The sequence below is a fragment of the Pseudomonas sp. PDNC002 genome, from assembly GCF_016919445.1.
Taxonomy (GTDB): Bacteria; Pseudomonadota; Gammaproteobacteria; order Pseudomonadales; family Pseudomonadaceae; genus Pseudomonas.
This window is the reverse complement of record NZ_CP070356.1, coordinates 3409750-3524795: the sequence shown is the minus strand read 5'-3', so window position 1 is coordinate 3524795 and position 115046 is coordinate 3409750. Positions and strand designations below refer to the sequence as shown.

Here is a 115046-nt window from a genome sequence, read left to right as displayed (position 1 = left end):
AGGTTCGCACCGTTCAGAGTGACTGTGCCGGTGGAAACCAGGCGGTCGGCGCTGCCGTCCGGAGCGTTCTCGATCTCCAGGGTCGAGCCGGCGCCCAAGGTTACGTCGCCATCCACGGTCAGCGTGCCGATGGAGTTGCCCGGCGCCAATTTCGCACCATTGGCGAGGGTGACGTTGCCGTCGATGACGCCATGGCCACCAAGGGTAGCGTTACCGGCGACGTCCACATTGCTGGTCAAGCGCGCAGTGGAGCCCGCGCTACCGCCGACGACCAGACGCCCATCCTCCACCTGGGTGCCGCCAGCGACGCTGGAGTCGCTCTCCAGCACCAGGGCACCGGCTCCGCGCTTGACCAGGCTGCCGCTGCCGGACATGGCGTTGGCGAAGCTGGCGTTGCTGGCCTGGTCCAGGATCAGCCGTGCATTGTTGGTGATGGCGCCGCTGCCGAAGCTCTCCGCCGTGCCGCTGAGCGTCCCCGCGCTGATCAGTGTGCCGCCGCTGTAGCTGTTGCTGCCCAGGGTCAGGTTGCCGGCACCGGTCTTGGTCAACGAGCCGCTGCCGGATATCGCGTTGGCGAGCGTGGCATCGCTGGCCTCATCGACTACCAGCGTCGCGTTGTCGACGATCGCTCCGCTGCCGAAGCTGCCGGCCGAACCACTGAGCGTCCCTGCGCTGATCAGCGTGCCACCGGTGTAGCTGTTGTTGCCGCCCAGCACCAGGGTGCCGTCGCCGAGCTTGGTCAGTGCGCCGCCGCCGGCAAGCACCTGGCCGAGGGTGAAGGTATTGCTGGCATCAGCGATGTCCAGGCCACCACCGGCGCCCCCAAACACGACGTTGCGCGCCGTGCTCTGGAAACCGTTGCCGGTGACGCGCAGGGTGCCACCCTCGAAGTCGAGATTGGCGGAGGATGCGCCGAGGTTGGCGTCGCTGGAAACCGACAATGTACCCAGGCTCAGGCGCGTGCTCTGCGTGTAAGCGTTAACGCCGCTGAGCACCAGGGTGCCCAGCCCGGTCTTGTCGATACCGGCGCCGGTCAGCGAATTGTCGACAGAAGCTGTCCAGGCGCTCGACACCTGGCTGCCGTCGCCGACCCGCACTTCGCCCAGGGCGCCCGGAGTGGCGCCGGTCAGCGCCAGGTTATCGCCGACCAGGTGATAGCCGTCGCTGGCGAACTGAATGCCCTGCGCCGCGATGGCGCCACTGCTGTTATCGACGGTCACCGTACCGGCCGCACCGCCGAAGATGGAAAACGCGTCGTTGGGATTGCGCCACGCGGTGGTGCTGCCCGTGGCGTCGGTCCAGTTCGCACCGGCCTGCGACCAGACGCCGGTGCCGCCGCCCATCTGCGATGCGCTGGCAAGGCCATCGGCGTTCCAGAAGTTGAGCGAGAGGCTGGCCGGATTGATCAGGTTGATCTGCCTGGCGCCAGTCAGGATCTGCAGGGTCGGCCCCGGCGGTGGAAGGAGACCGCCGCCGTTACTCATGGTCAGTGTGCCGCCCCAGTCGAACAGCCGGTAGATGCCCGGGCCATAGCCGCCCGCATTGGTCAGGTTCAACTGGGCACCCTGCAGATTCAGGTCACCGGTCACCGAGACGCTGTGGCTGGCCCCCGGCGTGGAGGTTCCACCCGAGGCACCCAGGCTGAAGTCCGCCTGGCTGCCCTGGCGCATGGTCAGGTCGCCGTCGATGGTGAACACCCCGACTGGGGCACCCGAAGCAAGATGACCGCCCGAGGCCACATCGACGTTGCCAGCCACGGTGCCGAAGCCACCCAGCGAAGCGCCGCTGGAAACGGAGATCGGACCTTCGACGCGCGCCGATGCATGACTGCTGTCACCGACCAGCAAGCTGCCGCCCGTAACCTGGGTGTCGCCGGTGTAGGTGTTGATGCCATTGAGGGTCAGGGTGCCGCTGCCCACCTTGTTCAACTGCCCGCCCGCACCGCTGATGACACCCGCGTAATTGCCTGATGCCAGGGACAGGGTACTGGCCCCCAGTGCCACCTCGCTGCCAGTGCCGCCAACCAACGACCCCAGGGATTGGCCAGGCTGCGACGACAGGTTCAGCGTGGCGCTGGTATTCACTGTGGCCATCAGGTTCGGGTTGCTGATCGTATTGAGAGCCAGCGTCCCGCCATTGACGGTGACACCGCCGGCCAGGTAGTTGCCGTAGAGCGTCAGGTCGCCCGCACCCTGCTTCACCAACTGCCCCGACCCGGAGATATCACCCAGATAAGTCGTGGAAAGGTTGCTATCGACGGTCAGTACGTTCGCGCCCAGCAAGATAGAGCCGCCAACACCACTCAGCGCTGCCACCGTCTGAGGGCCGGCCTGGCCCAGGTCCAGTACGGTGCCGCTGCTCAGGCTAAGGGCCCCACTCGACAGTCCGCCAGGGCGCACTACCAATGTACCGGCGGCAACTCTGGTGGCACCGCTGCTGGTATTGTTGCCACTGAGTGTCAAGGTGCCGGTGCCGGACTTGACCAACGCTCCCGTGCCGGACATTGCGCCGGAATAGGTGCCATTGGAAGACTGGTTGAAGGTCACGGTGCCGCTGTTGACGAGGTTGCCTCTGATGCTGTCCGTGTTGCCGACCAGGGTCGAGCTGGCGCCGACCTGGATATTGCCGGAAAGGCCGGCGTTCACCCCACTCAGGGAGACCACCGGAGCCGTGATATTCAGGCCACCCGTACCGCCGATACTGCCGCTGAGGGTGTAGTTGTTGGTCCCCGCCAGCGTCAGCCCGCCCAGGCCCAGAATGAACGGGTTGCTCATCGTCACGTCGCCCAGAGAACTGATCAGCGTGCCGCCCTTGGCCTGGATGTCACCCTGACCCAACTCGGTGCCGGTCGCCAGGATCACTGCGCCGCCGTTGAGCTCCACCGACGCCCCTGGCACCAGCGCGCGGCCGGTCAGGGTCCAGGTGCCGCTGTTGACCTGCAGATCCTGGAAATTCAGATAGGTGTCGCCCGAAGCCGAACCCGAACCCGCTGTTCCGGACCCGGTCCCGGCCGAAGGCAGGACGTTCTGCAGCACCAGGGTATTGTTGTAGCCACCCGCCTCGACCGTGCCGGCCTTGGCGAAGCTCAAGCCGTTCATGCCATCGACGGGGATGGTATCCGTCGTGCTGCCTCCGGCAGTGATAGACGAGCCTGTCACGGCGGTGAAGGTATTGCGGCCGTCGGCGCCCAGGTAAACGCTGCCGCGGATTTCTCCGGCGTTGGCGAAGCGGTTACCGACGCCAAGTATCCCGGGGGACTGCAGTGCGACGCGGCCGGAGATGGTCGCACCCTGGTCGTTGACGAAATCCACTGCGCTACCGCCGACGATGGCAATAGCCGCCATATCCCCGTCCGCCTGCGCCACGCCATCAATCGAACGGGCCATGATCATTCCCGTATTGATCACCTGGGTAGTACCACCGCTGCCATTCTGCACGAGCATTGCCAGGCCGCTCAGGGTGTTCGTCGAGGCGCTCTCCTGGCCCCGTGCTCCAGCAATGACTCCAGAGTTGCTGATGGTGACAATACTTCCGTTGGCGTTACCCACGACCACTCCCGTCGACTGGATGGCGATGGGCCCCAGCGCGCTCGGATCGATAATGCCGTAGTTCCTCAACGTCACATTATTGCCCGTCAACTGCAGCGCGGTGCCGCCGCTGCCTAACAGGACGCCCAGCGAGCCTCCCGCCGCCACGGTGACATCAAGGTTGTCCGCAGCGTTGCCGTAATGGGGCAACAGCGGATTGGCCGCGCCACTACAGCTGACCATGATCGGGGAGCTCTGCGTGCAACCTGCCTGCACCGCCGTGCTCAACCCGGAAAGCGCGAAGAGCGCCGCCCCACAGGCGGCAATACGGCTCGCCACCCCGCCCACTGACGAACGCCCACCGCGCGATTGCGTTGCCAGCTCCGACGCCGCCTGCCAGGCGCCCAGCCGACGGTTCCATACCAGCCGATAGATGTGATTCAAGACCTGCTCCTCAAGGTAAACGGCGCTCCGGGTTCTGTGACCCGGTGGCCAACACGGAACGGACAGCCGTGACCTTCACCGCCGCGATGGCGGCGTAGGAGTCGAGATGCGGAAAAGCACACAGGAGAACGCATCGCACCCTCCCTGGTGTGGCGCATCGCAGGATCACGCTTGTCGTCCTTGTTATGGGTGATGGCCGATGCACCACGCGGCCCGGAACCGGTGCTCGAACGGCAAGGCTTGGCCCCGCCGCGCGTGCGACAACCTGGCGCAGTGGTGATCGTTTGGCCGCGAGGGTAGCAGACTGCCACTAACTTGTAGGAAAAAACTTGCACCATCGTTCAGGAAAACTGCTTCAGCCCTCACGCCCGCCAGAACGGTTTGGCGATCTCCAGTGCCACCTGGCGCCGCGTCAGGCCGATGTCCGCGATCAGGTGCGGATTGGCCCTGGCCATGACGGCGAGCTGGCGACGCACCCGGGCTCGCGCTTGCCAGAGGGCAGGCAGCTCCAACAAGGCGCGCAGGCTGACCGGCCAGGGCGAAGCTTCCGACAGCAGCACGCGGGGAGTATCGTTCATGGCAACCTCCGTTCGACTCGTACCCCATGGGGCCGAGCATGGCGGTCGCCCGCTGTGCCGTCCTCAAGCGGCGCCAAACACTTCCAAAAACTTGCAAAGGGGGTGTCATGCAGCAATCGCGTCTGGCTTTCGGCCCCTTCGTGCTCGATGGCCCCGCCGGCCTTCTGAAGCGTGACGATCGGCCCGTCGCCATCGGTTTTCGCGCATTGAACCTGCTGCAGACATTGCTGGAGCGGCCGGGCGAGATTCGCAGCAAGGCCGAGCTGATGGACGCTACCTGGCCCGGCCTGGTGGTCGAGGAAGGCAACCTCACGGTGCAGATCGCCCAACTGCGCAAGGTGCTCGGCGAGGCGCCGGATGGCAGCCCATGGATCACCACCGTGCCCCGTGTCGGCTACCGTTTCAGCGGCGCCGTGCAGCACCTGGCCGATGCTCCGCGCACGCCCCCAGCCCTGCCCGAAGAACCCTCGATAGCCGTGCTGCCCTTCGTCAACCTCAGCGACGACCCGCAGCAGGCCATCTTCGCCGACGGCCTGAGCGAAGACCTCACCACCGAGCTGTCCCGCGTCGGCGGGCTGTTCGTCATCGCCCGCACCTCAGCCTTCGCCTACAAGGGCAAGGCCATGGACGTGCGCGAGATCGCCCGCGAGCTGGGCGTGCGCTACCTGCTCGAAGGCAGCGCGCGACGAGCCGACGCGCGGGTGCGCATCAACGCCCAGCTGGTGGACGCCAGCACCGGCGAGCATGTCTGGGCCGAGCGCTTCGAGGGCCGCGTGGAAGACCTCTTCGACCTGCAGGACCAGGTCACCGGGCAGATCGTCCAGGCGCTGCTCGGCCACCTGCGCACACCGCTGCCGCGCAACCGGCCGAGAAACCTGGAAGCCTATGAGCTGTGCGTGCGCGCCCGTCAATTGATGGACGATTCGCCACTGGCCGCGCAGGAAGCGCACCTGATGCTGAGCCGCGCCATAGCCCTCGATCCGCAGTACGTCGAGGCGCGGCGCTGGCTGGCGATGAACCACTGGATGGGCTGGATACACAGCGGCGGCCCGACCCCGCTCGAACGCGAAACCGCCCTGGCACAGGCGCGCGAGGCGGTGGCCATCGACCCCAACGATGCCGGCTGCCGCTGGAGCCTGGCCTACCTGCTGACCTACGAGCGCCAGTACGCGGAAGCCGACGCGCAGTTCCAGCACGCAATCAGGCTGGACCCGAACGATGCCGACGCCTGGACCGCGCTGTCCGACGTCACGGTGCTGGCCGGGCGTGTCGACGAAGGCCTGGAGCACATCCGCCGGGCCTTTCGCCTCAACCCCTTCCCCGCCGGCTGGTACTACCTGACCCTCGGCCAGGCGCAGTACGCCGCGTGCGATTACCAGGGCGCCATCCAGACCCTGCGCCGCGACGAAACCTACCGCAGCAGCTCGCGGCGCTTCCTCGCCGCCAGCCTCGCGCAACTCGGCCGGCTGGACGAGGCCCGCGCGGAAACCGAACTCTTCCTGGTGGGCAATCCGAACTTCACCATCCGCCATTGGGTGGAGACTGAACCCTTGCGTGACGCGGCAGTGCGCAAGCACTTCGTCGAAGGCTTCCGCAAGGCGGGCCTACCCGACTGAGCACTGCGCCGACTGCCCGCAAGGCAGCCGGCGCGACTCGACTCAGGTCGGCAGTAGCCCGGCCTTGGCCGCCATGGTCAGCGCGAGGTCCTCGATCATGTCCTCCTGGCCTCCCACGGTGCCACGCCGTCCCAGCTCCACCAACAGGTCACGGGCGGAGATCGCGTAACGCGCCTCGGCACGCTTGGCGAACAGCAGGAAAGAGCTGTATACGCCGGCGTAACCCAGGGTCAGCGCGTCGCGGTCGAGGCGGATCGGCTGGTCCATCATCGGCACCACGCGGTCCTCGGCGACATCCATGATGCCGTACAGGTCCACGCCACAATCCACGCCCATGCGCTTGAGCACCGCGACGAAGACTTCCAGCGGCGTGTTGCCGGCACCCGCGCCCAGGCCTGCGACCGAGCCGTCGATACGCGCAGCGCCCGCCTCGATGGCGGCCAGGGAGTTGGCGATGGCCATGCCCAGGTTGTGGTGACCATGGAAGCCGACCTCGGTCTGCGGCTTCAGCTCGGCGCGCAGCAGGCCGATCTTCTCGCTGACCTCGGCGGGCAGCATGTAGCCGGCCGAATCGGTGCAGTAGATGCAGTTGGCGCCGAAGCTCTCCATCAGCCGCGCCTGTTCCAGCAGCTGCTCGGCATTGACCATGTGGGCCATCATCAGGAAGCCCACGGTATCCAGCCCCATCTCGCGGGACATGCCGATGTGCTGCTCGGAGACGTCCGCCTCGGTGCAATGGGTCGCCACGCGGATGGTGGACACGCCGCAGCCGTGGGCCATCTTCAGGTGCTCGACGGTGCCGATGCCCGGCAGCAGCAGCGCCGAGACCTTGGCCTGCTTGAGCTTGGGAATCACCGCCTCGAAGTATTCGCGGTCGGTGTGGGCCGGGAAGCCGTAGTTCACCGAGGCGCCGCCCAGGCCATCGCCATGGGTGATCTCGATCAGCGGCACGCCGGCTTCGTCCAGGCCCGTGGCTACGGAAACCATCTGCTCCAGGCTGATCTGGTGGCGCTTGGCGTGCATGCCATCACGCAGGCTCATGTCGTGCAGGCGGACCTTCTTACCTTGCAGGTTCATGGTGATTCTCCTCAGCGGGCCGGCAGTTGCAGGGCGCCCTGGTGGGCTTGTTCGGCGAACATCTCGGCGGTGCGCAGGCCGGCGGCGGTCATGATGTCGAGGTTGCCGGCGGACTTGGGCAGGTAGTCGCCCAGGCCTTCCACCTCCAGGTACACCGAGACGCGGTTGCCCTCGAACACCGGGCCGTTGATCAGCTTGTAGCCCGGCACGTAGCGCTGCACCTCGCGGATCATCTCGTGTACCGAGCTGCGGATTGCCGCCTGGTCCGGCGTGCCGGCGGTCAGGCAATGGATGGTGTCGCGCATCATCAGCGGCGGCTCGGCGGGGTTGATGACGATGATCGCCTTGCCCTGTTTCGCCCCGCCGACCTGTTCGATCGCGCCGGAGGTGGTGCGGGTGAATTCGTCGATGTTCTTGCGCGTGCCCGGCCCCACTGAACGGGACGAAACGGTGGCGACGATCTCGGCATAGTCCACCGGCTGCACCCGCGATACCGCCGCCACCATGGGAATCGTGGCCTGGCCGCCGCAGGTGACCATATTGACGTTCATCGCCAGGTTGCCGGCGTGCTCGGCGAGGTTCACCGGCGGCACGCAGAACGGGCCGATGGCGGCCGGGGTCAGGTCGACCATGATCACGCCCAGCGCATTGAGCTTGCGGCTGTTCTCGGCATGCACGTAGGCGGAGGTGGCATCGAAGGCGATGCGGATGTCGTCGTCCAGCACGTGCGGCAGCAGGCCGTCGACGCCCTCGGAGGTGGTCTTCAGGCCGAACTCGCGGGCACGCGCCAGGCCATCCGAAGACGGGTCGACGCCGACCATCCACACCGGTTCGATCCACTCGGATCGGCGCATCTTCATCAGCAGGTCGGTGCCGATGTTGCCGGGGCCGATGATCGCGGCCCGTAGTTTCTTGCTCATGGATGACTCCTATGCACGGAAGGACACCTGGGCGCCGCCCAGGCCGTCGATGTCCAGTTCGAAGCGGTCACCGGCGCGCGCCGGTTCCAGCGGCACCAGCGAGCCGGAGAGGATGATTTCCCCGGCCTTGAAGGGGATGCCGAAGGCGCCCAGGGTGTTGGCCAGCCAGGCGACGGCGGTGAGCGGGTTGCCCTGCACCGCCGAGCCCAGGCCCTCGCTGATCTGCATGCCGTTCTTGCGCACACGCATGCGCAGGTTGGGCAAGTCGAGCTCGCGCGGGTCGCGCTCCACCTCACCGAGGACGAACACGCCGCAGGAGGCGTTGTCGGCCACGGTGTCCTGGATGCGGATCTTCCAGTCGTGGATGCGCGAATCGACGATCTCGAAGCAGGCCATCACGCATTCGGTGGCTGCCAGCACATCGGCCTCGGTGACGCCTGGGCCCTTGAGGTCGCGCTTGAGACGGAAGGCGATCTCGCCCTCGGCGCGCGGCTGGATCAGGCGGTTTTCGGACAGCGAGATGTCGGCGCCATTGGCGAACCACATCTTGCGGGTGATGAATCCGAAGTCCGGCTGGTGCACGTCGAGCATGCGCTGCACGGCCTCGGAGGTGACGCCGATCTTCTTGCCCACCAGTTCGTCGCCGTCGGCCAGTCGCCGTTGCAGCATGTGCTGGGAGATGCGGTAGGCGTCCTCGATGCCGATGTCGGCCCAGCGCTCGGTCAGTGGCGCCAGGGTGCGTCCCTCGACCAGGGCGGCATAGAGCTCGTCGGCGTGCTGCCGCTGGAGAACCTCGCTCATGCCGCGTCCTCCTGGAGGAAGTCCAGCACTTCGCGGTTGAACAGCGCGCGGTGCTCGACCATCACCCAGTGCCCGCACTCGCTGAGCAGCACGAAGCGGATATTGCGGCAGGCCTCCATCAGCGTCTGCGCGCCGCTGGCCGGGCAGAACTTGTCGTTCATGCCCCAGAAACCGAGGATCGGGCAGCTCAGCTCGGCCAATTGCGCCGACAGGTTCGGCACCTGCATGCGGGTCAGCACGCAGCGCGGCTGCTGCTTCACCACGGCAACGCGCTCGTTCACCGTTTCATCGCTGATCTGCGCGGCATCGAAGAGCTGCAGCGAGAGCAGGCGACGCATGCCGGCGGCATCGTTCAGTTCGCCATTGGCAAAGGCCGCACCCATCTTCTGGATGCCTTCCATCTGCAGGTAGTACTGCTCCTTCTCCATCAGGCCGCCGGGCGCCATCAGCACCAAGCGGGCGATGCGCTGCGGCTGCAGCAAGGCCATGCGGATGGCGATGGCACCGCCCAGGGAGTTGCCCACCAGGGTGCAGCGCGGGATGTCCAGCGCGTCGAGCAGGCCGAACAGGGCATCGACGAAGAAATCCAGGGTGTAGTCGGTTTCCGGCTTGTCGCTGGCGCCGTAGCCCGGCAGGTCCGGCACCAGCACGCGATGGCCGGCCACGACGAATTCCGGGTAGTTCTGCTTGAAGTTGCTGTGGCCGCTGGCGCCGGGCCCGCTGCCGTGGATGAACAGCACGGCGTCGCCGTTGCCGCTGTCCAGGTAATGCAGTCGGAGTCCGTCGTTGAGGGTGACGAAGTGTCCTTGCGGCAAGGCAGCCATGGCGTCGCTCCAGGGGGAATGTGCCGGGATTATTTCGGCGCCTCGGCCTGGGCCACATCGTCCGAGAGGACTACGGGGGATCTCGTGGGCAAGAACCACTCTGCGCTCTGATGCCTGCCGGGAAGCCCGTGCGTGCGATTCCCCCTCACCCCAGGGCCGTACGATGTTGCCGGGAGGTTCGGTGTTCCGCCTGATGCCATGTCAGTCCCCTCTCCCTCCGGGAGAGGGCTGGGGTGAGGGGCCGAAGGCCAGCCACGCGCCAGCGCTCGACCCTGGCGTAGGGCGTACAACCGTTCGCGGTTGCACGCCGATACACCTCGCCTACCGCCAACACCATGCTCGAACGCAGGCGCCGCCCTAGTCCCTTCGGACGTGGGCGCGCGAGGCCGCCGCGCCTAGGCTGCAAGCCTTCCCCACAGAGGAACGGACATGACGAGAGCTTTGGATTTCAGCGGCCAGGTGGTGCTGGTCACCGGCGGCGGCAAGGGTGCGGGCCGGGGCATCAGCCAATGCTTCCTGGAACAGGGCGCCGAGGTGGTGATCTGCGGTCGCGAGGCCCCCGAACAGCTACCGAATCACGACGGACGCGAAGCCTGGTTCATCCCCTGCGATGTGCGCGACTTCGATCAGTTGCAGGCCCTGATGGCGGCCATCGATGAACGCCATGGCCGCCTGGATGTGCTGGTCAACAATGCCGGCGGCGCACCTTACGCCGATGCCGCCGACGCTTCGCCCCGCTTCTCCGAGGCCATCGTCCGGCTCAACCTGCTGGCGCCGCTGAACCTCTGCCAACTGGCCAACCAGCGCATGCAGCAGCAAGCCAGCGGCGGCAGCATCATCAACATCTGCAGCGTCAGCGCCACCCGCCCTTCTCCCGGCACCGCCGCCTATGGCGCGGCCAAGGCCGGGCTGCTCAACCTGGGCCGCTCGCTGGCGGTGGAATGGGCGCCGAAGGTGCGGGTCAATGCGGTGATCGGCGGGTTGATCCGCACCGAGCAGAGCCACCTGCATTACGGTGACGAAGCCGGCCTGCAACGCGTGGCCAGCACCGTACCGCTGGGACGCCTGGCCGAGCCGGGGGATATCGGCGATGCCTGCCTGTATCTTGCTTCACCGCTGGCGGCCTATGTCAGCGGCGCCGAGATTGCCCTGCACGGCGGCGGCGAGCGCCCCGCCTTCCTCGAAGCGGCCCAGGGATGACGCCATGCTCAGTGCCCGACACGAACTGATTCTCGACCTGCCCCACGACGCCGCCTGGACGCGCCTGCGCGACCTGAGCCTGGCGCCGCACTATGTGCCCGGCCTGACCGGCTGCGACTTCCACCCCGGCCCGCGCGAAGGCCTCGGCGCCAGCCGGCGGGTGCATATGAAGCGCGGCTTCCTCGATGAAAGCGTGGTCGAATGGAACGAAGGCCGGGGCCTGGTGCTGCGCCTGCACCGCGCCGAGCTGGGACCGCCCTTCCCGTTCCGCGAGGCCAGCTTCCGCTACGCGCTGCTCCCCGAGGGAGACGCGCGCACCCGACTGGTCCTGAGCCTGGACGGCGACCTGAGCGGCGGGCGTCTGGGTGAATGGCTGCTGGCCGGCGCACTGCGGCGGACCGTGGCGAAGATCGCGCTGAACCTGAAAGCCTTCTACGAAACCGGCAAGACCCAGAACGCGGATTACGCGTCTGCTCCGTGAGATGAGCTGTGCGTAGGAGCAACAGCCTTTCCCGGGAAGCCCGTGCCGATGCTTTCCCCTCACCCCAGCCCTCTCCCCAGGGAGAGGGAGCTGATCGTGCCGGTTGACGCTGGAGTGTCATCCTGCACCGTACGGCCCCTCTCCCTCTGAGCGGGGCGCGCAGCCAGGGTTAGGGTGAGGGCTGACCGTAGCATGGACCGATCAGGCAGGAGCGGACGCCGTCCGCGATCGACTCCCATCGCGCCGGATGCCATCGCGGACAGAGTCCGCTCCTACGGGTTACAGCCCAGCCCAGACGCTGCCCCTACTCCGGCCGCTGCTCCAGGTTGAGATCCCCCCAATACGCTTTCATGCTGCGAATAAGGCCGTGCTCGTCGAACTCCATCACGTCGATCACATGCAGGCTGCACGGCGCGCCGTTCCAGTTCAGGTCGACGCGGAAAGGCATGGCGCCGCAACCGTTGCCGGTGACCCGCACCGGCCCGGTGAGCTGGGCGCTGGCTTCGGCGCGGCCGAGACCGTCGCGGTAGAAGCGAGCGATGGCCTCGATCCCCACCTGAGGCTCGGCGCCCACCGGGTCCTCGACCACCGCGTCGTCGGCATAGAGCGCAAGGATGCCGTCGATATCGCCGGCATCCACCAGTTCCACGTAACGCGCCATGCGCCGGCGGATCAGCTGGGCGTCCATCAGGCCACCTCGAACAGCGCGGCCGCGCCCATGCCGCCGCCGATGCACATGCTCACCACCACATAACGCACCCCGCGACGACGCCCTTCCAGCAGCGCGTGGCCAGCCATGCGCGCGCCGGACATGCCAAACGGATGGCCGATGGCAATGGCGCCACCGTTGACGTTCAGGCGCTCATCGGGAATGCCCAGCTTGTCCTGGCAGAACAGCACCTGGCAGGCGAAGGCTTCGTTGAGCTCCCACAGGCCGATGTCGTCCATCTTCAGGCCGTGGCGCTGGAGCAGTTTCGGGATCGCGAAGACCGGCCCGATACCCATCTCGTCGGCATTGCAGCCGGCCACCGCCAGGCCCCGGTAGATGCCCAGCGGTTGCAGCCCGCGGCGCTCTGCCTCGCGCGCTTCCATCAGCAGCGATGCCGAGGCGCCGTCGGAGAGTTGGGATGCGTTGCCGGCGGTGATGAACCGCCCCGCTTCGCTCCACTGGCCGCCCTGCCACACCGGTTCCAGGGCGGCGAGGCTGGCAAGCGTGGTGTCGACACGGTTGCATTCGTCACGGTCGATCAGCACGGTTTCGTGACGGCTTTCGCCACTGGCCTTGTCCACCACCAGGCGCTGCGCGTTCAGGGGCAGGATTTCGTCGGCGAACAGGCCATCGCGCTGCGCTGCCGCCGTGCGCTGCTGGCTGCGCAGTGAATACGCATCCTGGGCTTCGCGGCTGATGCCGTAGCGTGCGGCGACGATCTCGGCGGTCTCGATCATCGGGATGTAGGCCGCCGGGTCGTGGGCAAGCACGGCCTGCGACTGGTTGCGGTAGGCGTTCTTGTGCTTGTTCTGCACCAGGGAAATGGACTCCAGGCCGCCGGCCACGGCGATGTCCAGCTCGTTGCAGACGATGGACTTGGCGGCGATGGCGATGCTCATCAGGCCCGATGCGCACTGGCGCTCCACGGCCATGCCGGCCACGCTCGACGGCAAGCCGCCGGCGATGGCGCAGAGGCGGCCGAGGTTGTAGGCCTGGGTGCCCTGCTGCGCGGCGGCGCCGATGATGACGTCCTCCACCTCGCCCGGCTCGGCACCGGCGCGGCGCACCACTTCGGCCACCACTGCGCCACCCATGGCAGGCGCCTCGGTGTCGTTGAAGACGCCACGGAAGGCCTTCCCGATGGCGGTGCGGGCGGTGGAGACGATGACGGCTTCTCTCATTGCGAATCCTCAGGTTTTTGTAAGGGAACCCTGGGCGCGGGCGGCGGCTTTCGTAGGGCGAATAACGCGCCAGCGTTATCCGCCACACCGCAGCCGGCGGATAACCTGTTCCAGGTTATTCGCCCTACGCACGACGAAGAGCTCGTTAAGCGGGGCAGTAACGGCTGATGGTGTCCACCACGCAGCCGGGGCGCTGTTCGCCCTCGATCTCGACGCTGACGCGCACCGTGGCCTGTACCGCGCCCTTCAGCGCCTCGGCGGCAACCAGCTCGGCGCGGCCACGCACGCGGGCGCCGGCCTTGACCACGCTGGGGAAGCGCACGCGGTCGCAGCCGTAGTTGACTCCCATGGCGATACCGCGCACCTCGACGATCTGCGGCAGGAACAGGTTGACCAGCGACAGCGTCAGGTAGCCGTGGGCGATGCAGGTGCCATAGGGACCGCTGGCCGCGCGCACGGGGTCGACATGGATCCACTGGTGGTCGCCGGTGGCCTGCGCGAACTGGTCGATGCGCGACTGGTCGACGGTGAGCCAGTCACTCTCGCCAAGCACTTCGCCGATACAGGCCAGGAGCTCTTCCGGATGCTCGAAGACACGCGCCATGTCAGGCCCTCTGGCTGGAGACCGACAGCACTTCGCCGGTCATGTAGGAGCTGTAGTCGCTGGCCAGGAACATCATCACGTTGGCGATTTCCCAGACCTCGGCGGCGCGGCCGAACGCCTCGGTGGAAGCCAGTTTCTCCAGCAGTTCCTGGGGGGCGGATTTGCGCAGGAAATCGTGCAGGGCGATGCTCGGGCTCACGGCGTTGATGCGCACGCCGTGCTCCGCCGCCTCCAGCGCGGCACAACGGGTCAGCGCCATCACCCCGGCCTTGGCCGCGGCGTAGTGACTCTGCTCTTTCTGCGCGCGCCAGCCGAGCACCGAGGCGTTGTTGACGATGGCGCCGGCGCGGCGCTCCATCATGTACGGCAGCATGGCGCGGGTCATGCGCATGGTGCCGGTGAGGGTGACGTCGAGGACGCGGTGCCACTCCTCGTCGGTCATTTCCACCAGCGTGCGCGAGCCGCCCAGTCCTGCGTTGTTGATCAGCACGTCGACACCGCCCAGGCGTTCCTCGGCGGCCGCCACCAGGGCGCGCACCTGCTCCTCGCTGGTGACATTGCAGACCTGCCCGTACACCGCCTGCAGCCCGCAGGCCTGGCGGATGCGCTCCACCGCCTCGTTCAGCCGGCCTTCATGGATGTCGCTGATCATCAGCGCGCGGCAGCCTTCCTCGGCGGCGCGCAGGGCGGCGGAAAAGCCGATGCCGGCGCCGGCGGCCGCGGTGATCAGCACCGACTTGCCGCGCAGCAGGCCGCGGCCGGATACGTATTCGGGTTTGAGCATGAGTGCGATCTCCTAGCGAGGCACCTTGGGTTCTCTGGGCAGGCCGAGCGCACGCTCGGCGATGAGGTTGCGCTGGATCTCGTTGCTGCCGCCGTAGATGGTGTCGGAGCGGCTGAACAGGGACAGGCCCTGCAAACGGCTGAGCTGGTACGGCGAGCCGTCGAGGATTTCCGCCTCGGCGCCGAGCACGTCCATGGCCAGCTTGCCCAACCGCGCGTGCCACTCGGACCAGCACAGCTTGTAGATCAGCGCCTCGGGCCGCAGGCCGCCGTCCTGTGTGCCGGAGAGCATGCGTAGCGAGTTGTAGCGCAGCACCTTGAGCCCGCCCCAAGCCTCGGCCAGGCGCTGACGCAGCAGCGGGTCGCGGGCGGCGCCATTGGCGCGGGCAATACGGATGATCTCGTCCAGCTCGTTGTGGAACTGCATCTGCTGGCCGAGGGTGGAGACACCACGCTCGAAGCCCAGCAATGCCATGGCGATCTTCCAGCCATCCCCCGGCGCGCCCAGCAGGTTCTCGGCGGCGGTCTCGGCGTCATCGAAGAACACCTCGTTGAATTCCGACGTGCCGGTGAGCTGCTCGATCGGCCGCACGCTGATGCCCGGCTGATTCATCGGCACCAACAGGAAGCAAAGGCCGTGATGGCCGACGCTACCCGCCTCGCTGCGGGCGATGACGAAGCACCAGTCGGATTCGTGGGCCAGCGAGGTCCAGACCTTCTGCCCGTTGATCCGCCACACGCCACGCTCGGCGTCGAAAGTGGCGCGAGTCTTGACCGCCGCAAGGTCGGAGCCGGCGCCCGGCTCGGAATAGCCCTGGCACCAGAACTCCCGGCCGCTGACGATGCCCGGCAGCAGCCGGCGTTTCTGCTCGTCATTGCCGAAGGCGGCGATGGTCGGCCCGGCCAGCCCTTCGCCGATGTGGCCCATGCGACCGGGGCCGCCGGCGCGGGCGTATTCCTCGTGGAAGATCACCTGCTGGTTGATCGACAGGCCGCGCCCGCCGTGCTCCCTGGCCCAGCCCACGCAGGTCCAGCCACCCTCGGCGAGCTTGCGCTCCCAGGCCTTGCGTTCCACCGGGAAGCTGTGCTCGTCACCGGGGCCACCGCGGAAGCGCAGCGGCTCGAACTCGCCGCGCAGGTTGTCCGCCAGCCACTGGGCGAATTCGCCGCGAAAGGCTTCGTCGGCGGCGTCGAATCCGATCTTCATGGGCGTTCCTCCAGGATCGCTGCAGCGATGCGCTCGCGGTGCCAGGCGGGTTTGCCAAACAGGCTCTCGCCGGCGCGGGCGCGCTTGAAGTACAGGTGCGGGTCGTACTCCCAGGTGAAGCCGACCCCGCCATGCAGCTGGATCGACTCGGCGGCGCAGTGGAAGAAGGCTTCCGAAGCTTGGGACTTGGCCACGGCAGCGGCCAGCGGCAGCTCGGCGGCGAGGGCCGAATCGCCCTCAGCGTCCAGCGTGTCCTGGGCCACGCACGCGGCGTAGTAGAGCGCAGAGCGTGCGCATTCGACCTTCACCATCATGTCCGCCATGCGGTGCTTGAGCGCCTGGAAACTGCCCACCGGGCGGCCGAACTGCTGGCGTTCACGGGTGTAGGCGACGGTGAGGTCGAGCGCCTGCTGGGCGCCGCCGACCTGCTCGGCGGCCAGGGCGATAGCGGCCAGTTGCAGGACGGTTTGCAGTTTCGGCCAGGCGCTGCCGGCTACGCCGAGCAATGCGTCGGCGGGGAGATAGAGATTGTCCAATTCGATTTCGGCGAGCGGGCGGGTCTGGTCCAGCGTTGGCAAGGCACGACGCTGCAAGCCGGTGCTGATCGCAGGAACGGCGAACAGGCAGATGCCCTCTTCACCCCGGCTGCCGGCCAGCCGCGCGGGGATCAGCAGCAGGTCGGCACTGTGGCCATCTAGCACCGGGCGCAGGCGGCCATCCAGCACGAAACCCTCGCCCTCCTTGCGCGCCTGGATCTGAACCGCGCCGACGTCCGGCGCACCTTCGGCGCCCAGCGTCAGGGTTGCGCTCAGGCTGCCCTCGGCCAATGCCGGCAACCATCGCGCCTGTTGCGCCTCGTCACCCAGCAGGCGCAGGGCGCAGATGGCGATGGCACTGGCGAGGAACGGCAGCGACGCCAGGCGACGGCCCAACTGCTCCTGGACGATCGCCAGCTCGACGAAGCCCAGCCCCAGGCCGCCGTGGGCCTCGGGCACCAGCAACGCCTGCCAGCCGAGTTCATCGCGAATCCGCTGCCAGAGCATGGCGTCGTGCCCGCCCGCGGCCATGGCCACGCGCACGGCGCTGGTAGGTGAAGCATCGGCGAGAAAGCTCTCCGCGCTGTCGCGGATCATCAGCTGCTCGTCGGTGAAGGCGAATTCCATGGAAAGCGGCCCTGTGGTGTCGGATGGGCGCAGTCTGGCGGGAGATGCTCGGGCGGGAATCGTCCGAATGGACGTGGGGGAAGACGAGAGGAAGACTGCTCGCGATTCGCACCATGTGCGTGAATCGCAGGCATGGGCTAGGGAGCCCCGCCTTGCCTGGAAACTCAAGAGCCCCTCACCCTAGCCCTCTCCCGCAAGCGGGAGAGGGGACCGTTCGGTGCAGGAAGAATTCATGGCGTCAGCCGACACGATCCTCCCCCTCTCCCGCAAGCCGGAGAGAGGACCGTTCGGTGCAGGAAGAATTCATGGCGTCAGCCGACACGATCCTCCCCCTCTCCCGCAAGCGGGAGAGGGGACCGTTCGGTGCGGGAAGAATTCATGGCGTCAGCCGACACGATCCTCCCCCTCTCCCGCAAGCCGGAGAGAGGACCGTTCGGTGCAGGAAGAATTCATGGCGTCAGCCGGCACGATCTTCCCCCTCTCCCGCAAGCGGGAGAGGGGGCCGTTCGGTGCGGGAAGAATTCATGGCGTCAGCCGACACGATCTTCCCCCTCTCCCGCAAGCCGGAGAGAAGACCGTTCGGTGCAGGAAGAATTCATGGCGTTAGCCGGCACGATCTGCCCCCTCTCCCGCAAGCGGGAGAGGGGCCGTTCGGTGCAGGAAGAATTCATGGCGTCAGCCGGCACGATCTGCCTCCTCTCCCGCAAACGGGAGAGGAGCCGTTCGGTGCAGGAAGAATTCATGGCGTCAGCCGGCACGATCTTCCCCCTCTCCCGCAAGCGGGAGAGGGGCCGTTCGGTGCAGGAAGAATTCATGGCGTCAGCCGGCACGATCTGCCCCCTCTCCCTCAGGAGCGGGGCGCGCAGCCAGGGTTGGGGTGAGGGGGAAGTACACACACGGATTTACCTGGAAGAAGACAGTTGCGCCCTCAGAGCGTGGCGGATCATCAGGTGCCATACACCTTCTGGGCGGGCACGGCGCGCTCGATCAGTTCGCTGACCACCCCGCCGATTTCCCGCGGTAACCAGCGCTCGCCCTTGTCGCGTTCCGGCCCCCGGCGCCAGCCATCGCCGAGGGACAGCTTGCCGCCCTCCACTTCGAACAGGCGACCAGTAACGTGCTGTGACTCCTCGCTGACCAGCCAGGCCACCAGCGGCGCGACGTTCTCCGGTGCGAAGTGGTCGAAGCCCTCTTCCGGCTTCTTCATCACGCTAGCGAACACCTGCTCGGTCATGCCTGTTCGTGCGGCCGGAGCCAGGGCGTTGGCGGTGATGCCGTAGCGCGTCAGTTCGGCGGCCTGCACCAGCGTAAGGGAAGCAATGCCGCCCTTGGCCGCCGAGTAGTTGGACTGGCCGATGGAACCCTGCAACCCGGCACCGGAGCTGGTATTGATGATCCGCGCGCGCACCGTCGCGCCGGCCTTGGCCTGGTCGCGCCAGTGCTGCACGGCGTGGCTGGCGATGCAGAAGTGACCCTTGAGGTGCACGTTCATCACCGCGTCCCAGTCGGCCTCGGTGAGGCTGGCGAACATGCGGTCGCGGCAGATGCCGGCATTGTTGACCACCGCATGCAGGTCACCGAAGGCGGCGATGGCGGCGCGGACGATCTCGCCGGCCTCGTGGTAGTCGGTGATGTCGTGGCAGTCGCCGATGGCCTGGCCGCCCTGGTCACGGATCAGCGCGACAACGCCGGTCACGGCTTCGCGGTTGATGTCGTTGACCACCACTTTCGCGCCCTCGGCCGCCAGGGCCAGGGCGTAGGCGCGGCCAAGGCCACCGCCTGCGCCGGTGATGATGACGACGCGGTCTTTGCAGATGGACATGGGGATCTCCAAGGGGTTGCGCTAGTACGCGCAGAGCAAATCTTCGGGGCGTAGCGAGCGACGGCCAGGCAAGGCGGAATGCGGGGCGGGAAGCGGAGTTGGCTGCAGCCAATGAGCATTCACGACCCGCATTCCAACGCCGCATGGCCTAGCGCAGCAGCCCCATCACAGTCTCTCGATGATGGTCACGTTGGCCTGCCCGCCGCCTTCACACATGGTCTGCAGGCCGTAGCGGCCGCCAGTGCGCTCCAGCTCATGCAGCAGCGTGGTCATCAGCCGCGCGCCGGTGGCGCCCAGCGGGTGGCCGAGGGCGATGGCGCCGCCATTGACGTTGGTGCGCTCGTGGGGGTAGCCGGTTTCCTGCAGCCAGGCCATGACCACCGAGGCGAAGGCTTCGTTGATCTCCACCCGGTCGATATCGTCCAGGCGCATGCCGGCCTTCTTCAGGGCGTATTCAGTGGCCGGGATGGGCGCGGTGAGCATCCACACCGGGTTGTCCGCGCGCACGCTGAGGTGGTGGATGCGCGCACGCGGCGTCAGGTTGTAGCGTTTGAGCGCACGCTCCGAGACGATCAGCAGCGCGCTGGCGGCGTCGCAGGTCTGGCTGGAAACACCTGCCGTGACGCGGTCGCAACCGAACAGGATTTCCAGTTCGGCCATCTTCGCCAAACTGGTCTGCCTCGGCGTCTCGTCATGTTGAACACCGGCCAGCGGGACGATCTCGCGGGCGAAGCGCCCCGCCTCGATGGCGCGCAAGGCGCGGCGATGGGACTCCAGCGAATAGGCTTCCAGCGCCTCCCGGCTGATATGCCACTTCTCCGCAATCATCTGAGCCGAAAGGAACTGGCTCGGCGGCGTGGCGCCATAGCGCCTGACCCAGCCTTCCGAGCCGCTGAAGGGATCGCTGAAGCCCAGCGGCTCGGCGGCGGTCATGGCCGAAGAAATCGGAATCTGCGTCATGGTCTGCACGCCGCCGGCGATCACCACGTCCTGGGTGCCGCTCATCACCGCCTGCGCGGCGAAGTGCACGGCCTGCTGCGAGGAGCCGCACTGGCGGTCCACCGTGGTGCCGGGCACGCCCTGGTCCAGGCCGGCGGCCAGCCAGCAGGTGCGGGCGATGTCGCCGGCCAGTGGGCCGATGGTATCGACGCAGCCGAAGATGACGTCGTCGTAGTCCGCGTCGGGGATGCCGTTGCGCTGCACCAGCTCGCGCAGCACGTGGGCGCCCAGGTCGGCGGCATGGATCTGCGCCAGGCCGCCCTTGCGCTTGCCGGTGGGCGTGCGCAGGGCGTCGACTATGTAGGCTTCTGCCATTTCGATCTCCTCAGACCGCGAAGGTATGACCGGCGCCGGCGCTGATCGCCCCGCCGAACAGTGCCTGGCACAACCGCGCCTTGTGCAGGCTGCGGTCGCCCCAGACCTTGTCCAGGGCCCAGGCGCGCTTCATGTAGAGCTGCAGGTCGACTTCCCAGGTGTAGCCCATGGCGCCGTGCACCTGGATGGCATTCTTCGCCGCCAACTGCGCGGCTTCCGAGCACGCCAGGCGTGCCTGGGAAACGTGCAGTGCGGCCTGCGGGTGACTCTCGGCGAGGGACTGCGCAGCGCGGTACAGCGGCGCCTTGGCGAACTCGATGAGCACCGCCACATCGGCCATCAGGTGCTTGACCGCCTGGAAGCTGCCGATGGGTTTGCCGAACTGCTTGCGCTCGAAGCTGTAGTCCACCGCCAGGTCGACCATGCGCCGGGCCAGACCCAGCTGCTGCGCGGCACACGCCAACGCCCCGCGCTCGAAGGCCGCCGCCCACAAGCTGCGGGCCTGTTCGCCAGTGGCCACGCGAGTCTCGGCGCTGGGCGTCCAGGCGACGCTGAACAGGCGGCGTGCCGGGTCGAGCGCCAGACTGCGGGTCAGCTGCACGGCCTCGCGTGGGACGGCGTGGATTTCGTCGTGGTGACCGAGCAACAACAGATCGGCGACGTGGGCGTCGGCTACCAGCAAGTTGTCCGGATGGCCGACCGCAAGCCGCGCCTGGCCGGCGGCGACACGCCCTAGCCAATCGGCCTTCAGCGCCTCGTGCTCGTCACCGAGCGCGGCCAGCAACGGCGCGCCCACCAGCACGCTGTCGAGCAGTGGTTCGGCCAGCGCGGCATAGCCGCATTCCTGCGCCGGCAGCACCCAGTCGGTCTCGTCCAGGCCCAGGCCACCATAGGCTTCGGGCAGGTTCAGGGCGGTCAGGCCGAGTTCGGCGAGTTGCGCCCAGAGTTCGTCGCTGCGCCCGGTCTCGCTGCCCCAGAGTTCGCGCTGGCGCTCCGGGGTCACCTGGTTGGTGAGGAAGGCGCGCACGCTGTCGTGGAAGCTCAGCTGGTCGTCGTTGAAAGTGAAGTCCATGTCCCGGCTCCTCAGGCGCGCGGCATGCCGAGCATGCGTTCGGCGATGATGTTGCGCTGGATTTCGTTGGTGCCGGCGTAGATCGGGCCGGCCAGGGAGAACAGGAAACCGTCCAGCCAGCGCCCGACCTCACCGGCCAGCGGCTCGCCGGGCAGCAGTTCGGCGCGGGCGCCGAGGATGCTCAGCGCGGTGTCGTGCATGCGCTGGTCCAGCTCCGACCAGAAGATCTTGTTGGTCGAGGATTCCGGGCCGATGCGGCCGCCCTGCTGCAGGCGCGAGGCGGTCATGTAGGTACTCAGGGTGTAGGCCTCGGCGTCGAGCCAGGCACGCATCACCGCCTCGCCGATGGCCGGGTCGCGGTCGGCCGCCTCACGGTTGTCCAGGTACAGCTGCAGCAGGCGCCGCGCGGTTTCCTGGAAGCGCGCCGGGGAGCGCAGCATCAGCCCGCGCTCGAAGCCGGCGGTGGACATCGCCACGTGCCAGCCCTGCCCTTCGCCGCCGAGTACGTTCTCCACCGGCACCTTGACGTCATCGAAGAAGATTTCCGCGAAGCCCGGCAGGCCATCGAGCTGGGCGATCGGGCGCACGGTGATGCCGGGCGAATCCAGCGGTACCAGGATGAAGGTCAGCCCGTGGTGGCGGCTGGAGGCCGGGTCGGTGCGGAACATGCCGAACAGCCAGTCGGCCCACACCGCGCGGGTCGACCAGGTCTTCTGGCCGTTGATCACGTAGTGGTCGCCCACGCGCTCGGCCCGCGAACGGATCGCCGCCATGTCGGAGCCCGCGCCCGGCTCGGACCAGCCCTGGGCCCAGACGTCCTGCCCGCGCGCCATGCGCGGCAGGAAGCGGGCCTTCTGCTCGTCGGTGCCGAATTCCATCAGCGTCGGGCCGAGCAGGAAGATGCCGTTCTGGTTGACCCGGCCGGGAGCGCCGGCGCGGTAATACTCTTCCTCGAAAATCAGCCACTGGATCAGGTCGCAACCGCGGCCGCCGTACTCCTGCGGCCAGGTCACCATGCCCCAGTGGCCGTCGTGCAGGCGCGCTTCCCACTCGCGGTGCAGGCGGAAGCCTTCCTCGGTGTCGTACGAGGGCAAGGGGTTCTTCGGCACGTTGGCCGCCAGCCAGGCGCGCGCTTCCTCGCGGAAGGCCTGTTGTTCGTTGTTGTAGTTCAGGTCCATGGGCTGCTGCCTGTGATCAGTTGAATTGCGCTTCGCGCTTCTCGACGAAGGAGTCGCGCGCTTCCTGGGAGTCCAGCGAGCGGTAGGCCTCGAGGGTGAAGCCCTGCTCCCAGCGGTACTTGTCTTCGAGGTTGCCGTCCTCGATGCCGGTCAGCGCCTCCTTGGCCAGGGCGATCATCGCCGGGCTCTTGGCGGCGATCCTGCGGGCCACGTCCAGCGCCGCGTCGCGCAGCTGCTCGCGCGGCACCACGCGCTCCACCGCGCCCAGGCGATAGGCCTCGAAGGCATCGATGGGCTCGCCGGTGAAGTACATGTGGCGCACCTTCTGCACCGGGAACAGGCGCTGCAGGTGCGCGCCGCCGCCCATGGCGCCGCGGTCCACCTCGGGCACGCCGAAAGTCGCGCACTCGCTGGCGACCACGATGTCCGCCGCGCCGCACAGGCCGATGCCGCCGCCCAGGACGAAGCCGTGCACGGCGGCGATCACCGGCTTGGGATTGCGGTGCACGGCCTTGAAGCTGTCGTAGTTGCCCTTGTTCACCGCGACGATCAGGTTGCCGTCGGCGGCCAGTTCCTTGATGTCGACGCCGGCGCAGAAGCCCCGGCCCTCGGCGCGGATGACGATGACTCGCACCACGTCTTCGCGGCCCAGGCGTTCCAGCTCGGCGGCGATGGCGGCCCAGCCGGCGCAGTCGAAGGCGTTCACCGGCGGCCGGTCGAACACCAGCTCGGCGATGTGCTCGTGGATCTCAACGCGAAACGGCGGCATGGCGGTTCTCCTGTGACGGCTGCGGTTCTACCCGGCGGGCCAGCTCGGCGAGGCGGACTTCGGCCTGGGTGACGATGTTCTGGATGATCTCGGCGCACGGCAGGCGGCAACCGAGCAGCGCGGCGACCTGCCCGGCCGGCAGCACGCCATCTTCGGGTTGGCCATCGACCATGGCCTTCTGAATGACCATGGGCGCGTTGGCCGCCAGCAACGCCTGGGAAAGCGTCAGCTCGCCGCGATGGCGCAGGGACTGGAGCATCTGCGCCAGGCTGATGCCGGAGTGGCGGCGGTAGGCCAGCGCGCACTGCACGGCCAGGCCCAGGCGGCGCCAGGGGCCGGCAGCCTCCAGGGCGTCGAGCAGTTCGTTGCGGATCATCCGTTGCGGCAGGCCGTCCAGCGCGCGGCTGACGATCACCTTCGCCGGGTCCTTCACGCCCAGGTAGCGCGCCAGGGTGGCGTCCGGCACCGGGCTTTCGCGGCTCATCAGGAAGCGCGTACCCATGGCCACGCCCTCGGCGCCCAGGGCCAGCGCAGCCACCAGGCCGGCGCCGTCATGGAAGCCGCCTGCCGCGACGACCGGCACCTGCACCGCTTCGCGCACCTGCGCCAGCAGCAGCGAGGTCGGCACGGCGCCGGTGTGGCCGCCGCCCTCGCCGCCCTGCACGGTGACGATGTCGGCGCCCATCTCCACGGCCTTCTGCGCGTGCTTGAGCGCACCGACGGTGGGCATGCAGATCACCCCGGCGTCCTTCAGCCGGGCGATCATCTGCTTGCCCGGCGAGCGGCTGTAGCTCACTGCTTTCACCCCATGGCGCAGCACCAGTTCGACGATCTCGCCGGCGTTGGGCTGGTACATATGGAAGTTCACGCCGAACGGCGCCGCCGTCAGCGAGCGGGTTTCCAGAATCGCCGCTTCCATCCGCTGCGGCTCGATGGTCGCCCCAGCGAGGAAGCCGAAGCCGCCGGCATTGCCGGTGGCCGCCACCAGGTGCGGATCGGCCACCCAGCCCATGGCGGTCTGGATGATCGGGTAGCGGCAACCGAGCAGCTGGGTGACGCGGGTGCTCAAGTCCGCACTCATCGGCCGCCCTCCACCGGCTCGCGCTGCGAGCTGGCCATGGCGCGGGCGTCGTAGCCGCCCAGGCGGTCGCCGCTGACCAGCTCGTTGTGGGCGTGGGCGAAGTGGTGCAGGCCGAACACCATGTCCATGGTCGCGCGCTTGCCCATCAGGTCCTCGGCGTTGTTCACCGCCTGCTTGGCCAGCTGCAGCCCGAGGCGCGGCATCTCGGCGACGCGCCGGGCCATGTCCAGGGTCACATCCAGCAGCACGTCACGCGGCACCACCTTGTTGACCATGCCCAATTGCCAGGCGCGCTCGGCGCCCAGGCGCTCGCCGAGGAAGAGGAACTCCTTGGCGATGCGCGGATTGAGCTCGTGCACGTGGGCGAAGTACTCGACGCCGGGGATGCCCATGCGCACCACCGGGTCGCGGAAGTAGGCATCGTCGCTGGCGACGATCAGGTCGCAGACCCACGCCAGCATCAACCCGCCGGCGATGCAGGCGCCCTGCACCATGGCCACGGTCGGCTTGGGCATCTCGCGCCAGCGCCGGCACATGCCCAGGTAGACCTCCTGCTCGCGGGCATAGAGGAACTCGCCGCCGGGCTTGTTCACGTGGTCGTACCACAGGCTGGCGCGGTCGAAGCTCTGGTTGACGTCGCGCCCCGGCGTGCCGATGTCGTGGCCGGCGGAGAAGTGCTTGCCCTCGCCGCGCAGGACGATGACCTTGACCGCATCGTCGTCGCAGGCCCGGCGAAAGGCCGCGTCCAGCGCGTAGGTCATCTTCGAGTTCTGCGCGTTGTGGAACTCGGGGCGGTTCATGCTGACCAGGGCCACCGGTCCCTGGACTTCGTAGAGGACGACCTCTTCGCTCATGACCGCACTCCTTCGGCGCTGCGCACGGCCGGCGGGTTGTCCTTGAGCTGGCGGCTGCGCAGATTGTGCGGGTCCAGGCGCTGGAGGATGTCCAGCTGCGCCGCCGTGGGCAGCGAGGTGGTCGCGATCTGCGCAGGCAGCGCCAGGTCGAAGCCGGTGTTGTCCAGCACCTGCGCCAGCTCCACGCCCGGATGCAGCGAGCGCACGCGCATCTGGCGCTGCGGGCCGCCGAAGTCGAGCACGCAGAGGTCGGTGACGATCAGGCGGATGTCGATGTCGTCCAGCGACCAGCCACGGGCCAGGCGCGCCGGGTTGTAGCCGACCGAAGCAACCATGTCGACCTCGCCTTCGACGAACACCCGGCGACTGTGCGCCGGCACGAAGAAGGAGTTGGCGTGGCTGATGGAGTTGCCGGGGAAGCCGCGCACGCCGAGCATCTGTGCCTTGGGTCTGGCGTAGTCGCCGATGCAGGAGATGTTCGCCTGGCCGAAGCGGTCGATCTGGGTCGGCCCGACCAGCGCATGGCGGCGGCCGCCCCAGACGTTGTCGAAGATGCGCGAGAAACCCATCCAGCTGTCGAACTTCGGCGCGTAGCCGTTGCGCGCGCCCAGCGGCACCGGTTCGGCGACCATGAAGGCCTCGGAATCGGTCATCAGCAGGTCCGGGTTGCTGCTCAGCATGGCCAGGGAAGCGGCCAGGCGCGGGACCACGCCGATGCCGGTGGCGAGCACTTCGCCGTCGTCGCGCCAGCACTCGCTGGCGGCGCAGATCAGCAGCTCGGCGAGGCTGCAGGAAGCGGTTGCGTCAGTCATGGTCAGAACACCGGTAGGGGCAGCTTGCGGAGTGCGTCGAGCCCGCCAACCTTGTCCAGGTAGGCGGCTTCGCCGTCGCGGATGAATTCGTCGTAGTAGCGCTGCCAGCCACCCTCTTCCTGGGCCGAGGCGTTGTAGCGCTGGAAGTGCGGCACGTCGAAGCCGTACCGCGGTGCGCAGGAACTGGGGTGCGCGCCGCCGGGGATGTGCACCACGCCATCGGTGAGGTTGCGTTCCCAGAACACCTGGCGCGCCGCCTGCGGGTTGGCGTGGAAGTGCGCGGAATCCACCAGCTCGTCGCAGCTGACGAAGGTCTGCTTCGCGGCACGCACGAACAAGTCGTCCATGTAGTGGTCCGGCCCTTCGATCTGGCAGACGCCACGGGCATCGGCGCGGTCGACATGGACCAGCGCCGCGTCCAGCTCCAGCGCCGGCATGGCGACCCAGTCGCGGCCGTCGGCGTAGGGCGAGGCAACCAGCCTGATCTGCGGGTTGTGCCTGAGCACATCGGTGCCCAGGCCCACGGCGGTGGGCAGGAACGGCACGTTCATCGCCGCTGCGCGCAGGCCCAGCAGCAGCATGCCTTCGTCGATCTCCATCACCTCCAGCTCGCCGGCCTGGCGGGCCTTGCGGAAGTAGGGTTCGAGCGGAATGAAATCCAGCGAGACGAAGGCGAATACCAGCTTCCTGACCTTGCCGGCGGCGCAGAGCATGCCGACGTCGGCGCCGCCATAGGCGACGACGGTGAGGTCCTTGAGCCCGGAACGGAGGATTTCGCGAACCAGCGCCATGGGCTTGCGGCGCGGGCCCCAGCCGCCGATGCCGATGGTCATGCCGTCGCGCAGCCGGGCGACCGCCTCGGTGGCCGTCATGCATTTGTCCATGTTGCGCTCCTTACTGGCGGCCGACGCTGAAGTCGTGGCCCCAATGGCTGACCACGGTGCTTTCGAATGGCGTGTGCGCCGCCCAGTCCACTTCCAGCCCGCCATGGCCGTACTCGATGTCGAAGCCGCCGGGGCTCTGCATGTAGAACGACACCATCTGGTCGTTGGTGTGCTTGCCCAGGGTCGCCGAGAGCTTCACGCCGCTGGCGTGCATGCGATCCAGCGCGCGGCCGACGTCGTCGAGGGCGGCGGTTTCCAGCATCAGGTGCACGCAGCCGCTGGGGATCGGGCACTCGAAGATCGCCAGGGAGTGGTGGCGGGCGTTGTTGCAGTGGAGGAAGTGGATACGCTTCTCCGGCTCCTGCGGGTCGGGGGTGAAACGCACCTTCATCAGGTCGGAGAGGCCGAAGCCCATCACCTGCTCGTAGAAGTCGCGGCAGCGTTCGAAGGCCGGCGCCGGCAGCACCACGTGGCCCATGCCCATGGCGCCGGTGACGAAGCCGCTGACACCCGCCGGCGAGACGAACGGGCGGAAGTCCTGGCATGGTCCCCAGAAGAGTTCGTGGCGATTGCCATCCGGATCGCGGAACAGCGCCAGTTCCTGAACCTTGCGCAGCGCGCAGTCGGCGGCGCTGCCACGGGCTACCTCGACATCGGCCTGAGCCAGCTCGGCGATGGCCTGCTCGAAGGCGGCCTTGCCGGCCACTTCCCAGCCGCTGGCGCCGTAGCCGTCGCGCTCGTCACGCAGCACCAGCAGGCGGTAGTGGCGCTCGTCCATCTTCAGGTACAGCGCGCCCTCGGGAGCGGCGGCGTCCACCATCATGCCCAGCACGTCGCTGGCATAGCTGCGCCAGCGCTCCAGGTCGCTGGCCAGGACGGTCACGTAGCCCAGTCCGCGGATATCCATGGTGTTCTCCTCATCATCATCGCCGATGCGTCGTGCGGATCGGCTGGTGATGAGGATTCAAACAGCGCGGGCGGTGGCCAACATCGTCCAATGGGACTAGCGCAAAAGGGCCGCGGGAAGCAGGTTTGAATGGAGGTCGGCGAGTTGTGCCACCTGCCGGTGAACGCGGTCAATGGTCGACCGGAATTGACCATGAATCCATATACAGTCTAAATTTGGACCACTGCGTTTCAGAATGCGCACGCAATCGAGGTACACCCCATGCGAATCGAGACCATCAGTTTCCTGAAGAAACACGCCGCGGATCTGGACCTGTCGGAGCCCATGGTCGTCACCCAGAATGGCCTGCCCAAGCTGGTGGTGGAGTCCTACGAGGAGTCCGTCAGACGGGAGAAGGCGCTCGCGCTGGTCAAGCTGCTCGCCATCAGTTCGCGGCAGCACGCCGAGGGAAAATCCAACACCGTAGACGACTTGCGCAGCCGGCTGGCCAAGAGGCGCTCCAGCGAGCAGTAAGGGAATCCCATGAGTCAGCGCCGACCTGTCCTCACCACGCCGATCGCCGACAGCCTGATCATGGACCGGGAAGATTTCCTGGCTGCGAGGGCTGGGAAAGAAAAGGCCGCGCAGCACATCGATGCGCTCCTGGATGAGTTGGTGCAAGCGCTATCGAACGCACCGCTGGGCTATCCGATCTCCCGTGAAGTAGCCGAGCACACCGGCCTGACAGAATTCCGCGAGTACGTTACACAGGACGGCTATCGAGTGTTCTACCAGGTGTTGAACGACGCCGTGGTGGTCCACCTGGTGATCCATGAGCGGCAGGACGCGCGCAAGGTACTGGTCGACTACTGCACCTACCTCGCACACGATCCGTTCCTGAACAACTAGCGTCCGTCTGATTCCAGGAAAGCCCCGCCCAAGCGGGGCTTTTGCATTCAGGAGCTCGCAGCCAGCTCCCGCAACGCTGCCTTGGTCACCTTGCCGGCGGCATTGAGCGGCAGTGCATCGAGCAGCATGGCCCGGCGCGGCGCCTTGTAGTTGGCCATGCGCTCGCGGCACCAGGCGAGGAAGGCGTCCAGGTCGATCGCCTGGCCGGAGGCCGGCAACAGGAACGCCATGGCCACCTCCCCCAGGCGCTCGTCGGGGATGCCGATCACCGCGGCCTGGGCCACGCCGGGGTAGCCGAGGATGGTCTGCTCGACCTCCGCCGGGTACACGTTGAAGCCGCCGTTGATGAACATGTCCTTGAGCCGGTCGGTGATGCGCAGGTAGCCACGCTCATCGAGCACGCCGACGTCGCCGGTATGCAGCCAGCCGTCACGGTCGATGGCCTCGGCGGTCGCTTCGGGATTGTTGAAGTAGCCGCGCATCAGGTTGTAGCCACGCACCACCACTTCGCCCGGCTCGCCGCTGGCCACGCTGCGGCCCTGGCTATCCACGCAGCGAACCTCGACATTGGGGAAGGCCCGGCCACTGGTGGTGGCAATGGTCTCGGCATCGTCGCCGGGGCGGCAGATGGTGACGAAGCCGCAGGTTTCGGTGAGGCCGTAGGCCGTGACGATGGTCTCGAAGCCCAGCTCGCCGCGCATGCGCCGGACCATCTCCACCGGCACCGAGGCGGCGCCGGTAACGGCCACACGCAGCGAGGACAGGTCGAACTCGCCCCGACGCGGATGGGCCAGTAGCGATTGGTACAGCGTCGGCGGGCCGGGCAGCACCGTCACCCGTTCGGCGGCCACGCGCTGCAGCAACAGGGGAACATCGAACACCGCTTGCGGCAGGATGCAGCAGCCGCGCATCAGCGCCGCCAGCCAGCCGGCCTTGTAGCCGAAACTGTGGAAGAACGGATTGACGATCAGGTAGCGGTCGCCTTCACGCAGGCCGACCATTTCGCTCCAGTCGCGCACCAGCTGCAGGTTCTGCCCGTGGGCGGTCATCACGCCCTTGGGCTTGCCGGTGGTGCCGGAGGTGAACAGCAGGTCGCACAGATCGTCGGCGTGAATCTCTGCCTGCCGCCGTTCCAGGGCGCTGTCGTCGACGTTATTGGCCAGCGCCAGGAAGGTCGGCCAATCCAGCGCGCGCTCCCGAGAACCACGCAGGATCACGCGCTGGCGCAGCGCCGGTAACTCCTCGTCGTCCAGCAACGCCGGGAAGTCGATGCCGAGGAACTCGCTCATCACGAACAACAGGCTGGCGCCGCTTTCGCGCAGCACCAGGGCCGCCTCGGCGCCCTTCATCCGGGTATTGAGCGGCACCAGCACGGCGCCGACGCTTTGCAGCGCCGTCGCCGCGACTATCCATTCCCAGAAATTCGGCGCCCACACCGCGACCCGTTCGCCATGGCCGACACCCAGTGCCAGAAGCGCCCGCGCGGCGCGGCGGCGTGCATCATCGAGCTGGCGATAGCTCAGGCGGACGTCGCCATCCTCGATGGCCGGCAGGTCACCATAGGTGGACGCCGTGGCGGCAAGCAGCTGGGGAATGGTCAGGGCGGACGACGGGCAGTTCATGGCGGGCAGCTCAGGACGAACAGGAATCGAGAGTGGGCCGGCACCGTGCCGGCCCGCTGGCAAGGCCGGGCTCAGGCCTGGGGCGGCGCGAAGCGGCGGCCCGCGGAGAAGCCGCCGTCGACGGCAATCATCTGGCCGCTGACGAAGGACGCGTCGTCGGAAGCCAGGAACAGGGCCACCTTGGCCACCTCTTCCGGCTGCCCGGCGCGACACAGCATGTGCTGCGAGGCGAAGAAGGCGTGGAAAGCTTCCTGCTCGCGGACCATTTGCGTCATCGGGGTTTCGATCAGCCCCGGGCAGAGGCCATTGACCCGCACGTTGGCATGGCCGTAGTCGATGGCCATGGAGCGGGTCAGCTGGTTGATGCCGCCCTTGGCCACGTTGTAGGCGGTGTTGCCGTCGCAGCCCTGCAAGCCGAAGATCGAGCCGATGTTGATGATCGAGCCGCCGCGCTGCTCGACCATCTGCGCTACCGCATGCTTGCTGGTGTACATGGTGCCGGTGAGGTTGATGTCCAGCACGCGCTGCCACTCGCTGGTGGGCGACGCGGTGACGCTGCCCTGGCTGGCGACGCCCGCGGCGTTGACCAGCACGTCGAGACGGCCATGGCGCGAGACGACTTCACCCATCACCTGCTGCACGTTGCTTTCGTCGCGCACGTCCAGGCCCATGAACAGGCCGGGGAAGTCCGCTGGCGCCTGGCCCACGTCCAGGCCGACGACCTGGGCGCCCTCCTCGGCGAAACAGCGGGCGCAGGCCAGCCCGATACCCGATGCCGCACCCGTGACCACGGCGATCTTGCCTTGCAGTCGATTCATTCGCACACCTCTGTTTGTTGTTGTCGGTTTGCTCTGCGCCGCAGACTAGCGGGCCGGCGGCGGCGGCAAATCGTCCATTGGGACTAGCCGCTGCGCAAGCCCAGCTTTTCGTAGGAGCGAGCTTGCTCGCGAACCCCGCGCACACCGGGACAGGCGGCAGAGTGCGTTCGCTCCTACAGGACGAAAAAAAGCCCGGCAGAACCGGGCGAAAAAGGGGGCAGGCGCCGCCCCGCACTCGAGAGCAATTCGTTCAGTCAGGCTTTCAATCGGGGAAGCGCACGCGCACCTCACGGGTGCCGGCGCGCCCCTGGCAGGCCAGGGTCCAGCCTTCGGCCAGCTCGGCGGCGCTGAGCACATCGTTGCGCGGCAGCAGCACTTCGCCCTGCTCCACCCGGCACATGCAGGCGCCGCAGAAGCCTTCCTCGCAGGAAGATGGTGGCGCCAGGCCGGCGCGGCGGCAGCTTTCCAGCAGGGTTTCGCCGGCTGCGCAGGCAATCTCATGCTCGGCGCCGTCGAGGCTGACGGTCAGCCGCTCCACCTCCAGGCCCTCGGTGGCGCGCCGGGCCTGCTCGTCGGCGGCTTCCAGTTCGTCCGGATCGGGCGGCGAGACGAAGCGTTCCACATGCACCCGCGCCGGCGACACACCTGCCGCCAGCAGACCGTTCTCCACGGTATCCATGAACGGGCCGGGGCCGCAGATGAAACATTCCGCATCCTCCCAGCCACGCAGCAGATGACGCACATCGCTGGCGGCGAGAAAGCCCTGCACGCTGTCCAGCACATGGATCACCTGCAGGCGCTCGCCATGCTCGCGCAGCAGGCTGCGCAACGCCTCGCGGAAGATCACCGAATCGGCATCACGGTTGGAGTACACCAGGCGGATGCGGCAATCGCGGCTGGCCAGTGCCTCGCGCAGGATGGAAAACACCGGCGTGATGCCCGAGCCGCCACCGAACAGCAGCAGGTCACGCTGCTCCGCGCCCAGGTGGAAGTGTCCCGCAGGCGGCAGCACCTCCAGGCAATCTCCGGGGCGAACGCTGTCGTTCATCCAGTTCGATACACGCCCGCCTTCGACGCGCTTGATCGTGACCCGCAGCGCCGAGTCGAGCCCCGGCGCGCTGGACATGGAGTAGCAGCGCAGCAGGCGCTTGCCCGCCACGCTGACGCGGAAACCGAGGAACTGTCCGGCCTGGTAGGCGAAGCGCTCGGCCAGTTGCGCCGGTACGCGCAGCACCAGCGAGCGCGCATCGGCGGTTTCCTCGATGACCTCGGCCACCTCCAACTGGAAGCTGCCGGCGGCGCTCGATGCCTGGGGCGCCAGGGGCTGCGCGCTACCCATCTCAGATACCGCTGATCAGCTGGGCGTTGTCCACGCGGATCTCGGCGCCGTTGATGAAGCGCGACTCGTCCGAGGCGAGGAACAGCACCACGTTGGCGATGTCCTGCGGTGCGCACATGCGGTTCATCGGGTCGGCATCCAGCGCCTCCTGGGGGATCGGCTGGCCGCCGGCCAGGGCCTGGGTCATCGGCGTGTTGACGCCGTCCGGGTGCACGCTGTTGCAGCGGATGCGGTAGCCCTGCTGCTTGCAGTGCAGGGCGATGGAGCGGGTCATCGCCGCCACCGCGCCCTTGGACGCCGAGTAGGCGCAGAACGCCGGCATGCCGCCCAGCGCGGCCACCGAGGACATGTTGACGATGGAGCCGCCGCCGCTCTCCTTCATGGCCGCGATGGCGTACTTGCAGCCGAGGAAATAGCCCTCGCCGTTGATGGTCTGCACCTTGCGCCACAGCTCCAGGCTGGTGTCCTCGATGCTGCCCAGGGCAAGGATGGCGGCGTTGTTGACCAGCACATCGAGGCGGCCGAAACGCTCCAGGGTGGTCTTCACCACATGCTGCCAGTCGCTTTCACTGGCGATGTCGTGGCGGATGAACAGCGCGTCGCCGCCGATCTGCTCGGCCAGCGCGCGGCCGGCCTCCTCGTTGAGGTCGGTGAGGACCACGCGGGCGCCCTCGCCGGCCAGCAGCAGCGCGTCCTCGCGGCCGATGCCGCTGGCGGCGCCGGTGACGATGCAGACCTTGCCTTGTACTCGATTCATGCTTGTTTTCCTTCAGGCGGTTTCGGGGATGACAGCTGCCGCGCGGGACGCCGCGTGGACGGCGGCGCGGCGGCCGGAATACACGCAGTCGGCGATGGACAGGCCGGATACGTAGAGGTTGGAAGCGACACCCACCGCGTTGCGACCAGCGCTGTACAGCCCCGGAATCGCGGCGCCGGCGTGGTCCAGCACGCGGCCGCTGCGCTCGCAGACACGCAGCCCGCCGAGGGTGATGGCCGGACAGGGGAAGAGCTTGCTGTCGAAGGACAGGTCCAGGGCGTACCAGGGGCCGTCGTCCAGATCGGCGAGCATCGCCGAAGACTTGCCGAAGGCGTCGGTGTGCTCACCCCGCGCGGCCCGGCTGTACTCCTCCAGCGTGTGCTGCAGGTTCTGCGCCGGTACGCCAATGGCGCGGGCCAGCGCTTCGGGCGTATCGCCCCGACGGCGGTTGAACAGCAGGTTGAGCAGCACCGGCAGGCGCTGGAACGACCAGACCTTGCCCGGCCCGACCTGGCGCAGCGACTCCCTGAGCAGCGCACGGTCGAGGATCAGGATGGCGCGGCCGCCCTGCTCTTCCACCATGGCGTGGCCGAGAGTCGCGCCGTAGACCTCCTCATTGCAGTAGCGCTCGCCCCGCGAGTTGACGATCACGCCGCGAGCCCAGGCCAGCGGCGGATTGATGAAGCGCCAGGCGCTGACCTTGTCCAGGCGTTGCGCGGCAGCACCGGCGCCGAGCCCCAGGCGGATGCCGCTGCCATCGCAGCCCGGCGTACCCAGCGGCAGACCGGCCAGGTACTGCGGCGCATGCTCGGCGAGCATCTCGCGGTTGAAGATGAAACCGCCGGCACTGAGCAGCACGCCCTTGCGCGCACGGATCAGCAGCGGCCGCGCGTACCGTTCCTCGATGCGACGCAGGGCCGCGATCAGTCGCTCGGCCAGTGGCGGCGCATAGGGATGCAACGCGGTGGCGGCCCGGCTCAGCCAGGCATGCCGGCGCGCGGCGAAGCTGCCCGGCGGCAGGCGCCAGGCCTCGACGCCGACCACCGCACCGCTGGCGTCCTGCACCAGCCGACGTACTTCGCACCGGCGGTAAAGCTGCACACCTTTCTCCCGTGCCGAAGCACGCAAGGCCGCGAACATGGCCGCGCCGGACATGCCGCGCCCCTTGGTGCGGTGCCCGCGCGGCGCCGGTTGCGCCAGGCTGGCGTAGGCCGGCACGGCTTCGTTGCCCGAGTAATAGAGGTAGAAACGGTCGCTGGGATAGGACGTCTTCCGCGGTGGCACGCTGGCTTCGAAGCGTGCGCCCTGGCGCTCCAGCCAGGCGAGCTGGTCGACACTGCGCTCGCAGAAGTCCCGCAGCGTCGCACTCTGTACGGCGTCCGCCACCTCGCCCTGCAGATAGCGGAACATCGCGTCGGCGTCGTCGGCGTATCCGGCCTGGCGCTGGTACGGCGTGCCGCCACCGGCATAGACCACCCCGCCACTGCGCGCGGTGGCGCCGCCGCCGGCGAAGCGGTCCAGGGCCAGCACTTCAAGGCCGCGTTCGCGCGCCTCCAGGGCTGCACAGGCGCCGGCGCCGCCGAAGCCGACCACCAGCAGGTCGGTCTCGGCGTGCCAGGCCAGGCGCTCGCCTGCTTCCAGGCGCAGCGGGGCGATCGGCAGTGTGCCGGCCATGGCGATCAGCCCGCCGCCGCCACGCTCGGCGCCTGCACGGCGACGGCGGTGGTGTAGGTGCCGTTCACGTAGATCAGCGGGGTGATGCGCGGGGTATTGCGAACCTCGCGGATGCGTCCGATGAACACCGTGTGGGTGCCGTAGGTGAAGCGCCCGTCCTGCTCGCAGACCACGCTGGACTGCGCGTCCGCCAGGTACGGCACGCCGCACTCGGAGGTGCGCCAGTCGCCGCTGGCGAAGCGCCCCTCGCCTTTCACCGGGCCACTGCACAGGTGCGACAGGTGTTCCTGCTCCTGGCCGAGGATGTTCACGCAGAAGTCCGCGCCGGCCTCCAGCACGCGGTGCAGCGAGGCGGTCTGGTTCACGCAGATCAGCAGCGACGGCGGCTCGGTGGACAGAGAATCCACCGCCGTGGCCGACATGGCGTAGCGCTCGCGGCCATCGCTGGTGGTGATGATGGTCACCGACTTGGCGAGCCGGCGCATGGCCTGGAGCATGTCGGCTTTCAGAGTGTCCTGGTTCATCGCACGGGGCCTCGCTGGTTCTTGTTGGACTGAGGTGTAGTGCGATGGATTCTGTGGTGGTGCCCGCTGCGCAACATCGTCCGAGGGGACTAGTCGGTGCCGCGCCCGAGCAGCGCGCCGATATGGTCCGTTTGTGCGATGCGGGCGTTTTCCTGCGTTGTTCAAATGCCCGCGAAGGCCCCTGCGATCCGACGCGGGAGACCGAGCACCGCCCCACCGGGCGACCACAGGAGAACAACAAGATGCTCGACCACGACCTGATCCGTCAGCGCCTGCGCCAGCGCGCCCGTGAGCTGGTGCCGGTGCTGCGCGAACGCGCCGCCGACGCCGCCCGCGAAGGCCGGCTGCCGGAGGAGACCATTCGCGACTTCCACGAAGCCGGGTTCTTCCGCATCCTCCAGCCGGCACGCTGGGAAGGCTACGAGCTGGAGCCGAAAGACTTCTTCGAGGTGCAGATGACCCTTGCCGAGGGCTGCATGTCGTCGGCCTGGGTGCTCGGTGTGGTGGCCATCCACAACTGGCAGCTGGCGCTGTTCGACGACCGCGCCGCGCAGGATGTGTGGGGCACGGATTCCAGCGTGCTGATCTCCTCTTCCTACATGCCGGTGGGCAAGGTGACGCCGGTGGAAGGCGGCTTCCGCCTCTCCGGGCGCTGGGGATTCTCCAGCGGCAGCAAGCATTGCGAGTGGGCCTTCCTCGGTGCGCTGGTGCCGCCGAGCGAGCCGGGTGGCGCACCGGACTACCGCACCTTCCTGGTGCCGCGCAGTGACTACCAGGTGCTCGACAACTGGAACGTGATGGGCCTGGAAGCCACCGGCTCCCACGATGTGCTGGTGGAGGACGCCCTCGTCCCCGAGTACCGCACCCACCGCGCCCTCGACGGCTTCATGCAGAGCAGCCCGGGCAACGCAGTGAACACTGCACCGCTGTTCCGCCTGCCGTTCGGGCAGATCTTCGTCCGCGCGGTGTCCTCGGCGGCCATCGGCGCGTTGCAGGGCGCGGTGAACCTGTTCATCGAGCACAACCGCGCCCGCGTGGGCGTCAACGACGGTCGCAAGATGGGCCAGGACCCGGCTGCCCAGCAGGCGCTGGCCGATGCCATGGTGGTCGCCGACGAGTGCCGCACCGTGCTGCTGCGCAACTTCGAAGTGATGATGCAGCGCGCCCGCGACGGCGAGCCGCTGAGCATGCCCGAGCGGGTGAAGATGCGTTACGACTCCGCCCTGGTCGCGGACAAGTGTGCCCGCGCGGCCGGCACCCTGATGTTCAACAGCGGCGCCTCCACCATCTTCCGCGAGCACCCGATCAACCGCGCCTTCCGCGACATCCACACCGGCCGCGCCCACGTCGCCAACAGCCCGACCAAGTACGCCTGGAACCTGGGTGGGGTGAGCATGGGCATGGACTCCACCGACTTCTTCCTCTGATCGAGAACCGGCACTTCGGCGTAGTCCATTCGGGCGATTCCGAGGCGCCGGCGAACACAGAACATGGCCCATGAGGCTGAGCCCGTCGGCCGCCACTACAACAAGGGACGCATCCCATGAAATTCTCTCTGATCTACGAAGCGCAGACGCTGGACAGCACCCGCGAAGGCGACCGCCGCATCTTCGAGGAAACCGTCGAACAGGCCGTGCTGGCCGACCAGCTCGGCTTCGACACCTTCTGGTGCGTGGAGCACACCGCGCTGACCAACTACTCGCACATGTCCGCGCCGGAGACCATGCTCGCCTTCGTCGCCGGCAAGACCCAGCGCATCGGCATCGGCCACGGCGTGGTCTGCCTGCCGCCGGCGATGAACCACCCGGTGAAGGTCGCCGAGCGCATCGCCACCCTCGACCTGCTGTCCGGCGGCCGCGTGCACTTCGGCGTCGGCAAGGGCGGCACCCAGCAGGAAGCCGGCACCTTCGGCTACGACCTGGCGACCCTGCAGCCGCAGATCGACGAAGCCATGTACCTGATCCCGAAGATGTTCGTGCAGGACGAGATCGAGCACGACGGCGTGTACGTGAAGATTCCCCGGCGGCCGATCCATCCCAAGCCCTACCAGGACCCGCACCCGCCGATGTACCTGGCGTGCACCAACACCGAATCGCTGAAGAACGCCGGCGGACGTGGCATGGGCGCGCTGGTATTGGGCTTCGGCGGCCCGGAGGAGATCGCCAAGAAGGTCGCGGTCTACCACGAGGCCTGGGACAACCGTGACGAGGCCAACCAGGTCGGCTTCCGCCCGAACCGCCACATCGCCGCGCTGTGCCCGGCCATCGTCCTCGACGACAACGAGAAGGCCCGCGCCATCGGCGTCCGTGGCCAGCGCTACTTCATGGAATCGCTCGCCTACTGGTACGCCGGCGGCGAGCGCCCGGACCCGGCCAAGTGGCAGGACGACACCTTCGTCGACGGCAACGGCCAGGCGGTGATCCGCTCGCGCTTCGCCTCCGAGGAAGTGACCCTGGACTTCTCCGATCCGACCATGGCGATGATGAACCCCAACCACGCCTACGGCACGGTGAACGACTGCATCGGCTACGTGCAGCGCCTGATCGACGCCGGTGCCGACGAGATCCTCTTCATCTGCCAGATGGGCACCGTGCCGCAGTGGGCGCAGATCGAGACGCTGAAGAACATCGGCGAAAAGGTCATCCCCTACTTCCGCGACAAGCTGCAGATCGCCTGAGGCTGGACCGGTGTCACCAGGACGGGCCCTTCGGGGCCCGTTTTATTTTGTCACGCAGAACAGGCGCGGCAGTTCATCCCTGAGAATCAGCAGCGGGCAGACGGCGTACAACGCCGAGCGTTGTACGCCCTACGGGCTAACATCGAGCGGGCTCTGTTCGCGAACCTCTGTACCGACAAGCATGCCGCCCCTGAACGCAAACGCCCCACGCCGAATCCCGGCGTGGGGCGCACAACACCCGCGGCGTTTTCTACCGCCGCGCAGCCACATGGTTCAGATCACCCGCGCCGGATGCTGCACCCGTGGCGCGCCGAGTTGCTCGCGCCAGGACGGTGGCTGGCGGCCGTCGGCTTCCTGGATGCCGTAGCGCAACGCCAGCTCGGCGCTGACCAGTGTCTGCCCGGAGAGCTGTGGCAGCTCCGGGTCATCCAGCAGCGCCTGGATGATCCGCCCATTGAACTGCGGCGTCTCGGCCACGGCGAGGAAGGCTTCGTACTGCTCCGCGCGGGCCTGGCCAGCGATGGCAGTGCGTTCGGTCAGCTGCGGACCGAGCCAGAGGGAAAGCGTCGCCACGCCGGTGCCTTCGAAGTCGATGGCCATGTCTGCCGCGAGCTTGTCCACGCCAGCCTTCTGCGCGCCATAAGCCGGGCCGTGCATGTAGCAGCCGGCGCCGAAGGACGAGGTGAACGCCACCAATGCCGTCGGTGCGCGCAGGAGCAGAGGCGCGGCGTAATAACTGGCGACATAGGCCGAGCGTAGGCCGATGTCGAGGATGTCCACCAGCTCCAGCGGCTTCTCCCAGAACGGGCCGGGATCGATCAGTTGTTCGTGGATGAAGGCGACGTTGTTCACCAGCAGGTCCAGGCGGCCGTGCTCGGCCTCGATGCGCTGGAACAACGCGCGCACCTGCTCGTCATCAGCGTGATTGCACTGCACGGCGATGCCCTTTCCACCGGCGGCGTCGATGGCCGCCGCCGTCTCGTGGATGCTGCCGTGCATCACCTGGCCGCGCAGGCGTGCGTTGCCCGATTCGACCGAGCGCCCGGTGACGTAGACGGTCATGCCGGCAGCGCCCAGCGCCTCGGCAATGCCCTTGCCGACACCACGGCTGGCGCCGGTGACGAGGGCGATGCGGGAAGTGGACTCAGGCATTGCGCGATACCTCCGGTTGAGCACGGGTCTGCCCGGCCTGTTGCTGGATGTGCTCGGCGGCAAGGAAGCCGAAGGTCATCGCCGGGCCGATGGTGGAACCGGCGCCGGGATAGGTGGCGCCCATCATCGAGGCGGCGGAGTTGCCGATGGCGTAGAGACCGTCGATGGCGCTGCCGTCCTCGCGCAGTACGCGGGCATGCACGTCGGTGAGCAGGCCGCCCTTGGTGCCGATGTCGCCGGCGTCGATCTTCACCGCGTAGAACGGCGCCTTCAGCAATGGCGCCAGGCACGGGTTGGGCTGCACATGCGGATCGCCGTAGTAGCGGTCGAACAGCGACTCGCCCTTGTGGAAGTCCGGGTCCTGGCCGAGCACGGCGTAGCGGTTGAAACGCTCCAGTGTGCGCGCAAGCCCGGCGGCATCGACGCCGATGTCGCCGGCCAGCGCCTGGATGCTGTCGGCCTTGTGGTAGTAGCCCTGCAGATGCTTCGGCACCCGGCTGTCCGGCTGCGCGTAGCCGGGCAATAGCGCGCCGCAGGGGTATTTGCGGCGGAACTCGGCGTCGAAGATCATCCAGCACGGCACGCTGCGCGCCTGCTCGCTGTCGTGGGCGTACATGGCGTAGACGATGTCGGTGTAGGGTGCGCCTTCGTTGACGAAGCGCTGCCCGGCCGAGTCCACCATCACGCAGCCGGGCAGGTTGCGTTCGACGAACAGCACGCGGGCCTTTTCCTCACCGGCGACCTGCGAGCTGGGCGCCCACCAGCTGTGCTCCATCAGCGCGGTGGCCGCGCCCAGCTGCTGGCCGGCGCGGATGCCGTCGCCGGTGTTGTACGGCGGCGTGGCAGTCCACTGGGTATTCGAAGGCTGCGGATGGTACTGGCTGCGCATCGCCTGGTTGCGCTCGAAGCCGCCGGCGGCGATGACCACGCCACGCCTCGCATGAAGCCGAAGAACCCGACCTTCCCGCTGCAGCACGGCGCCGATAACCCGACCTTCTTCTTCGATCAGCTCGTGCAGCGAGGTGTCGAGCCATAGCGGCACCTGGCGATCCATCAGCGAACGGCGCAGCGCGGCAATCAGTGCGTTGCCCAGGGTCAGGAAGCGGTCACGGGGCGAGCCCAGACGCGCGGGCAGGTCGCGCCAGTAGCGCCAGAGGGTGCGTATCGTCAGGCCGACCCAACCAGGGCCACGGCAGAGCAGGACGCGGGCTTCCTTCATGGTCATGGCGACGCGGCCCATCATCAGGGTGCCGGGGGACGGCTCGCGCATCCGCGCGAATTCCTCGCCCAGCTCGCGGGCATCGAAGGGCAGCGGGTCCATGGAGCGATAGCCGGGCTTGCCGCCGGGCACTTCCGGGTAGTAGTCGGCGTATTCCACCTGCGCCTCGAAGCGCACCCGGCTGTTGCCTTCCAGGTACTCGACCATGCGCCGGCCGTGTTCGACATAGGCCTCGACGCGGCCGTCATCCACCAGGTCGTTGCTGACGGTGCGGATGTAGCGGATGGCTTCCTGCGCCGAGTCCTGCCCGCCCAGGGCGGCGATCCGGTGGTTGCAAGGAATCCAGATGCCGCCGCCGGATACCGCCGTGGTGCCGCCGTAGCGGTCGCTTTTCTCCACCAGCAGGACGTCCAGCCCGAGGTCGCGGGCGCGCAGTGCGGCGGTCATGCCGCCCGCGCCGCTGCCCACCACCAGGACGTCGCATTCCATGTCCCACTCGCGGCTTCGCTGGCCGCTCGCCCTTGCGTTCATGCGCTTGTTCTCCGGGATCTGGCGTGGCGGAAAACCACGCTCGCCCGGCGATTGTTCGCGCCCTCACCAAGCCCGGGCATCGTCCGATGGGACTAGCGCCAGAGCGGCCCGGCCCCGTCCCGCCGGCTTAGTCTTTTTGGACGATGTTGACGCACTCGGGTGACCACATAGTCAGCCCCGCCACTTTCCCGCCAACACCGTTTCCGGGTCTGGCCGACAGCGCCTGCCCGAGCAGAGGACGAGATGACAAGAATAAGAATCGCCTTCCCGCCGTTGCCCCTTGCCCTTGCGATCAGCACCAGCGGACTGCTCCTCGCCAGCCAGGCGCAGGCGCTGTCCTACCAGTTCAACGACGACCTGCAGGTCAACTGGGATACCACCCTGAGCTACAGCCTGGCGTGGCGTACCGAGAAGCGCGCCCATGCGCTGTCCAACGGCGGCAGCAATCCCGCCATCGCCAACGGCGACGATGGCGACAACGCCTTCGACCGCGGCGCGCTGATCAACAACCGCGCCAGCTTCCTCACCGAGGCGGACTTCAAGTTCCGCCAGGACTACGGCCTGTTCGTCCGCGCCACCGGCTTTTATGACGATGTCTACCAGCGCGGCAACGACAACGACTTCGGCACCTCGAACTGCTTCGCCGGCGGCCGCTGCTCCAAGCCCGACCACTTCTCCGGCGAGACCGAGGACCAGGCCGGCGACGACCTGCGCCTGCTCGACACCTACGCCTACGGTACCTGGAACCTGAACGGCCACACCCTCAACGCCCGCGCCGGCAACCAGGTGGTGGCCTGGGGCGAGAGCCTGTTCAACGGCTTCGGTATCTCCGGCGCGATGAGCCCGGTGGACGCCACCAAGGCCAACACGCCGGGTATCGAGGTGAAGGAACTGTTCCTGCCGGTGGGCCAGGTCTTCACCCAGTACAGCCTGACCGACAACCTCGGCGTGCAGCTGTATTACCAGTACCAGTGGAAGCGCAACGAGCTGACCCCGGTCGGGCACTTCTTCTCCACCACCGACTACATCGACGAAGGCGGCTTCAACGACTCCACCGGCCAGCAGCGCCGCCTGGGCGACGACACTCCCGGCAACAGCGGCCAGTACGGCGCGGCGCTGACCTACACGGTGGAGCAGCTCAACAACACCGAGTTCGGCCTGTACTACCTGCGCTTCAGCGACCACAGCCCGCAGCTGGACTTCCTCAGCGACTGGAACACCGGCAACTACCGGGCGATCTTCTACGACGACATCAAGCTCTACGGCGCGAGCTTCTCCAGCATGCTCGGCGAGACCAACGTCAGCGGCGAGATCAGCTACCGCGACGGCCAGCCGGTGCTGGTCGATACCGGCCTGACGCCGCAACCGGTGCGCGCCAATGTCGCCCAGGCACTGGTGTCCTTCATCCACTCCTATGGCGCCCTGCCCTTCGCCGACAACACCACGCTCACCGGCGAGGTCGGCTACAACCGCGTGATGGACAACGACAAGGCGCCCAGCTTCGACGTGTTCGTCCCCACCGGCGCCGGTGTCGCGCAGATCCGCACGCCCAACACCGACAAGCTCTACTACGACCGCTCCGCCTGGGGCTACACCGTCAACCTGACGCTGGACTACAACAACGTGTTCAACGGCTGGGACCTGAGCGTGCCGATCATCTTCAGCCAGGCCGTCAACGGCAATTCGTCCATGCCCGGCAGCTTCGGCCTGGGCGAAGGCGACGACCGCTTCGCCGTCGGCACCACCTGGCGCTACCTGAACAACTTCAGCCTCGAAGCCCGCTACAACATGTTCCTCGGCAACCCGAGCGAAACCACCCTGGCGGACCGCGACAACCTTTCGCTCACTGCGAAATACAGCTTCTGACCCAGCCCAAGGAGCCAGACCATGAACCGCAAGACTTATCTGCCCGCCCTGCTGCTGTCCGCCGGACTCGCCTGCCTGTCCGCCCAGGCCCAGGCCAAGGTCAGCCCCGAAGAGGCTGCACGCCTCGGCCAGGACCTCACCCCGATGGGCGCCGAGAAAGCCGGTAATGCCGAGGGCACCATCCCCGCGTGGACCGGCAAGTGGCGCGGCGCGCCGCCCCAGGTGAAGTACGACGGCCCCGGCAGCCGCTATGCCGATCCCTATGCCGACGAGAAGCCGTTGTTCGTCATCACCGCGCAGAACATGGAGCAGTATTCCAAGCACCTCACCGACGGCCAGCGCGCGCTGTTCAAGCGCTATCCCGACACGTTCAAGATGCCGGTCTACCCCTCGCACCGCGATTTCCGCTTCAGCGAGAAGATCGAGGCCAACATCAAGGCCAACGCCACCAGCGCCGAGCTGGTGGACGGCGGCAATGCCGTACGCAACGCCTTCGGCGCCTCGCCCTTCCCGATCCCCAAGGATGGCTACGAGCTGATGTGGAACCACGCCCTGCAGGCCCGCGCCAACAGCGAGGAAGCCGTCTACGACCAGGCGGTGATCTACTCCAACGGCAACCAGGCGCTGCAGACCGTGCACTACCAGATCCTCGCGCCCTGGTGCTCGCCGACCGGTTCGCTGCAGAACTATGACGGCGGCGTGATGAGCCACTTCATGATCACCACGCTCAAGCCGGTACGTTCCAAGGGCGAGATCATCGGCGGCAACGAGTTCTTCGACCCAGTCGCCAGCCCGCGCCAGAGCTGGCAGTACCTGCCCGGCACCCGCCGCGTGCGCCGTGCGCCCACCGTCGGCTATGACACGCCCACCGGCGCGGGCGGCTTCCGCACCATCGACGAGGACCGCCTGTTCAACGGCGCACCGGACCGCTACGACTGGAAGATGCTCGGCAAGCGCGAAATCTACATCCCCTACAACAACTACAAGCTCGACGACCCGGCGCTGAAGTACTCGCAGATCCTCACGCCCAACCACGTCAACCCGGACTTCATGCGCTACGAGCTGCACCGCGTGTGGGTGGTGGAAGCCACGCTGAAACCGAGCGCACGGCACATCTACGGCAAGCGCACCCTGTACCTCGACGAGGACAGCTGGTCCGCCGCCCTGGCCGACAACTACGACTCCCGTGGCCAGCTGTGGCGCACCAACATGCAGACCACCGTGTACGCCTACGACATCCAGGTAAACCAGGCGCGGGTGGCGCTGTTCCATGACCTCATCGCCGGCTCCTACCTGGCCGACCGCATGGCCAACGAACAGCCGGCGCCCAAGCTGAACAGCGCCGACTACGACGCCAACTACTTCACCGCCGCCAACATGCGCAAACTCGGCCAGTAAGGCCACTTTCGAAAGCCCGCGCGGGACACCGCGCGGGCTTTGTCTTTTGCTTCGCCGAACAAGGAAAGCCTCATGCACAACCTCCTCCGCGCTGCCATCGCGGCGGCCAGCCTTGGCCTTGCGACCCAGGCCAGTGCGCTGAACATCCTCCTCACCAACGACGACGGCTGCCGCGCACCCGGCATCCAGGCGCTGTACCGCGAGCTGAGTGCCGCCGGGCATCGCGTCACCGTGGTCGCGCCGGACACCGACAACAGCGGCATCGGCGCCGCCAGCGTGGTCGCGCCCGGCCAGGCGCTCTCGATCACCCGCCTCGCCGACCAGCAGTATTGCGTCGGCGCTCCCGCCGGCTTCGCCCTGGCGGCCGGCAAGAACATGGCCATCGGTACGCCGGTGGACGCGGTGAACGCTGGGCTCGATCTGCTGCTCAAGGACAACCCGCCGGACCTGGTGGTCTCCGGCAGCAATTTCGGTGACAACACGGGACCGCTGATCCAGATGTCCGGCACCCTCAACGCGGCGCTCTGGGCCATGCGCCGGGGCGTGCCGGCGATGGCGGTGTCCACCGCCATCGACCTGCCGCTGATGCAGCGCGATCCCCAGGCCGGCCTCGGACGCACCCGCGACGCCATGGACGACAGCGCCCGACTGGCGCTGCGCGTGCTCGACCGCGCGCTGGCGGCGGGACGTGAGGCACGCCGCGCATGCGGCAAAGCCGACGAAGCCTGTGCCGTCAACCTGCTGGGACTGCCTGTCGGACAGGGCTTGAACCTCAACTACCCGGCCCGCGAAGCCGCCCAGGTGCGCGGCGTGGTCTATGCGCCGATCAGCGATTGGTCGCCCATCGTCTTCGCGGTGCAGGCGGACCCGAGCGGCGGCGCACAGGTGAACCTGACCGCCCCCAAAGCCCCGAATGCGCGCGAGCGCCAGGAAGATGCCTACCTGCTGACCCAGGGCTACGCGGTGTTGAGCGTGGTCGGCACCGACCTGAACGGCAGTTCCGCCGCCGCGCAACGCGCCCAGGCGCTGCTGGACGGCATCCAGCCGTAATCCAGCGCGGGCTGGCGGTGGAAACGAAAAAGGCGACCCGAAGGTCGCCTTTTCGCTGTTCGCCCGCCACTCAGTAGTAGGCGTTTTCCTTGTTGCTGTGGTCGGTGACGTCACGCACGCCCTTCAGCTCCGGAATGCGCTCGATCAGCGTCTTCTCGACGCCGTCCTTGAGCGTCAGCTCGACCGCGCCGCAGCCCTGGCAACCGCCGCCGAAACGCAACACGGCGATATTGTCCTCGACCACGTCCACCAGGCTGACCTGGCCGCCATGGCTGGCCAGACCGGGGTTGATCTCGGTCTGCAGGTAGTAGTTGATGCGCTCGGTGATCGGGCTGTCTTCGTTGACCATCGGTACCTTGGCGTTCGGCGCCTTGATGGTCAGCTGGCCGCCCATGCGGTCGGTGGCGTAGTCGACGACGGCGTCATCGAGGAACGGCTCGCTGATCGCGTCGATGTAGGCGGTGAAGTCCTTCAGGCCGACCGGGGTGTCTTCCGGCTTCTGCTCGCCCGGCTTGCAATAGGCGATGCAGGTTTCGGCGTACTGGGTGCCCGGCTGGGTAATGAAGATGCGAATGCCGATGCCGGGAGTGTCCTGCTTGGACAGCAGCTCGGCCAGGTAATCCTGTGCGGCTTCGGTAATGGTGATGGCGCTCATGGCAACTCCTCGCAAACGTGGCGCCAGTTTACGCCATTCGGTGGTGAGGGATAAAGCCCTACTGATTTAGTAGGAATAATTCGCAGCTGGGGTCAGCGGGCAAGAAGAACGGCTGCTATCGGAGAAACCGTGCCGTGCATCCCCTCACCCCAGCCCTCTCCCACAGGGAGAGGGAGCTGTCCGTGCCGGCTGACGCCAAGGTTTCACCCTGCACCAGACGGTCCCCTCTCCCCTTGGAGCGGGGCGCGCAGCCAGGGCTAGGGTGAGGGGTTTGCCCGCAGCCCCTGACATCACAGGTTTTCGTAGCGGTTCATGTCCAGCACGCCCGCCTCCACCGGCTCGGTCTCGCGCAGGTAGGCATCCAGGTCGTGGAAGTAGAACCAGAACTGCGGATTGCTGCGGCGGATGCCCCAGCGGTCCGCCACTTTCTCGAAGTCCGCCGGGGTTTTCACCCGTTCCAGCGCGCCGACGAAATCGCCCACCTCGCCCGCCTTCAGGTTGAACATGAAGTTCGGGTAGCTGGAAAGCACGCCGGGGTAGATGGTTAGGGTGTCCAGCCCCGGCTGGTAGCGCAGCGACTCGCCCGTCATGAAGGCCACGTTGCTGTGCGCACGGTTGCGCAGCACGGTGTAGATCTCGCGCTGGCCGTCGGGCAGTTCCACGCGCAGCATGGTCGCCTCGGGGAACTGGTCGATCACCGGCAGCCCGGCGGCCGGTCGGCTGACCAGGCGGCTGAAGGCCTGCTCGGCATCCTGCAGCGGCGCGGCGACGGTGTTGCGGTAGCAGGCGCCGTTCTCGCACAGGTTGATCGGGTCGGGCCGTGCATTGAGCGCCACGTAGTGCTTGAGCAATTGCTTGGCGAAGGCCAGCTTGGCGCCCTTCTCCGGCAGGAACAGCCCGGTCGGCGCGTCGCTGTCGGTGGTGTAGTAGTCGGCCCACATCTTCAGCTTACCGCTGCTCTGGTACCAGTCGTCGAGCAGCTTCTTGCGCGACCCCACCGGCATCAGGCGCAGGAAGTTCTGCTCGGCGCCGTTGCGGATCAGGTCGAAGTACAGCCGCGTCTGCGCCTGGTGGGCGACGTTGCCGAACACGTCGAAGTTCACCACCAGTCCGTAGTAGGTGCGTTCCAGCAGCGGATAGTCCATCCACCAGAGGGTCTGCGGCACGCCACCGATCAGGCCTTTGCGCACCGACGCGCTGTCGTACTGGCGGAAGATGCTCAGCACGGCATTGTCGTTGCCGGCCCAGATGTCCGCCCAGGTCGGCGCAGGCGCATCGTCGTAGACATCCTGGCGCAGCTCTTCGTACTTGTTGCGCTTGTCGCGGTAGGAGCGCCACTGCGAAAGCATCGCTCCCACGTCATCGATCTGCCCCGGCAGCGCCAGCAACGGCGAGGCCTGGCGCTGGAATTTCGGGTCGGTGACGTAAAGGTCGTGGTCCGGGTCCTGGAACACCGTCCAGAAGTTGTCGCGGATCACGTCGGTGGCGATCTGCCCACGGCACACCGGCCCGCGGATGAAGGTGCGGACGAAGTACTCTGCGTTGTCGAGCATGAACTGGTAGCGCGCCCGCGCCGGAATCGCCTCGAAGGTTACGAACGGGTTGGCGCGATGCTGCAGGCCGTAGCCGGGCACCTTGTCGGTCGTCCAGGCGGTGCCGTAGAACAGCTCCTGGTTACGCTTGAGCCGCGCCTCGTTGAGCGGATAGGTGATGTGCGTCTTGTGCACGATCACACCCTGGATCGGCCAGAGGCGGTAATAGAAGGTACTGCCCGGATCGTCGTTGGGGCGCCGGCTCGGAATCGGGTCGATGGGCTGGCCGCTGGGCGTGGTGGAACGCACCAGCTGGAAGAAGTGCCCCGGCTCGCCGCGTTCGGTGAAGTACAGGTGGGCCAGGAACAGGTGCTCGTAGATCCAGCGCGATACCAGGCTCTGGCGCGCCCCGGGCTGGTTGAGGAAGCTTTCCCATTCGGCGATCTGCTGCGCCTCGCCGCTGCCCGGCTGCCAGGCCTGCTGGTCTACCGGCGCGCCCTGGACCAGCCAGGTCTTGATGGTAGCGAGCTGCTTGTCGGTCAGGCCGGTGACCGCGAACGGCATGCCGCTGCGCGGGTTCTTCGCCACGAAGTCGTCGATGCTGTCCGGCGTCGGGCACTGGTTGGTGCGGTTGATCGACAGGTCCAGGCCATCGGGAATCTTCGCGTTGGGCACCAGCGGATGCGCATGGCCCAGGTCGATCATCCGCGCCATCAGCGCCGCCTGGCTACCACGGCCATCGAGCACCGACCAGAAGTCCTTGTGTCGCCAGGCGTCCGCGCCATGGGCATCGAGGAAGAGTCGCGTGGGGTCCTGCGCCTTGGTCCGCGTGCCGTTGTACACCGACAACTTGTTCGCCCCGCGCTGCGCGCCTTCGGCGGCGGTCAGGTTGAGCTGGCACGGCGAGTCGTAGCAGGCGTGGCAGGCCACGCACTTCTCGGTGAAGATGGGCTGGATATCGCGGGTATAGGACATCGATTCGGCACGCAGGCCCAGGCTGGCCATCAGCAGGGCCAGCAGCACGAGAATCCGGGGGAGCATGGAGGCGTTCCTTGAACAATAACGCCTGAAAGTCTATCAACTCGCGAAGACTTAGGCTGCGCGCCTTTCGACTAGGGCGTGTCGCGCACCAGCGCGGCAAGCTCGTGGCGCAGCAGGAGCGGCAGCTCCTCGGGCTCGAACTGGCCGGCGAACAACGGCACGGCGAACACGTAGCCCTCGTCTCCGCGCTTGAGGACGAAGGCCAGTTGCAGTCGGGCCAGGGACTCCTTGAGCGCCACCGCGTCGACCTGCTCGCCGCACAACTCGACCAGTTGCGCCAGGCTGGTGTGGCCATGCCGGGCGGTGTGATAGACGAGGATGCGATCGAGGCGGCAGGCCGCGTCGTCCTGGCTCAGGCGGCCCCAGCCGGCCAGGGCGTCCTGCACCGCCTGGGACGCCAGGGCGCCCTTGAGTTGCAGCCGTTCGATCACCCGCGCACCGGGCGGCAGGGCTTCCAGGCATTCCTGGCAGAGGATCGCCACCAGGTTGGCGCGCTGTCCGCTGGCGTCCACCAGGTCCTCCAGCAGGGTATCGCTGGCGAATCCCAGGCGCAGGCGTGCCAGCGGCACACTGGCCAGGTCGCGGCAGGCTTCACGCTCCAGCGCACCGATGGTCAGTACCTCGCCGAAGTTGCGCAGCGGCGACTGGTAGTCCAGCACGGCGGTGGCATAGAGATCCCAGAAGCCGGCGAGCATGAACCAGCAGCGCCCTTCCTCGCTCAACGCGCGCAGGGTCGAGAGCTGCGGATAGCCGTGGGCGGCTTCGTCGCGGAAGAACAGGTCGGCCTCATCGATCAGCAGGAACAGGCGCTTGCCGGCATGGTGCGTGGCGATATGCGCGATGACGCTTTCCAGCGGGCTGTCCGCCGCCAGGCCGAATTGCAGGGCCAGGCGCGGCGAAAGGCGATGGTCGCGCAGTGAAACGTAGTGGCAGACCATCTGCGGATGGTCCTCCAGGCGTCGCTGCACGGCCTTGAGCAGGCTGCTCTTGCCCAATTGTCGCCCACCGACCACCAGGTAGTTGGCCGGTTCGCGGTTGAGCACCCGCGCCAGCAGTTGGTCGCGGCCGAAGAAGGAACTGGCGCGCACGACGCCACCGCGGGTCTGGTACGGCGAGATACGAGTCAGGCGCAGCTGCGCGGCCAGCGAGCGCAGCAGCAGTTCGCCCGGCTTGTCGGCGAGCAGCCAACGGGTCTGCTCGCGGGATTCGATGGCGACGCAGAGATTGGCCGTGTCGGCGCAATACGTCAGCAGCTGCGGCTGCCCTTCGCGCAGCAGCACCAGCATCACGTCGAGGCCGCTATGCGAGGTGCGCAGGTACTGGACGATGCGCGCCTCGTTCTCCTCCGCCGCCGGCACGTAGACCAGGCAGCGATCCAGGGACACCGGCACGTCGTCCGGAAGCTTCCATTCGAACACCCGTCCCGGCAGCGACCAGCCCCAGCTCACCTGGCAACTGGCGCCCAACGCAAGGGCCAGGGCCTGGACGCGCTGTTCGGCTTCGGCACCGGCGAAATCCAGTGCCTGCTGCCAACTGGCCGCCGAGACGCCGGCGGCGCGCAGCGTCGCCTTGCGCCGGCCCAGCAGGCCGAGCAGACGGTCCAGTCGGCGCAGGTCATCCGGTTCGGTGTCGAGCAGGCGCTGCGGGCGCAGCTGCACCGGCCCCAGCAACGGATGGCGGAACAGCAGGAGCAGCGCGGCGATGATGAACAGCAGCAGGCAGATCATGACCAGCCAGCGCAGGTTCTCCACCAGCGGGCTGTCGGCGGGTGCCTCGCCATCCTCCACCAGGCAACCGGACATCAGGTAGCGCTTGGGCACCGGCGGGCTACCGGGGTGGCAGCTCCACTCGCTGCTCTGCGGCGGCATGTCGACGATCACCTGCTTGCCGGCGAGGTCGCCCAGGTCGTCGCGATCGATGACGGTCATCACCAGGCGTTGCGGGACGGGCGACACCACCCTGAGGATCGGCGCCGAAAACGCCGGCGCGTGCGCCTGGATATCGGCGGGCCAGTGCCCCTCGACCATCTGCGCTTGCATCATCGCCGTGCGCCAGCCGGCCATTTCGCCGAAGAACTGCTCGAAGGCTTCGTTGCCCAGCGCGGCGTCGCGGGTGAACGGATTCAAACGCGGCGCCAGCACGGCGCTGGCCAGCAGGAAGGTCAGCGCCGCGATGATCAGCAGCCGGCGCGGCTTGACCGCGCCGCGCTGCCTGCTCAGACCTCGACGCATGCGTCCAGGACCTGCAGGCCGGTCTGCCGGATGATCTCGCAGCGCCAGGCCAGGCGCGCCGAGTCACCCTGGCCGCGGACCGTGATGAGGTTGTTCCAGAACAGCCGACGCAGCTCGCCGTCAGCCAGGTAGGGGCTGGCGCGGCCCAGATCGGTCGCTTCCAGCCGTTCGCGCAGGCGTTGGCGCGACGGCTCGGTCTCCGACAGCGGCAGGAAGGCCTGCCACAGGCGCGCACTGCCCGACAGCAACTCATGCAGCGCGCGGCGCGAATCGTTGCTCAGGCCGTCGTGCTGTACCAGCCACTCCAACCCCTCCTCCGCCAGCGCCGGGTGGCCACCGCAGCTTTCCAGCAATTCGCCCAGCATCGCCTGGTCGAAACGCCGTTCCGGCCAGCGGCGTTGCGCCAGCAGCGTCAGGTCGGCCAGGGTCAATTCGGACCAGTGGCTGACATGGGCGATATTCAGCAGCGACAGGTCGCCGCTGCGGTACTTCAGATCGGCCAGCCCTTCGCCGCCGCACAGCAGCAGGTGCAGGCGACCGCTGTGCATCTCGCTCAGGCTGCGCAGGATGCCGGCGAGCATCTCGCGCAGCTCCGGGGTGCCCTGTTCGAAACGGCTGACCAGGCAGAACAGGCGCTCGCCGGCCAGCAATCGGCGTTCCAGCGCGGCTTCGAACTCGTAGTCCGAGGCGACATCGGCGAAGCCGCACTGGCGGCCAATGGCAGCGAAGTAGTCGGCGCTCGCCGTGCTGGCGCTGAACGGCGGCTGGATGTGCAGCACCGACTGCTCGCCATAGATCGCCCGGGCACGCCCGAGCAGTTCCTGGCGGAAAGGCGGCTGCCCCCAGTGCGCCTGGGACAGCAGCAGGACGATGGGATAGGGAGTGAGCCGGCGCAGTTGGTCGAACAGCGATTCGATGTACGGCGCGAAGGGCACGCTACCGGCGGTCTCGACCTGCAGCGGGAACTCCTGCTCGAAACCGGCGGCGCTGAACAGGCGGTTGGTTTCCTGCTCGGTCAGGCGCAGGTAGCGGGCGCAGGCGATGAGCTTGTCACGGGACTTGGGATTGGGCAGCGACAGGCCATTGCGCCAATTGTTGACCGCTTCGCGGCTCAGGCCGATTTCCGTCGCCACGCCGGAGGCGCTGGCGCGAATGCGCCGCATATAGAGCGTCAGCAGTTGCGAGAACGCGTCCGTGTCCAATGTCGCCAATCCATAGCTCCTGTCCGGCGGCCAGCCGCGCCGGACACTCCATCCGCGCCGGTCTTGCAGTGCTGCCGGCTTCATGATCGGGCGAGCGACCCTGGCAGCGCGCCCACGGCGAGCAGGCAGATAGCCACTACCTGTTCGCCGCGCGCCAGCATACGCATGGCAAGGTTTTGCGCATAGATGGGTGCGACCGCGCTTCGCATTTTGCTGCGACGCGCTTCACATTTCCTGGGGACACGACTGCGGGACCGGAACACGACGGGTCAGTCGGCGCCCTGGGGCGACTCGGGCTCATCGCGGTCCTCGGTGAGATCGCTGTACTCGACCCAGCCGTAGAGCAGCGGCAGAACGATGGTCAGCACCACGCCGACGCCCAGCCACATCCAGAAGCCCTTGAAGAACACCAGCGCCAGCACGGTGAAGATCACCGCGTGCAGCAAGCCCTTGCCCATCTGCCAGAGCACCAGCCCGGTCTTGATCACGCCGCCGGGGCCCACGCCGGTTTGGCGCGCCACCTTGGCCAGTTCGGTGATGCCTTGCACCAGCGCCCTGGCCTTCTCCTCCTGCTCGCGCTCCTCCTCGATCAGCTTGCGCAGCGGCACCGGCCGCGCCACGCAGACGCTCGTGTCCTCGTCGCCCTCTTCCTGCGCGGCATCCAGCTGGGCGCTGACGAGCGGCTCGATCAGTGGCTCGCGATCGTAGAGATCGGAGCGGTTGACCAGCTTGCCATCGAGGAAATGGTGGCGCCGGGTCTCGCCGACCTGGCTATGGAACACCTCGATCACCGCCGCCCGCAGGCCGCGCTCGAACAGGTCCTGGAGCAGTTGCAGCGGCAGGTTGCTGCTCACCGAGGTATCGAAATCCAGGCGAATGTATTCCGGCTGGGCACTGAACTGCTGGTTGAACCACACGTCCTGCCAGATACCGGCCAGATCGACGCCCAGGCGCTGCTGGTACTCCAACGCCTTGTCCTGGTCATCGCGCATCAGGTTGACCAGCGTGAGCACGCACAGCTCGTGCGGTGCTTGTTCCTTGAAGAACAGCATCAGGGTGTTGGTGTTCTGCGACATGGGGCGTCTCCTTGGGCACTGGATTCCATTGGCGGGCGGCCGGTTACACGAACGTTCCTCACCTTGCCGCCCTGTGCCGTGAATTCTTCCAGCAAGCTCGCCGGCGGGCAGTTCCGGACTTGTCAGGTCCGGCCGGGGCGCGGTTGACAGGCTGTCAAGTCAGGGTGGCCGCCAACATGAGCGAAATTCATGGAAAACCGCGAACCACCGGAAAGCCGTGCAGCTTTGCTATCATCAGCGACCCTTTGTCACGCCTCTTCCTAGGTACCTCCGATGTCCGATCGCGCCGCTCGCCTGCAAGCCCTCCAGCAAGCCCTCAAGGAGCGCATCCTGATCCTCGACGGCGGCATGGGCACCATGATCCAGAGCTACAAGCTGCAGGAAGAGGACTACCGTGGCGCGCGCTTCGCCGACTGGCCGAGCGACGTGAAGGGCAACAACGACCTGCTGCTGCTCAGCCGCCCGGACGTGATCCAGGCCATCGAGAAGGCCTACCTCGATGCCGGCGCCGACATCCTCGAGACCAACACCTTCAACGCCACCCGCGTGTCCCAGGCCGACTACGACATGCAGGAACTGGCCTACGAGATGAACGTCGAGGGCGCGCGCCTGGCCCGTGAAGTGGCCGACGCCAAGACCGCCGAAACCCCGGACCGCCCGCGCTTCGTCGCCGGCGTCCTCGGCCCGACCAGCCGCACCTGCTCGATATCCCCGGACGTCAACGACCCCGGCTTCCGCAACGTCACCTTCGACGAGCTGGTGGAAAACTACAGCGAGTCCACCCGCGGCCTGATCGAGGGCGGCGCCGACCTGATCCTGATCGAGACCATCTTCGACACCCTCAACGCCAAGGCAGCGATCTTCGCCGTGCAGGGCGTCTATGAAGAGCTGGGCGTCGAGCTGCCAATCATGATCTCCGGCACCATCACCGATGCCTCCGGCCGCACCCTGTCCGGCCAGACCACCGAGGCCTTCTGGAACTCGGTGCGCCACGCCAACCCGATCTCCGTCGGCCTCAACTGCGCCCTGGGCGCCAAAGAGCTGCGCCCGTACCTGGAAGAGCTGGCGACCAAGGCCGGGACCCACGTCTCCGCCCACCCCAACGCGGGCCTGCCGAACGCCTTCGGCGAGTACGACGAGACCCCGGCGGAAATGGCGGTGGTCGTGGAAGAGTTCGCCGCGTCGGGCTTCCTCAACATCATTGGCGGCTGCTGCGGCACCACGCCGGGCCACATCGAGGCCATCGCCAAGGCCGTGGCCAAGTACGCGCCGCGCGCCATCCCGGATATCCCGAAAGCCTGCCGCCTGTCCGGCCTGGAACCCTTCACTATCGACCGCAACTCGCTGTTCGTGAACGTCGGCGAGCGCACCAACATCACCGGCTCGGCCAAGTTCGCCCGGCTGATCCGCGAGGAGAACTACGCCGAAGCGCTGGAAGTGGCGCAGCAGCAGGTGGAAGCCGGCGCCCAGGTGATCGACATCAACATGGACGAAGGCATGCTGGATTCGCAGGCGGCCATGGTGAAGTTCCTCAACCTGATCGCCTCCGAGCCGGACATCTCCCGCGTGCCGATCATGATCGACTCCTCCAAGTGGGAGGTGATCGAAGCGGGCCTGAAATGCATCCAGGGCAAGGGCATCGTCAACTCCATCTCCATGAAGGAAGGCGTCGAGCAGTTCAAGCACCACGCCCGCCTGTGCAAGCGCTATGGCGCCGCCGTGGTGGTGATGGCCTTCGACGAAGCCGGCCAGGCCGATACCCAGGCGCGCAAGGAAGAAATCTGCCAGCGCTCCTACGACATCCTGGTCAACGAAGTGGGCTTCCCGCCGGAAGACATCATCTTCGACCCGAACATCTTCGCGGTCGCCACCGGCATCGAGGAACACAACAACTACGCGGTCGACTTCATCGAGGCCTGCGCCTACATCCGTGACAACCTGCCCTACGCGCTGACCTCGGGCGGGGTGTCCAACGTGTCGTTCTCGTTCCGTGGCAACAACCCGGTGCGCGAGGCGATCCACTCGGTGTTCCTCTACTACGCCATCCAGAACGGCCTGACGATGGGCATCGTCAACGCCGGCCAGCTGGAAATCTACGACGAGATTCCCAAGGAGCTGCGCGACAAGGTCGAGGACGTGGTGCTCAACCGCAGCCCGGACGCGACCGAGGCCCTGCTCGCCATCGCCGATAACTACAAGGGCGGCGGCGCCACCAAGGAAGTCGAGAACGAGGAATGGCGCAGCCATAGCGTCGAGAAGCGCCTGGAACATGCGCTGGTCAAAGGCATCACCACTTATATCGTCGAAGACACCGAGGAGTGCCGGCAGAAGTGCGCGCGCCCCATCGAGGTCATCGAAGGCCCGCTGATGTCCGGCATGAACGTGGTCGGCGACCTGTTCGGCGCCGGCAAGATGTTCCTCCCGCAGGTGGTGAAATCCGCCCGCGTGATGAAGCAGGCCGTGGCGCACCTGATCCCCTTCATCGAAGAAGAGAAAGGCGACAAGCCCGAAGCCAAGGGCAAGATCCTCATGGCCACGGTGAAGGGTGACGTCCACGACATCGGCAAGAACATCGTCGGCGTGGTGCTGGGCTGCAACGGCTACGACATCGTCGACCTGGGCGTGATGGTCCCGGCGGAGAAGATCCTGCAGACCGCCCGCGAGCAGAAGTGCGACATCATCGGCCTGTCCGGCCTGATCACCCCGTCGCTGGACGAGATGGTCCATGTGGCCAAGGAAATGCAGCGGCAGAACTTCAGCCTGCCGCTGCTGATCGGCGGCGCCACCACCTCCAAGGCGCACACCGCGGTGAAGATCGACCCGCAGTACAGCAACGATGCGGTGGTCTACGTCACCGACGCCTCCCGCGCGGTGGGCGTGGCGACCACGCTGCTGTCCAAGGAAATGAAGCCCGAGTACGCGCGCAAGCTGCGCGAGGAGTACGCGGAAGTCCGCGAGCGCACCGCCAACCGCAGCGCGCGCACCGAGCGCCTGACCTACGAGCAGGCCATCGCCGCCAAGCCGAAGTTCGACTGGGCCGGCTACCAGCCGCCGGTGCCCTCGTTCACCGGCGTGAAGGTGCTCGATGACATCGACCTCAACGTGCTGGTCGAGTACATCGACTGGACGCCCTTCTTCATCTCCTGGGACCTGGCCGGCAAGTACCCGCGCATCCTCACCGACGAAGTCGTCGGCGAAGCGGCCACCAGCCTGTTCAACGACGCCCAGGCGCTGCTGAAGAAGCTGATCGACGAGAAGCTGATCAAGTCCCGTGCCGTGCTGGGCTTCTGGCCGGCCAACCAGGTGCACCACGACGACCTGGAAGTGTACGGCGACGACGGCCACAAGCTGGCCACCCTGCACCACCTGCGCCAGCAGACCATCAAGCCCGACGGCAAGCCGAACTTCAGCCTGGCCGACTTCGTGGCACCGAAGGACAGCGGCGTGAAGGACTACGTCGGCGGCTTCATCACCACCGCAGGCATCGGCGCCGAGGAAGTGGCCAAGGCCTACGAGGCCAAGGGCGACGACTACAGCGCGATCATGGTCAAGGCGCTGGCCGACCGCCTCGCCGAAGCCTGCGCCGAATGGCTGCACGAGCGCGTGCGCAAGGAATACTGGGGCTACCAGCCGGACGAGCACCTCGATAACGAGGCGCGGATCAAGGAGCAGTACGTCGGCATCCGTCCGGCGCCCGGCTACCCGGCCTGCCCGGACCACACCGAGAAAGGCACGCTGTTCCAGCTGCTGGACCCCAAGGGCCTGTCCGGTGTGACCCTGACCGAACACTACGCCATGTTCCCCGCCGCCGCCGTCAGCGGCTGGTACTTCGCCCACCCGCAGGCGCAGTACTTCGCCGTGGGCAAGCTCGACAAGGACCAGATCGAACGCTACAGCGCGCGCAAGGACCAGGAAATCGGCACCAGCGAACGCTGGCTGTCGCCGAACCTGGGCTACGACGCGTAAGGCGATTCCCCTGGCGCCGTGACCGGGCTTGCCCGGCACGGCGCAGGGCGGCAAGCTCCGGCCAATCACCGACCGGAGCCGGCGCCATGAACTATCCGCTTCAGGGAAGCTGCCACTGCGGCAACCTCGCCGTTCGCCTCGAACTCAGCCGCGATCCCGCCGACTACACACCGCGCGCCTGCGATTGCACCTTCTGCCGCAGACATGGCGCGGCCTACATTTCCGATCCCCACGGCAGGCTTGCCATTCATTGCCGGTCGGACGCCGATTCGCAGCGCTATCGCCACGGCAGCAGCACCGTCGATTTCCTGCTTTGCCGATGCTGCGGGGTATTGACCTGCGTGCTCTGGAAGGACGGCGGGATAACCTACGCTGCACTCAACGCCCAGATACTGGATAATCCCGTCACCCTGGGCGCGCCCCAACCGGCATCGCCGGCGCAATTGCCCTTGCCAGAGCGCAAGGAGCGCTGGCGCAAGCTCTGGTTCGCCGATGTGCGGATCACCCGGGACACCATGGATTGAAGCCGGCCACCCGCCGGACTTCCCCTGACGAGAGAAAGACAGATGAAATACCTCACCCCCGAACAGATGGCCAAACCGCGCAAACGCCGCCTGCAGAAGAAGCTGCGCCTGGGCGAGTTCCAGGAGTTCGGCTTCAGCCTCGAAGTGAACTACACCGGCGAGCTGGACGACGTGCTCGACCAGTGGATTGCCTTCGTCGAGTCCGAAGGCTGGGTCTTCGTCGGCGGCGCCACCGAAGATGGCGAGTTCACCGGCTACCTGTGCCTGAACAACGTCGGCAGCCTGACCGAGGCCGACCGTGAGACCACCCGCCTGTGGCTGGAAAAGCAGTCCTGGGCGAAATCCTTCGAACTGGGCGAGCTGAGCGACTGCTGGCACGGCCTGTTCGAGTAAGCGCTGCACCCGCCGAGGTCCTTGCCGGACCTCGGCGGACGGACTCGACAGCGTTGATTCATCACGGTTGTCTGCAAGGAGCAGGTTGCATGGAACACATCGCCATCATCGGTAGCGGATTCTGCGGCACGGCACTGGCCATCCAGCTGCTGCGCAACGCCAGGGGGCCGCTGCGGCTGTCCCTGATCAACCGCTCCGGACGCCTGGCCCGCGGCCTGGCCTATGGCACCCGCTCCGCCAGCCACATCCTCAATGTGCCGGCCGAGCGCATGAGCCTGTTCCCCGACCAACCGTCCGACTTCCTCGATTTTGCCCGCCGGCAGATGCCCGAGGCGAAACCCGGCGACTTCCTGCCCCGGCGCTTCTATGGCGACTACCTGCAGGACCGCCTCGGCCACGCTATCGCCGAAGCCGCCCCCGGCGTGCGCTTCAGCAGCCTGTGCCAGCACGTGCTGGAGCTGAGCGAGCATGGCGATCACCTGCGCCTGCTGCTGGATGACGGCCAGCCGCTGGAAAGCCGCAAGGTCATCATCGCCACCGGCAACTTCGCTCCCGCCACACCTTCGCCGCTGAAGACGCTGGAGCACGATCCCCGTTACCTGCGCGATCCCTGGACGCCGGGCGCCCTGGAGGCGATTCCCGCCGGCGCCAGCGTGCTGCTCCTGGGCACCGGGCTGACCATGTACGACATGGCGCTCGCCCTGCAGGACCAGGGTCACCAAGGGCCGCTGCAGGCACTGTCGCGCCGGGCGCTGCTGCCCCAGGCGCACCGTGACAACGCCAGCCATCCGCGGCTGCCGGAGCTGCCGGCATCCTTCCTCGGCGAGATGGGCCTGAACCAGCGGCTACGCAAATTGCGCACACTGATCCGCCAGGCGGCGCAGGACGGCCACGACTGGCGCGACCTGATCGCCGCGCTGCGCCCGGTCACACCACAGCTCTGGCAGGCCCTCGACGACACCGAGCGCGGCCGCTTCCTGCGCCACCTGCAGCCTTACTGGGACGTACACCGGCACCGCGCGGCACCGCCGGTGGCACAACGCATCCGCGACCTGCGCGAGAGCGGGCAGCTGAGCGTCCAGGCCGGCCGGGTCATGGCGGCGACGACGGCTCCGGACGGCATCGCACTGCAGATCCAGCGCCGTGGCGCGTCGCAGGCCACGACGCAACGCTTCGACTTCCTGATCAACTGCACCGGTCCGTGCACCAACCTGCGTACCGTCCGCGAACCCTTGCTGTGCGGCCTGCTCAAGCGCGGCGTGATCCACCAGGACACGCAGGGGCTGGGCCTGGACACCGACGCCGACTACCGGCTGCTGGACGCCCAGGGCGTGGCGCATCCGAACCTGCACCTGCTCAGCCCGATGCTGCGCGCCAGACACTGGGAAGCCACGGCGGTGCCGGAACTGCGCGGGCATGCGGCGCGCCTCGCCCAACTGCTGCTGGCCTGAACCCGCGTCGAGCTGAAACGAAACTGGCCCGAAAAGGGCCAGTCCGTGAACAGAACATCGGGCGAACCTCCCCTGCCCGCCCTGGTTCCTGCCGGGGTTCAGATCGCGACCTGCGCCTCGACCTCCTGCAGCTTGCGCCGGGCCAGCGCCAGGTTTGCCTTCACCTTGTCCAGCACGTAGTACATGAACACGCCTTCGTGCTTCGCCATCGGACGGATGATGTGGTACTGCCGGCCCAGGGTGATCAGGATGTCCTCGATCACGTCGTTGAGCGCCAGGGACTTCATGGTCTTGAGCTTGGCGCGGACCACCTCGGTGTTACCCGCGGCGGCCAGTTCCAGGTCCACGCCACCACCCGCCTGGCCCAGCAGCATGCCGCTCTTGGCGTCCACCACGGCCGACGCCAGGGCGCCGTCCAGGCTCAGCAGTTCGTCCAGCGATTGTTGCAGTGCAGCCATAGCGATTACTCCTTGAGTGCGCGTCCTTTTATGGATGCCCCGCGGTCGCGCCCGCCGCGAAGCCGTTTGTTTCAACCAGCCAGCGACAGATCCGCCAGCCGCGTTGCCATGCGCTTGGCCTGGTAGAGCACCTGGCCGAGCATTTCCTCGCGATGGGCCACCAGGTTGAGGATCATCGGGTGGCTCGGATGGGGAATGTCGACGATGACGATGAAACCCTCGTTGGCTTCGACGATCACGTTCTGGTGCGGGCCTACCTCGCTCTCCTGGCCGACCATCGCACCGAGCGCCGAGATCGAGCAGGCCATCGCCGCCAGCTTGGAGACTTCCAGCCCCTTGCCGGCGCGCGAGGCCACTTCGAAGCCGTCCGTGGTGGCGATCACCGCGGCGTTCAGCCTTCCGAGGCTGGCGCTGAGCTCGTCCAGCGCCTGCTCCGCATCCAGGCGCAGTCGTTCGGGCAGACCGGTCAGGGCGTGTTCCATCGTCGACTCCAGAGGCCTCAGGCCACCGTGCATTCCAGTTGCAGCAGGAGCAGGTCGAGCAGCATGCGCACCTGCTCGGCCTCGCGTACGTCCACTTCCACCACGGGGAAGGTGTGCCCCGCCCGGGCCAATGCGCTGGCGTAGTCGTCCAGGCCCGGACTGGGATGGCCCGGCAAGCGTCCGACACCGATCACGCAGGGGGCATCGGCGAGGCACTCGGCGAAACCATCCAGGTAAACCCGCAGGTCGCCCAGCGGGTCCGGCCGCGAGTTGTCGATCAGGATCACCAGGCCCAGCGCGCCGCGGGCGAGGATGCCCCACATGAAGGCGAAGCGCGCCTGGCCGGGAGTGCCGTAGAGGCGCAGGCGCTCGTCGGGGCCCAGCACCACTTCGCCATAGTCCAGGCCGACCGTGGTGCGCGCCTTGTCCAGGCTCGGGTCGTTGTTCTGCACATCGGTGCTCACCGGCTCGATGTCGCTGATGGCGGCGATGGCGGTGGTCTTGCCGGCACCCATGGTGCCGGTGAAGAGGATCTTGTACTCCCTCATCGGCCAGCCTCGGCGGCACTGTCCAGGCCCAGATGCCGACGGATACGCGCCAGCAGCCCCACCGGCGCCACGGCCTGACGCGGACTGGCGGCCGGCGCGGGCTCGCTGCGCAGCAACAGTTGCTGCGTGGCCATCAGACCGAGGAAGGTTTCAGCCACGGCACGGGGAGCGCCAGAGCGTTCGCACAGCTCTTCCAGGCTCATCGATCTTGCGCAGAGCAAGGTCGCGAGCCGCAGATAATGGGGATTGCCCTGCATCGAGGAAGCGGCGGGCCAGTGCTTCAGGCGCAGGGTTTCACCACTGCTCTCGGCGGGCCGATGGCCGATGGCGCGTGCCGCACGCTCCAGGCAATCGAATACTTCGCTGGCGCGCAATGGCCAGTGCACCCAGAGCGGATCGCCTGCCGCGATGCGCAACTGCACGCGGGGCTCACCTTCCTCCCCCTGGATCAGCAGATCGGCCTGGGCACCTTCGACATAAGCCCAACGCGCCAGCGTCCGGCCACTGAGCAGTCCGACAATCGACTTGAAGACCACCTGGTCCCGCGTGGCCATCCGGGCGAACCCGTAGGTGTACTGGACCTGATACGGCTGATTCATCGGCGCGCTCCCTTTGGCCAACCCACAACCATCAACCCGTACAGCGTTGATCAGGCGGCTCACCGGGACGTAGGAAGATTGCCGAGCGCGCGGCTCGCAGAAGGCACGGACGAACGTCCGGCCAGCTTGGCAACCCCGCGGTCATGGCCCTTCCGGGCTGTAGATCGGTGGCTTTGCGTCCCTGGCTTTCGCACAGGTTTGCCCTGGTCAATTGAGATTCAGCGTAGTACGCCGGCCCCCATCGCCAAGGCCGAAACGTGATGCACCTCACACAAATACCGGAAATTTCCGCAAGTGCTTTCCGCGTTTTACGCAGGTAGATTCCGATGAGAACGGAGCGTCGAGTTACCGCTTCGGCTAGGATTTCCTTCAGCGGCGCCTGACCGGCACAGGCGCGCCGAACTCCCACAACAGGCCGGAAGCACACTGCCCAGAGACGCCATGCTAGAGCGCCAGCGGTTCCAGAACATCCTCAGCCTGGGCCTGCCGATCATCGGCGGGATGCTCAGCCAGAGCCTGCTCAACCTGGTGGACGCAGCCATGGTCGGCCACCTCGGGGAGAAGTCCCTGGCCGGAGTGGGCATCGGCAGCTACGCGAACTTCGTCGCCATTTCCCTGGTGATGGGCCTGGGGGCGGGCGTACAAGCACTGGTGGCACGACGCCGCGGCGAGGGCCGGCAGCAGGACATGGCGGGGCCGCTCAACTGCGGCCTGCTGGTGGCATTGGGCCTGTCGCTGCCGATCACGCTGATCTGCCTGCTGTTTGCCGAGCCCATCATCCGCGCGCTGTCCCACGATCCCGACGTCCTCGCGGTTGGCGTCCCCTATTTCGAGTGGCGCGCGCTCTCGGTGCTGGCGGTGGGTCTGAATTTCTCCTTCCGCGGCTACTGGAACGGCACCCGACGCTCGGGCATGTACATGCGCACCCTGGTGGTCATGCACCTGGCCAACGCGGCGATCAGCTACAGCCTGATCCATGGGCTGTTCGGTCTGCCGCAGATGGGCGCGGTGGGCAGCGGGCTCGGCACCACGCTGGCGCTGTACATCGGCTCGGCGATCTACGCCTGGATCACCTGGCGCGATGCCCGCGTCCAGGGCTTCCGCCCCCAACTGCCGAGCGAGCGCGACATCCGCACCATGCTGCGCCTGTCACTGCCCAACTCGCTGCAACAGTTCTTCTTCGCCGCCGGCATCACCCTGCTGTTCTGGATCATCGCCCAGGTCGGCACCCGCGAGCTGGCGGTGGCCCACGTGCTGATCAACCTGGCGCTGTTCCTGATCCTCCCCGGCGTCGGCCTGGGCATGGCGGCCACCACGCTGGTCAGCCAGAGCATGGGCGAGCGCGACTTCGACAGCGCACACCGCTGGGGCTGGGACGTGGTGAAAGTAGCCGCGTGTGGGCTGGCGCTGCTGGGTGCGCCGTTCTGGATATTCCCCGGGGCCATCCTGGGCCTGTTCGTCAGCGACCCCGCACTGATCGAGCTGGGCCGCGTGCCGCTGATGCTCACCGGCATGGGCATGGTGATCGACGCCACGGCGCTGGTGCTGACCCAGGCGCTGCTTGGCGCGGGCGCGGTACGCACGGTGATGGCGGTCAGCCTGGGCAACCAGTGGTTGTTCTTCCTGCCGCTGGCCTACCTGGTCGGCCCGGTGCTGGGCGGTGGACTGCTGGCGATCTGGAGCATGCAGATCCTGCAGCGCGGGCTGTCCTCGGCGATCTTCGCGGTGATGTGGCAGAAGCGCCAGTGGACGCAAATCGAGCTTTAGCGCTGGGCTAGGCTTGAAAGCAAAGGAGGGACGAACGATGGATGAGCAACAGAACAAGCCACCGAGTTTCTGGCAGATGCTGCACAGCGTGCTGGCGGCGGCCTTCGGCGTGCAGAGCGGGCGCAACCGCGCGCGCGACTTCACCCACGGCAAGCCCAGTCACTTCATCGCCATGGGCATTCTCTTCACACTGGTCTTCGTGTTGCTGCTCTACGGGCTGGTGCAGCTGGTGCTGCATTTCGCCGGTATGTAGGAAGGTGGGCGCCGGGCGGGCCGCAGTGCGACCCGCCGGCACCGCTGTCACTGATGGCTGACCCAGAACACCGCGGTGGCAACCACCAGCAGGATCAGGATGAACGCGGCGCGGGCATCGACGACACTGTCACTGGTCTTGTTGGACGATTCTTCGCTCATGTTTCCCCCATTTTCTCGTTATTGGCTGAAGGACCACAGGCAAGAGTTAAGACCAGCTCCGCCCTCCCCTCAAGGCACCGTCCCTTTCCGCTTCGCCGCCAAAGCCGTTAGGCTGCGGTTTCGACACGATCCTGCAACAAGAACAAGCAAGTGGATTAAGGAAGGACCATGCACGTGGACTCACTGCAAGACACCGTCGCGCCGGAAGGCGTCTGCTATGGCTGCGGCGGCAGCAACCCGCACGGCCTGCACATCAAGAGCCGCTGGCACGAGGACGGCATCCACGTCGTCGCTGAGCATCTGCCCGAAGCCAAGTACTGCGGCTGGCCGGAACTGGTCTACGGCGGCCTGATCGCCATGCTGGTGGACTGCCATTCCAACTGGACCGCCATGGCCTACCACTACCGCGCCGAAGGCCGCGAGCCGGGCAGCCTGCCGCGCATCGACTGCGTCACCGGCAACCTAGGCATCAAGTACATCAAGCCGACGCCCATGGGCGTGCCGTTGACCCTCAAGGCCCACATCGAGGGCGAGGTCGGGCGCAAGAGCCGGATCATCTGCGAGGTCTACGCCGGTGATGTGCTGACTTGCGTCGGCGATTCGATCTTCGTTCGCGTCGATACCTCGCACCTGCGCGACGCCGCCCACGGCCGCGACACCTGATCGATAACCGCTGCGCCGCTGAAAAACCGCGGCGCAGAGCAGGACGATCACCTTGGCGCCAGCCGCCGCCACGCCTGTGTTTCAGGCCTGGCGCGGCTTAGATCCGAAAGTTCTCGCCATATACTCAAACATCACTTTTGCGCATATTCCCGAACTGGTATCGTGCGCCCCACTCCGCGTGGAGCGCGTTGCCGTGCGCGCTGGGAAACGCAGTACGCCTAAGCGCATAGCCTGACAGCAGGAAGATTCATGTACGTATATGACGAATACGATCAGAGGATCGTAGAAGATCGCGTCAAGCAGTTCCGCGATCAGACCCACCGTTACCTGGCGGGTGAGCTGACCGGCGAGGAATTCCGCCCGCTGCGTCTGCAGAATGGCCTGTACATCCAGCGCTATGCGCCCATGCTGCGTGTGGCCGTGCCCTACGGCCTGCTGTCCTCGACGCAGGTCCGCAAGCTGGCGCAGATCGCCCGTGACTACGACAAGGGCTACGCGCACATCAGCACCCGCCAGAACGTCCAGTACAACTGGCCGGAACTGGAAGACGTGCCGGAAATCCTCGCCGAGCTGGCCACCGTGCAGATGCACGCGATCCAGACCAGCGGCAACTGCATCCGCAACACCACCACCGACCAGTTCGCCGGCGTCGCCCGTGACGAACTCGTCGATCCGCGCCCCTGGTGCGAGATCATCCGCCAGTGGTCGACCTTCCACCCCGAGTTCGCCCACCTGCCGCGCAAGTTCAAGATCGCCGTCAACGGCGCCGTGAGCGACCGCGCCGCCATCGAGGTGCACGACATCGGCCTGGAAGCGGTGCAGAACGACGCCGGTGAACTGGGCTTCCGCGTTTCCGTCGGCGGCGGCCTGGGCCGTACCCCGATCGTCGGCAGCTTCATCAATGAATTCCTGCCCTGGAAGCACCTGCTGTCCTACCTGGACGCCATCCTGCGCGTGTACAACCGCTATGGCCGGCGGGACAACAAGTACAAGGCGCGCATCAAGATCCTGGTCAAGGCACTGACGCCGGAAGTCTTCGCCCAGCGGGTCGACGCCGAATGGGCGAACCTGAAGGACGGCCCGAGCACCCTGACCGACGCCGAACTGCAGCGCGTGGCCGCCCACTTCGTCGACCCGGCCTACCAGGCCCTGGAAGACCAGGACGCCGCCCTCGCCCAGCTAGACGCCGAACACCCCGGCTTCGCCCGCTGGCGCAGCCGCAATACCTTCGCCCACAAGAAGCCCGGCTATGTCGCCGTGACCCTGTCGCTCAAGCCCACCGGCGTGGCGCCGGGCGACGTCACCGACAAGCAGCTGGACGTGATCGCCGACCTCGCCGATCGCTTCAGCTTCGGCGAAGTGCGCAACAGCCATAACCAGAACATCATCCTCGCCGACGTCGAGCAGGCGCAGCTGTTCACCCTCTGGGGCGAATTGCGCGAGAGCGGTTTCGCCACCCCGAACGTGGGCCTGCTGACCGACCTCATCTGCTGCCCGGGCGGCGATTTCTGCTCCCTGGCCAACGCCAAGTCGATCCCGGTGGCCGAAGCCATCCAGCGTCGCTTCGACGATCTCGACTACCTGTTCGACATCGGCGACATCGACCTGAACATCTCCGGCTGCATGAACGCCTGCGGTCACCACCACGTCGGCCACATCGGCATCCTCGGCGTGGACAAGAAGGGCGAGGAGTTCTACCAGGTATCCCTCGGCGGTAGCGCCAGCCGCGACGCCAGCCTGGCACAGATCCTCGGCCCGTCCTTCGCCCAGGAGCAGATGGCCGACGTGATCGAGAAGATCATCAAGGTCTACGTTGAACAGCGCACCGATGAGGAACGCTTCCTCGATACCTACCGTCGCATCGGCATCGACCTCTTCAAGGAGCGCGTATATGCAGCGAATCATTAAGAACCGCGAGGTCGTCGACGACCGCTGGCACCTGCTGCCCAAGGACGCGACCCTGGAAACCGTGCCCAACTGCGACGACGTGATCATCCCGCTGAACCTGTGGCTGGAACACGGCCCGGCCCTGCGCGGCCGCGACGGCGGCCTGGGCGTGTGGCTGGATGCGGACGAAGAGCCCGAAGCCATCGCCGACGACCTGGGTAACTTCCAGGTGATCGCCGTGAACTTCCCCGCCTTCACCGACGGTCGCGGCTTCAGTACCGCGCGCCTGCTGCGCGAGCGCTTCGGCTACAAGGGCGAAGTGCGCGCCATCGGCGATGTCCTGCGCGACCAGCTGTTCTTCATGCAGAGCTGTGGCTTCGACGCCTACGCCATCCGCGCCGACCGCGACCCGCAAGCGGCGCTGGCTGGCCTGGACGACTTCAGCGAGGTCTACCAGACCTCGGTGACCCAGCCGCAACCGCTGTTCCGTCGCCGCCAATTGGCCTGATCCGGCAGAGCTGATTCAGCGACAAGAAAAAGCCCCGCATTGCGGGGCTTTTTCGTTTTCGGAGGGTTACGCGAATAGCTTGTTGTAGGAGCGGAGCTTCTCCGCGAAATCCCGGCAAAGCCGATACAGCCGTTCAGATAAGGACGCCGGCCTGCCGGCCGGATCGCGGAGAAGCTCCGCTCCTACAAGAGCTATGAGGCCCGCACGCTGTCCCAGGCGATCTGCGCCAGCTGATCCCGGCAATCGATCAGGTCCACCCGCGTGCGACCGGCCAGCCAGTTGCGCGCGTAGTCCTGGCTCGGCCCGATCACCACCGAATTGAACAGCTCCGGCGCAAGCTCCTTGAAGGCGCCGGCCTTGCGATGCTCGGCGAGCAGCCCGGCAATGCGGCGGCCCTGTTCGCGGTTGGCCTCGCGCAACGCCTCGCCCACTTCCCCCGCTTCGACGCGGCCTCGGCTGTGCAGGATGAAACGCGCCCACTCCGGGTTGGCCGCTACCCAATCGACGTAGCAGGTGACGAACAGCTTCACGCAGGCCTCCGCGCTCATTCCCTCCTCAATGCCGGCATCCAGCAGCGCTGCGTATTGACCGACACCCGTGAGGTACAGCGCGCCGATGATGCGCTCCTTGTTGCCGTAGTGGTGATACAGGCTGCCGATGCTGGCACCGGAGCGGTCGCGGATCATCTCGATGGTGGTGGCGTCCACGCCGGATTCGCTGAAGCAGGCCAGCGCGGCCTGGAGGATGTCGTCTTTGCGGGAAGGTCGGGCCATGGGGTTCCTGTTGGAAAAACCGCTCGAACAGAATTCTAGAATATTTTTCTAGAATTAATTTCTAGTCTTCGTATACTGCCTGGGCGCGCATCCATCTTCAATCCGCTTTGCCCCGGAGTTGCCATGAGTCAGATGATGCAAATGTACCAGCAGGCCGGCCCCGCGCAGTTCAGCGCCATGATCGGCCAGGTCGCCCCCTACTTCGCCAGCATCGCCCCGCAGTTCGTCGAGCTGCGCCCAGGCTACGCGGAAGTGACCTTCCCCAAGCGCCGCGAGGTGCTCAACCACATCGGCACCGTGCACGCCATCGCCCTGTGCAACGCCGCCGAACTGGCCGCCGGCACCATGACCGACGTGTCGATCCCCAAGGGCCGTCGCTGGATCCCCCGCGGCATGACCGTGGAATACCTGGCCAAGGCCGACGGTGACGTACGCGCCGTGGCCGATGGCCGCGCGGTGGACTGGAACCAGGAAGGCGACATCATCGTCCCGGTGCTCGCCTACGTCGGTGACAAGAAGGTCTTCCGCGCCGACATCACCATGTACATCAGCCAGGCCTGAGGGACCGCGCCATGATCACACCGCTTCCCCGCCCGCTGGACAACGGCAATGGCCAAAGCCTCTCCAGCCACTGGTACTACCCACCCGGCGAAGCCCGCGGAGCGGTGCTGATCGTTCCCGCCATGGGCGTCGAGCAGCGCTTCTACACGGCCTTCGCCAACTGGCTGGCCGAGCGTGGCTACCTCACAGTCACCTTCGACTATGTCGGCATGGGCAAATCCCGCGCCGGGCACCTGCGTGACCTGGACGTCAACATCGTCGCCTGGGGCAACCTGGATTGCAGTGCCATGCTCGACGCCGTGGTCGAGGCCGCAGGCGACCTGCCGGTGTACTGGATCGGCCACAGCCTCGGCGGGCAGATCCTGCCCTTCGTGCGTGGCACCGAGCGCATCCACCACGCCTTCACCATCGCCACCGGAAGCGGTTACTGGCGCGAAAACACCAAAGGCCTGCGGCACAAGGCCTGGCTGCTCTGGTACCTGCTGGCACCGACGATCACGCCGCTGCTGGGCTACTTCCCCGGCAAGCGCCTGGGTGTGGTCGGCGACCTGCCGCGCGGGGTGATCGAGCAATGGCGGCGCTGGTGCCTGGACCCGGAGTATTCGGTGGGCGCGGAAGGCGGTGCGGTGCGCGAGGCGTATTCCTCGGTAAGCACACCGATCACCTCCATCTCCTTCACCGACGACGAGATGATGTCCGGGCGCAATACCGAGTCGCTGCACGGTTTCTACCGTGGCTCGCCGAAGACTCTGAAGAGAATCGCGCCGGAGGATATCGGCGTGAAGCGCATCGGCCATTTCGGCTTCTTCCGAAGTCAGTTCGCCGATTCGCTGTGGGCGGATTACCTGCTGCCGGACCTGGGCTGATACCCAGGCCCGGCACGGGCATCAGTCCAGATTCACCAGCACCCGGCCGACCAGCTTTCCGGCGAGGATCTGATGAATGGCGGCCGGCAGTTCGTCGAGTTTGACCTCGCGGACGGCCGCTTCGAGGTTGTCGAGCTTCCATTGCAGGGACAGCTTGTCCCACATGGAAGCCTTGACCACCAGCGGCAGCTCCACCGAGTCCACGCCCAGCAGGTTCACGCCGCGCAGGATGAACGGCAGCACGGTGGCCTTGAAGGCGGCGCCGGCGGTCAGGCCGCAGCAGGCGACGCTGCCGCCGTACTGCAGCGACTTGACCACGTTGAACAGAATGTCGCCGCCCACGGTATCCACCGCACCGGCCCACTGCTCGCGCAGCAACGGCTTGTCGACGCCGTCGGAAACGGTGGCGCGGTCGAGGATCTGCCGCGCGCCCAGACGATTCAGCAGTTCGGCCTGCTCCAGCTTGCCGGTGGCGGCAGCCACGGTGTAGCCCAGTTGCGCCAGCAGCATCACCGCGATGCTGCCCACGCCGCCGGTGGCACCGGTGACCAGGATCGGGCCGGCGGACGGCGTGACGCCGGCGCGCTCCAGCTTGTCGACGCACAGCGCAGCGGTCAGGCCGGCGGTGCCGAGGATCATCGATTCGCGCAGCGACAGGCCCTGCGGGCGCTTGATCAGCCAAGCCGCGGGCACGCGGATGTACTGGCCGAAACCGCCCGGCGTGTTCATTCCCAGGTCATAGCCGGTAACGATAACTTCGTCGCCAGCGGCGAATTCGCCCACCGAGGACTCTTCCACCACGCCGGCGGCGTCGATGCCGGGCGTATGCGGGTACTTGCGGGTGACGCCACGGTTGCCGCTGGCGGACAGCGCATCCTTGTAGTTCAGCGAGGAATACTTCACCCGCACCAGCACTTCGCCCGCCGGCAGATCGGCAACCTGCCGCTCGGCCACCTGCAGGTCATGCACGCCGTGCGCGCTTTCCGTGACCCACAACGCCTTGAATGCACTCATCTCGACCCTCCTCTTTCGAATTCAGAACGGGCGCGATCCCAGCGCCCGACGCCCAATCATTGCCAGAAGAGTCACTGCCAGAAACGGCTGCGGCCCAGGCGGTCCCACCAGGTCACCAGCACGCGATCGATCACGCCGCTGACGCCCACGCCGAAGCGCTCCTGGATGGACTTCTTCTGCACATAACTGAGCTGGTAGACATCCGCCTCGCGGGCGCGTTCGGCCAGGTATTCGTCACTGGTCTTGAGCTCGTCGACCAGTTTCTTGCCCAGCGCCGCCTGGCCCAGCCAGACCTCGCCGGTGGCGATCTCGTCGATGGCCAGTTGCGGGCGATAATGAACGACGAAGCGCTTGAACAGTTCATGGGTGGTTTCCAGGTCTTCCTGGAACTTCTCGCGACCCTTGTCGGTGTTCTCGCCGAACACGGTCAGGGTGCGCTTGTACTCGCCAGCGGTGAGCACCTCGAAGTCGATGTCGTGCTTCTTCAGCAGACGATTGACGTTGGGCAGCTGCGCCACCACGCCAATGGAGCCAAGAATGGCGAACGGCGCAGACAGGATGCGCTCGCCGATGCAGGCCATCATGTAGCCGCCGCTCGCCGCGACCTTGTCGACGCAGACGGTCAGCGGCACGCCGGCCTGGCGGATGCGCGCCAGCTGGGATGCGGCCAGGCCATAGCCATGGACCATGCCGCCGCCGCTCTCCAGGCGCAGTACCACTTCGTCGCGCGAGGTGGCCAGGGTCAGGAGCGCGGTGACTTCATGACGCAGGTGCTCGGTGGCCGAGGCCTTGATGTCGCCATCGAAGTCGAGCACGTAGACGCGGCTCTTCTCGCCGCCCTTCTTCTTTTTCGCGTCCTTCAGGCTTTTCGCCTCGGACTTGCGCAGGGCCTTCAGCTTGGCCTTCTCCAGCACACTGTGCTGCAGGCGCTCGCGCAGCTCCTTGTAGAAGTCGTTGAGCTTGTGCACCTCCAGGTGCCCGCTGCCACCACGACGGCCGCGACCGCGCAATGCGGCGATCACGACCAGGACGATGACGATGGCCACCACCACGGTGAAGGTCTTGGCCAGGAAACCTGCGTAATCCGCTAGAAACTCCACTCACATCCCCTTTTACAATTCTGTTCGCGCACGCGAGACAAGCGCTGTGAATCCCGCAAGCATACCCACGCCGCCGGCCCGCCACCAGCGCTGGCAAACCGCTGTATCAGTCCAGCGAATAGCATTCAAACAAGCGTATGTTTTTTCGTTGACAGCCCCAGGTGATCCTCATAACCTCGCCGGAACTTTCAGCCCTGCCGGGATACTGCGCGTGGGAAGCATCTACCTGATTCGACATGGCCAGGCTTCGTTCGGTGCCGACGATTACGATGTGCTCTCGGACACCGGCGTGCGCCAGGCACAAATCCTTGGCGAGCACCTGGCCAGCCTGGGCCTGCGCTTCGATCGCTGCGTCGCCGGCGACCTGCGCCGCCAGCGTCATACCGCCGAAGCGGTGATGGGCCGGCTGAACGAAGCGGGGATCGACACGCCAACCCTGGAAATCGATTCCGCCTTCAACGAATTCGAAGCCGACGCAGTGATCCGCGCGCACCTGCCGGACCTGCTGGAAATCGAGCCGCAAGCCCTGCACATCATGCGCAACGCCGCCGACCACCGCGCCGAATTCCAGCGCCTGTTCTCCACCGTGATCGCCCGCTGGGTTTCCGGCGACCACGACAAGGATGGGCTGGTCAGCTGGGCCGAATTCCTCGACACCGTGCACGGCGGCATGAAGCGCCTGCTGGAGTCGGCCAGCGGCAAGGACAACATCGGCGTATTCACCTCCGGCGGCACCATCACCGCGGTACTCCAGCAGGTGACCGGCATTCCGGCGCTGAACGCCTTCGAGCTCAACTGGCAGATCGTCAACACCTCGCTCAACCGCCTGAAGTTCCGCGGCAGCGAAGTGGCCCTGGCTTCCTTCAACAGTCACGTGCATCTGGAACTGTTGAAGGCGCCGGAACTCATCACCTATCGTTGAGTACCGGCCCATTGCGGCGCCGAGCGTCGCGCGAGAAAACCTAGAAAAGGAATAGAACCATGAGTGTTGCTGACATCGTTTCCACCATGAAGAGCAAGTTCAACGCCAGCGCGGCCGCCGGCCTGGATCTGGTGTTCCAGTTCAACATCGAAGACGGCGACAACCACTACCTGGTCGTCAAGGACGGCACCTGCGAAGTCGTACAGGGCGACGCCGAGTCCCCCAACGTCACCCTGATCATGGACAGCGAGACCCTCAAGGGCATCACCAGCGGCGAAACCGACGGCATGCAAGCCTTCATGGCTGGCAAGCTGCGCGCCGAAGGCGACATGATGCTGGCGATGAAGCTGGGCGAACTGTTCCCGGTCTGATCCGAGAGAACCTGCCCACGCAGCATGAAAAACCGGAGTCCCTGGCTCCGGTTTTTTTATGCCTGCGCCCCGCTCTGGCCCGCGAATCAGGCAGCTTGATCGGGGTGCAACACGGACGCCAATAACGTCCTATCGTGCTTGTGAGCGGCAGAGGCCGACATTAGATTAGCCAATGATCACCCGGCGCCATCATTGCCCTGCCTGATTCAGCCATTACCCATCAGGCAAGAGCACGACGCCACCTTGCGCGCCACCCTTGCCCGCCGCCTTCGCTGCGGTGCGATGACCCGTACAAGCCCAGTACAAGAAGGGACCAGCATGTCGTTGACCGACCAGACCATCCGCTCCCGCGAAGGCGAAGAACTCGATGCCGCCGTGATCGACGGCTACCTCAAGGACCACATTCCCGGCCTGCAGGGCCAGCCGCGCATCAGCCAGTTCCCCGGCGGCGCGTCGAACCTGACCTACCTGATCCAGTACGACAACCAGGAACTGGTCCTGCGCCGCCCGCCGTTCGGCAAGAAGGCCAAGTCGGCCCACGACATGGGCCGCGAGTACCGCATCCTGAACCAGCTCAAGGACGGCTTCCCCTACTGCCCCAAGGCGTACGCCTACTGCACCGATGAATCGGTGATCGGCGCTGAGTTCTACGTCATGGAGCGGGTCAACGGCATCATCCTGCGCAGCGACCTGCCCAAGGAGCTGAACCTCGATGCCGAGAAGACCACCGCCCTTTGCAAGAGCTTCATCGACAAGTTCGTCGACCTGCACAACGTCGACTACAACGCCTGCGGCCTGGGTGACCTGGGCAAGCCCGAGGGCTACGTGCAGCGCCAGATCGGCGGCTGGATCGATCGCTACGAGAAGTCCCTGACCCCCGACGCGCCGGCCTGGGAACAGGTGAAGGTATGGCTGCGCGAGAAGATGCCGGCCGACCACCACAAGCCGGGCATCGTGCACAACGACTATCGCTTCGACAACGTCATCCTCGACCCGAACAACCCGATGCAGATCATCGGCGTGCTCGACTGGGAGATGACCACCATCGGTGATCCGCTGATGGACCTGGGCAACACCCTCGCCTACTGGATCGAAGCGGGCGACCCGCAGCCGATGCAGATGCTGCGCCGCCAGCCCAGCCACGAGCCGGGCATGCTGACCCGCCAGCAGTTCGCCGACTACTACGCCGAGCGCGCCGGCATCCAGATCGACAACCTCGATTACTACTACACCTACGGCCTGTTCCGCCTGGCCGGCATCATGCAGCAGATCTACTACCGCTTCTTCCACGGCCAGACCCAGGACAAGCGCTTCGCCACCTTTATCCACGCCAACAAGCTGCTGGAACAGGTGAGCCTGCAGGTCATCGGCAAGTCCCGCCTGTAACGGCGCTAGAGAATAAGGAGAACTCCCATGTCCAAGACCCAACTGTTCGACCTCGACGGCAAGATCGCCTTCGTTTCCGGCGCCAGCCGCGGCATCGGCGAAGCCATCGCCAAGCTGCTGGCCCAACAGGGCGCCCACGTGATCGTATCCAGCCGCAAGATCGATGGCTGCCAGGCCGTGGCTGACGAGATCAATGCCGCCGGCGGCAAGGCCACCGCAATCGCCTGCCACATCGGCGAGATGGAACAGATCCAGGCCGTCTTCGCGCAGATCCGCGAGCAGTTCGGCCGCCTGGACATCCTGGTCAACAACGCCGCCACCAACCCGCAATTCTGCAACGTGCTGGACACCGACCTGTCGGCCTTCCAGAAGACCGTCGACGTGAACATCCGCGGCTACTACTTCATGTCCATCGAAGGCGGCAAGCTGATGAAGGCCAATGGCGGCGGCAGCATCATCAACGTCGCCTCGGTCAACGGCGTCACCCCGGGCGAGTTCCAGGGCATCTACTCGGTGACCAAGGCTGCGGTGATCAGCATGACCAAGGTCTTCGCCAAGGAATGCGCGCAGTTCAACATCCGCTGCAACGCTCTGCTGCCGGGCCTGACCGACACCAAGTTCGCCTCGGCGCTGGTGAGCAACGACGCCATCCGCAACGTTGCTCTGCAGCGCATCCCGCTCAAGCGCGTAGCCGACCCGAGCGAAATGGCCGGCGCCGTGCTGTACCTCGCCAGCGATGCCTCCAGCTACACCACCGGCGTAACGCTGAACGTGGACGGCGGCTTCCTCGCGTAAGGCTTTTCGCGGAAACGAAAAAGGGAGCCGATTGGCTCCCTTTTTCATAGGTGTGAAATATCAATTCACGTAGGAGCGGACTCCGTCCGCGATCGGCATCCGCCGTGAAGAAATCGCGGATGAATCCGCTCCTACACTCACTGCCAATCCTTGAGCGCCTGGATCGCCGCGGCATTCATCGGCTCCGCCGTCAGCCCACCCGCGCCATAGCGCACGGCGAACACCGCCTGATCGGCCATCGGCAGGTAATTCACCCTGCCCGCCTTTGGCACGAAGGTCAGCAGGTCGTGCTGGCCGTCCCGCAGCCAGCGCCAGAGGTCGATGCCCAGGATATCGGAAGCCAGCGGTACCTTGCGCCCCATGGCCTGCTGCTCCACGGCCAGGAAGCGGCCGCTGAGGTCCTGCAGGCGATAGCCCGGCGCCAGGCCGATCAGCCGCGCCAACCCCTTCCACTCCAGGACACGGGTATCCAGTTGCCAAAGATCGCCGGCCAACTCGACACGGCGCTCCTGCGCGCCTTCGAGCAGCGTCACCTCGAAGCGCTGATCCGCCACCCGGTGGAAACTCAGCGTCGCCAGGGGGCGATCCTGGGGCAGCGGCTCATAGCTGCGCAGATCCCAGGCCACCAGCGCCACCAGCACGGCGAGTGCGCCGAACAACAGGCCGGCGGTGCCACGCAGCCAGCCGAGGAACCAGTGACGGTCGAACAGAATGCGCGCCGCCAGCAGCAGAGCCAGCAACGCCAGGAAGGCCACGACCCAGGCCAGACCGTCGTACTGCATCGAATGAGTTCCTTCCTCGTAGAATTGCCGGCATTATGCGCACCGCGTACCTGCGCGGCCAGCCAGACCGTTGCAGCTTTCGGGCCCGTTAACGTTTTCCTGCCAGCCACTCCTTACAAAGGAGCGGCGCATCGGGCTCCTGAACAAGGCCGAACCCATGCCCTTCGAACTCGTCGTAGATCCCAGCACCCTGCTCATCCTCGCCGGCGTCGCCTTCCTCGCCGGCTTCATCGACGCCATCGCTGGCGGCGGTGGGCTGCTGACCATCCCCGCCCTCCTCACCGCTGGCGTCCCGCCACACCTGGCGCTGGGTACCAACAAGCTGAGCTCGACCTTTGGCGCCGCCGTGGCCAGCCACACCTTCTACCGCCGCAAGCTGTTCGAGCCGCGCAAGTGGCGCAAGGGCTTGATCGCCACGGCCATCGGCGCCGCGCTGGGTGCCTGGGCTGCGCACCTGATGCCGGCGGAATGGCTGAACCGCATGCTGCCGGTGGTGGTGTTCGGCTGCGGCCTGTACCTGTTGTTCGGTAAGACGCCCGAGGCGCCGCTGGACGCCAACCCGCGCATCGCCCAGCGCCGCCAGTGGCCTCAAGGTCTCGGCCTGGGCTTCTACGACGGCGTGGCCGGCCCCGGCACCGGCGCCTTCTGGACCGTCAGCACGCTGCTGATGTACCCCCTGGACCTGGTGCGCGCCAGCGGCGTAGCGCGCAGCATGAACTTCGTCAGCAACATCGTGGCGCTGGCGGTGTTCATCGCTTCGGGGCAAGTGGTCTGGCTGCTCGGCTTGTGCATGGGCAGCTCACTGATGGTCGGCGCCTATTTCGGCGCGCGCACGGCGATCGGCGGCGGCGCCAAGTTCATCCGTCCGGTGTTCATCCTGGTGGTATTGGCGCTGACCGTGCGCCTGGCCTGGCAGCACTGGTTCAGCGCAGCCTGACAGCCGTGGTCGGCGCCTGAAGCCTCAGGCGCCGCCGGGCAGGACGGGATCGGGACGACCGGCGCGGCGCGCCAGGTAGACCTCGATCAGGTAGCGGGCGATGGAGCGCTCGGCCGGCAGGCGCGGCAGCTCGTCGACGTGGAACCAGCGGGCATCCTCGATTTCGTCCGGCTGCATGACGATCTCGCCGCTGACGTACTCGGCGTGGTAGCCGAACATCAGCGAATGCGGGAACGGCCAGGGCTGGCTGCCCATGTAGCGGATATTGCCAATCTCGATCCCCACTTCCTCGCGCACTTCGCGCGCGACGCAATGCTCCACCGACTCGCCCGGCTCGACGAAGCCGGCCAGGGTGCTGTACATGCCCGGCACGAAGCGCGGCGAGCGCGCCAGCAACACTTCATCACCACGGGTCACCAGCACGATCATGCTCGGCGACAGCAGCGGGTAACGCTGGATTTCGCACGCGGGGCAATGCATGGCGCGGTCGCGGGGCATGCGCTGGTTGGGCTGGCCGCAGCTGCCGCAGAAGCGGTTCTGCCGCCACCAGATGCCGATCTGGCTGGCGAAGCCGAGCATGGCGAAGATGTCTTCCTCGGCCTGCATCATGAACTGGCGCAAGCCAATCCAGCTGGCGCCTTCCAGCGGGTCGGTACGGTCGATCTCCAGCAGGTACACCGGCTCGCCATCGAACTGGCCGACAGCATGTTCGGACAGAACTGACAGGTCCTGGCGCTTCAGCCAGTCACGGGGGAACAGCACGCCGTTGCTGTCGGCGAGGAACTGCTGCTGGCAGTGAGCGAGCGCCCAGCCACCGTTCGCCGCCATCTCGAACAGCGAGGATTCCCAACGTCCGGTGCGCATCAGGCGGCCACCGTCAGGCCAAGGGCCTTGACGCTCTCGCTGGCGACATCCAGGACGTCGGGTTGGCCTTCAGGCCGCATCATGGCTCCACCCTCCAGGTAATACTCCAGGCCGGTCAGAGCGTCGGCCAGGGTTTCCAGCATCTGCTCGGACGGCATCTGCGTCGTCTCGATCATCTGCCCCTGAATGTAATCGGCACAGGCCCCCACGAGCAATGCCGCGCGCTCCTGACCGAGGAACCACAGACCGCCACGCACCGCCTGCAGGCTGGTGGGAACGTTGGCAAGGTGCAGCTTGTCGCCATTGGATTCCAGGTAGGCGGTGATCGCGCGCTTGGCCAGCGCCAGGCCGGCCTGGGCTTCGTCGATCACCACGATGCGCGCTTCGGCGAGCTGGTGGACGGCAAAGGAATCGTCCTCCCCCACCGGCGCCGGGCGCGCACTCATGCGTTCGCCGCGCTCCAGGTTGCCGACCATGCTTTCGACGTACAGCAGCGCGTCGGCCAGTGAGTTGAGCGCCACCGGATCGTCCACCGCGCCTTTGGCCACCCAGCCGGCGACCACGCCGTGCTGGTGCTGCAGCGATGTGGAGGCGGAGTTCAGGCCGACCATGCCCAGGGTCTTGGCCAGCTTGCCCAACTGGGTGTGCAGGGTGCCCAGCGCATCGGCCTGGGACACGCCGCGCTCGATCAGGTCGAGCTGGTCCTTCACCGCCGTGAGCTCCTCGCGGATCGCCACCGACAACGAGCGCATCACCGACTGGCCAGGCCCGGACAGGCGCTGGGACTCGTCTTCGAGCAGGTGATCGGTGAACGGCAGCGATGCCAGGCCGAATACCTGGCGCAGCTCCATGGCGAGCGGTCCCTGGGTATCGGCCAGCGCGGTGAGGTAGAGCAGTTCCTTGAGCAGTTGCCGCGGCGCTTCGTACTGCGGGTTGGCGATCATCTGCTTGAGCTCGCGGTCCAGGCGCGAGAACACCAGCTTGCGCGTCTTGCGCGGCAGCATCTGCGCATCGACCAGCGCTTCCAGCGCACCGGCGCCGACCCAGCACAGGCGAGTACGCGCGACGCTGCCCAGCAGCACGTCGAGCTTGCCCAGCGCACGACCCATCAGTTTCAGGCTGGGATAGAGGTTCTGTTCGCGGATCAGCCCAAGCAGGCCGACCTGGTACATCTGCCGCAGGCGGCGGACTTCACGCTCGCGATCATCCACCTTTGGCGCGGTGACGGCCCGCAGCGGGCGCGGCAGGTCCAGGCGGGCGCTGAAGAAGAAGCTCTCCGGCAGCGCCGGCTGGCCGGCGGCCTGGCGCACGTCGTTGATCGCCGGCAGCAGCAACTCGGGGATTTCCTGGCGATGGGCTTCCAGGTTCTCGAGGTAGCGGCGCAGCACATACAGTGCATTGCCCAGGGCGGCCAACTGGCCGTCACGGTCCTCGCTGACGCCGGCGGGAATGTCGGTAGCCAGGTCGAGCGCTTCCTGGGCCAGCAGTTCGGCGCCGGCCAGTTCGATCAGGTTCAGCGTGCCGCGAATCTGGCTCAGGCACTCGACGGAATGTTGCAGCAGGCTGCCGTTCTCGCGTTCGGCGATGAAGTGCTCGAGGTTCTGCTCGGCCTCTTCCATCGTCGCGAACAGCTCGTCGCGGACCAGACTGAGGGACGTGGCTCCAGTAACCATCGGCCTAGTGCGCCTCCTGCGCGCAAGAAGAGTGGAAGGGCATCAATCGGCGAACTCGGGAGTCTTCTTGCTCATGTGCGCCATCATGGCGGTCTGCAGGTCGGCGGACTGCAGCATGGCGGCGTTCCAGGTGGCGATGTACTCCAGGCCGTCCTCGACACGGTGGTCGCGGGCGTAGCCAATCATTTCCTTGGTGCCGCGGATGGCGATCGGCGACTTGGCGGCGATCTGCCGGGCAATCTCCATCACACCGTCGAGCAGCGCGGCGTGGTCGGCATAGACGCGGTTGACCAGGCCGATCTGACGGGCTTCCTCGGCATCGGCGTTGCGGCCGGTGTAGGCCAGCTCGCGCATGATGCCGTCACCGATGATGCGCGGCAGGCGCTGCAGCGTGCCGACGTCAGCGGCCATGCCCATGTCGATCTCCTTGATGGAGAACAGCGCGTCGCTGCTGCAGTAACGCATGTCGCAGGCCGAGACGAGGTCGATGGCGCCACCGATGCAGTAACCCTGGATCGCGGCGAGGACCGGCTTGCTGCAGTTGTCCACGGCATTGAAGGAGCCCTGCAGCTGCAGGATGGTCTTGCGCAGGACGCGGGCGTTGCGGCCGACGTCCTTGCTCAGTTGACTACCGGCCTGGGCCAGCAGCGCCAGGTCGATACCGGCGGAGAAATGCTTGCCGGCGCCGCTGAGCACGACCACGCGGACTTCATCCGTTTCGTCAGCCCACTGGAAGATTTCGATGATTTCCTTCCAGAAATCGGCGTTCATAGCGTTGATCTTTTCCGGACGATTGATCTGCACATGGGCGATCTTGTCCGCCAGTTCAACGCGGAAAGCTTTGTATTCGGTCACGGGGATGTCCTCGGGATTGCCCTGCTTCACATCTGGGTACGGCACCCTGCCGCTGGAGCCCGGGCCAACAGTTCTTATTTGTGTCGCTTTTTCGCGTGGGAAATAGATGTCGGAAATCGCGTCACTATAACAAGGCAAGACCAAAAGTCGATGCCGTGGTCTGTGACACAGGCCACGGCATCGGACGCGAATTGGCCAGCAATCAAGCCAGCAAGTGCCTGATCGGGCGAAAGCCTCAAGAGCGCGGCAATCAGTCGCCCGCCGCCAGCGGCAATCCCTGGGCGCGGTTTCGGTACTGGCGCCAGGTGTACATCGGGATACCGGCCATGAACACCAGGAAGCCCCAGAAGATCGCCTGCTCGCCGGTGCCGTACAGCGCCCACAGCGAATAGAGGAAGCCCAGGCAACCGATGGCCAATACCTGCGGGCGCGAACGCGGGGAGAAGGACTCCGGTTTCACCGCCAACAGCTGCAGCAGCGCAGCGGTACAGAAGGCGTACGGCACGACACCGGTCATGGTGCCGAGCAGGATGATGACGTTGAAGACCTCCACCAGCTCGCCATGGCCGTCGACCATCACCAGCGCCGTCACCAGCAAGCCCGACGCCAGCAGGCCGTTGGCCGGCGCGCCGTTCTTGTTGAGCTTGCCCAGGGATTCCGGGAACAGGCCGTCACGCGCCGGCGCCACGGGAATCTGCCCCTGCAGCAACACCCAGCCGTTGAGCGCGCCCAGGCAGGCGATCACTGCGCCGCCAGCCACCAGGTAGTAGCCCCAGTCGCCCAAGAGGATGCGCGCGGCATCGGCGAAGGGCGAGGTGGATTTGGCCAGCACTTCCGGCGGCATCAGCCCCTGTACGGCCGTGATCGACAGGATGTACACGGAAGCGGCCGCCAAGGTGCCGAACAAGGTGGCGCGGGGAATGGTCTTCTTCGGATCGCGCACGTCGTCCGCCGGCACGGTGGCCGATTCCAGGCCGATGAACGACCACAGCGTCAACGCCGCCGTGGTGGCGATAGCCTGGGCATAGCCCATGCCCGGCAGCTCGCTCGGCGCGGGGATGGTCAGGTAATCGGGGTTGAAGTGGAACCAGCCGAGGATACCCACCAGCAGCAGCGGGATCAGCTTCAGCGCGGTCAGGCAATTCTGCACCACAGCGAAAGCGGTGATGCCGCGCAGGTTGATCAGGGTGCACAGCCAGATTGCGCCGATGGCGACGGCGACCATCAGGATCGGATCGGCAAGCGCCGGGATAAAGACCCGCAGATAACCCACCAGGGTGACGGCGATGGCGGCATTGCCGATCCACGCTGCCTTCCAGTAGGTCCAGGCGCACAGGTAGCCGGCGAAGCTGCCGAATCCATCGCGGGTATAGGCATAGGGGCCACCGGCACCGGGATTGAGCCGGGCCAGCCGGGCGAAGGTGAAGGCCAACAGCACCGCGCCGGTGCTCGATACCAGCCAGCCGAACAGGCTGAGCCCGCCAAATGCCGCCAGGCTCGAGGGCAACAGGAACACGCCCGAGCCGACCATATTGCCAACCACCAGCGCAGTGCAGCTCCAGAATCCCATGCTGCCCTTTTTCGCTTCCGCCATCTGCGCTCCTTAGAAGCCCGCGACTCGACCCTGTATTGCGGTGCTTTGCTTCCAGGCAAAACCAGCCTGATCGCACGCAAAGCGCCAATCTGTCCTACAGGGTAGACAGCGCCGGGCAAAGGAGGAAACCGTTTTGCAGGGCGACAGCGCGCGTTTCGCGCAATTTCGCCCCGCCCGGTCAATGGAGCAGCAGAAAAACCGCGGCTATCCCGTCGAGCCGACCTGCCGCCCGCCAATGCCATACAACTGCTCGAACTGCAGCGATGGCATCGGCTTGGCGAACAGGTACCCCTGCCCTTCGGTGCAACGCTCGGCGCGCAGGCGGTCGCGCTGGGCCGAGGTCTCGATGCCTTCGGCGATGGTCTCCAGGTTGAAACTGCGCGCCATGTCCAGGATGGCGCGGATCACCGAGAGGTCCTGCTGGGTTTCCAGCATGCCGTTGACGAAGGTGCGGTCGATCTTGATGCGCGACAGCGGATAGGTCTTCAGCAGGCTGAGCGACGCATAGCCGGTGCCGAAGTCGTCAAAGGCGATACCCACGCCTTGGGAACGCAGGCTGTGCAGCGCACTGAGCACCACATCATCGTGGTTGAGGACGATGTTCTCGGTAATTTCCAGCTCCAGCGCCTCGGCGGGCAGGCCGTGCCGCTCCAAGGCCTCCAGCACCTGGGTGACGAGGTTGCCCATGCGGAACTGCGCACCGAATAGGTTGACCCCCATGCGCAACTCCGGCGCCCCGTTTCGCCGCCAATACGCCGCCTGGGCGCAGGCTTCGTCGAGAATCCAGGCACCGACGATGGCGGCCAGCGGACCACCTTCGAGCGAGGGCAGGAACGCCGCCGGGGACAACAGTCCCCGTTGCGGGTGCTGCCAGCGGATCAACGCCTCGGCGCCGCGCAGCGAGCCGTCCCGGAGGCTGACCTGGGGCTGGTAGAACAACAGGAATTCGCCATTGGCCACGGCGCGGTGCAGCTCCATGCCGTACAGATGCCGCGCGGCCGCCTCCATCTTCAACGCCGGGACGAACACGAAGGCATGGCTGCGCCCGCTGCTCTTGGCCTTGAACAGCGCAAGATCGGCGTCGCCCACCAGGTCCAGCGCTTCCTGCGCATGCAGCGGCGCGAGCGCCACGCCACAGCTGGCGGCGACCCGCACTTCATGGGCATCGATAACGATGGGCTCGGCGATGCTCGCGATGACCGCCTGGGCCAAGCGCATCGCATGTTCAGGGGAAATCAGGTTGGGTTCGAGGATGGCGAATTCGTCACCACCGATGCGCGCCACCGTCGCGGTGCCGCTGGCCAGGCGAACCAGGCGCGACGCAACCTGACGCAGGATGCCGTCGCCCACGGCATGGCCGAGGGAGTCGTTGACATCCTTGAAGCCGTCCAGGTCGATCATCAGCACGGCCGCAGGGTGCGACTGCACCAGCACCTCTTCGGTACGCCGGTAGAACTGGCCTCGGTTGGCCAGCCCGGTCAGCACGTCGACACTGGCCAACTGGCGCAACGCTTCCTCTTCGAGCTGACGCGCGGTGAGGTCCTTGAGCACGGCTTCGAACTTGAGCTTGCCCTTCTCCGTCCAGCTGAACAGGGTCAGCCCCAGGGCCAGCTCGCTGCCGTCCTTGCGGACGCCAACGATTTCGCCGGGAACGGCCACGCCATCCAGGGACGTGGCATCGCTCGCCCCGCTGATCAGCGCGCGGAAAAAAGAACGATTGCGCTCGGGAAGCAGCAGCTCGAACGCCTGACCGCTGCCCTCGGCCAGGTCATAGCCGAACAGGTTGGCGGCGGCTTCGTTCCAGGCGCCGATTTCCCCCCAGCAGTCGAACCACACCACGGGCGTCGGCGAGGTGCCGGCATACTCTTCGAACAGCGGCCGGGTACGCGCCGAGGCGACCTCGATGCGGCGCAACTCCAGGCGATCGGCCGCCATTCGCGCCAGCTCACGGAGGCGCTCGCAGTCCTCGCGGGAGAAATCCTCGTGGGGTTGGCTATCGATGATGCACAGCGCGCCCAGCGCCTGCCCTTCCACCGACAGCAACGGCACGCCGGCATAGAAACGCACGCCATTGGGCGCGGTCACCAGCGGGTTGTCGTGGAAGCGCTCGTCGCGGCTGGCATCGCCCACCACCATCACACCGTCCTGGGTGATGGCGTGGGCGCAGAAGGACACGTCGCGCCCCATGTCGACCTCACCGATACCGGTGGCGGCGGCGAAGAACACATGGTCACTGCCGATCATGTTCACCGCCGCGACCGGCATGTCGAACATGCGCACGGCGATCTGCACTACCGGGTCGAGGCTCGGCAGCAGGCTTTCGTCGTCGAATCCATAGTCAGAGAGCGTGCTCAGGCGCTCGCTCTCGTTCGGCAACGTCACGGGACAGCGCATGGGGGAAACCTCCCTTTTTCCTCAATTTCTCCCTTTACCGATGCGCACAAGGATAGTTCTACTTTTCATACAGCGATGTATGTCACTTCTGTCAGTAGCCGGACGGTCATTTGCAGCATTCCACGGTGTAGCGCTTCTGCCCGTCTACCTCGCGCACCTGCAGGCCATGGACGTCCGAATCGAAGCCGGGGAAGTTGCGCTCGAAACTCTGGGCGAAGGCCAGGTAATCGAGTATGGAACGGGTCGATTCGGTGAACCGTTCGCCTGGCATGATCAGCGGAATTCCTGGCGGATATGGCACCAGCATCACCGCGGCAATGCGCCCTTCCAACCGATCGATAGGCACCGCCTCGACCTCGCCGCGCACCAGCTGCGCATAGGCATCGGCCGGGCGTATGGCGATCTCCGGCAGCACCGTGTACATGCGCTTCATTGCCTTCGCCGTGGCGTGGTCGCGATAACAGCGGTGCAGTTCATCGCACAGGTCGCGCAGGCCCATGCCTGCATAGCGCACGCCGCCAGCCTGGGCGACGCTCGGCAGCGCGTCCGCCAGCGGCTGGTTGGCATCGTAGCTGCGCTTGAACTCCAGCAGTTCGGTGACCAGGGTGCTCCACTTGCCCTTGGTCACGCCCATGGAGAACAGCACGAGGAAGGAGTACAGCCCGGTCTTTTCCACCACCAGCCCGCGCTCCCAGAGGAAGCGACTGACTACCGCGGCGGGAATTCCGCGCGAGTCCAAGCGACCACCCGCGGTCAGGCCCGGCGTGGCCAGGGTGACCTTGATCGGGTCGAGCAGCACGTAGTCCTCTACCGCGTCGCCGAAGCCGTGCCAGTCGGCATTGGGTTCCAGCACCCAATCGCGGGTCTTCACCTCGTCGGTCCCCTCGACGCCCGGCGGCTGCCAGACGCAGAACCACCAGTCGTCTTCCGCGAGATTCTGCTGCACATTGGCCAGCGCACGACGGAAGCTCAGGGCCTCGTCGAAAGTCTCCTGGATCAGCGAACGCCCCGCCGGGCCCTCCATCATCGCCGAGGCCACGTCCAGCGAGGCGATGATGCCGTACTGCGGCGAGGTGGAGATGTGCATCATGAAGGCTTCGTTGAAGCGCGCCTGCTCGAAGCGCCGCACACCCGCGTCCTGCACGTGGATCATCGAGGCCTGGCTGAAGGCGGCGAGCATCTTGTGCGTGGAGTGGGTGGCAAAGACCATCGGGCCGCCCGCGTCACGGCTGGTGCCCATGCCATAGCGGCCCTCATAGAAGTCGTGGAAAGCCGCGTAGGCATACCAGGCCTCGTCGAAATGCAGCACTTCGACGCTGTCACCCAGGGCCTGCTTGATCATCTGCGCGTTGTAGCAGAGGCCGTCGTAGGTGGAATTGGTCACCACGGCCAGCCGCACCTTCGGCTCGCGGCCACGGGCCAGGGGGCTGGCCTCGATCTTCGCGGCGATGGATTCGCGGCTGAATTCCGACAACGGAATGGGCCCGATGATGCCCAGTTCGTTGCGTTCCGGCGTCAGGTACAGCGGGATGGCGCCAGTCATGATGATCGCGTGCAGGATCGACTTGTGGCAGTTGCGGTCCACCAGCACCAGGTCATCGCGGCAGACCATGGAGTGCCAGACGATCTTGTTCGCCGTGGAGGTGCCGTTGATCACGAAGTAGGTGTGGTCGGCGCCGAAATTGCGCGCGGCGCGAGCTTCCGCTTCGGCCAGCGGGCCGGTGTGATCGAGCAGCGAACCCAGCTCGGGCACCGAGACGGAGAGGTCCGAACGCAGGGTGTTTTCCCCGAAGAACTGGTGGAACGCCTGCCCCACCGGACTCTTGCGATAGGCCACGCCGCCGCCATGGCCGGGCGTGTGCCAGGAGTAATTGGACTGCGCGGTGTGCTCCACCAGCGCACGGAAGAACGGCGGCAGCAGGCCTTCCAGGTACTTGCGCGCGGCGCGACTGACCTGGCGCGCCAGGAACGGGACGGTGTCTTCGAACAGGTAGAGGATGCCGCGCAGCTGGTGCAGGTCGGCCATGGACTCGGCCGGCGCATTCTCGATGGTCATCTGCTCGCCGAGGGCGAAGATCGGCAGGTGCGGCGCGCGCACCCGCGCCATGCGGATCAGTTCCACCACGTCCTGCAGCAGCCGCTGGTTGTCCCCCGCGCCCTCGGCGGCAACCAGGATGCAGGCCAGCCCGTGGTGGGTCGAGGCAACGATGCGTCCCTCGGCGGAACTGGCGGTGGAAAGGATGCTGAAGCCGTCCTGCTCCAGTTCCCGCGCGATATCCCTCACCCGGTCGCCGGCCACGGTGTCGGCCTTGATGTCGCGGTGAACGATGAGGATGGGGAATTTTAAGTCTTTGTACATTGTGAACCCCTGAATGGACGTACGACGGGCGTCGATCCCTCTCAGAGTATGGACTCACGGAATGTAGGGGAATGCGGTCGGCTTGCGGCTGTAATAAAACGTCGCAAGGGTGACAGGTGCAGCTCGCCCCCACGAAAAACAAAAAAGCCCCTTTCGGGGCTTTTTCTCAGGCAGCGCGGAGGATCACTCCTTCGGCGCGTCCATCTGCACCCACAGCGGCGGCGCGCCGGCGGACTTCTCGATCACCTCCAGGCGGGCAATGTGAGCCTCCAGCTCCTCGTCGGTCGCGCGGATCACCCGGGTCAGCGAACGCTCGGCCGCCAGGCGGCGGATCGCGGTCGCGGTAGCGCGGCCACTGCCATCGGTATCGGCGCCATTGCCAGCCAGCGACAGGCTGGTCTGGCCGCCGGTCATCGCCAGGTAGACGTCGGCGAGGATCTCGGCATCGAGCAGTGCGCCGTGGAGGTCACGGCCGGAGTTGTCGACGCCGTAGCGCTTGCACAGGGCATCGAGGTTGTTGCGCTGGCCCGGATGGCGCTCGCGGGCCATCAGCAGGGTATCGAGGATCGAGCAGTAGTCGCTGACTTCGGCGCGCTCGCTCTGCCCGATCAGGGCGAACTCGTTGTTGATGAAGCCAACGTCGAACGCCGCGTTGTGGATGATCAGCTGCGCGCCGTTGATGAACTCGAAGAAGTCATTGGCCACCTCGCGGAAGCGCGGCATGTCCTTGACGTAGTCGTTGGTGATGCCGTGGACCGCGATGGCGCCTTCGTCGATCTCGCGGTCGGGCTGCAGGTAGACGTGGAAGTGCCGGCCGGTGAGACGACGGCCTTCGAGTTCGACGCAACCGATCTCGATGATCCGGTGGCCGTCGGTGACCGGCATACCGGTCGTTTCGGTGTCGAGGACGACGCTACGCATTGTGTCTGAAACCTTCTTGCGGTTGATCCGCCCGGGCTATGGCGGGCGGCCATGAACTGAATTTCGGGATTCTCAGCGCGGCAGCTCGCTCACGCCGCGGTTGGCAAGCATGTCGGCGCGCTCATTACCGGGGTGGCCTGTATGGCCGCGCACCCAGCGCCACTCGACATTATGCCGGTTCACCTGCTCGTCCAGCGCCTGCCACAGGTCGGCGTTCTTCACCGGCTGCTTGGCGGCGGTCTTCCAGCCGCGCTTCTTCCAATTGACCATCCACTCGGTGATGCCCTGCATGACGTACTGCGAGTCGGTGACGATGCGCACGTCGCAATGCCGCTTGAGCGCGGCCAGGGCCATGATGGCGGCCATCAGTTCCATGCGATTGTTGGTGGTTTCCGCCTCGCCGCCCCACAGTTCGCGCTCGGCGCCCTTGTAGAACAGCACGGCGCCCCACCCGCCAGGACCCGGATTGCCCTTGCAGGCACCGTCGGTGTAGATCTCGACTTTCTCTTCGCTCATTGGACTCGTATTCAGGACTCGGAATCGCGGCGACTGACCTTGGCCACCGGCAGCGGCACCAACTGGCCACGCGGTTCGCGGCGGGGCTGGCGCAATGGCCGCAGACCGACCACCAGCTTGCGCGCCACCAATAGATAGAAGCCGGCGCCGGAGCCTTGCAGGACGGGTCCCCAGGTCTCCATGCGGGCCAGGCGGCCCTGCCATTTCGCCGATGCAAGCGGCGGACGATAACACCCGTAGCGGCGTTTCTCCAGCGCGAATCCCAGCAGGTTCAGCCAGTCGCAGACCCGTGTCGGCGAGATGCAGCGCGCGCGGCGCAAGGCATCGCGGGCGAAGTAATGGCGAATGCCCCAGGCACTCCAGGGATTGACCCCGACGACCAGGAGATGACCGCCCGGCCGTACGCTGCGTGCGGCTTCGCGAAGCAGGCGGTGGGGTGACAGGCAGAAATCCAGGCCATGCTGCAGCAGCACCACGTCTGCGGCGTGCTCGCCCAGCGGCCAGGCGCCCTCGTCGCAGGCGATCTCGACGCCCGGCAACGGCGGGCCGAGACGCACGCCGCGCTGAATGTTACCGGTACTGGCCGGCAGCTCGGCATGCGGGCCGTAGTGCACCAGGTAGCCGCCGAAATAACGCTCCAGCTCATTGATCAGCAGGCGCTGTTCTTCCGCGAGCATCATTCCGCCAATCGGACCGGCCAGCCAGCCGCGTGCCTGTGCAATCAGCTCCAGCCAGTCGGCATCGGCCTGGGCGAAGGGTTCTTCGATCATCACTACCCCCTGTGGGACAGCGCGACACAAATGTGCGTATCCGCACTACTATGCGCCAATGCCCACCACTTGGCGACTTTCCCTCCATGATACAGATAGACGCACTGCCCGCCTTTTCCGATAACTACCTGTGGCTGTTGCAGGATGTGAATCGCCGTGAGTGCGCGGTGGTCGATCCGGGCGACGCCGCGCCCGTGGAACAATGGCTCCAGGCCCATCCAGGCTGGAAGCTGACCGACATCCTGGTTACCCACCACCACGCCGACCACGTCGGCGGCGTCGCCCGCCTCAAGTCCGAGACCGGCGCCCGCGTGCTCGGCCCGTCCAGCGAGAAGATTCCCGCGCGGGACGTCGCGCTGAACGACGGCGACCATGTCGAGGTGCTGGGCCTGGGCTTCGAGGTGATCCATGTTCCCGGCCACACCCTGGGGCACATTGCCTATTTCCATGCGGACGCCAACCAGCCGCTGCTGTTCTGCGGCGACACCCTGTTCGCCGCGGGTTGCGGCCGCCTGTTCGAGGGGACGCCAGCGCAGATGTACGACTCCCTCAGCCGGCTCGCGGCGCTGCCGGACCCGACGCAGGTCTACTGCGCCCACGAGTACACCTTGAGCAACCTGCGCTTCGCCTGCGCCGTGGAACCGGAGAATCCGGACGTGCGCGCGCGGTTCGAAGAGGTCACCCGCTGGCGTGAGCAAGGGAAGATCAGCCTCCCTTCTTCTATAGGCCTGGAGCGAGCGACGAATCCTTTCCTCCGTGTATCGGAAATATCCGTTAAGAAAATCGCCGACGAGCGGAGCGGCCAGGAAACACGCGCCCCCGAGGAGGTCTTTGCGACCATTCGCCGCTGGAAGGACCAGTTCTAACGGTTGGCGAAATCTTGACCAGGGCAACCGCGATTCCTAGAATCCCCGAAATTTTTGCCCCGGACACAGTCATCAGCCAATGCCGCCAAAGACCAGCAAGACCTCCGATCTAGACGCATTGGCACGAGCCATTCGAGTCTCCATCGTTCTGCTCGCCGCGGGCCTGGCCGGCTGCCAGTCGACCCAGCGGACCGATCTCGCCAGTACGTCCCGTCCCGCCGCGCGGGCCGTCGACATGCAGTTCAACCCTGCCTGGTCGGCCAGCGCCCAGAACGACATCTGGGAGCGCATGCGTGGCGGCTTCCAACTGCAGGACCAGATCGACACCAACCCGCGTATCGAGCGCCAGCGCCTGTGGTTCATGGGCAACCAGTCGTTCCTGGAGAACGCCAGCGAACGCGGCGCGCCGTACATGCACTACATCGTCGAGCGCCTGGAAGAGCGCGACATGCCGCTGGAACTGGCTCTGCTCCCGGTGATCGAGAGCTCGTACAACCCGATGGCGGTCTCGCGCGCCCAGGCCGTGGGCCTCTGGCAGTTCATCCCGAGCACCGGCACGCACTTCAACCTGCGCCAGACCAACTTCTACGACGGCCGCCGCGACATCACCGCGTCGACCAATGCCGCGCTGACCTACCTGACCCGCCTGCACGACATGTTCAACGGCGACTGGCTGCTCGCGCTGGCCGCCTACAACGCCGGTGAAGGCACCGTCAGCCGTGCGATCGAGCGCAACGAGCGGCTCGGCCTGCCGACCGACTACTGGAACCTGCCACTGCCGCAGGAAACCCAGGATTACGTACCCAAGCTGCTGGCCCTGTCGCAACTGGTCAACGCGCCGACCATCTACGGCATCAACCTCAGCCCGATCGCCAACCAGCCCTACTTCACCTCGATCCGCATCAAGCCGGGCCTGGACCTCTCCCGCGTCGCCGCCCTGGCCGACCTGGACGAGGACGAGCTCTACCAGCTCAACCCGGCCTTCAAGCGCAAGGTAACCCTCGACGGCCCGCAGCACCTGCTGGTGCCGCTGGACAAGGCCGATACCCTGCAGGCTGGCGTGGCCAACATGCAGCCGGTCGAGATCAAGGTTGCCAGCAACGCGCACTACCGCGTGCGCAAGGGTGACAGCCTGCACAGCATCGCCCAGCGCTACCGCCTGAGCGTTGCCGAGCTCAAGGCGGCCAACCGCCTGAGCGCCAACCGCCTGCGCAATGGCCAGACCCTGGTCATTCCTGGCCAGCCCGGCCGTCCGACCATCGAGCCGGAAAGCCCGCGCCAACTGGCCCAGGTGGACCGTTCGAAGGCGGTCCCCAGCGCTCGCGCCAGCAGCCGTAGCTACACCGTGAAGAGCGGCGACACCCTCTGGCAGATCGCCAAGAAGAACGATGTCGATGTCGCCGACATCAAGCGCTGGAACAAGCTCGACAGCCATGGCGTGAAGCCCGGCCAGACCCTCACCCTGCAGGGCGGCAAGGCCGCAGCCACCCAGGTGGCCTCCAGCAGCAAGGCCAAGCAGGACACCGCGACCTACTACAAGGTCAAGCAAGGCGACTCGATGTACCTGATCGCCAAGCGCTTCAACGTCGAGATGCAGCACATCAAGCGCTGGAACCCGCGCAGTGGCAAAGCCCTGAAGCCGGGCCAGACCATTACCCTGTACCTCGACACCGCCAGCCGCTGATCCCGCTTTCGCGCCGGGGCGGCATCGCCCCGGCCGCATGTCTTCTGGCAGCCAGGACAAGCTGCTACTGTACGACGCAACTCTCCCTCAGCCAGCCAGGATCGGATCCTACGCCTGATGCGTCGATTGTCTCTCCTGTTCCTGGGACTCTTCCTGGGCCTGCCCGCCTCCGCCCAGATCACCGAGAGCCACGGTTACGCGCAGTTCGGCGACCTCAAATACCCGGCCAGCTTCGACCATTTCGACTGGGTCAACCCCAAGGCCCCCAAGGGCGGCCTGCTGCGGCTGATGGGCCTGGGCACGTTCGACACGCTCAATCCCTATACCTTCAAGGGCAGCCCGCCCGTCAGCACCGCGGACTTCCTGCAATACGGCGTCAGCGAGCTCAATGAGCCGCTGATGGTCGGCACCGGCCTCTACGACCCTTCGGGCGACGAGCCCGCCTCCAGCTACGGCCTGATCGCCCGTAGCGTGGAGTACGCCGAGGATCGCAGCTGGGTGGTGTTCAACCTGCGCCCGGAAGCGCGCTTCCACGACGGCAAGCCGATCACCGCCTACGACGTGGCATTTTCCTACCGCACCCTGCTCAAGCATGGCCACCCGATGTACCGCACCAACCTGCAGGAGGTGCAGCGGGTCGACATCCTTTCCGCGCAGAGCATCCGCTTCGTCTTCAAGCGCCATGACAATCCGCTGCTGATCCTGCGCCTGGGCGAAATGCCGGTGCTGCCACAGCACTACTGGAAAGGCCGCGACTTCCAGGCCACCACCTTCGATCCGCCGTTGGGCAGTGGTCCGTATCGCATCACCGAAGTAGTGCCGGGGCGCCGCCTGGTGTTCGAGAGGGTCAAGGACTGGTGGGGCAAGGACCTGCCTGTGAACCGCGGCAAGTACAACTTCGACCGGGTCGAAGTGGACTTCTATCGAGACGCCGGCATCGCCTTCGAAGCCTTCAAGGCCGGTGAATTCGATTTCTACATCGAGCACCAGGCGAAGAACTGGCGCAGCAACTACCGCTTCCCGGCTGTGCGCCGCGGTGAAGTGGTGAAGGTGGAAATCCCCCACCAGATCCCCACCCAGACCCAGGCGCTGTTCCTCAATACCCGCCGTGCGACCTTCGCTGATCGCCGTCTGCGCGAAGCGCTGGGGATGATGTTCGATTTCGAATGGACCAACCGCGCACTGTTCAACGATGCCTACGTGCGCGCCAGCAGTTACTACCCCAACAGTACCTTCGCCGCCACCGGCGCGCCCCAGGGCAAGGAGTGGCTGCTGCTCTCCCCTTACCGTCAGCAACTGCCCGAAGCATTGTTCAAGCGCCCCTTCACCGTGCCGGTGACCAAGGGGGCCGGCATTTCGCGGGAAACCCTGCGTCACGCATTGGGTCTATTAGGCGAAGCCGGCTGGAAGCTCTCCGGCGACCGGCTTCTGAATGCCAACGGCAAACAGCTGCGCTTCGAAATCCTGCTGGTCAATCCCAGCCTGGAGCGGGTACTCCAGCCCTATCGCGAGAATCTCGCCAGCATTGGTATCGATGCGAGCTTGCGCACCGTGGACCGCGCCCAGTACAAACAGCGTCTGGACCAGTTCGACTACGACATGATTCTGATGACCCTGCCCCAGACATTGAGCCCCGGCCTCGAACAATGGCAGTACTTCCATTCCAGCCAGGTGGCGGTCAAGGGCAGCAAGAACTATGCGGGCATCGCCAGCCCTGTGGTGGACGCGATGCTCGAAAAACTGCTGGGCGCCACCGACCGCGACCAGCAGGAAGCCGCCGCCCGCTCCCTGGACAGGGTGCTGCTGTGGCAGCACTACAGCATTCCCAACTGGTACCTGAACAAACATCGACTGGCGTACCGCAACCGCTTCGCCTTCGTCACCACGCCGCCCTACACACTGGGCTTGCGCGCGTGGTGGCAAAAAGACCAGGAGAACACCCTATGAAAAGCCCCCGCCGCGCCGCGCTCTGCGCCGGCCTGTTGCTGGGACTGCTGGGCAGTGCGCAGGCCGCGCCGCAGCACGCCATCACCCTGTATGACGAGGCGCCGAAGTACCCGGCCAACTTCAAGCACTTCGATTTCGTCAATGCGGATGCGCCCAAGGGCGGAACGCTGCGTCTCTCCGACTTCGGAGGTTTCGACAGCCTCAACCCCTTCATTGCCAAGGGCAACTCGGCCCCGCAGATCAACCTGATCTACGATACCCTCACCTTCCACTCCCTCGATGAGCCCTTCACCGAATACGGCCTGCTTGCCGAGAAGATCGAGAAGGACCCGGAGCACCGCTTCGTCCGCTACTACCTGCGCCCCGAAGCGCGCTTCCAGGACGGCACGCCGGTCACCGCCGAAGACGTGGTGTTCACCTTCGAAACCCTGATGAAGGACGGCGACCCGATGTACCGCAACTACTACGCGGACGTCGACAAGGTGGTGGCCGAGGACAAGCTGCGCGTGCGCTTTGACTTCAAGCACGGCGACAACCGCGAGCTGCCACTGATCCTCGGCCAGCTGTCGATCCTGCCCAAGCACTGGTGGGCCAGCCGCGACTTCAACAAGACCAACATGGAACCGCCGCTGGGCAGCGGCCCGTACCGCATCGCCAAGGTCGAGGCCGGCCGCTCGATCCGCTACGAGAAGGTCAAGGACTGGTGGGGCGACAAGCTGCCGGTGAACCGCGGCTTCAACAACTTCGACGCTGTGGTGGTGGAGTCCTACCGCGACCTCACCGTCGCCCTGGAGGCCTTCAAGGCCGGGCAGTTCGACTTCAACGACGAGCGCATCGCGAAGAACTGGGCGACCGCCTACGACTCGCCAGCCGTGCGCGATGGCCGCATCGTTCGCGAGGAGCCGGTGAACGGCAATCCATGGGGCATGCAGGCCTACGCCTTCAACATCCGCCGCCCGGTGTTCCAGGACCCGCGCGTGCGCGAGGCGATCAGCCAGCTTTTCGACTTCGAGTGGACCAACAAGCAGCTGTTCTTCGGCTCCTACCTGCGCGACGGCAGTTACTTCGAAAACTCCGAAATGGCCGCCAAGCAGCTGCCTGACGCCGAGGAGCTGAAGATTCTCGAGCCGCTGCGCGACAAGCTGCCGCCCGAGGTATTCACCCAGGTCTACGTGCCTCCCACCAGCGACGGCAGCGGCATCATCCGCGAGCAGAAGCGCAAGGCCTACCAGCTGTTGCTCGACGCCGGCTACAAGATCGAGAACGACAAGATGGTCGGTCCCGACGGCAAACAGCTGAGCTTCGAGTTCATGCTCGCCCAGGCCGACTTCGAGCGCGTGCTGCTGCCGTTCAAGCGCAACCTCGCGGAGCTGGGTATCGACATGCAACTGCGCCGGGTCGACGTCTCGCAGTACATCAACCGCCTGCGCTCGCGGGACTACGACATGATCGTCAGCAGCTGGCCGCAGTCCAGTTCCCCGGGTAACGAGCAGCGCGAGTTCTGGCACTCCAGCAGCGCCGACAAGCCCGGTAGCCGCAACTTCATCGGCCTGCGCGACCCGGGCATCGATGCCCTGGTGGAAGGCCTGATCAACGCGGGCTCCCGCGAAAGCCTGGTGCGCCATGCCCGCGCGCTGGACCGCGCGCTGCTCTGGGGCCACTACGTGGTGCCCAACTGGTACCTGGGCAACTGGCGCATCGCCTACTGGAACCGCATCGCCCACCCGGAAAAACTGCCGCCCTACAGCTATGCGCTGCAGACCTGGTGGCAGGCCCGCGACAAGGCTGTGCCAACCAATACGGACGCCAAGGCCGCGGCCGAAACGCCCGTTGGCGGCGCCGTCGCCCAAGGGGCCGAGTGATGCTGGCCTACATCCTGCGGCGCCTGCTGCTGATCATCCCCACCCTGTTCGGCATCCTGCTGATCAACTTCATCATCATCCAGGCCGCCCCCGGCGGCCCGGTGGAGCAGATGATCGCCAAGCTGGAAGGCTTCGATGCCGCCAGCGGCGGCGCCACCGGACGCATCTCCGGCGGCGGCGGTGAAGTCCCTGCCGCCGGCACGCACTATCGCGGCGCCCAGGGCCTGGACCCGGAGCTGGTGAAGGAAATCGAGAAGATGTACGGCTTCGACAAGCCGGCACCCGAACGCTTCTGGATCATGCTCAAGAACTACGTGCACCTGGACTTCGGCCAGAGCTTCTTCCGTGACGCCAAGGTCACCGACCTGATCGTCGAGAAGCTGCCGGTCTCCATCTCCCTCGGGCTGTGGAGCACGCTGATCATGTACCTGGTGTCGATCCCGCTGGGCATCGCCAAGGCGGTGCGCCACGGCAGCCATTTCGACGTCTGGACCAGCTCGGCGATCATCGTCGGCTACGCGATCCCCGCCTTCCTCTTCGCCATCCTGCTGGTGGTGCTGTTCGCCGGCGGCAGCTACTGGGACTGGTTCCCGTTACGAGGATTGACCTCCAACAACTTCGACGAGCTGACCTGGGCCGGCAAGGTCCGCGACTATTTCTGGCACCTGGCGCTGCCCATCACTGCGCTGGTGATCGGCAACTTCGCGACCATCACCCTGCTGACCAAGAACAGCTTCCTCGACGAGATCGGCAAGCAGTACGTCGTCACCGCCCGCGCCAAGGGCCTCACCGAGCGCCGCGTGCTCTACGGACACGTGTTCCGTAACGCCATGCTGCTGATCATCGCCGGTCTGCCCTCGGCCCTGCTGGGCATCTTCTTCACCGGCTCGCTGCTGATCGAGGTGATCTTCTCCCTCGACGGCCTGGGCCTGCTCAGCTTCGAAGCGGCGCTGAACCGCGACTACCCGGTGGTGTTCGGCACGCTGTTCATCTTCACCCTGTTCGGTCTGATCATGAAGCTGGTCAGCGACGTCCTCTACACGCTGGTCGATCCGCGCATCGACTTCGAGAACCGGGAGTAATCCGATGCGCCTGTCTCCCATCAATCAGCGCCGCTGGGCGCGCTTCAAGGCCAACAAGCGTGGCTGGTGGTCGCTCTGGCTGTTCCTCACGCTGTTCATCCTCAGCCTGGGTGCGGAACTGATCGCCAACGACAAGCCCCTGGCCATCCGCTACGACGGCGAGTGGTACTTCCCGGTGGTCAAGCGCTACCCGGAAACCGCCTTCGGCGGCGAGTTCCCCATGGAGGCGAACTACAAGAGTCCGTACATGCGCGAGCAGATCGCGCAGAAGAACGGCTGGATCCTCTGGCCGCCGATCGCCTACAGCTACGACACCATCAATTACGACCTGCGCGTACCGGCGCCCTCCGCGCCCACCGCGGAAAACTGGCTGGGCACCGACGACCAGGCGCGCGACGTGATGGCGCGGGTGATCTACGGCTTCCGCGTGTCGGTACTGTTCGCCCTGATCCTCACCGTGCTCAGCTCCATCGTCGGCGTCGTCGTGGGCGCGCTGCAGGGCTTCTATGGCGGCTGGATCGACCTGCTCGGCCAGCGCTTCCTGGAAATCTGGTCGGGCCTGCCGGTGCTCTACCTGCTGATCATCCTTGCCAGTTTCGTGCAGCCGAGCTTCTGGTGGCTGCTGGGGATCATGCTGCTGTTCTCCTGGATGAGCCTGGTGGACGTGGTGCGCGCCGAGTTCCTCCGTGGCCGCAACCTGGAATACGTGCGCGCGGCGCGCGCCCTGGGCATGCGCAACGGGGCGATCATGTTCCGCCACATTCTGCCCAACGCGATGATCTCCACCCTGACCTTCATGCCCTTCATCCTCACCGGCGCGATCGGCACCCTGACCTCCCTGGACTTCCTCGGCTTCGGCCTGCCCGCCGGCGCGCCGTCGCTGGGCGAACTGGTCGCCCAGGGCAAGTCCAACCTGCAGGCGCCCTGGCTCGGCATCACCGCCTTCGTGGTGCTGGCCGTGATGCTCAGCCTGCTGGTGTTCATCGGCGAAGCCGCCCGCGATGCCTTCGACCCGAGGAAATGAGATGAACCAGAACGAGAACCTCATCGAAGTCCGCGACCTGTCCGTCGATTTCCTCTGTGGCGAGGAACAGGTACGCGCGGTGGAACACATCAGCTTCGACATCCGCAAGGGCGAGACCCTGGCGCTGGTGGGCGAAAGCGGCTCCGGCAAGTCGGTGACCGCGCACTCCATCCTGCGCTTGCTGCCCTACCCCACCGCGAGCCATCCCTCTGGCAGCATCCACTACGCCGGCAAGGACCTGCTCAAGCTCCCCGAGCGCAAGCTGCGCGGGATTCGCGGCAACCGCATCGCCATGGTGTTCCAGGAACCCATGACCTCGCTGAACCCGCTGCACAGCATCGAGAAGCAGATCGGCGAAGTCCTCGCGCTGCACAAAGGCATGAACGGCGCCCAGGCTCGCGCACGCACGCTGGAGCTGCTGGACCTAGTGGGCATCCCCAACCCTGCCAGCCGCCTCAAGGCCTATCCGCACGAGCTCTCCGGCGGCCAGCGCCAGCGGGTGATGATCGCCATGGCCCTGGCCTGCGAACCGGAGCTGCTGATCGCCGACGAACCGACCACGGCCCTTGACGTCACCGTGCAGCTGAAGATCCTCGACCTGCTGCGCGACCTGCAGCAGCACCTGGGCATGGCCATGCTGCTGATCACCCACGACCTCAACCTGGTGCGGCGCATCGCCCATCGCGTTTGCGTGATGAAGAGCGGCTGTATTGTCGAGCAGGCCGACTGCGAAGCCCTCTTCGAGGCCCCACAGCACCCCTACACGCGCGAATTGCTCGGAGCCGAGCCCAGTGGCAGCCCCGCGCAGAACGAGCCAGGAGCGCCACTGCTGGAGGTCAACGACCTGCGCGTGTGGTTCCCGATCAAGAAAGGCGTGTTCCGCAAGACCGTCGATCACGTCAAGGCCGTCGACGGCATCGACTTCAGCCTGCCCCGCGGCCAGACCCTGGGCATCGTCGGCGAGAGCGGCTCCGGCAAGTCCACCCTGGGCCTGGCCATCCTGCGACTGATCAATAGCCAGGGCGGTATCCGCTTCGAGGGCCAGGCACTGGAGGGCATGAGTCAAGCCGAGGTGCGGCCGCTGCGGCGCGAAATGCAGGTCGTCTTCCAGGACCCCTTCGGCAGCCTCAGCCCGCGCATGTCGGTGGGCCAGATCGTCGGTGAAGGCCTGGAAATCCACGGCACCGGTTCGGCCGAAGAGCGCGAGCAGGCGATCATCGCGGCCCTGAAGGAAGTCGGCCTCGACCCCGACACCCGACACCGCTACCCGCACGAATTCTCCGGCGGCCAACGGCAGCGCATCGCCATCGCCCGCGCACTGGTGCTCAAGCCGGCGCTGATCCTGCTGGACGAGCCGACTTCCGCGCTGGATCGCACCGTGCAGCGTCAAGTGGTGGAACTACTCCGGCATTTGCAGGAGAAGTACAACCTGACCTACCTGTTCATCAGCCATGACCTGGCGGTGGTGAAAGCGCTGAGCCACCAGTTGATGGTGATCCGTCATGGCAAGGTGGTCGAACAAGGCATGGCCGACGAGGTCTTCGCCGCGCCGCAGCACACCTATACCCAGCAACTGCTGGAGGCCGCCTTCCTGGTCCCGGCGCCGGCCTGACTCCGCACACGAACAAGGAGTGACTATGGGATTTCTCAGAGGTAAGCGCGTCCTGATCGTCGGCGTCGCCAGCAAGCTGTCCATCGCCTCCGGTATCGCAGCCGCGATGCATCGCGAAGGCGCCGAGCTGGCCTTCACCTACCAGAACGACAAGCTCAAGGGGCGGGTCGAAGAATTCGCCGCCGACTGGGGCTCCAATGCGCAGCTGTGCTTCCCTTGCGATGTGGCCAACGACGCCGACATCGAGGCCGTTTTCGCCGCGCTGGCAAAACAATGGGACGGACTGGACTGCATCGTCCACTCAGTGGGCTTTGCGCCAGGTGACCAGCTCGACGGCGACTTTACCGCGGTCACCACCCGCGACGGTTTCCGTATCGCCCACGACATCAGCGCCTACAGCTTCATCGCCCTGGCCAAGGCCGGCCGCGAGTTGATGCAGGGCCGTAACGGCAGCCTGCTCACCCTCTCCTACCTGGGCGCCGAGCGCACCCTGCCCAACTACAACGTGATGGGCATGGCCAAGGCCAGCCTGGAGGCCGGCGTACGCTACCTGGCCGGCAGCCTCGGCCCGGAGGGTACGCGGGTAAACGCGATCTCCGCCGGCCCCATTCGCACCCTGGCCGCGTCGGGCATCAAGAGCTTCCGCAAGATGCTTGCCGCCAATGAGCGCCAGACGCCGCTGCGCCGCAATGTGACCATCGAGGAAGTCGGCAACGCCGGCGCGTTTCTCTGCTCGGACCTGGCCAGCGGCATCAGCGGCGAAATCCTCTATGTCGATGGCGGCTTCAACACCACCGCCATGGGCCCGCTGAGCGACGACTAACCTCGTCCGCCAGATGAACGAAAGGCCGCAGATGCGGCCTTTTTCTTTGCCTGATAGAACAAGGGCCGCTTGCGCGGCCCCGTTCGTTACTTCTTGGCTTCGTCGAATTTCTCGACTTTCGCCTGATCCTGCAGATAACGGCGGAACGCGGAGAAATCATCCTGGCCGCTACGCGAGGCGAGGAAGCGTTGGTACATCGCCTTCTCTTCCTCGGTCGGCTTCGCTTCCGGCTCATTCACACCATTGAGCTTGACCAGTACGAAGTCGCCATTCTGCAACGCCACACCGCCCAGGCTGGGCTTGTCGGCGGCTTCAGGACGAGCCATGCGGAACACACTCTGCAGCACGACCGGATCGACACCTTCCTGGCCGCGGGCGGCCGCTTCGACGACCTTCCACTCCTGGCCTTCCTGAGCCTTGGCCAACGCGACCTTGCCATCGCGCAGACCTGCCAGCAGGGCTTCGCCACGGGTCTTGGCGTCGGCCGCAGCATGCTCCACCTGCAGGCGCTTGAGGATGCTGTCGCTCACCTGCGCGAGGGTTTCCTGCTCAGGCTTGTGGTGCTCCTTCACGCGCAGCACGACCACGGTGTCCGGATCCAGCTCGATGGCGCCACTGTTGGCACCGTCTTCCAGCACCTCGGTGCCGAACGCAGCCTGGATCACCTGGCGGTTCGCAGTGACACCTTCGCCGCCTTCCTTGCCGAATGGCTTGCTGGTCTGCACCTTCAGGCGCATGTCCTGGGCGGGCTGCGCCAGGTCAGAAGCTTCGTAGGCGGAGCTTTCCAGTTGTTTGGTCGCATCGACGAAGCGCTGCTCGACCAGTTGGGTCTTGACCTCTTTCTCCAGCTTCGCCTTCAGGCTGTCGAAGGTCGGAACCTCAGGCGCTTCGACGCCCAGCAGCTTGATCAGGTGCCAGCCGTAGGACGTCTTGACCGGCGCGGAGACCTCGCCCTTCTTCAACGCGTACAGCGACTCCTCGAAGGCAGGATCGTAGACCCCACGGCCGGCATAACCGAGATCACCACCGTTGGCAGCGGAGCCGGTGTCGTTGGACAGCTCCTTGGCCAGCTTGGCGAAGTCCTCACCCTTGTCCAGGCGCGCCTTGATCTCGTCGATCTTGGCCTTGGCCTGCTGATCGTTCTGCTTGTCGTTCACCTCGATCAGGATGTGCGCGGCATCGCGCTGCTCGGCCAGGCCGGCGATTTCCTTCTGATAGAGGGCATCGAGGTCCTCCTTCTTCACTTCGACCTGGTCGAAGAAGCCGGATTTCTTCAGCTCGATGTAGTCGATGGTGACCTGCTCGGGCGTCATGAACTCGGTGCTATGGGCGTCGTAGTACGCCTTGATTTCGCTGTCTTCTACCTTGCTCTTGGCCGGGTCGGCCTTGAGGGTCAGGGTGGCGAAGTCACGGGTCTGCTTTTCCAGACGAGCGAAGGCGCTCAGCTCATCATCGGTGACGAAACCGGTACCGGCGATGCCGGCGCGCAGTTGGCCGATCAGCATTTCCTCGCCGAACATGCGGCGGAACTGCATGCGGTCGTAGCCCATCTGGCGGATAACCTGATCGAAGCGGTCAGCGCTGAATTTGCCGTCCACCTGGAATTCCGGAGTCTGCAGGATGAGCTGGTCCACGGCCTGCTGGGAGAAGGCGAACTTGTCGTTCTGAGCCGCCTGCAGCACCAGCCTACGCTCGATGAGCGACTTCAGCGCAGATTCCTTGAGCAGCTTGTCGTCAAGCATGGACGCATCGAAGTCCTTGCCCAGACGCTGCATCAGTTGGCGACGCTGCATGTCCACGGCCTGCTGCAGTTCCGGCAGGCCGATATCGTCACCATTGACCTGGGCAGCGACGTTCTCGTGATGGGTTGCGCGAATGATCTGATCGAACCCGGTCAAAGCCATGAGGACAACGATCACGCCCAGGATGGTCTTGGTGATCCAGCCTTGGGAATTGTCCCTGATGTTTTGCAGCATGCGGCCCCCGGCGCGAACGCGGCCAGCCGTCAATGGCGGCGCGGCGTGAAAAAAAAGGCGGATATAAGAAAGGCGCATCCGAGGATGCGCCTTCTCGTAACTGGTGGAGCTTGCGGGCTTGAGCCCGTGACCCCTGTGAGTCCGACTGGTTTGAAGCCTGCCGGCTCACCGCTCCGTGATCGGTTCAGCCAAGGCTGAACCGATCCAGGTCAAGTCCAAAAAGACGCTTAGTTAACGGCATCCTTGAGGGCTTTACCGGCCTTGAAGCCCGGGATCTTAGCAGCAGCGATCTTGATCGGCTTGCCGGTTTGCGGGTTGCGACCGGTGCGAGCAGCACGCTCTTTGACAGCGAAGGTGCCGAAGCCGACCAGTACGACGGAGTCACCAGCCTTCAGGGCGCCAGTTACGGACTCGATCACCGCGTCCAGAGCGCGACCGGCAACAGCTTTCGGGATATCAGCAGATGCGGCGATAGCATCGATCAGTTCCGACTTGTTCACTCTAAGTCCCCTTATTTCTGTTGAGTATGTTTCTAGGTGTTAGGTGTAAGCAAAAGCAGGTGTTGGTTTGCCAACTGACAAAGCAAGTGCCGCTTTATAACAAGGGCTCAAAAACAGTGTCAAGAAAGCCCCCCAACTAATGCGTGCTGATTCGCTCCTTGGAATCAGACTCGCGCTTCTCATCCTTTGCAACCATCTCGGGAGCCGCATCGGGCAAGGGCTCCGGGGCGTATTGCAGCGCAATTTGCAGGACCTCGTCAATCCATTTAACCGGTTTAATAACGAGATCAGCCTTAATATTGTCCGGAATTTCCCTAAGGTCTCGTACGTTTTCCTCGGGAATGATCACAGTCTTGATTCCGCCTCGATGCGCGGCGAGAAGTTTTTCTTTCAGACCACCGATGGCCAGCACTTGGCCTCGGAGGGTGATTTCACCGGTCATGGCAACGTCGGCGCGCACAGGAATCTGCGTGATGGCCGAGACCAGCGCCGTGCACATGCCGATGCCCGCGCTAGGGCCGTCCTTGGGCGTCGCGCCTTCCGGCACATGGATATGGATATCGTGCTTCTCGTGGAAGTCCGGAGCGATGCCCAGGCTCTTCGAACGACTTCGAACCACGGTCAGCGCGGCAGTGATCGACTCAGCCATGACGTCGCCCAGCGAGCCGGTCTTGGTCAGCGCGCCCTTGCCCGGAACCATGGCCGACTCAATGGTCAGCAACTCACCGCCCACCGAAGTCCACGCAAGGCCGGTCACTTGGCCGATCTGGTCCTGCTGCTCGGCCAGCCCGTAACGGAACTTGCGCACACCCAGGTAATTTTCCAGCGAATCCGGGGTCACGATGGCGTCGATGCGCTTCGCCTTGCCACCCTCCTTCACCGCCTTGCGGCAGACCTTGGCGATCTGTCGCTCCAGGCCACGCACACCGGCCTCGCGGGTGTAGTAACGGATGATGTCGCGAGTGGCCGCCTCCTCGAAGGCCAGCTCGCCCTTCTTGAGTCCATTGGCCGCAGTCTGTTTCGGTACAAGATATTTCGAGGCGATGTTGATCTTCTCGTCCTCGGTGTAGCCCGGCAGACGAATGACCTCCATACGGTCCAGCAACGCTGCCGGAATGTTCATGGAGTTCGCCGTGCAGAGGAACATCACGTCGGAGAGATCGTAATCCACTTCGAGATAGTGGTCGTTGAAGTTGTGATTCTGTTCCGGATCCAGCACTTCCAGCAGCGCCGAAGCGGGATCGCCGCGCATGTCGCTGCCCATCTTGTCGATCTCGTCGAGCAGGAACAGCGGGTTGCGCACGCCCACCTTAGTCATTTTCTGAATCAGACGACCGGGCATGGAACCGATGTAGGTACGGCGGTGACCACGGATTTCCGCCTCGTCACGCACGCCACCCAAGGCCATGCGTACGAACTTGCGATTGGTCGCACGGGCAATGGACTCCGCCAGCGACGTCTTGCCAACGCCGGGCGGGCCGACCAGGCAGAGCACCGGCCCCTTGAGCTTCTTAACGCGCTTCTGCACGGCGAGGTACTCAAGGATGCGCTCCTTGACCTCTTCCAAGCCATAGTGGTCGGCGTCGAGGATGTCCTCGGCCTTGTCCAGGTCGTGGCGAACCTTGCTCTCGGCTTTCCACGGCACGTTCACCAGCCAATCGATATAGGAGCGCACAACGGTGGCCTCGGCGGACATCGGCGACATCTGCTTGAGCTTGTTCAGCTCGGCAGTGGCCTTGGCCATGGCCTCCTTGCTCAGGCCAGCGGCGTCGATACGCTTCTTCAGCTCCTCGACTTCGTTATGGCCTTCATCGATGTCACCCAGTTCCTTCTGGATGGCCTTCATCTGCTCGTTGAGGTAGTACTCGCGCTGACTGCGCTCCATCTGCTTCTTGACGCGGCCACGGATGCGCTTCTCGACCTGCAGCAGGTCGATCTCGGCATCCAGCATCGCCAGAACATGCTCGACACGAGCAGACAGCTCGGTGATTTCGAGAATTTCCTGTTTCTGCTCGATCTTCAGCGCCATGTGCGCTGCCATGGTGTCAACCAGGCGACCAGGCTCGTCGATGCTGTTCAGGGAGGACAGCACCTCGGCAGGGACTTTCTTGCCCAGCTGCACGTACTGCTCGAACTGGCTCAGGAGGCTGCGGGTGAAGACCTCGGACTCGCGCTCGCCGACAGCGGCTTCGTCAATGATCGAAACTTCGGCGCGGCAATAGGCATCTTCGTCGATGAAACGCTCTACCTGACCACGCTGCTCACCTTCGACCAGCACCTTGACGGTGCCATCGGGCAGTTTGAGCAGTTGCAGGACGGTGGCCACGGTGCCCATGCGATACAGGCCGTCTTCGCCCGGATCGTCGTCGGCGGGGTTTTTCTGCGCCAGCAACAGGATCTGTTTGTCGCCGGTCATGGCGGCCTCGAGGGCCTCGATCGATTTCTCACGTCCCACGAACAGCGGGATGACCATGTGCGGATACACCACTACGTCACGCAGGGGGAGCAGGGGCAACTCGACGAGTGTTTTCATGATATTCGGCTCTACAGCGGCACTTGGCCAAAACGATGGGATTGGACCCTTCGGCCTAAGATGGGGTTAGGGCAGGGAAAAAACAAGCGCGGTAGATGGGAAGAAAAAAGGGGCCCTAGGGCCCCTTCTGGTTTCAGGCGTCAGGTGCAGCCTTGGCCGGCTGCTCGCTGTTCTCGTAGATCAGCAGCGGCTGGGAGGAGCCCTCGATGACGCTTTCGTCGATCACCACCTTGCTGACATCGTTCTGCGAGGGGATTTCGTACATGGTATCGAGCAGGATGCCTTCGAGGATCGAACGCAGGCCACGGGCGCCAGTCTTGCGCTCCAGAGCGCGACGGGCAACGGCCTTGAGCGCGTCCGGACGGAACTCGAGGTCCACGCCTTCCATTTCGAAGAGCTTGGCGTACTGCTTGGTCAGCGCGTTCTTCGGCTCGGTCAGAATCTGCATCAGCGCAGGCTCGTCCAGCTCGTCAAGGGTCGCGATGATCGGCAGGCGGCCAACGAACTCCGGAATCAGACCGAATTTCACCAGATCTTCCGGTTCGACTTCGCGCAGCGCTTCACCTACCTTCTTGCCCGCTTCCTGACTGCGAACCTCGGCGCTGAAGCCGATGCCGCCCTTGGTGGAACGGTTCTGGATGACCTTTTCCAGGCCAGCGAACGCACCACCACAGATGAACAGGATGTTACGGGTGTCGACCTGCAGGAACTCCTGCTGCGGGTGCTTGCGGCCGCCCTGCGGCGGCACGGAAGCCACGGTGCCCTCGATCAGCTTCAGCAGCGCCTGCTGAACGCCTTCGCCAGACACGTCGCGGGTGATCGACGGATTGTCGGACTTGCGCGAGATCTTGTCGATTTCGTCGATGTAGACGATGCCCATCTGGGCCTTCTCGACGTCGTAGTCGCACTTCTGCAGCAACTTCTGGATGATGTTCTCGACATCCTCGCCCACATAGCCCGCCTCGGTGAGGGTAGTGGCATCGGCGATGGTGAAGGGAACGTTGAGCAGGCGCGCCAGTGTCTCGGCAAGCAGCGTCTTGCCCGAGCCAGTCGGCCCGATCAGCAGGATGTTGCTCTTGCCCAGCTCGACGTCATCCTTGCGCTCACGCTGGTTGAGGCGCTTGTAGTGGTTGTACACCGCTACTGCCAGGGTTTTCTTGGCACGTTCCTGGCCGATCACGTACTGATCGAGGATGGTGCGGATCTCTTTCGGCGCCGGAAGCTTGTGTGCACTGCTCTCAGCCTGTGCCTCCTGCACCTCCTCGCGGATGATGTCATTGCACAGGTCGACGCACTCGTCGCAGATAAAGACCGAGGGGCCGGCAATCAACTTGCGCACTTCGTGCTGGCTCTTGCCGCAGAAGGAGCAATACAGCAGCTTGCCGTTGTCCTCGCCGTTGCGGGTGTCAGTCATTCGATCGTTCCAATCGGGGATATACGTGAAGGACAAGATGAAGGCATTCGCAGGCATTTTCAAGCCCGCGAAGCGGCCGGATCACCGGCCGCCGTATTGCGGAGAGACTCAGCTGGCGGAAGGACGCTGAGTGAAGACCTGATCGATCAGACCGTAGTTGACCGCTTCTTCGCCGCTCATGAAGCGGTCGCGATCAGTATCGCGGGCGATGATATCCAGCGGCTGGCCGGTGTGATGTGCCAGCACCTGGTTCAGGCGCTCCTTGATGAAGAGGATTTCCTTGGCATGGATCTCGATGTCCGAGGCCTGGCCCTGGAAACCACCCAGCGGCTGGTGGATCATCATGCGCGAGTGCGGCAGGCAGTAGCGCTTGCCCGCGGCGCCGCCAGCCAGCAACAGGGCACCCATGCTGCACGCCTGGCCCACGCAGATGGTGGACACGTCGGGCTTGATGAACTGCATGGTGTCGTAGATCGACATGCCAGCGGTCACGGAGCCGCCTGGGGAGTTGATGTAGAGGTGGATATCCTTGTCCGGATTCTCGGCCTCGAGGAACAGCAACTGGGCCACCACGAGGTTGGCCATGTAGTCCTCGACCTGGCCGACCAGGAAGATGATCCGCTCCTTCAGCAGGCGCGAATAGATGTCGTAGGAACGCTCACCGCGGGCAGATTGCTCCACCACCATCGGCACCAGACCACCAGCAGCCTGAATGTTCGGAACTTGCGGCATATAAGGATTATGCATGTCCGACGATCACTCCCTAATAAAAAGTCATGTCTCTATAGACGCACAAGCCAGCCCGAAGGCTGGCTTGTGACGATCGAACGAAGCGCTGGATCAGGCCGCTTGCGGAGCTTCTGCAGGCTTGACCGCGTCTTCGTAGGATACCTGCTTGTCGGTCACATTGGCCTTCTGCAGGACAGTATCTACAACTTGTTCTTCCAGTACAACCGAGCGAACTTCGTTCAGTTGCTGGTCGTTCTTGTAGTACCAGGAAACAACTTGTTCCGGCTCCTGATAAGCGGAAGCCATCTCTTCGATCATTTCGCGAACGCGGGCTTCATCAGCCTTCAGCTCGTGCTGCTTGACCAGCTCGGCGACGATCAGACCCAGCACGACGCGGCGCTTGGCCTGCTCTTCGAACAGCTCAGCCGGCAGTTGGTCGGGCTTGATGTTGCCACCGAACTGCTGGACGGCCTGCACGCGCAGACGATTGACTTCGTTGCCGATCAGGGCTTTCGGAACTTCGATCGGGTTGGTCTCGACCAGACCTTCCATCACCTGGTTCTTCACCTTGGACTTGATGGCCTGACGCAGCTCGCGCTCCATGTTCTTGCGAACTTCGGTACGGAAGCCTTCCAGGGTGCTTTCCTTCACGCCGAACAGAGCGAAGAACTCTTCGTTCAGTTCCGGCAGCTTCGGCTCGGCGACGCTGTTGACGGTAGCGGTGAACTCGGCGGCTTTGCCGGCCAGGTCCAGGTTCTGGTAGTCCTCGGGGAAGGTCACGTTCAGAACGCGCTCTTCACCGGCCTTGGCGCCGACCAGGCCTTCTTCGAAGCCCGGGATCATGCGGCCGGAGCCCAGCACCAGCAGGGTGCCCTTGGCGGAACCGCCAGCGAAGGCTTCGCCGTCGATCTTGCCGACGAAGTCGATGTTCACCTGGTCGTCGTTCTGAGCGGCACGGTCAACAGCTTCGAAGCGGGTGTTCTGCTTGCGCAGGATTTCCAGCATGTTGTCGAGATCGGCATCAGCCACATCAGCCTGCAGGCGCTCGACCTTGATGCCGTCGAAACCGGCAACCTGGAATTCCGGGAAGACTTCGAAGGTAGCGACGTACTCGAGGCCCTTCTCTTTCTCGAACACTTTCGGCTCGACGGACGGAGCGCCGGCCGGGTTCAGCTTCTGCTCAACCACTGCTTCGTAGAAGGTTTCCTGGATCAGGTCACCGAGGGCTTCCTGACGAGCGGCGGCTTCGTAGCGCTGACGGATCACGCTCATCGGCACCTTGCCGGGACGGAAGCCAGGAACCTTGGCGCGACGAGCGGTCTGCTGCAGACGCTTGTTGACTTCGGTCTCGATGCGCTCGGCCGGCACGCCAACGGTCATGCGGCGCTCAAGAGCGGAGGTGCTTTCAACGGAAACTTGCATGGATATTCCTCGTGGCACAGACGTAAGCCGGTCCTTCCGGCTCCCAGAATCAAGGGCAAGCATTCTAGTAGCTAGAGATGCAGAAGTCACCCAGGCCGGAAGCTGCGGAAGTTCACGGATGCGAGAGCTTATGGAGAGAAGATGGTGCGGACGGAGAGACTCGAACTCTCACAGCTTGCGCCACCGGAACCTAAATCCGGCGTGTCTACCAATTTCACCACGTCCGCAGGGTACCGCAGAAACGAAAACGCCAGGCTCTAGGCCTGGCGCTTCGGAATATGGGGTGGACGATGGGAATCGAACCCACGACACCAGGAGCCACAATCCTGTGCTCTACCAACTGAGCTACGCCCACCATATTACATGCTTGTACCGAACGCCACTTGGCGCACCCGGCAGGACTCGAACCTGCGACCATCCGCTTAGAAGGCGGATGCTCTATCCAGCTGAGCTACGGGCGCTTTAGTGGCTGCAACCCTTGCTAAGCAGATCAGTGGAAACCACTGAACCGGTTGGCACCGCCTTCGTCTTTCGTTTCAGGCTGTGCTCGGCAAGCGGGGCGCATGTTATCGATGAGGCCATACCCCGTCAACAACTTTTTTAAAAAAAGTTCAAAGAGATAAAGGAGTTACGGCAAATCGGGGGCGCCCGCCTTTGCCTTATGGAGGCAGCGTGCGAAAATGCGCGCCTTCTTTTCACCCGCCTTAATGGTTATCCCCCCGACATGACTGCAAAACTGATCGACGGCAAAGCGATCGCCGCCAGCCTCCGCCAGCAGATTGCCCAACGCGTCAATGAACGCCGCCAGCAAGGACTGCGCATCCCCGGCCTGGCTGTGATCCTGGTCGGCAGCGACCCCGCCTCTCAGGTCTATGTCGCGCACAAGCGCAAGGACTGTGAAGAGGTCGGCTTCCTCTCCCAGGCGTACGACCTCCCCGCCAGCACCACCCAGGAAGAACTGCTGGCACTGATCGACCGCCTGAATGCCGACCCGGCCATCGATGGCATCCTCGTCCAACTGCCTCTCCCCGCCCACCTCGATGCCTCCCAGTTGCTGGAGCGGATCAACCCGGACAAGGACGTGGACGGCTTCCACCCCTTCAATATCGGCCGCCTGGCCCAGCGCATCCCGCTACTACGCCCCTGCACCCCGAAAGGCATCATGACGCTGCTGGAAAGCACAGGTATCGACCTGTACGGCCTGGATGCCGTGGTAGTGGGCGCATCGAACATCGTCGGCCGCCCCATGGCGCTGGAACTGCTGCTGGGCGGCTGCACCGTCACCGTGACCCACCGCTTCACCCGCGACCTGGCCGACCACGTGCGCCGCGCCGACCTGGTGGTCGTGGCCGCCGGCAAGCCGGGCCTGGTGAAGGGCGAGTGGATCAAGGAAGGCGCCATCGTCATCGACGTGGGTATCAACCGCCAGGAAGACGGCAAGCTCGTGGGCGACGTGGAATATGACGTGGCTGCCGAGCGCGCCAGCTGGATCACCCCGGTTCCGGGCGGCGTTGGCCCGATGACCCGCGCCTGCCTGCTGGAAAACACCCTGTACGCCGCTGAACACCTGCACACCTGACAGGTTTTCGACGAGCAAGAAAAAGGCCGCTGATCAGCGGCCTTTTTCATTTCCGGGTTGCGATTACTCGGCGAGGCGCCAGGTAGTACCACCCTTGCCGTCTTCCAGCACCACGCCCAGAGCGGTCAGCTCGTCGCGGATGCGGTCGGACTCAGCCCAGTTTTTGGCCGCGCGGGCATCCAGGCGCGCCTGGATCAATGCATCGACCTGCGCCGCATCGACCTTGCCGGCCGCGCCTGCCTGGAGGAACTCGTCGGAGTCCATCTGCAGCACGCCGAGCAGAGCACCCAACTCACGCACGCGCGCCGCCAGCGCAGCAGCTGCTGCCGGATCGCTGTCGCGCAGGCGATTGACCTCGCGGACCATCTCGAACAGTACGGCAACGGCTTCCGGCGTACCGAAGTCGTCATCCATCGCCGCGCCGAAACGCTCGACGAACTCCTCGCCACCCTGGACAGCCACCTGCGGCAGGCCGCGCAGCGCGGTGTAGAAACGCTCCAGCGCGCCCTTGGCTTCCTTCAGGTTGTCTTCGGAGTAGTTGATCGGGCTGCGGTAATGACTGGAGACCAGCAGGAAGCGCACGACTTCCGGGTGGTACTTCTCCAGCACTTCGCGAATGGTGAAGAAGTTGCCCAGGGACTTGGACATCTTCTCGCCGTCCACGCGCACCGCGCCAGCATGCATCCAGCTGGCCGCATAGAGCTTGCCGGTGGCTGCCTCGCTCTGGGCGATCTCGTTCTCGTGGTGCGGGAACACCAGGTCCGGGCCGCCGCCGTGGATGTCGAAGGTCTCGCCCAGGCAGCAGGTGGACATCACCGAGCACTCGATGTGCCAGCCCGGACGACCGGCGCCCCAGGGCGACTCCCAGCTCGGCTCGCCCGGCTTGGCGCCTTTCCAGAGCACGAAGTCCAGCGGGTCTTCCTTGGATTCGTCGACCTCGATCCGCGCGCCGATGCGCAGGTCTTCGATCTTCTTGCGCGAAAGCTTGCCGTAGCCGGCGAACTTGCCGACCCGGTAGTAGACGTCGCCGTTACCTGGCGCGTAGGCGTAGCCCTTTTCGATCAGGGTCTGGATCATCTCGTGCATGCCGGCAATATGGCCGGTGGCGCGCGGCTCGATGTCCGGACGCAGAACGGACAGGCGCGCCTCATCCTCGTGCATCGCGGCGATCATGCGGGCGGTCAGGTCTTCGAACGATTCGCCGTTCTCCTGGGCGCGACGGATGATCTTGTCGTCGATGTCGGTGATGTTGCGCACGTAGGTCAGGTCATAGCCGCGATGGCGCAGCCAGCGGGCGATGACGTCGAACGCCACCATCACGCGGGCATGGCCGATGTGGCAGAAGTCGTAGACGGTCATGCCGCACACGTACATGCGTACCTGGTTGCCTACCAGCGGTTTGAAGACGTCCTTGGTCTTGGACAGCGTGCTGTAGATCTGCAAGTCAGCCATCCCTTACTGCCCCCAGGAATCGCGCAGGGTCACGGTGCGGTTGAACACCAGGGCGCCAGCCTTGGAATCCTTGGCGTCGGCGCAGAAGTAGCCTTCGCGCTCGAACTGGAAGCGATCCTCGGCGGTGGCGCTGGCCAGCGACGGCTCGGCGCGGCAGCCCTTGAGCACCACCAGGGATTCGGGGTTGATGTTGTCGAGGAAGCTGCCGCCCTCTTCCGACTTCTCCGGGTTGGCGGAGCGGAACAGGCGGTCGTACAGGCGCACTTCGCACTCGACGCTCTCGGCGGCCGGCACCCAGTGAATCACGCCCTTGACCTTGCGGCCCTCGGGGTTCTTGCCCAGGGTATTCTCGTCGTAGCTGCAGCGCAGTTCGACGATGTTGCCGGCAGCGTCCTTGATGGCTTCGTCGGCGCGGATCACGTAGCTGCCGCGCAGGCGCACTTCGCCGCCCGGGATCAGGCGTTTGTAGCCGGCCGGCGGGACCTCCTCGAAGTCGCTGGCGTCGATGTAGATCTCGCGGCTGAACGGCAGCACGCGCACGCCCATGTCCTGCTTCGGATGGCGCGGCAGCTCAAGGTTCTCGACCTGGCCTTCCGGGTAGTTGGTGATGACCACCTTCAGCGGCTTGAGCACGCACATCGCACGGCCAGCGTTGGCATCCAGGTCGTCACGGATGGCGAACTCCAGCATGCCGATGTCCACCAGGCCGCCGGCGCGGTTCACGCCGATCATGTCGCAGAAGGCGCGGATCGAAGCCGGGGTGTAGCCACGACGGCGATAACCAGACAGGGTCGACATACGCGGGTCGTCCCAGCCATTCACGTGATTCTCATCCACCAACTGCTTGAGCTTGCGCTTGCTGGTGATGGTGTAGTTCAGGTTCAGGCGCGCGAATTCGTACTGGCGCGGTTGGGCCGGGACCGGCAGGTTGGCCAGGAACCATTCGTACAGCGGGCGGTGATCCTCGAACTCCAGGGTGCAGATGGAGTGGGTGATGCCCTCGATGGCGTCCGACTGACCGTGGGTGAAGTCGTAGCTGGGGTAGATGCACCACTTGTCGCCCGTCTGGTGGTGATGGGCGTGGCGGATGCGATAGAGGATCGGGTCGCGCAGGTTGATGTTCGGCGAGGCCATGTCGATCTTCGCGCGCAGCGAACGGGCGCCGTCCGGAAACTCGCCGGCCTTCATGCGGGCGAACAGGTCCAGGTTCTCTTCCACGGAGCGATCACGGAACGGGCTGTTCTTGCCCGGCTCGGTCAGGGAGCCGCGGTAGGCGCGCATTTCCTCGGCGTTGAGGTCACAGACGAAGGCCTTGCCGGCCTTGATCAGGTCCACCGCCCAGTCGTGCAACTGGTCGAAATAGTTGGACGCATAGCGCACCTGGCCAGCCCACTCGAAGCCCAGCCATTTCACGTCAGCCTCGATGGCGTCGATGTATTCCTGGTCTTCCTTCGCCGGGTTGGTGTCGTCGAAGCGCAGGTGGCAGTCACCGCCGAACTCCTTGGCCAGGCCGAAGTTCAGACAGATGGACTTGGCATGACCGATATGCAGGTAGCCGTTGGGCTCCGGCGGGAAGCGGGTGACGATCTTCTGGTGCTTGCCACTTTCCAGGTCGGCCTGGACGATGGGGCGCAGGAAGTTGGCGGCAACAGTGGCTTCTTTCGTATCGGCGGTAGGCTTGCTCATGGTGTCCTTGATCATTCTGTCGTTCAGCCAGGGTAGGCCGGCCAAACCAAAGCGCTTATCATAGCCGAAGCTGTCAACCCCCTGACAGGCCTTCGATTTTTCCAAAGAGCGGAATTCCCTGATGACTACCACCGTCAAACTGCAGACCAACTTCGGCGATATCACCCTTGAACTGTTCGACGACAAGGCGCCGGAAACCGTGGCCAACTTCAAGGAGTACGTGAAGGCCGGCCATTACGACAACACCGTGTTCCACCGCGTGATCAACAACTTCATGATCCAGGGCGGCGGTTTCGAGCCGGGCATGAAGCAGAAGAGCACCCGCAAGTCGATCAAGAACGAGGCCAACAACGGCGTCGGCAACAAGATCGGCACCGTCGCCATGGCCCGTACCATGGAGCCGCACTCGGCCAGCGCGCAGTTCTTCATCAACGTCGCCGACAACGATTTCCTAAACCACAGCGCACCGACCGTGCAGGGCTGGGGCTACTGCGTGTTCGGTGAAGTGAAGGACGGCATGGACGTGGTCAACAAGATCAAGACCGTCGCCACCACCATGCGCTCTGGCCACCAGGACGTCCCGGCCGACGACGTGATCATCGAGAAAGCCGAAATCATCGGCGAGTGAGTCGATGAGCGTCCTGTTCATCTCGGACCTGCATCTCGAAGCGGAACGCCCGGACATTACCCGGGCGTTCTTGCATTTCCTGTCCACCCGCGCCCGCACCGCCGAAGCTCTTTATATCCTTGGGGACTTCTTCGAGGCCTGGATCGGCGACGACGGCATGGACGAATTCCAGCGCTCCATCGCCCGCGCCCTGCGTGAATTGTCCGACAGCGGCACGCGCATCTATCTGATGCACGGCAACCGCGACTTCCTGATCGGCAAGGCCTTCTGCCGAGAAGCCGGCTGCACCCTGTTGCGCGACCCGAGCCTGATCGACCTGGGCGGCGAGAAGATCCTGCTGATGCACGGCGACAGCCTGTGCACCCTCGACGCGGCCTACATGAAGCTGCGCCGCTGGCTGCGCAACCCGCTGACCCTGTTCATCCTGCGCAACCTGCCACTGGCCACCCGCCACAAGCTGGCGCGCAAGCTGCGCAAGGAAAGCCGCGCGCAAACGCGCATGAAGGCCAGCGAGATCGTCGACGTCACCCCAGCCGAAGTGGAGCGCATCATGCGCGACAAGGGCGTGCGCATCCTGATCCACGGCCACACCCACCGCCCCGCCGTCCACGAGCTGGACATCGACGGCCGCCCGGCGCGGCGCATCGTCCTCGGCGATTGGGATCGCCAGGGCTGGGCGCTGGAAGCCGACGAACACGGCATGCAGCAGGCCCCCTTCCCTCTCTGACACGGCAAGGCCACACCAGTAGTGGCCTTATGATGCCGACCCTCTCGCACTATCAGACGTTTCCACTTGACCGGCACCCGCGACCTTAAGCAGCATCGCCGGCTTGCTCACTCAAGGAAGAAACATGCTGATCTCCAAGGGAAATCTCATCAAATTCGGCGCCGCTCCCCTGGCGCTGGTCGCCGCCGGCTTCATCCTGTTCAACGGGATCTTCTTCTATAACGAAGCCGGCTTCATGACCCACGTACGGACCATCTTCGGCGACGAGAAGATCGTCGACGACGTGGGCTACGCCACCAAGTGGTTCGGTCGTGCCACCACCTGGAAAAAAGCCATCAGCGTGCAGTCCGTGCTGATCATGGACGAGAACGACAACAACCCGGACAACGACGGACTTGGCGCCACCATCGAAGCCTTCCCCATCGTTTTCCTCGGCAACGTCGACGCCAAGGTCGAGTCCTCCGCCCGCTTCCGCCTGCCAGGCGGCGACCAGTTCCTGAAGATGGCCCAGGAATACCGCAACCCGGACAACTTCATCCGCACCGCGCTGATTCCAGCAATCAAGGAAACCCTGCAGGCCACTGCCTCGCTGATGACCGCCGACGACTACTACGCCGGCGCCCGCAGCGAGTTCGCCGCGGAGTTCGAGAACCAGCTCAATGACGGCCTCTACCTGATCAAGCGCAAGGAAGTCCGCGCACCGCGGGGCGCCCTGCCCCACCAGACCGCCATTCTTCAGGCCGGCACCGAACAGGGTAATTTTGGCGACAACAACGCCAGCCAGTTCATCACCGAGAAGGTCACCGACGCCAAGGGCATCCCGGTGCGCAAGCAGCAGCAGTTCCGCAAGTTCGGCGTGGAAGTGGTGGAGGCGCGCATCACCAACGTCGACCCCAACCCGCAATACAAGCAGCGCATGGTCAAGGTCCAGCAGGCCCTGGCCGAGCTGGCCGTGGCGCGCCAGAACCGCCTGAAGGAAGAGGAAGAGAAGCTGCTGGTCACCGCCCGTGGCGAGAAGGAAGTGGAAGCCAAGCGCCAGGAAACCCTGCGCGACCAGATCGAGCGCACCACCCAGGCAGAGACCGAAAAGCAGCTGGCCGTCATCAACGCCGAACGCGAAAAGCAGCGCGCCGAGATCGAGAAACAGACCGCCGAACTGCTGCGCGACAAAGCCGCCGTGACCGCCCAGGCCACCAAGATCACCGCCGACGCCGATGCTTACGCCCGTGAAGCGGTGATCAAGGCGGACGGTGCGCTGCAGCCCAAGCTGGACGCGCTGATCGCCATCAACAAAGTGTGGGCCGAAGCCGCCGCCCAGGCGCCGGTG

Annotated in this window: 98 protein-coding genes, 3 tRNA genes and 1 riboswitch (2 of these 102 only partly in view); of the genes, 38 read left to right on the top strand and 63 right to left on the bottom strand. The window is 65.7% G+C overall.

What is annotated here, in order from left to right; genetic code table 11:
• Together JVX91_RS16240 and JVX91_RS16235 are read right to left on the bottom strand one after the other, a co-directional pair.
• Positions 1–3971: the 5' portion of an autotransporter domain-containing protein gene (locus tag JVX91_RS16240; RefSeq protein WP_205335224.1), read on the bottom strand. Its footprint begins 1243 nt before the window's first position; the window shows 3971 of its 5214 coding nt (coding positions 1–3971); it begins with the start codon at positions 3969–3971; its stop codon lies beyond the left edge, outside the window.
• Positions 3972–4333: 362 nt separating this feature from the next.
• A complete protein-coding gene (locus tag JVX91_RS16235; RefSeq protein ID WP_205335223.1) occupies positions 4334–4549 on the bottom strand; it encodes a hypothetical protein in 216 nt (71 codons plus the stop codon).
• Positions 4550–4656: 107 nt separating this feature from the next.
• On the opposite strand from JVX91_RS16235, the gene JVX91_RS16230 reads away from it, so the two are divergent.
• Positions 4657–6165: a winged helix-turn-helix domain-containing tetratricopeptide repeat protein gene (locus tag JVX91_RS16230; RefSeq protein ID WP_205335222.1), complete on the top strand. Its 1509-nt coding sequence runs from the start codon at positions 4657–4659 to the stop codon at positions 6163–6165.
• Between the two features lie 42 nt (positions 6166–6207).
• Here the strand turns inward: JVX91_RS16230 and dmpG are convergent, their stop codons facing one another.
• The 4 genes from dmpG to JVX91_RS16210 are packed head-to-tail and all read right to left on the bottom strand — an operon-like array spanning position 6208 to position 9787.
• Positions 6208–7242 carry a 4-hydroxy-2-oxovalerate aldolase gene (dmpG, locus tag JVX91_RS16225; protein WP_205335221.1) on the bottom strand — a complete coding sequence of 345 codons (1035 nt, stop codon included), beginning with the start codon at positions 7240–7242 and terminating at the stop codon, positions 6208–6210.
• 11 nt (positions 7243–7253) lie between these two features.
• Complete coding sequence (locus JVX91_RS16220) at positions 7254–8162, bottom strand: acetaldehyde dehydrogenase (acetylating) (protein ID WP_205335220.1); 909 nt, start codon at positions 8160–8162, stop codon at positions 7254–7256.
• A 9-nt stretch (positions 8163–8171) separates the two neighbouring features.
• Positions 8172–8963: a fumarylacetoacetate hydrolase family protein gene (locus tag JVX91_RS16215; RefSeq protein ID WP_205335219.1), complete on the bottom strand. Its 792-nt coding sequence runs from the start codon at positions 8961–8963 to the stop codon at positions 8172–8174.
• On the bottom strand, positions 8960–9787 hold the full coding sequence (locus JVX91_RS16210; RefSeq protein WP_205335218.1) for an alpha/beta fold hydrolase: 828 nt from the start codon (positions 9785–9787) through the stop codon (positions 8960–8962). Before JVX91_RS16210 ends, JVX91_RS16215 begins: the two co-directional genes overlap by 4 nt.
• Positions 9788–10216: 429 nt before the next feature.
• Between JVX91_RS16210 and JVX91_RS16205 the strand changes: the two genes are divergently transcribed.
• Together JVX91_RS16205 and JVX91_RS16200 are read left to right on the top strand one after the other, a co-directional pair.
• The gene (locus JVX91_RS16205; protein ID WP_205335217.1) at positions 10217–10987 is read left to right on the top strand and encodes an SDR family oxidoreductase; all 771 of its coding nucleotides are present in this window, start codon (positions 10217–10219) and stop codon (positions 10985–10987) included.
• Positions 10988–10991: 4 nt separating this feature from the next.
• Positions 10992–11468 (top strand): SRPBCC family protein, encoded by a 477-nt coding sequence (locus tag JVX91_RS16200; protein ID WP_205335216.1) that lies wholly within the window; start codon positions 10992–10994, stop codon positions 11466–11468.
• Between the two features lie 304 nt (positions 11469–11772).
• Here JVX91_RS16200 and JVX91_RS16195 read toward each other — a convergent pair whose 3' ends face one another.
• From JVX91_RS16195 to JVX91_RS16120, 16 genes are all read right to left on the bottom strand, one after another.
• Complete coding sequence (locus JVX91_RS16195) at positions 11773–12156, bottom strand: nuclear transport factor 2 family protein (RefSeq protein WP_240201602.1); 384 nt, start codon at positions 12154–12156, stop codon at positions 11773–11775.
• Positions 12156–13358, bottom strand: coding sequence for an acetyl-CoA C-acyltransferase (locus tag JVX91_RS16190; RefSeq protein WP_205335215.1), 1203 nt, complete (start codon positions 13356–13358; stop codon positions 12156–12158). The genes JVX91_RS16195 and JVX91_RS16190 overlap by 1 nt, the downstream gene beginning before the upstream one ends.
• A 145-nt stretch (positions 13359–13503) precedes the next feature.
• Positions 13504–13962, bottom strand: a complete 459-nt coding sequence (locus tag JVX91_RS16185; RefSeq protein ID WP_205335214.1) for a MaoC family dehydratase — start codon at positions 13960–13962, stop codon at positions 13504–13506.
• Between the two features lies 1 nt (position 13963).
• The gene (locus JVX91_RS16180; RefSeq protein WP_205335213.1) at positions 13964–14746 is read right to left on the bottom strand and encodes an SDR family oxidoreductase; all 783 of its coding nucleotides are present in this window, start codon (positions 14744–14746) and stop codon (positions 13964–13966) included.
• 12 nt (positions 14747–14758) lie between these two features.
• Positions 14759–15952 (bottom strand): acyl-CoA dehydrogenase family protein, encoded by a 1194-nt coding sequence (locus JVX91_RS16175; RefSeq protein WP_205335212.1) that lies wholly within the window; start codon positions 15950–15952, stop codon positions 14759–14761.
• Positions 15949–17115: an acyl-CoA dehydrogenase family protein gene (locus tag JVX91_RS16170; RefSeq protein ID WP_205335211.1), complete on the bottom strand. Its 1167-nt coding sequence runs from the start codon at positions 17113–17115 to the stop codon at positions 15949–15951. Before JVX91_RS16170 ends, JVX91_RS16175 begins: the two co-directional genes overlap by 4 nt.
• Before the next feature lie 946 nt (positions 17116–18061).
• A complete protein-coding gene (locus tag JVX91_RS16165; RefSeq protein WP_205335210.1) occupies positions 18062–18937 on the bottom strand; it encodes an SDR family oxidoreductase in 876 nt (291 codons plus the stop codon).
• Positions 18938–19102: 165 nt separating this feature from the next.
• Positions 19103–20251, bottom strand: coding sequence for an acetyl-CoA C-acetyltransferase (locus JVX91_RS16160; RefSeq protein ID WP_205335209.1), 1149 nt, complete (start codon positions 20249–20251; stop codon positions 19103–19105).
• Between the two features lie 10 nt (positions 20252–20261).
• On the bottom strand, positions 20262–21323 hold the full coding sequence (locus JVX91_RS16155; protein WP_205335208.1) for an acyl-CoA dehydrogenase family protein: 1062 nt from the start codon (positions 21321–21323) through the stop codon (positions 20262–20264).
• Between the two features lie 11 nt (positions 21324–21334).
• Positions 21335–22501: an acyl-CoA dehydrogenase gene (locus JVX91_RS16150; RefSeq protein WP_205335207.1), complete on the bottom strand. Its 1167-nt coding sequence runs from the start codon at positions 22499–22501 to the stop codon at positions 21335–21337.
• 16 nt (positions 22502–22517) lie between these two features.
• Positions 22518–23270 (bottom strand): enoyl-CoA hydratase family protein, encoded by a 753-nt coding sequence (locus tag JVX91_RS16145; protein ID WP_205335206.1) that lies wholly within the window; start codon positions 23268–23270, stop codon positions 22518–22520.
• Positions 23251–24351 (bottom strand): nitronate monooxygenase, encoded by a 1101-nt coding sequence (locus tag JVX91_RS16140; RefSeq protein WP_205335205.1) that lies wholly within the window; start codon positions 24349–24351, stop codon positions 23251–23253. Before JVX91_RS16140 ends, JVX91_RS16145 begins: the two co-directional genes overlap by 20 nt.
• On the bottom strand, positions 24348–25205 hold the full coding sequence (locus tag JVX91_RS16135) for an enoyl-CoA hydratase (protein WP_054907161.1): 858 nt from the start codon (positions 25203–25205) through the stop codon (positions 24348–24350). Before JVX91_RS16135 ends, JVX91_RS16140 begins: the two co-directional genes overlap by 4 nt.
• Positions 25202–26017, bottom strand: a complete 816-nt coding sequence (locus JVX91_RS16130; protein WP_205335204.1) for a ketoacid CoA transferase — start codon at positions 26015–26017, stop codon at positions 25202–25204. Before JVX91_RS16130 ends, JVX91_RS16135 begins: the two co-directional genes overlap by 4 nt.
• 2 nt (positions 26018–26019) lie before the next feature.
• Positions 26020–26901 (bottom strand): CoA transferase subunit A, encoded by an 882-nt coding sequence (locus JVX91_RS16125; RefSeq protein WP_205335203.1) that lies wholly within the window; start codon positions 26899–26901, stop codon positions 26020–26022.
• Positions 26902–26911: 10 nt separating this feature from the next.
• Positions 26912–27808, bottom strand: coding sequence for a VOC family protein (locus JVX91_RS16120; protein WP_205335202.1), 897 nt, complete (start codon positions 27806–27808; stop codon positions 26912–26914).
• 261 nt (positions 27809–28069) lie between these two features.
• Between JVX91_RS16120 and JVX91_RS16115 the strand changes: the two genes are divergently transcribed.
• On the top strand, positions 28070–28321 hold the full coding sequence (locus JVX91_RS16115; RefSeq protein WP_205335201.1) for a type II toxin-antitoxin system Phd/YefM family antitoxin: 252 nt from the start codon (positions 28070–28072) through the stop codon (positions 28319–28321).
• 9 nt (positions 28322–28330) lie between these two features.
• Positions 28331–28696, top strand: a complete 366-nt coding sequence (locus JVX91_RS16110; protein ID WP_205335200.1) for a type II toxin-antitoxin system RelE/ParE family toxin — start codon at positions 28331–28333, stop codon at positions 28694–28696.
• A gap of 47 nt (positions 28697–28743) precedes the next feature.
• Here the strand turns inward: JVX91_RS16110 and JVX91_RS16105 are convergent, their stop codons facing one another.
• From JVX91_RS16105 to JVX91_RS16080, 6 genes are all read right to left on the bottom strand, one after another.
• A complete protein-coding gene (locus JVX91_RS16105) occupies positions 28744–30318 on the bottom strand; it encodes a FadD3 family acyl-CoA ligase (protein WP_205335199.1) in 1575 nt (524 codons plus the stop codon).
• A gap of 71 nt (positions 30319–30389) precedes the next feature.
• Complete coding sequence (locus JVX91_RS16100) at positions 30390–31136, bottom strand: SDR family oxidoreductase (RefSeq protein WP_205335198.1); 747 nt, start codon at positions 31134–31136, stop codon at positions 30390–30392.
• A 262-nt stretch (positions 31137–31398) separates the two neighbouring features.
• Positions 31399–32475 carry a ferredoxin--NADP reductase gene (locus JVX91_RS16095; protein ID WP_205335197.1) on the bottom strand — a complete coding sequence of 359 codons (1077 nt, stop codon included), beginning with the start codon at positions 32473–32475 and terminating at the stop codon, positions 31399–31401.
• 1 nt (position 32476) lies between these two features.
• Complete coding sequence (locus JVX91_RS16090; protein ID WP_205335196.1) at positions 32477–33232, bottom strand: glucose 1-dehydrogenase; 756 nt, start codon at positions 33230–33232, stop codon at positions 32477–32479.
• A 12-nt stretch (positions 33233–33244) separates the two neighbouring features.
• Positions 33245–34906, bottom strand: a complete 1662-nt coding sequence (locus tag JVX91_RS16085) for an FAD-binding protein (protein WP_205335195.1) — start codon at positions 34904–34906, stop codon at positions 33245–33247.
• A 5-nt stretch (positions 34907–34911) separates the two neighbouring features.
• Positions 34912–35430, bottom strand: a complete 519-nt coding sequence (locus JVX91_RS16080; RefSeq protein ID WP_054907170.1) for a flavin reductase family protein — start codon at positions 35428–35430, stop codon at positions 34912–34914.
• Positions 35431–35672: 242 nt separating this feature from the next.
• Here JVX91_RS16080 and JVX91_RS16075 point away from each other — a divergent pair, with 242 nt between their 5' ends.
• Together JVX91_RS16075 and JVX91_RS16070 are read left to right on the top strand one after the other, a co-directional pair.
• A complete protein-coding gene (locus tag JVX91_RS16075; RefSeq protein ID WP_205335194.1) occupies positions 35673–36857 on the top strand; it encodes an acyl-CoA dehydrogenase family protein in 1185 nt (394 codons plus the stop codon).
• A gap of 116 nt (positions 36858–36973) precedes the next feature.
• The gene (locus JVX91_RS16070; protein WP_205335193.1) at positions 36974–38107 is read left to right on the top strand and encodes an LLM class flavin-dependent oxidoreductase; all 1134 of its coding nucleotides are present in this window, start codon (positions 36974–36976) and stop codon (positions 38105–38107) included.
• Between the two features lie 273 nt (positions 38108–38380).
• Here the strand turns inward: JVX91_RS16070 and JVX91_RS16065 are convergent, their stop codons facing one another.
• Both JVX91_RS16065 and JVX91_RS16060 read right to left on the bottom strand, forming a co-directional pair.
• A complete protein-coding gene (locus JVX91_RS16065) occupies positions 38381–39259 on the bottom strand; it encodes an SDR family NAD(P)-dependent oxidoreductase (protein ID WP_205335192.1) in 879 nt (292 codons plus the stop codon).
• Complete coding sequence (locus JVX91_RS16060) at positions 39252–40967, bottom strand: FAD-dependent oxidoreductase (RefSeq protein WP_240201601.1); 1716 nt, start codon at positions 40965–40967, stop codon at positions 39252–39254. The genes JVX91_RS16065 and JVX91_RS16060 overlap by 8 nt, the downstream gene beginning before the upstream one ends.
• Positions 40968–41252: 285 nt before the next feature.
• On the opposite strand from JVX91_RS16060, the gene JVX91_RS16055 reads away from it, so the two are divergent.
• The 3 genes from JVX91_RS16055 to JVX91_RS16045 all read left to right on the top strand — a co-directional run bounded on the left by JVX91_RS16055 (position 41253) and on the right by JVX91_RS16045 (position 45323).
• A complete protein-coding gene (locus JVX91_RS16055; protein ID WP_205335190.1) occupies positions 41253–42875 on the top strand; it encodes a DUF1302 domain-containing protein in 1623 nt (540 codons plus the stop codon).
• A 21-nt stretch (positions 42876–42896) separates the two neighbouring features.
• Positions 42897–44273 carry a DUF1329 domain-containing protein gene (locus JVX91_RS16050; protein WP_205335189.1) on the top strand — a complete coding sequence of 459 codons (1377 nt, stop codon included), beginning with the start codon at positions 42897–42899 and terminating at the stop codon, positions 44271–44273.
• Positions 44274–44345: 72 nt separating this feature from the next.
• Positions 44346–45323 (top strand): 5'/3'-nucleotidase SurE, encoded by a 978-nt coding sequence (locus JVX91_RS16045; RefSeq protein ID WP_205335188.1) that lies wholly within the window; start codon positions 44346–44348, stop codon positions 45321–45323.
• 70 nt (positions 45324–45393) lie between these two features.
• Here the strand turns inward: JVX91_RS16045 and nfuA are convergent, their stop codons facing one another.
• The 5 genes from nfuA to JVX91_RS16020 form a co-directional block, all read right to left on the bottom strand.
• Positions 45394–45978, bottom strand: coding sequence for a Fe-S biogenesis protein NfuA (gene nfuA, locus JVX91_RS16040; protein ID WP_205335187.1), 585 nt, complete (start codon positions 45976–45978; stop codon positions 45394–45396).
• A 290-nt stretch (positions 45979–46268) separates the two neighbouring features.
• On the bottom strand, positions 46269–48551 hold the full coding sequence (locus JVX91_RS16035) for a fatty acid cis/trans isomerase (protein WP_205335186.1): 2283 nt from the start codon (positions 48549–48551) through the stop codon (positions 46269–46271).
• Positions 48552–48622: 71 nt separating this feature from the next.
• Positions 48623–50782: an ATP-binding protein gene (locus JVX91_RS16030; RefSeq protein WP_205335185.1), complete on the bottom strand. Its 2160-nt coding sequence runs from the start codon at positions 50780–50782 to the stop codon at positions 48623–48625.
• Entirely contained in the window at positions 50767–51993 is a 1227-nt protein-coding gene (locus JVX91_RS16025; RefSeq protein ID WP_205335184.1) for a hypothetical protein, read from the bottom strand. The genes JVX91_RS16030 and JVX91_RS16025 overlap by 16 nt, the downstream gene beginning before the upstream one ends.
• A gap of 260 nt (positions 51994–52253) precedes the next feature.
• Positions 52254–53060 carry a hypothetical protein gene (locus JVX91_RS16020; RefSeq protein ID WP_205335183.1) on the bottom strand — a complete coding sequence of 269 codons (807 nt, stop codon included), beginning with the start codon at positions 53058–53060 and terminating at the stop codon, positions 52254–52256.
• Positions 53061–53333: 273 nt separating this feature from the next.
• Between JVX91_RS16020 and metH the strand changes: the two genes are divergently transcribed.
• The 4 genes from metH to JVX91_RS16000 all read left to right on the top strand — a co-directional run bounded on the left by metH (position 53334) and on the right by JVX91_RS16000 (position 59394).
• Complete coding sequence (gene metH, locus JVX91_RS16015) at positions 53334–57026, top strand: methionine synthase (protein ID WP_205335182.1); 3693 nt, start codon at positions 53334–53336, stop codon at positions 57024–57026.
• 86 nt (positions 57027–57112) lie between these two features.
• Positions 57113–57550 (top strand): hypothetical protein, encoded by a 438-nt coding sequence (locus tag JVX91_RS16010; protein WP_205335181.1) that lies wholly within the window; start codon positions 57113–57115, stop codon positions 57548–57550.
• 42 nt (positions 57551–57592) lie between these two features.
• Entirely contained in the window at positions 57593–57943 is a 351-nt protein-coding gene (locus JVX91_RS16005) for a 50S ribosome-binding protein YggL (protein ID WP_205335180.1), read from the top strand.
• Positions 57944–58032: 89 nt separating this feature from the next.
• Positions 58033–59394 carry an FAD/NAD(P)-binding protein gene (locus JVX91_RS16000; protein ID WP_205335179.1) on the top strand — a complete coding sequence of 454 codons (1362 nt, stop codon included), beginning with the start codon at positions 58033–58035 and terminating at the stop codon, positions 59392–59394.
• Positions 59395–59492: 98 nt separating this feature from the next.
• Here the strand turns inward: JVX91_RS16000 and JVX91_RS15995 are convergent, their stop codons facing one another.
• The 4 genes from JVX91_RS15995 to JVX91_RS15980 all read right to left on the bottom strand — a co-directional run bounded on the left by JVX91_RS15995 (position 59493) and on the right by JVX91_RS15980 (position 61481).
• Positions 59493–59852, bottom strand: coding sequence for a hypothetical protein (locus JVX91_RS15995; protein WP_205335178.1), 360 nt, complete (start codon positions 59850–59852; stop codon positions 59493–59495).
• Between the two features lie 71 nt (positions 59853–59923).
• Positions 59924–60334, bottom strand: a complete 411-nt coding sequence (locus JVX91_RS15990; RefSeq protein ID WP_205335177.1) for a hypothetical protein — start codon at positions 60332–60334, stop codon at positions 59924–59926.
• 17 nt (positions 60335–60351) lie between these two features.
• A complete protein-coding gene (locus JVX91_RS15985) occupies positions 60352–60882 on the bottom strand; it encodes a GTP-binding protein (protein ID WP_205335176.1) in 531 nt (176 codons plus the stop codon).
• Positions 60879–61481, bottom strand: coding sequence for a hypothetical protein (locus JVX91_RS15980; protein ID WP_205335175.1), 603 nt, complete (start codon positions 61479–61481; stop codon positions 60879–60881). The genes JVX91_RS15985 and JVX91_RS15980 overlap by 4 nt, the downstream gene beginning before the upstream one ends.
• A gap of 125 nt (positions 61482–61606) precedes the next feature.
• Positions 61607–61694, bottom strand: a riboswitch (cyclic di-GMP riboswitch).
• A 228-nt stretch (positions 61695–61922) separates the two neighbouring features.
• On the opposite strand from JVX91_RS15980, the gene JVX91_RS15975 reads away from it, so the two are divergent.
• The 5 genes from JVX91_RS15975 (at position 61923) to JVX91_RS15955 (ending at position 66720) form a co-directional block, all read left to right on the top strand.
• Positions 61923–63248 carry an MATE family efflux transporter gene (locus JVX91_RS15975; protein WP_205335174.1) on the top strand — a complete coding sequence of 442 codons (1326 nt, stop codon included), beginning with the start codon at positions 61923–61925 and terminating at the stop codon, positions 63246–63248.
• A gap of 37 nt (positions 63249–63285) precedes the next feature.
• The gene (locus tag JVX91_RS15970) at positions 63286–63501 is read left to right on the top strand and encodes a DUF2970 domain-containing protein (protein WP_205335173.1); all 216 of its coding nucleotides are present in this window, start codon (positions 63286–63288) and stop codon (positions 63499–63501) included.
• 329 nt (positions 63502–63830) lie between these two features.
• Entirely contained in the window at positions 63831–64325 is a 495-nt protein-coding gene (locus tag JVX91_RS15965; protein WP_205335172.1) for a PaaI family thioesterase, read from the top strand.
• A 249-nt stretch (positions 64326–64574) separates the two neighbouring features.
• A complete protein-coding gene (locus JVX91_RS15960; RefSeq protein ID WP_205335171.1) occupies positions 64575–66233 on the top strand; it encodes a nitrite/sulfite reductase in 1659 nt (552 codons plus the stop codon).
• Positions 66217–66720: a DUF934 domain-containing protein gene (locus JVX91_RS15955; protein ID WP_205335170.1), complete on the top strand. Its 504-nt coding sequence runs from the start codon at positions 66217–66219 to the stop codon at positions 66718–66720. Before JVX91_RS15960 ends, JVX91_RS15955 begins: the two co-directional genes overlap by 17 nt.
• A 191-nt stretch (positions 66721–66911) precedes the next feature.
• On the opposite strand, the gene JVX91_RS15950 is transcribed toward JVX91_RS15955, so the two are convergent.
• Positions 66912–67493: a TetR/AcrR family transcriptional regulator gene (locus JVX91_RS15950; protein ID WP_205335169.1), complete on the bottom strand. Its 582-nt coding sequence runs from the start codon at positions 67491–67493 to the stop codon at positions 66912–66914.
• Between the two features lie 123 nt (positions 67494–67616).
• Between JVX91_RS15950 and JVX91_RS15945 the strand changes: the two genes are divergently transcribed.
• Positions 67617–68054, top strand: coding sequence for a hotdog fold domain-containing protein (locus tag JVX91_RS15945; protein ID WP_205335168.1), 438 nt, complete (start codon positions 67617–67619; stop codon positions 68052–68054).
• An 11-nt stretch (positions 68055–68065) separates the two neighbouring features.
• Positions 68066–68920 carry an alpha/beta fold hydrolase gene (locus tag JVX91_RS15940; protein WP_205335167.1) on the top strand — a complete coding sequence of 285 codons (855 nt, stop codon included), beginning with the start codon at positions 68066–68068 and terminating at the stop codon, positions 68918–68920.
• Between the two features lie 21 nt (positions 68921–68941).
• On the opposite strand, the gene JVX91_RS15935 is transcribed toward JVX91_RS15940, so the two are convergent.
• Positions 68942–69934, bottom strand: a complete 993-nt coding sequence (locus JVX91_RS15935; RefSeq protein WP_205335166.1) for a YhdH/YhfP family quinone oxidoreductase — start codon at positions 69932–69934, stop codon at positions 68942–68944.
• A gap of 71 nt (positions 69935–70005) precedes the next feature.
• Positions 70006–71034 carry a protease SohB gene (gene sohB, locus JVX91_RS15930; protein ID WP_205335165.1) on the bottom strand — a complete coding sequence of 343 codons (1029 nt, stop codon included), beginning with the start codon at positions 71032–71034 and terminating at the stop codon, positions 70006–70008.
• Between the two features lie 211 nt (positions 71035–71245).
• On the opposite strand from sohB, the gene JVX91_RS15925 reads away from it, so the two are divergent.
• From JVX91_RS15925 to JVX91_RS15910, 4 genes are all read left to right on the top strand, one after another.
• A complete protein-coding gene (locus JVX91_RS15925) occupies positions 71246–71956 on the top strand; it encodes a histidine phosphatase family protein (protein ID WP_205335164.1) in 711 nt (236 codons plus the stop codon).
• A gap of 59 nt (positions 71957–72015) precedes the next feature.
• A complete protein-coding gene (locus tag JVX91_RS15920; RefSeq protein ID WP_017519529.1) occupies positions 72016–72327 on the top strand; it encodes an SCP2 sterol-binding domain-containing protein in 312 nt (103 codons plus the stop codon).
• A 318-nt stretch (positions 72328–72645) separates the two neighbouring features.
• Positions 72646–73713, top strand: a complete 1068-nt coding sequence (locus JVX91_RS15915) for a phosphotransferase family protein (RefSeq protein ID WP_205335163.1) — start codon at positions 72646–72648, stop codon at positions 73711–73713.
• 27 nt (positions 73714–73740) lie between these two features.
• Positions 73741–74508 carry an SDR family oxidoreductase gene (locus JVX91_RS15910; protein WP_205335162.1) on the top strand — a complete coding sequence of 256 codons (768 nt, stop codon included), beginning with the start codon at positions 73741–73743 and terminating at the stop codon, positions 74506–74508.
• Positions 74509–74645: 137 nt separating this feature from the next.
• Here the strand turns inward: JVX91_RS15910 and JVX91_RS15905 are convergent, their stop codons facing one another.
• Positions 74646–75290: a hypothetical protein gene (locus JVX91_RS15905; RefSeq protein WP_205335161.1), complete on the bottom strand. Its 645-nt coding sequence runs from the start codon at positions 75288–75290 to the stop codon at positions 74646–74648.
• A 157-nt stretch (positions 75291–75447) separates the two neighbouring features.
• Here JVX91_RS15905 and JVX91_RS15900 point away from each other — a divergent pair, with 157 nt between their 5' ends.
• Positions 75448–76227: a TSUP family transporter gene (locus tag JVX91_RS15900; protein WP_205335160.1), complete on the top strand. Its 780-nt coding sequence runs from the start codon at positions 75448–75450 to the stop codon at positions 76225–76227.
• Positions 76228–76251: 24 nt separating this feature from the next.
• Here JVX91_RS15900 and nudC read toward each other — a convergent pair whose 3' ends face one another.
• From nudC to JVX91_RS15855, 9 genes are all read right to left on the bottom strand, one after another.
• On the bottom strand, positions 76252–77091 hold the full coding sequence (gene nudC, locus JVX91_RS15895; protein ID WP_205335159.1) for an NAD(+) diphosphatase: 840 nt from the start codon (positions 77089–77091) through the stop codon (positions 76252–76254).
• Positions 77091–78764, bottom strand: coding sequence for a ferrous iron transporter B (locus JVX91_RS15890; protein ID WP_205335158.1), 1674 nt, complete (start codon positions 78762–78764; stop codon positions 77091–77093). The genes nudC and JVX91_RS15890 overlap by 1 nt, the downstream gene beginning before the upstream one ends.
• 42 nt (positions 78765–78806) lie before the next feature.
• The gene (locus JVX91_RS15885) at positions 78807–79619 is read right to left on the bottom strand and encodes a crotonase/enoyl-CoA hydratase family protein (protein ID WP_205335157.1); all 813 of its coding nucleotides are present in this window, start codon (positions 79617–79619) and stop codon (positions 78807–78809) included.
• A gap of 250 nt (positions 79620–79869) precedes the next feature.
• The gene (locus tag JVX91_RS15880; protein WP_205335156.1) at positions 79870–81213 is read right to left on the bottom strand and encodes an amino acid permease; all 1344 of its coding nucleotides are present in this window, start codon (positions 81211–81213) and stop codon (positions 79870–79872) included.
• Between the two features lie 204 nt (positions 81214–81417).
• Positions 81418–83607 carry an EAL domain-containing protein gene (locus JVX91_RS15875; RefSeq protein ID WP_205335155.1) on the bottom strand — a complete coding sequence of 730 codons (2190 nt, stop codon included), beginning with the start codon at positions 83605–83607 and terminating at the stop codon, positions 81418–81420.
• Positions 83608–83713: 106 nt separating this feature from the next.
• On the bottom strand, positions 83714–85966 hold the full coding sequence (locus JVX91_RS15870) for an arginine/lysine/ornithine decarboxylase (RefSeq protein WP_205335154.1): 2253 nt from the start codon (positions 85964–85966) through the stop codon (positions 83714–83716).
• A 183-nt stretch (positions 85967–86149) separates the two neighbouring features.
• On the bottom strand, positions 86150–86887 hold the full coding sequence (dnaQ, locus tag JVX91_RS15865) for a DNA polymerase III subunit epsilon (protein WP_205335153.1): 738 nt from the start codon (positions 86885–86887) through the stop codon (positions 86150–86152).
• Between the two features lie 72 nt (positions 86888–86959).
• A complete protein-coding gene (gene rnhA / locus JVX91_RS15860) occupies positions 86960–87403 on the bottom strand; it encodes a ribonuclease HI (RefSeq protein ID WP_017519541.1) in 444 nt (147 codons plus the stop codon).
• Between the two features lie 11 nt (positions 87404–87414).
• Positions 87415–88170, bottom strand: coding sequence for a methyltransferase domain-containing protein (locus JVX91_RS15855; protein ID WP_205340022.1), 756 nt, complete (start codon positions 88168–88170; stop codon positions 87415–87417).
• A gap of 89 nt (positions 88171–88259) precedes the next feature.
• Between JVX91_RS15855 and gloB the strand changes: the two genes are divergently transcribed.
• The 8 genes from gloB to fabI all read left to right on the top strand — a co-directional run bounded on the left by gloB (position 88260) and on the right by fabI (position 99073).
• Positions 88260–89039, top strand: a complete 780-nt coding sequence (gene gloB, locus JVX91_RS15850; protein ID WP_205335152.1) for a hydroxyacylglutathione hydrolase — start codon at positions 88260–88262, stop codon at positions 89037–89039.
• A 79-nt stretch (positions 89040–89118) separates the two neighbouring features.
• Positions 89119–90723: a LysM peptidoglycan-binding domain-containing protein gene (locus tag JVX91_RS15845; RefSeq protein ID WP_205335151.1), complete on the top strand. Its 1605-nt coding sequence runs from the start codon at positions 89119–89121 to the stop codon at positions 90721–90723.
• Positions 90724–90840: 117 nt separating this feature from the next.
• Positions 90841–92670, top strand: coding sequence for an extracellular solute-binding protein (locus JVX91_RS15840; RefSeq protein ID WP_205335150.1), 1830 nt, complete (start codon positions 90841–90843; stop codon positions 92668–92670).
• Entirely contained in the window at positions 92667–94532 is a 1866-nt protein-coding gene (locus JVX91_RS15835) for an extracellular solute-binding protein (protein WP_205335149.1), read from the top strand. Before JVX91_RS15840 ends, JVX91_RS15835 begins: the two co-directional genes overlap by 4 nt.
• Positions 94532–95614, top strand: coding sequence for a microcin C ABC transporter permease YejB (locus JVX91_RS15830; protein WP_205335148.1), 1083 nt, complete (start codon positions 94532–94534; stop codon positions 95612–95614). The genes JVX91_RS15835 and JVX91_RS15830 overlap by 1 nt, the downstream gene beginning before the upstream one ends.
• A 4-nt stretch (positions 95615–95618) precedes the next feature.
• Positions 95619–96638 carry an ABC transporter permease gene (locus JVX91_RS15825; RefSeq protein WP_205335147.1) on the top strand — a complete coding sequence of 340 codons (1020 nt, stop codon included), beginning with the start codon at positions 95619–95621 and terminating at the stop codon, positions 96636–96638.
• 1 nt (position 96639) lies between these two features.
• Positions 96640–98250 (top strand): ABC transporter ATP-binding protein, encoded by a 1611-nt coding sequence (locus JVX91_RS15820; RefSeq protein WP_205335146.1) that lies wholly within the window; start codon positions 96640–96642, stop codon positions 98248–98250.
• A 25-nt stretch (positions 98251–98275) separates the two neighbouring features.
• Positions 98276–99073, top strand: a complete 798-nt coding sequence (gene fabI / locus JVX91_RS15815; protein ID WP_205335145.1) for an enoyl-ACP reductase FabI — start codon at positions 98276–98278, stop codon at positions 99071–99073.
• Positions 99074–99159: 86 nt separating this feature from the next.
• On the opposite strand, the gene JVX91_RS15810 is transcribed toward fabI, so the two are convergent.
• The 9 genes from JVX91_RS15810 to JVX91_RS15770 form a co-directional block, all read right to left on the bottom strand.
• Entirely contained in the window at positions 99160–101049 is a 1890-nt protein-coding gene (locus JVX91_RS15810; RefSeq protein ID WP_205335144.1) for a SurA N-terminal domain-containing protein, read from the bottom strand.
• A 227-nt stretch (positions 101050–101276) separates the two neighbouring features.
• Complete coding sequence (hupB, locus tag JVX91_RS15805) at positions 101277–101549, bottom strand: nucleoid-associated protein HU-beta (protein ID WP_003087931.1); 273 nt, start codon at positions 101547–101549, stop codon at positions 101277–101279.
• A gap of 136 nt (positions 101550–101685) precedes the next feature.
• On the bottom strand, positions 101686–104082 hold the full coding sequence (lon, locus tag JVX91_RS15800; RefSeq protein ID WP_205335143.1) for an endopeptidase La: 2397 nt from the start codon (positions 104080–104082) through the stop codon (positions 101686–101688).
• 133 nt (positions 104083–104215) lie between these two features.
• Positions 104216–105496, bottom strand: a complete 1281-nt coding sequence (gene clpX, locus JVX91_RS15795; RefSeq protein ID WP_205335142.1) for an ATP-dependent Clp protease ATP-binding subunit ClpX — start codon at positions 105494–105496, stop codon at positions 104216–104218.
• Positions 105497–105604: 108 nt separating this feature from the next.
• Positions 105605–106243 carry an ATP-dependent Clp endopeptidase proteolytic subunit ClpP gene (gene clpP, locus JVX91_RS15790; protein ID WP_205335141.1) on the bottom strand — a complete coding sequence of 213 codons (639 nt, stop codon included), beginning with the start codon at positions 106241–106243 and terminating at the stop codon, positions 105605–105607.
• A 93-nt stretch (positions 106244–106336) separates the two neighbouring features.
• A complete protein-coding gene (gene tig / locus JVX91_RS15785; RefSeq protein ID WP_205335140.1) occupies positions 106337–107647 on the bottom strand; it encodes a trigger factor in 1311 nt (436 codons plus the stop codon).
• A 142-nt stretch (positions 107648–107789) separates the two neighbouring features.
• Positions 107790–107874 (bottom strand) — tRNA-Leu (locus JVX91_RS15780).
• A 52-nt stretch (positions 107875–107926) separates the two neighbouring features.
• A tRNA-His gene (locus JVX91_RS15775) sits at positions 107927–108002 on the bottom strand.
• 29 nt (positions 108003–108031) lie between these two features.
• Positions 108032–108108: transfer RNA gene (locus JVX91_RS15770), tRNA-Arg, on the bottom strand.
• 263 nt (positions 108109–108371) lie between these two features.
• Here JVX91_RS15770 and folD point away from each other — a divergent pair.
• Positions 108372–109226 carry a bifunctional methylenetetrahydrofolate dehydrogenase/methenyltetrahydrofolate cyclohydrolase FolD gene (gene folD, locus JVX91_RS15765; RefSeq protein ID WP_205335139.1) on the top strand — a complete coding sequence of 285 codons (855 nt, stop codon included), beginning with the start codon at positions 108372–108374 and terminating at the stop codon, positions 109224–109226.
• A 63-nt stretch (positions 109227–109289) separates the two neighbouring features.
• Here the strand turns inward: folD and cysS are convergent, their stop codons facing one another.
• Both cysS and JVX91_RS15755 read right to left on the bottom strand, forming a co-directional pair.
• On the bottom strand, positions 109290–110678 hold the full coding sequence (gene cysS, locus JVX91_RS15760) for a cysteine--tRNA ligase (RefSeq protein WP_205335138.1): 1389 nt from the start codon (positions 110676–110678) through the stop codon (positions 109290–109292).
• A gap of 3 nt (positions 110679–110681) precedes the next feature.
• Positions 110682–112364, bottom strand: a complete 1683-nt coding sequence (locus JVX91_RS15755; protein ID WP_205335137.1) for a glutamine--tRNA ligase/YqeY domain fusion protein — start codon at positions 112362–112364, stop codon at positions 110682–110684.
• Positions 112365–112485: 121 nt separating this feature from the next.
• On the opposite strand from JVX91_RS15755, the gene JVX91_RS15750 reads away from it, so the two are divergent.
• The 3 genes from JVX91_RS15750 to JVX91_RS15740 form a co-directional block, all read left to right on the top strand.
• Positions 112486–112992, top strand: coding sequence for a peptidylprolyl isomerase (locus JVX91_RS15750; protein WP_024765728.1), 507 nt, complete (start codon positions 112486–112488; stop codon positions 112990–112992).
• Positions 112993–112996: 4 nt separating this feature from the next.
• Positions 112997–113719: a UDP-2,3-diacylglucosamine diphosphatase gene (lpxH, locus tag JVX91_RS15745; protein ID WP_205335136.1), complete on the top strand. Its 723-nt coding sequence runs from the start codon at positions 112997–112999 to the stop codon at positions 113717–113719.
• A gap of 124 nt (positions 113720–113843) precedes the next feature.
• Positions 113844–115046: the 5' portion of an SPFH domain-containing protein gene (locus JVX91_RS15740; RefSeq protein ID WP_205335135.1), read on the top strand. It continues 129 nt past the right edge of the window; 1203 of the gene's 1332 nt are visible here — the first part of the coding sequence; the start codon lies at positions 113844–113846; the stop codon falls past the right edge of the window.

Coding starts and splice junctions, on each gene's coding strand:
- JVX91_RS16235 (WP_205335223.1), bottom strand. CDS start 4,549: ATGAACGATACTCCCCGCGTGCTGCTGTCGGAAGCTTCGCCCTGGCCG.
- JVX91_RS16230 (WP_205335222.1), top strand. CDS start 4,657: ATGCAGCAATCGCGTCTGGCTTTCGGCCCCTTCGTGCTCGATGGCCCC.
- dmpG (WP_205335221.1), bottom strand. CDS start 7,242: ATGAACCTGCAAGGTAAGAAGGTCCGCCTGCACGACATGAGCCTGCGT.
- JVX91_RS16220 (WP_205335220.1), bottom strand. CDS start 8,162: ATGAGCAAGAAACTACGGGCCGCGATCATCGGCCCCGGCAACATCGGC.
- JVX91_RS16215 (WP_205335219.1), bottom strand. CDS start 8,963: ATGAGCGAGGTTCTCCAGCGGCAGCACGCCGACGAGCTCTATGCCGCC.
- JVX91_RS16210 (WP_205335218.1), bottom strand. CDS start 9,787: ATGGCTGCCTTGCCGCAAGGACACTTCGTCACCCTCAACGACGGACTC.
- JVX91_RS16205 (WP_205335217.1), top strand. CDS start 10,217: ATGACGAGAGCTTTGGATTTCAGCGGCCAGGTGGTGCTGGTCACCGGC.
- JVX91_RS16200 (WP_205335216.1), top strand. CDS start 10,992: ATGCTCAGTGCCCGACACGAACTGATTCTCGACCTGCCCCACGACGCC.
- JVX91_RS16195 (WP_240201602.1), bottom strand. CDS start 12,156: ATGGACGCCCAGCTGATCCGCCGGCGCATGGCGCGTTACGTGGAACTG.
- JVX91_RS16190 (WP_205335215.1), bottom strand. CDS start 13,358: ATGAGAGAAGCCGTCATCGTCTCCACCGCCCGCACCGCCATCGGGAAG.
- JVX91_RS16185 (WP_205335214.1), bottom strand. CDS start 13,962: ATGGCGCGTGTCTTCGAGCATCCGGAAGAGCTCCTGGCCTGTATCGGC.
- JVX91_RS16180 (WP_205335213.1), bottom strand. CDS start 14,746: ATGCTCAAACCCGAATACGTATCCGGCCGCGGCCTGCTGCGCGGCAAG.
- JVX91_RS16175 (WP_205335212.1), bottom strand. CDS start 15,952: ATGAAGATCGGATTCGACGCCGCCGACGAAGCCTTTCGCGGCGAATTC.
- JVX91_RS16170 (WP_205335211.1), bottom strand. CDS start 17,115: ATGGAATTCGCCTTCACCGACGAGCAGCTGATGATCCGCGACAGCGCG.
- JVX91_RS16165 (WP_205335210.1), bottom strand. CDS start 18,937: ATGTCCATCTGCAAAGACCGCGTCGTCATCATCACCGGCGCAGGCGGT.
- JVX91_RS16160 (WP_205335209.1), bottom strand. CDS start 20,251: ATGGCAGAAGCCTACATAGTCGACGCCCTGCGCACGCCCACCGGCAAG.
- JVX91_RS16155 (WP_205335208.1), bottom strand. CDS start 21,323: ATGGACTTCACTTTCAACGACGACCAGCTGAGCTTCCACGACAGCGTG.
- JVX91_RS16150 (WP_205335207.1), bottom strand. CDS start 22,501: ATGGACCTGAACTACAACAACGAACAACAGGCCTTCCGCGAGGAAGCG.
- JVX91_RS16145 (WP_205335206.1), bottom strand. CDS start 23,270: ATGCCGCCGTTTCGCGTTGAGATCCACGAGCACATCGCCGAGCTGGTG.
- JVX91_RS16140 (WP_205335205.1), bottom strand. CDS start 24,351: ATGAGTGCGGACTTGAGCACCCGCGTCACCCAGCTGCTCGGTTGCCGC.
- JVX91_RS16135 (WP_054907161.1), bottom strand. CDS start 25,205: ATGAGCGAAGAGGTCGTCCTCTACGAAGTCCAGGGACCGGTGGCCCTG.
- JVX91_RS16130 (WP_205335204.1), bottom strand. CDS start 26,017: ATGACTGACGCAACCGCTTCCTGCAGCCTCGCCGAGCTGCTGATCTGC.
- JVX91_RS16125 (WP_205335203.1), bottom strand. CDS start 26,901: ATGGACAAATGCATGACGGCCACCGAGGCGGTCGCCCGGCTGCGCGAC.
- JVX91_RS16120 (WP_205335202.1), bottom strand. CDS start 27,808: ATGGATATCCGCGGACTGGGCTACGTGACCGTCCTGGCCAGCGACCTG.
- JVX91_RS16115 (WP_205335201.1), top strand. CDS start 28,070: ATGCGAATCGAGACCATCAGTTTCCTGAAGAAACACGCCGCGGATCTG.
- JVX91_RS16110 (WP_205335200.1), top strand. CDS start 28,331: ATGAGTCAGCGCCGACCTGTCCTCACCACGCCGATCGCCGACAGCCTG.
- JVX91_RS16105 (WP_205335199.1), bottom strand. CDS start 30,318: ATGAACTGCCCGTCGTCCGCCCTGACCATTCCCCAGCTGCTTGCCGCC.
- JVX91_RS16100 (WP_205335198.1), bottom strand. CDS start 31,136: ATGAATCGACTGCAAGGCAAGATCGCCGTGGTCACGGGTGCGGCATCG.
- JVX91_RS16095 (WP_205335197.1), bottom strand. CDS start 32,475: ATGGGTAGCGCGCAGCCCCTGGCGCCCCAGGCATCGAGCGCCGCCGGC.
- JVX91_RS16090 (WP_205335196.1), bottom strand. CDS start 33,232: ATGAATCGAGTACAAGGCAAGGTCTGCATCGTCACCGGCGCCGCCAGC.
- JVX91_RS16085 (WP_205335195.1), bottom strand. CDS start 34,906: ATGGCCGGCACACTGCCGATCGCCCCGCTGCGCCTGGAAGCAGGCGAG.
- JVX91_RS16080 (WP_054907170.1), bottom strand. CDS start 35,430: ATGAACCAGGACACTCTGAAAGCCGACATGCTCCAGGCCATGCGCCGG.
- JVX91_RS16075 (WP_205335194.1), top strand. CDS start 35,673: ATGCTCGACCACGACCTGATCCGTCAGCGCCTGCGCCAGCGCGCCCGT.
- JVX91_RS16070 (WP_205335193.1), top strand. CDS start 36,974: ATGAAATTCTCTCTGATCTACGAAGCGCAGACGCTGGACAGCACCCGC.
- JVX91_RS16065 (WP_205335192.1), bottom strand. CDS start 39,259: ATGCCTGAGTCCACTTCCCGCATCGCCCTCGTCACCGGCGCCAGCCGT.
- JVX91_RS16060 (WP_240201601.1), bottom strand. CDS start 40,967: ATGGAATGCGACGTCCTGGTGGTGGGCAGCGGCGCGGGCGGCATGACC.
- JVX91_RS16055 (WP_205335190.1), top strand. CDS start 41,253: ATGACAAGAATAAGAATCGCCTTCCCGCCGTTGCCCCTTGCCCTTGCG.
- JVX91_RS16050 (WP_205335189.1), top strand. CDS start 42,897: ATGAACCGCAAGACTTATCTGCCCGCCCTGCTGCTGTCCGCCGGACTC.
- JVX91_RS16045 (WP_205335188.1), top strand. CDS start 44,346: ATGCACAACCTCCTCCGCGCTGCCATCGCGGCGGCCAGCCTTGGCCTT.
- nfuA (WP_205335187.1), bottom strand. CDS start 45,978: ATGAGCGCCATCACCATTACCGAAGCCGCACAGGATTACCTGGCCGAG.
- JVX91_RS16035 (WP_205335186.1), bottom strand. CDS start 48,551: ATGCTCCCCCGGATTCTCGTGCTGCTGGCCCTGCTGATGGCCAGCCTG.
- JVX91_RS16030 (WP_205335185.1), bottom strand. CDS start 50,782: ATGCGTCGAGGTCTGAGCAGGCAGCGCGGCGCGGTCAAGCCGCGCCGG.
- JVX91_RS16020 (WP_205335183.1), bottom strand. CDS start 53,060: ATGTCGCAGAACACCAACACCCTGATGCTGTTCTTCAAGGAACAAGCA.
- metH (WP_205335182.1), top strand. CDS start 53,334: ATGTCCGATCGCGCCGCTCGCCTGCAAGCCCTCCAGCAAGCCCTCAAG.
- JVX91_RS16010 (WP_205335181.1), top strand. CDS start 57,113: ATGAACTATCCGCTTCAGGGAAGCTGCCACTGCGGCAACCTCGCCGTT.
- JVX91_RS16005 (WP_205335180.1), top strand. CDS start 57,593: ATGAAATACCTCACCCCCGAACAGATGGCCAAACCGCGCAAACGCCGC.
- JVX91_RS16000 (WP_205335179.1), top strand. CDS start 58,033: ATGGAACACATCGCCATCATCGGTAGCGGATTCTGCGGCACGGCACTG.
- JVX91_RS15995 (WP_205335178.1), bottom strand. CDS start 59,852: ATGGCTGCACTGCAACAATCGCTGGACGAACTGCTGAGCCTGGACGGC.
- JVX91_RS15990 (WP_205335177.1), bottom strand. CDS start 60,334: ATGGAACACGCCCTGACCGGTCTGCCCGAACGACTGCGCCTGGATGCG.
- JVX91_RS15985 (WP_205335176.1), bottom strand. CDS start 60,882: ATGAGGGAGTACAAGATCCTCTTCACCGGCACCATGGGTGCCGGCAAG.
- JVX91_RS15980 (WP_205335175.1), bottom strand. CDS start 61,481: ATGAATCAGCCGTATCAGGTCCAGTACACCTACGGGTTCGCCCGGATG.
- JVX91_RS15975 (WP_205335174.1), top strand. CDS start 61,923: ATGCTAGAGCGCCAGCGGTTCCAGAACATCCTCAGCCTGGGCCTGCCG.
- JVX91_RS15970 (WP_205335173.1), top strand. CDS start 63,286: ATGGATGAGCAACAGAACAAGCCACCGAGTTTCTGGCAGATGCTGCAC.
- JVX91_RS15965 (WP_205335172.1), top strand. CDS start 63,831: ATGCACGTGGACTCACTGCAAGACACCGTCGCGCCGGAAGGCGTCTGC.
- JVX91_RS15960 (WP_205335171.1), top strand. CDS start 64,575: ATGTACGTATATGACGAATACGATCAGAGGATCGTAGAAGATCGCGTC.
- JVX91_RS15955 (WP_205335170.1), top strand. CDS start 66,217: ATGCAGCGAATCATTAAGAACCGCGAGGTCGTCGACGACCGCTGGCAC.
- JVX91_RS15950 (WP_205335169.1), bottom strand. CDS start 67,493: ATGGCCCGACCTTCCCGCAAAGACGACATCCTCCAGGCCGCGCTGGCC.
- JVX91_RS15945 (WP_205335168.1), top strand. CDS start 67,617: ATGAGTCAGATGATGCAAATGTACCAGCAGGCCGGCCCCGCGCAGTTC.
- JVX91_RS15940 (WP_205335167.1), top strand. CDS start 68,066: ATGATCACACCGCTTCCCCGCCCGCTGGACAACGGCAATGGCCAAAGC.
- JVX91_RS15935 (WP_205335166.1), bottom strand. CDS start 69,934: ATGAGTGCATTCAAGGCGTTGTGGGTCACGGAAAGCGCGCACGGCGTG.
- JVX91_RS15920 (WP_017519529.1), top strand. CDS start 72,016: ATGAGTGTTGCTGACATCGTTTCCACCATGAAGAGCAAGTTCAACGCC.
- JVX91_RS15915 (WP_205335163.1), top strand. CDS start 72,646: ATGTCGTTGACCGACCAGACCATCCGCTCCCGCGAAGGCGAAGAACTC.
- JVX91_RS15910 (WP_205335162.1), top strand. CDS start 73,741: ATGTCCAAGACCCAACTGTTCGACCTCGACGGCAAGATCGCCTTCGTT.
- JVX91_RS15905 (WP_205335161.1), bottom strand. CDS start 75,290: ATGCAGTACGACGGTCTGGCCTGGGTCGTGGCCTTCCTGGCGTTGCTG.
- JVX91_RS15900 (WP_205335160.1), top strand. CDS start 75,448: ATGCCCTTCGAACTCGTCGTAGATCCCAGCACCCTGCTCATCCTCGCC.
- nudC (WP_205335159.1), bottom strand. CDS start 77,091: ATGCGCACCGGACGTTGGGAATCCTCGCTGTTCGAGATGGCGGCGAAC.
- JVX91_RS15890 (WP_205335158.1), bottom strand. CDS start 78,764: ATGGTTACTGGAGCCACGTCCCTCAGTCTGGTCCGCGACGAGCTGTTC.
- JVX91_RS15880 (WP_205335156.1), bottom strand. CDS start 81,213: ATGGCGGAAGCGAAAAAGGGCAGCATGGGATTCTGGAGCTGCACTGCG.
- JVX91_RS15875 (WP_205335155.1), bottom strand. CDS start 83,607: ATGCGCTGTCCCGTGACGTTGCCGAACGAGAGCGAGCGCCTGAGCACG.
- JVX91_RS15870 (WP_205335154.1), bottom strand. CDS start 85,966: ATGTACAAAGACTTAAAATTCCCCATCCTCATCGTTCACCGCGACATC.
- dnaQ (WP_205335153.1), bottom strand. CDS start 86,887: ATGCGTAGCGTCGTCCTCGACACCGAAACGACCGGTATGCCGGTCACC.
- rnhA (WP_017519541.1), bottom strand. CDS start 87,403: ATGAGCGAAGAGAAAGTCGAGATCTACACCGACGGTGCCTGCAAGGGC.
- gloB (WP_205335152.1), top strand. CDS start 88,260: ATGATACAGATAGACGCACTGCCCGCCTTTTCCGATAACTACCTGTGG.
- JVX91_RS15845 (WP_205335151.1), top strand. CDS start 89,119: ATGCCGCCAAAGACCAGCAAGACCTCCGATCTAGACGCATTGGCACGA.
- JVX91_RS15840 (WP_205335150.1), top strand. CDS start 90,841: ATGCGTCGATTGTCTCTCCTGTTCCTGGGACTCTTCCTGGGCCTGCCC.
- JVX91_RS15835 (WP_205335149.1), top strand. CDS start 92,667: ATGAAAAGCCCCCGCCGCGCCGCGCTCTGCGCCGGCCTGTTGCTGGGA.
- JVX91_RS15830 (WP_205335148.1), top strand. CDS start 94,532: ATGCTGGCCTACATCCTGCGGCGCCTGCTGCTGATCATCCCCACCCTG.
- JVX91_RS15825 (WP_205335147.1), top strand. CDS start 95,619: ATGCGCCTGTCTCCCATCAATCAGCGCCGCTGGGCGCGCTTCAAGGCC.
- JVX91_RS15820 (WP_205335146.1), top strand. CDS start 96,640: ATGAACCAGAACGAGAACCTCATCGAAGTCCGCGACCTGTCCGTCGAT.
- fabI (WP_205335145.1), top strand. CDS start 98,276: ATGGGATTTCTCAGAGGTAAGCGCGTCCTGATCGTCGGCGTCGCCAGC.
- JVX91_RS15810 (WP_205335144.1), bottom strand. CDS start 101,049: ATGCTGCAAAACATCAGGGACAATTCCCAAGGCTGGATCACCAAGACC.
- lon (WP_205335143.1), bottom strand. CDS start 104,082: ATGAAAACACTCGTCGAGTTGCCCCTGCTCCCCCTGCGTGACGTAGTG.
- clpX (WP_205335142.1), bottom strand. CDS start 105,496: ATGACTGACACCCGCAACGGCGAGGACAACGGCAAGCTGCTGTATTGC.
- clpP (WP_205335141.1), bottom strand. CDS start 106,243: ATGCATAATCCTTATATGCCGCAAGTTCCGAACATTCAGGCTGCTGGT.
- tig (WP_205335140.1), bottom strand. CDS start 107,647: ATGCAAGTTTCCGTTGAAAGCACCTCCGCTCTTGAGCGCCGCATGACC.
- folD (WP_205335139.1), top strand. CDS start 108,372: ATGACTGCAAAACTGATCGACGGCAAAGCGATCGCCGCCAGCCTCCGC.
- cysS (WP_205335138.1), bottom strand. CDS start 110,678: ATGGCTGACTTGCAGATCTACAGCACGCTGTCCAAGACCAAGGACGTC.
- JVX91_RS15755 (WP_205335137.1), bottom strand. CDS start 112,364: ATGAGCAAGCCTACCGCCGATACGAAAGAAGCCACTGTTGCCGCCAAC.
- JVX91_RS15750 (WP_024765728.1), top strand. CDS start 112,486: ATGACTACCACCGTCAAACTGCAGACCAACTTCGGCGATATCACCCTT.
- lpxH (WP_205335136.1), top strand. CDS start 112,997: ATGAGCGTCCTGTTCATCTCGGACCTGCATCTCGAAGCGGAACGCCCG.